At 60.5% G+C, this 115,343-nt stretch carries 87 protein-coding genes and 2 pseudogenes (1 of these 89 only partly in view); 44 read left to right on the top strand and 45 right to left on the bottom strand.

The genetic code is table 11. From position 1 onward, the window contains the following. From C8J24_RS03480 to C8J24_RS17480, 7 genes are all read right to left on the bottom strand, one after another. On the bottom strand, window positions 1-280 hold the 5' end (the start) of the coding sequence (locus C8J24_RS03480; RefSeq protein ID WP_107930331.1) for a fimbria/pilus outer membrane usher protein. 1,682 nt of this gene lie to the left of the window's left edge; only the first 280 of its 1,962 coding nucleotides appear in the window; the start codon lies at window positions 278-280; the stop codon falls past the left edge of the window. A gap of 18 nt (window positions 281-298) precedes the next feature. Then, complete coding sequence (locus C8J24_RS03475; protein ID WP_208620904.1) at window positions 299-1,021, bottom strand: fimbrial biogenesis chaperone; 723 nt, start codon at window positions 1,019-1,021, stop codon at window positions 299-301. Window positions 1,022-1,038: 17 nt separating this feature from the next. Beyond that, entirely contained in the window at window positions 1,039-1,485 is a 447-nt protein-coding gene (locus tag C8J24_RS03470) for a Csu type fimbrial protein (protein WP_051916248.1), read from the bottom strand. 656 nt (window positions 1,486-2,141) lie between these two features. Continuing rightward, window positions 2,142-3,263, bottom strand: coding sequence for a GGDEF domain-containing protein (locus C8J24_RS03465; RefSeq protein WP_146163631.1), 1,122 nt, complete (start codon window positions 3,261-3,263; stop codon window positions 2,142-2,144). Window positions 3,264-3,641: 378 nt separating this feature from the next. Beyond that, on the bottom strand, window positions 3,642-4,031 hold the full coding sequence (locus tag C8J24_RS03460; RefSeq protein WP_208620903.1) for a hypothetical protein: 390 nt from the start codon (window positions 4,029-4,031) through the stop codon (window positions 3,642-3,644). Continuing rightward, entirely contained in the window at window positions 4,028-6,619 is a 2,592-nt protein-coding gene (locus C8J24_RS03455) for an ATP-binding protein (protein WP_167396687.1), read from the bottom strand. The genes C8J24_RS03460 and C8J24_RS03455 overlap by 4 nt, the downstream gene beginning before the upstream one ends. Window positions 6,620-7,363: 744 nt before the next feature. After that, on the bottom strand, window positions 7,364-7,615 hold the full coding sequence (locus C8J24_RS17480) for a hypothetical protein (protein WP_167396686.1): 252 nt from the start codon (window positions 7,613-7,615) through the stop codon (window positions 7,364-7,366). Between the two features lie 65 nt (window positions 7,616-7,680). Here C8J24_RS17480 and C8J24_RS03445 point away from each other — a divergent pair, with 65 nt between their 5' ends. Then, complete coding sequence (locus C8J24_RS03445) at window positions 7,681-9,978, top strand: sensor histidine kinase (protein ID WP_107930319.1); 2,298 nt, start codon at window positions 7,681-7,683, stop codon at window positions 9,976-9,978. Window positions 9,979-10,200: 222 nt separating this feature from the next. Here the strand turns inward: C8J24_RS03445 and C8J24_RS03440 are convergent, their stop codons facing one another. Both C8J24_RS03440 and C8J24_RS03435 read right to left on the bottom strand, forming a co-directional pair. Beyond that, window positions 10,201-10,665 carry a VOC family protein gene (locus tag C8J24_RS03440; protein ID WP_244180390.1) on the bottom strand — a complete coding sequence of 155 codons (465 nt, stop codon included), beginning with the start codon at window positions 10,663-10,665 and terminating at the stop codon, window positions 10,201-10,203. Between the two features lie 292 nt (window positions 10,666-10,957). Continuing rightward, complete coding sequence (locus C8J24_RS03435; protein ID WP_107930314.1) at window positions 10,958-11,626, bottom strand: TetR/AcrR family transcriptional regulator; 669 nt, start codon at window positions 11,624-11,626, stop codon at window positions 10,958-10,960. A gap of 142 nt (window positions 11,627-11,768) precedes the next feature. Between C8J24_RS03435 and C8J24_RS03430 the strand changes: the two genes are divergently transcribed. From C8J24_RS03430 to C8J24_RS03365, 14 genes are all read left to right on the top strand, one after another. After that, window positions 11,769-14,117: a TonB-dependent receptor gene (locus tag C8J24_RS03430; protein ID WP_107930312.1), complete on the top strand. Its 2,349-nt coding sequence runs from the start codon at window positions 11,769-11,771 to the stop codon at window positions 14,115-14,117. Window positions 14,118-14,168: 51 nt separating this feature from the next. Beyond that, entirely contained in the window at window positions 14,169-15,440 is a 1,272-nt protein-coding gene (locus C8J24_RS03425; RefSeq protein ID WP_107930310.1) for a spinster family MFS transporter, read from the top strand. Window positions 15,441-16,117: 677 nt separating this feature from the next. Further along, complete coding sequence (locus tag C8J24_RS03420; RefSeq protein WP_244180389.1) at window positions 16,118-17,416, top strand: putative bifunctional diguanylate cyclase/phosphodiesterase; 1,299 nt, start codon at window positions 16,118-16,120, stop codon at window positions 17,414-17,416. Continuing rightward, entirely contained in the window at window positions 17,413-18,153 is a 741-nt protein-coding gene (locus tag C8J24_RS03415) for a LysM peptidoglycan-binding domain-containing protein (RefSeq protein ID WP_107930306.1), read from the top strand. The genes C8J24_RS03420 and C8J24_RS03415 overlap by 4 nt, the downstream gene beginning before the upstream one ends. Then, window positions 18,153-19,829: a serine/threonine-protein kinase gene (locus C8J24_RS03410; RefSeq protein WP_244180388.1), complete on the top strand. Its 1,677-nt coding sequence runs from the start codon at window positions 18,153-18,155 to the stop codon at window positions 19,827-19,829. Before C8J24_RS03415 ends, C8J24_RS03410 begins: the two co-directional genes overlap by 1 nt. Before the next feature lie 11 nt (window positions 19,830-19,840). Beyond that, window positions 19,841-20,851 (top strand): type VI secretion system-associated FHA domain protein, encoded by a 1,011-nt coding sequence (locus C8J24_RS03405; RefSeq protein WP_107930304.1) that lies wholly within the window; start codon window positions 19,841-19,843, stop codon window positions 20,849-20,851. After that, window positions 20,848-21,600: a PP2C family protein-serine/threonine phosphatase gene (locus C8J24_RS03400; protein WP_107930302.1), complete on the top strand. Its 753-nt coding sequence runs from the start codon at window positions 20,848-20,850 to the stop codon at window positions 21,598-21,600. The genes C8J24_RS03405 and C8J24_RS03400 overlap by 4 nt, the downstream gene beginning before the upstream one ends. 663 nt (window positions 21,601-22,263) lie before the next feature. Continuing rightward, on the top strand, window positions 22,264-23,598 hold the full coding sequence (locus C8J24_RS03395) for a chloride channel protein (RefSeq protein WP_031393631.1): 1,335 nt from the start codon (window positions 22,264-22,266) through the stop codon (window positions 23,596-23,598). A gap of 35 nt (window positions 23,599-23,633) precedes the next feature. Further along, entirely contained in the window at window positions 23,634-25,097 is a 1,464-nt protein-coding gene (locus C8J24_RS03390; RefSeq protein WP_107930300.1) for a DUF389 domain-containing protein, read from the top strand. Between the two features lie 162 nt (window positions 25,098-25,259). After that, complete coding sequence (locus C8J24_RS03385) at window positions 25,260-26,444, top strand: trypsin-like peptidase domain-containing protein (protein WP_107930298.1); 1,185 nt, start codon at window positions 25,260-25,262, stop codon at window positions 26,442-26,444. 66 nt (window positions 26,445-26,510) lie between these two features. Beyond that, window positions 26,511-27,188 carry a winged helix-turn-helix domain-containing protein gene (locus C8J24_RS03380; protein WP_107930296.1) on the top strand — a complete coding sequence of 226 codons (678 nt, stop codon included), beginning with the start codon at window positions 26,511-26,513 and terminating at the stop codon, window positions 27,186-27,188. A gap of 2 nt (window positions 27,189-27,190) precedes the next feature. Continuing rightward, window positions 27,191-28,537, top strand: a complete 1,347-nt coding sequence (locus C8J24_RS03375) for a sensor histidine kinase (protein WP_107930293.1) — start codon at window positions 27,191-27,193, stop codon at window positions 28,535-28,537. 78 nt (window positions 28,538-28,615) lie between these two features. Continuing rightward, window positions 28,616-29,383: a bacteriorhodopsin gene (locus C8J24_RS03370; RefSeq protein ID WP_244180387.1), complete on the top strand. Its 768-nt coding sequence runs from the start codon at window positions 28,616-28,618 to the stop codon at window positions 29,381-29,383. After that, window positions 29,380-30,252: a Brp/Blh family beta-carotene 15,15'-dioxygenase gene (locus tag C8J24_RS03365; RefSeq protein ID WP_107930288.1), complete on the top strand. Its 873-nt coding sequence runs from the start codon at window positions 29,380-29,382 to the stop codon at window positions 30,250-30,252. Before C8J24_RS03370 ends, C8J24_RS03365 begins: the two co-directional genes overlap by 4 nt. A 66-nt stretch (window positions 30,253-30,318) precedes the next feature. On the opposite strand, the gene C8J24_RS03360 is transcribed toward C8J24_RS03365, so the two are convergent. The 3 genes from C8J24_RS03360 to C8J24_RS03350 all read right to left on the bottom strand — a co-directional run bounded on the left by C8J24_RS03360 (window position 30,319) and on the right by C8J24_RS03350 (window position 33,865). Next, complete coding sequence (locus tag C8J24_RS03360; RefSeq protein ID WP_107930286.1) at window positions 30,319-31,563, bottom strand: DUF2254 domain-containing protein; 1,245 nt, start codon at window positions 31,561-31,563, stop codon at window positions 30,319-30,321. Window positions 31,564-31,751: 188 nt separating this feature from the next. Next, a complete protein-coding gene (locus C8J24_RS03355; protein WP_244180386.1) occupies window positions 31,752-32,867 on the bottom strand; it encodes a sialidase family protein in 1,116 nt (371 codons plus the stop codon). Window positions 32,868-33,028: 161 nt separating this feature from the next. Next, window positions 33,029-33,865 (bottom strand): hypothetical protein, encoded by an 837-nt coding sequence (locus tag C8J24_RS03350; RefSeq protein WP_107930282.1) that lies wholly within the window; start codon window positions 33,863-33,865, stop codon window positions 33,029-33,031. 311 nt (window positions 33,866-34,176) lie between these two features. On the opposite strand from C8J24_RS03350, the gene C8J24_RS03345 reads away from it, so the two are divergent. Further along, on the top strand, window positions 34,177-34,848 hold the full coding sequence (locus C8J24_RS03345) for a hypothetical protein (RefSeq protein ID WP_056674245.1): 672 nt from the start codon (window positions 34,177-34,179) through the stop codon (window positions 34,846-34,848). 91 nt (window positions 34,849-34,939) lie between these two features. Here the strand turns inward: C8J24_RS03345 and C8J24_RS03340 are convergent, their stop codons facing one another. The 3 genes from C8J24_RS03340 to katG all read right to left on the bottom strand — a co-directional run bounded on the left by C8J24_RS03340 (window position 34,940) and on the right by katG (window position 38,626). Next, window positions 34,940-35,395, bottom strand: coding sequence for an SRPBCC domain-containing protein (locus C8J24_RS03340; protein ID WP_031393620.1), 456 nt, complete (start codon window positions 35,393-35,395; stop codon window positions 34,940-34,942). Beyond that, window positions 35,392-36,003 carry a TetR/AcrR family transcriptional regulator gene (locus C8J24_RS03335; protein ID WP_107930280.1) on the bottom strand — a complete coding sequence of 204 codons (612 nt, stop codon included), beginning with the start codon at window positions 36,001-36,003 and terminating at the stop codon, window positions 35,392-35,394. The genes C8J24_RS03340 and C8J24_RS03335 overlap by 4 nt, the downstream gene beginning before the upstream one ends. A 436-nt stretch (window positions 36,004-36,439) precedes the next feature. Beyond that, window positions 36,440-38,626, bottom strand: coding sequence for a catalase/peroxidase HPI (gene katG, locus C8J24_RS03330; RefSeq protein WP_244180385.1), 2,187 nt, complete (start codon window positions 38,624-38,626; stop codon window positions 36,440-36,442). A gap of 589 nt (window positions 38,627-39,215) precedes the next feature. Here katG and C8J24_RS03325 point away from each other — a divergent pair. Then, complete coding sequence (locus tag C8J24_RS03325) at window positions 39,216-40,313, top strand: alkaline phosphatase (RefSeq protein ID WP_107930276.1); 1,098 nt, start codon at window positions 39,216-39,218, stop codon at window positions 40,311-40,313. 166 nt (window positions 40,314-40,479) lie between these two features. Here the strand turns inward: C8J24_RS03325 and C8J24_RS03320 are convergent, their stop codons facing one another. Beyond that, window positions 40,480-41,079, bottom strand: coding sequence for an antibiotic biosynthesis monooxygenase (locus tag C8J24_RS03320; RefSeq protein ID WP_146163630.1), 600 nt, complete (start codon window positions 41,077-41,079; stop codon window positions 40,480-40,482). 24 nt (window positions 41,080-41,103) lie between these two features. Next, window positions 41,104-41,361 carry a hypothetical protein gene (locus tag C8J24_RS03315; protein WP_146163629.1) on the bottom strand — a complete coding sequence of 86 codons (258 nt, stop codon included), beginning with the start codon at window positions 41,359-41,361 and terminating at the stop codon, window positions 41,104-41,106. Window positions 41,362-41,571: 210 nt separating this feature from the next. On the opposite strand from C8J24_RS03315, the gene C8J24_RS03310 reads away from it, so the two are divergent. From C8J24_RS03310 to C8J24_RS03295, 4 genes are all read left to right on the top strand, one after another. Next, window positions 41,572-42,402 carry a 23S rRNA (adenine(2030)-N(6))-methyltransferase RlmJ gene (locus tag C8J24_RS03310; protein ID WP_056407331.1) on the top strand — a complete coding sequence of 277 codons (831 nt, stop codon included), beginning with the start codon at window positions 41,572-41,574 and terminating at the stop codon, window positions 42,400-42,402. Window positions 42,403-42,691: 289 nt separating this feature from the next. Continuing rightward, window positions 42,692-43,171 (top strand): metallophosphoesterase family protein, encoded by a 480-nt coding sequence (locus tag C8J24_RS03305; protein ID WP_338110774.1) that lies wholly within the window; start codon window positions 42,692-42,694, stop codon window positions 43,169-43,171. After that, window positions 43,168-43,425: a hypothetical protein gene (locus tag C8J24_RS18010; protein ID WP_338110773.1), complete on the top strand. Its 258-nt coding sequence runs from the start codon at window positions 43,168-43,170 to the stop codon at window positions 43,423-43,425. The genes C8J24_RS03305 and C8J24_RS18010 overlap by 4 nt, the downstream gene beginning before the upstream one ends. A gap of 1,031 nt (window positions 43,426-44,456) precedes the next feature. Continuing rightward, a complete protein-coding gene (locus tag C8J24_RS03295) occupies window positions 44,457-47,066 on the top strand; it encodes an HWE histidine kinase domain-containing protein (RefSeq protein ID WP_107931427.1) in 2,610 nt (869 codons plus the stop codon). A 256-nt stretch (window positions 47,067-47,322) separates the two neighbouring features. On the opposite strand, the gene C8J24_RS03290 is transcribed toward C8J24_RS03295, so the two are convergent. Both C8J24_RS03290 and C8J24_RS03285 read right to left on the bottom strand, forming a co-directional pair. Then, window positions 47,323-48,666 carry an IS1182 family transposase gene (locus tag C8J24_RS03290; RefSeq protein WP_107930187.1) on the bottom strand — a complete coding sequence of 448 codons (1,344 nt, stop codon included), beginning with the start codon at window positions 48,664-48,666 and terminating at the stop codon, window positions 47,323-47,325. A 294-nt stretch (window positions 48,667-48,960) separates the two neighbouring features. After that, window positions 48,961-49,626: a DUF6946 family protein gene (locus tag C8J24_RS03285; RefSeq protein ID WP_146163628.1), complete on the bottom strand. Its 666-nt coding sequence runs from the start codon at window positions 49,624-49,626 to the stop codon at window positions 48,961-48,963. A 535-nt stretch (window positions 49,627-50,161) separates the two neighbouring features. Between C8J24_RS03285 and C8J24_RS03280 the strand changes: the two genes are divergently transcribed. Then, complete coding sequence (locus C8J24_RS03280) at window positions 50,162-51,184, top strand: Abi family protein (protein WP_244180384.1); 1,023 nt, start codon at window positions 50,162-50,164, stop codon at window positions 51,182-51,184. Between the two features lie 580 nt (window positions 51,185-51,764). On the opposite strand, the gene C8J24_RS03270 is transcribed toward C8J24_RS03280, so the two are convergent. The 3 genes from C8J24_RS03270 to C8J24_RS03260 form a co-directional block, all read right to left on the bottom strand. Further along, the gene (locus tag C8J24_RS03270) at window positions 51,765-52,328 is read right to left on the bottom strand and encodes a recombinase family protein (protein ID WP_107930268.1); all 564 of its coding nucleotides are present in this window, start codon (window positions 52,326-52,328) and stop codon (window positions 51,765-51,767) included. A gap of 518 nt (window positions 52,329-52,846) precedes the next feature. Further along, complete coding sequence (locus C8J24_RS03265; RefSeq protein ID WP_107930266.1) at window positions 52,847-53,830, bottom strand: 2OG-Fe(II) oxygenase; 984 nt, start codon at window positions 53,828-53,830, stop codon at window positions 52,847-52,849. A 50-nt stretch (window positions 53,831-53,880) separates the two neighbouring features. Further along, a complete protein-coding gene (locus tag C8J24_RS03260; RefSeq protein WP_107930265.1) occupies window positions 53,881-57,165 on the bottom strand; it encodes a TonB-dependent receptor domain-containing protein in 3,285 nt (1,094 codons plus the stop codon). Window positions 57,166-57,688: 523 nt separating this feature from the next. Here C8J24_RS03260 and C8J24_RS18050 point away from each other — a divergent pair. Together C8J24_RS18050 and C8J24_RS03250 are read left to right on the top strand one after the other, a co-directional pair. Beyond that, window positions 57,689-58,453, top strand: coding sequence for a winged helix-turn-helix domain-containing protein (locus tag C8J24_RS18050; RefSeq protein WP_107930262.1), 765 nt, complete (start codon window positions 57,689-57,691; stop codon window positions 58,451-58,453). A 153-nt stretch (window positions 58,454-58,606) separates the two neighbouring features. Beyond that, on the top strand, window positions 58,607-58,972 hold the full coding sequence (locus C8J24_RS03250) for a LysR substrate-binding domain-containing protein (protein ID WP_107930260.1): 366 nt from the start codon (window positions 58,607-58,609) through the stop codon (window positions 58,970-58,972). 388 nt (window positions 58,973-59,360) lie between these two features. Here the strand turns inward: C8J24_RS03250 and C8J24_RS03245 are convergent, their stop codons facing one another. Continuing rightward, on the bottom strand, window positions 59,361-59,969 hold the full coding sequence (locus C8J24_RS03245) for an OmpA family protein (protein ID WP_107930258.1): 609 nt from the start codon (window positions 59,967-59,969) through the stop codon (window positions 59,361-59,363). Window positions 59,970-60,349: 380 nt separating this feature from the next. Between C8J24_RS03245 and C8J24_RS03240 the strand changes: the two genes are divergently transcribed. The 3 genes from C8J24_RS03240 (at window position 60,350) to C8J24_RS03230 (ending at window position 64,118) form a co-directional block, all read left to right on the top strand. Next, entirely contained in the window at window positions 60,350-61,708 is a 1,359-nt protein-coding gene (locus C8J24_RS03240) for a hypothetical protein (protein WP_146163627.1), read from the top strand. Window positions 61,709-61,925: 217 nt separating this feature from the next. Continuing rightward, complete coding sequence (locus C8J24_RS03235; protein WP_167396684.1) at window positions 61,926-62,645, top strand: trypsin-like serine peptidase; 720 nt, start codon at window positions 61,926-61,928, stop codon at window positions 62,643-62,645. A 240-nt stretch (window positions 62,646-62,885) separates the two neighbouring features. Beyond that, a complete protein-coding gene (locus C8J24_RS03230; protein WP_167396683.1) occupies window positions 62,886-64,118 on the top strand; it encodes an ABC transporter permease in 1,233 nt (410 codons plus the stop codon). Window positions 64,119-64,404: 286 nt separating this feature from the next. Here C8J24_RS03230 and C8J24_RS03225 read toward each other — a convergent pair whose 3' ends face one another. The 3 genes and pseudogenes from C8J24_RS03225 to C8J24_RS03215 all read right to left on the bottom strand — a co-directional run. Next, window positions 64,405-65,301 carry a sensor domain-containing diguanylate cyclase gene (locus tag C8J24_RS03225; protein WP_107930249.1) on the bottom strand — a complete coding sequence of 299 codons (897 nt, stop codon included), beginning with the start codon at window positions 65,299-65,301 and terminating at the stop codon, window positions 64,405-64,407. 696 nt (window positions 65,302-65,997) lie between these two features. After that, the gene (locus C8J24_RS03220; RefSeq protein WP_107930246.1) at window positions 65,998-66,495 is read right to left on the bottom strand and encodes a Ros/MucR family transcriptional regulator; all 498 of its coding nucleotides are present in this window, start codon (window positions 66,493-66,495) and stop codon (window positions 65,998-66,000) included. 390 nt (window positions 66,496-66,885) lie between these two features. Continuing rightward, window positions 66,886-67,121, bottom strand: a pseudogene (locus tag C8J24_RS03215) (integrase core domain-containing protein); the annotation flags it as partial. Window positions 67,122-69,089: 1,968 nt separating this feature from the next. Here C8J24_RS03215 and C8J24_RS03210 point away from each other — a divergent pair. The 3 genes from C8J24_RS03210 to C8J24_RS03205 all read left to right on the top strand — a co-directional run bounded on the left by C8J24_RS03210 (window position 69,090) and on the right by C8J24_RS03205 (window position 73,312). Then, a complete protein-coding gene (locus tag C8J24_RS03210) occupies window positions 69,090-69,821 on the top strand; it encodes a Crp/Fnr family transcriptional regulator (protein ID WP_107930242.1) in 732 nt (243 codons plus the stop codon). A 98-nt stretch (window positions 69,822-69,919) separates the two neighbouring features. Then, complete coding sequence (locus tag C8J24_RS17475; RefSeq protein WP_167396682.1) at window positions 69,920-70,087, top strand: hypothetical protein; 168 nt, start codon at window positions 69,920-69,922, stop codon at window positions 70,085-70,087. Between the two features lie 1,140 nt (window positions 70,088-71,227). Then, window positions 71,228-73,312, top strand: a complete 2,085-nt coding sequence (locus C8J24_RS03205; RefSeq protein ID WP_338110799.1) for a YcaO-like family protein — start codon at window positions 71,228-71,230, stop codon at window positions 73,310-73,312. Here the strand turns inward: C8J24_RS03205 and C8J24_RS03200 are convergent. The 3 genes and pseudogenes from C8J24_RS03200 to C8J24_RS17795 all read right to left on the bottom strand — a co-directional run. Next, a complete protein-coding gene (locus tag C8J24_RS03200; protein ID WP_146163624.1) occupies window positions 73,248-75,254 on the bottom strand; it encodes a BTAD domain-containing putative transcriptional regulator in 2,007 nt (668 codons plus the stop codon). The genes C8J24_RS03205 and C8J24_RS03200 overlap by 65 nt on opposite strands. Before the next feature lie 158 nt (window positions 75,255-75,412). Then, on the bottom strand, window positions 75,413-75,868 hold the full coding sequence (locus C8J24_RS03195; RefSeq protein ID WP_107930235.1) for a hypothetical protein: 456 nt from the start codon (window positions 75,866-75,868) through the stop codon (window positions 75,413-75,415). A 181-nt stretch (window positions 75,869-76,049) separates the two neighbouring features. Next, window positions 76,050-76,422 (bottom strand): annotated as a pseudogene (locus C8J24_RS17795) (IS5/IS1182 family transposase); the annotation flags it as partial. Between the two features lie 3,044 nt (window positions 76,423-79,466). Here C8J24_RS17795 and C8J24_RS17695 point away from each other — a divergent pair. The 3 genes from C8J24_RS17695 to C8J24_RS03175 all read left to right on the top strand — a co-directional run bounded on the left by C8J24_RS17695 (window position 79,467) and on the right by C8J24_RS03175 (window position 82,492). Beyond that, window positions 79,467-79,907, top strand: a complete 441-nt coding sequence (locus C8J24_RS17695; RefSeq protein ID WP_244180382.1) for a L,D-transpeptidase family protein — start codon at window positions 79,467-79,469, stop codon at window positions 79,905-79,907. A gap of 160 nt (window positions 79,908-80,067) precedes the next feature. After that, window positions 80,068-80,592 carry a CAP domain-containing protein gene (locus tag C8J24_RS03180; RefSeq protein WP_107930233.1) on the top strand — a complete coding sequence of 175 codons (525 nt, stop codon included), beginning with the start codon at window positions 80,068-80,070 and terminating at the stop codon, window positions 80,590-80,592. A 1,438-nt stretch (window positions 80,593-82,030) separates the two neighbouring features. Further along, window positions 82,031-82,492 (top strand): VOC family protein, encoded by a 462-nt coding sequence (locus tag C8J24_RS03175; RefSeq protein WP_056476522.1) that lies wholly within the window; start codon window positions 82,031-82,033, stop codon window positions 82,490-82,492. A 751-nt stretch (window positions 82,493-83,243) separates the two neighbouring features. Here C8J24_RS03175 and C8J24_RS03165 read toward each other — a convergent pair. Then, window positions 83,244-84,656 carry a sensor domain-containing diguanylate cyclase gene (locus tag C8J24_RS03165; protein WP_167396681.1) on the bottom strand — a complete coding sequence of 471 codons (1,413 nt, stop codon included), beginning with the start codon at window positions 84,654-84,656 and terminating at the stop codon, window positions 83,244-83,246. A gap of 196 nt (window positions 84,657-84,852) precedes the next feature. On the opposite strand from C8J24_RS03165, the gene C8J24_RS17470 reads away from it, so the two are divergent. After that, window positions 84,853-85,002, top strand: a complete 150-nt coding sequence (locus C8J24_RS17470; RefSeq protein ID WP_167396680.1) for a hypothetical protein — start codon at window positions 84,853-84,855, stop codon at window positions 85,000-85,002. 439 nt (window positions 85,003-85,441) lie between these two features. Here C8J24_RS17470 and C8J24_RS03160 read toward each other — a convergent pair whose 3' ends face one another. The 3 genes from C8J24_RS03160 to C8J24_RS03150 all read right to left on the bottom strand — a co-directional run bounded on the left by C8J24_RS03160 (window position 85,442) and on the right by C8J24_RS03150 (window position 86,873). After that, complete coding sequence (locus C8J24_RS03160) at window positions 85,442-86,191, bottom strand: TorF family putative porin (RefSeq protein WP_107930227.1); 750 nt, start codon at window positions 86,189-86,191, stop codon at window positions 85,442-85,444. Then, complete coding sequence (locus C8J24_RS03155) at window positions 86,188-86,637, bottom strand: hypothetical protein (RefSeq protein WP_107930225.1); 450 nt, start codon at window positions 86,635-86,637, stop codon at window positions 86,188-86,190. The genes C8J24_RS03160 and C8J24_RS03155 overlap by 4 nt, the downstream gene beginning before the upstream one ends. A gap of 92 nt (window positions 86,638-86,729) precedes the next feature. Then, on the bottom strand, window positions 86,730-86,873 hold the full coding sequence (locus C8J24_RS03150) for a DUF465 domain-containing protein (protein ID WP_338110798.1): 144 nt from the start codon (window positions 86,871-86,873) through the stop codon (window positions 86,730-86,732). A 435-nt stretch (window positions 86,874-87,308) separates the two neighbouring features. On the opposite strand from C8J24_RS03150, the gene C8J24_RS17265 reads away from it, so the two are divergent. After that, window positions 87,309-87,593, top strand: a complete 285-nt coding sequence (locus C8J24_RS17265) for a hypothetical protein (RefSeq protein WP_146163622.1) — start codon at window positions 87,309-87,311, stop codon at window positions 87,591-87,593. 82 nt (window positions 87,594-87,675) lie between these two features. Further along, window positions 87,676-88,641 carry a hypothetical protein gene (locus C8J24_RS03145; protein ID WP_208620901.1) on the top strand — a complete coding sequence of 322 codons (966 nt, stop codon included), beginning with the start codon at window positions 87,676-87,678 and terminating at the stop codon, window positions 88,639-88,641. On the opposite strand, the gene C8J24_RS03140 is transcribed toward C8J24_RS03145, so the two are convergent. Together C8J24_RS03140 and C8J24_RS03135 are read right to left on the bottom strand one after the other, a co-directional pair. Further along, the gene (locus C8J24_RS03140) at window positions 88,564-89,223 is read right to left on the bottom strand and encodes a MipA/OmpV family protein (protein ID WP_244180380.1); all 660 of its coding nucleotides are present in this window, start codon (window positions 89,221-89,223) and stop codon (window positions 88,564-88,566) included. The two genes, C8J24_RS03145 and C8J24_RS03140, sit on opposite strands and share 78 nt — an antisense overlap. Before the next feature lie 335 nt (window positions 89,224-89,558). Beyond that, window positions 89,559-90,536, bottom strand: a complete 978-nt coding sequence (locus C8J24_RS03135) for a TerC family protein (RefSeq protein ID WP_107931425.1) — start codon at window positions 90,534-90,536, stop codon at window positions 89,559-89,561. Between the two features lie 638 nt (window positions 90,537-91,174). Here C8J24_RS03135 and C8J24_RS03130 point away from each other — a divergent pair. Further along, the gene (locus C8J24_RS03130) at window positions 91,175-92,719 is read left to right on the top strand and encodes an MFS transporter (protein WP_244180378.1); all 1,545 of its coding nucleotides are present in this window, start codon (window positions 91,175-91,177) and stop codon (window positions 92,717-92,719) included. Between the two features lie 382 nt (window positions 92,720-93,101). After that, complete coding sequence (locus tag C8J24_RS03125) at window positions 93,102-93,455, top strand: response regulator (RefSeq protein WP_107930218.1); 354 nt, start codon at window positions 93,102-93,104, stop codon at window positions 93,453-93,455. 12 nt (window positions 93,456-93,467) lie between these two features. Here the strand turns inward: C8J24_RS03125 and C8J24_RS03120 are convergent, their stop codons facing one another. The 7 genes from C8J24_RS03120 to C8J24_RS17465 form a co-directional block, all read right to left on the bottom strand. Beyond that, window positions 93,468-95,174 carry a PAS domain S-box protein gene (locus C8J24_RS03120; protein WP_107930216.1) on the bottom strand — a complete coding sequence of 569 codons (1,707 nt, stop codon included), beginning with the start codon at window positions 95,172-95,174 and terminating at the stop codon, window positions 93,468-93,470. 303 nt (window positions 95,175-95,477) lie between these two features. Beyond that, window positions 95,478-96,734, bottom strand: coding sequence for a cation:proton antiporter (locus C8J24_RS03115; RefSeq protein ID WP_107930214.1), 1,257 nt, complete (start codon window positions 96,732-96,734; stop codon window positions 95,478-95,480). 6 nt (window positions 96,735-96,740) lie between these two features. Further along, window positions 96,741-97,718, bottom strand: a complete 978-nt coding sequence (locus tag C8J24_RS03110) for a mechanosensitive ion channel family protein (protein ID WP_167396679.1) — start codon at window positions 97,716-97,718, stop codon at window positions 96,741-96,743. Window positions 97,719-97,729: 11 nt separating this feature from the next. After that, window positions 97,730-99,136, bottom strand: a complete 1,407-nt coding sequence (locus C8J24_RS03105) for a DUF2254 domain-containing protein (protein WP_107930210.1) — start codon at window positions 99,134-99,136, stop codon at window positions 97,730-97,732. 51 nt (window positions 99,137-99,187) lie between these two features. Next, entirely contained in the window at window positions 99,188-99,484 is a 297-nt protein-coding gene (locus tag C8J24_RS03100; protein WP_107930208.1) for a hypothetical protein, read from the bottom strand. Window positions 99,485-99,886: 402 nt separating this feature from the next. Further along, the gene (locus C8J24_RS03095; protein WP_107930205.1) at window positions 99,887-100,321 is read right to left on the bottom strand and encodes a pyridoxamine 5'-phosphate oxidase family protein; all 435 of its coding nucleotides are present in this window, start codon (window positions 100,319-100,321) and stop codon (window positions 99,887-99,889) included. A gap of 301 nt (window positions 100,322-100,622) precedes the next feature. Then, window positions 100,623-100,796: a hypothetical protein gene (locus tag C8J24_RS17465; protein WP_167396678.1), complete on the bottom strand. Its 174-nt coding sequence runs from the start codon at window positions 100,794-100,796 to the stop codon at window positions 100,623-100,625. Between the two features lie 215 nt (window positions 100,797-101,011). On the opposite strand from C8J24_RS17465, the gene C8J24_RS03090 reads away from it, so the two are divergent. The 3 genes from C8J24_RS03090 to C8J24_RS03080 all read left to right on the top strand — a co-directional run bounded on the left by C8J24_RS03090 (window position 101,012) and on the right by C8J24_RS03080 (window position 104,614). Continuing rightward, the gene (locus C8J24_RS03090) at window positions 101,012-102,208 is read left to right on the top strand and encodes an AAA family ATPase (RefSeq protein ID WP_107930203.1); all 1,197 of its coding nucleotides are present in this window, start codon (window positions 101,012-101,014) and stop codon (window positions 102,206-102,208) included. Window positions 102,209-102,270: 62 nt separating this feature from the next. Continuing rightward, window positions 102,271-103,311, top strand: a complete 1,041-nt coding sequence (locus C8J24_RS03085; protein WP_107930201.1) for a ParB/RepB/Spo0J family partition protein — start codon at window positions 102,271-102,273, stop codon at window positions 103,309-103,311. A 103-nt stretch (window positions 103,312-103,414) separates the two neighbouring features. Next, window positions 103,415-104,614, top strand: coding sequence for a replication initiator protein A (locus tag C8J24_RS03080; protein ID WP_107930199.1), 1,200 nt, complete (start codon window positions 103,415-103,417; stop codon window positions 104,612-104,614). 645 nt (window positions 104,615-105,259) lie between these two features. Here the strand turns inward: C8J24_RS03080 and C8J24_RS03075 are convergent. Then, on the bottom strand, window positions 105,260-106,342 hold the full coding sequence (locus tag C8J24_RS03075) for an HAD family hydrolase (protein WP_107930197.1): 1,083 nt from the start codon (window positions 106,340-106,342) through the stop codon (window positions 105,260-105,262). A gap of 294 nt (window positions 106,343-106,636) precedes the next feature. Here C8J24_RS03075 and C8J24_RS03070 point away from each other — a divergent pair, with 294 nt between their 5' ends. Then, window positions 106,637-107,032: a hypothetical protein gene (locus tag C8J24_RS03070; RefSeq protein ID WP_107930195.1), complete on the top strand. Its 396-nt coding sequence runs from the start codon at window positions 106,637-106,639 to the stop codon at window positions 107,030-107,032. A gap of 7 nt (window positions 107,033-107,039) precedes the next feature. On the opposite strand, the gene C8J24_RS03065 is transcribed toward C8J24_RS03070, so the two are convergent. Then, complete coding sequence (locus C8J24_RS03065; protein WP_107930193.1) at window positions 107,040-107,510, bottom strand: hypothetical protein; 471 nt, start codon at window positions 107,508-107,510, stop codon at window positions 107,040-107,042. Window positions 107,511-108,173: 663 nt separating this feature from the next. On the opposite strand from C8J24_RS03065, the gene C8J24_RS03060 reads away from it, so the two are divergent. After that, the gene (locus tag C8J24_RS03060) at window positions 108,174-108,395 is read left to right on the top strand and encodes a hypothetical protein (protein WP_107930191.1); all 222 of its coding nucleotides are present in this window, start codon (window positions 108,174-108,176) and stop codon (window positions 108,393-108,395) included. 230 nt (window positions 108,396-108,625) lie between these two features. After that, window positions 108,626-113,788, top strand: coding sequence for an ATP-binding protein (locus C8J24_RS03055; protein WP_107930189.1), 5,163 nt, complete (start codon window positions 108,626-108,628; stop codon window positions 113,786-113,788). A 133-nt stretch (window positions 113,789-113,921) separates the two neighbouring features. Here C8J24_RS03055 and C8J24_RS03050 read toward each other — a convergent pair whose 3' ends face one another. Further along, window positions 113,922-115,265 (bottom strand): IS1182 family transposase, encoded by a 1,344-nt coding sequence (locus C8J24_RS03050; protein ID WP_107930187.1) that lies wholly within the window; start codon window positions 115,263-115,265, stop codon window positions 113,922-113,924. Window positions 115,266-115,343: the final 78 nt, after the last annotated feature.

The following is a 115,343-nucleotide window of genomic DNA, read 5'->3' as shown; positions in this document are numbered from 1 at the left end:
GGCCGGTAGCCTGGTCGACGTGCCAGCGAAAATCACGGTCGGCGACGATGTCCGCAAGTTCATCGCCGGGCGTGGTGCGCGGGGCAAGGCCGAGTTCGCCGAGCTCCTTGGGGGTTGCCGCCAGTCCGTCGCCGCGCAGAACAAACTCGCCGATTTTCCCGGTCGGGCGCCCATTGATCCAGACCTCCAGCAGCGTGGGTGCGGGAGCGGCCCCGGCATGGTCAGCGAGGCAGATCATCAGGAGAAATCGACAGGTCGATCGGAGGGCTTTGGCGCGCATCGCACGGTCCCGTCCCCGCTACCGCGCGAGGGCAACGGTGATGGGGCCCTTTCCGCCGTCCATCGTCAGCCGATAGCGGCCATCCGCGGCGGCTTGGATGGGCATGTCCTGGACCGGAAGTTCCCGCGTCGCGCCAGCCAGCAGATAGGGTGACCCACCGTTCTTGATGACGATCGGCGCGCCTTTCGTGTCGCGCAGCATAACGTTGCGCAGCGTCTCATGGCGCGCTCCCGGATTTTCGAGCACGAGCACCGTGTCACCGTCCCGGCGCGCCAGCCGAAATCGAACGCCGGGGTTCGCCGGAGCGACGGGCTCGACGAAGATCGGCATGGAAATGCGCAGGACCATGCGCACGGCACCGGGTTCGGACGCGCGCGGGATCTGATCGAGGATCAATCGGTACGTCAGTTCCTTGGACGTCGCCTTATGCCGCACGAGGACACGGAAGACCTGGTTCGAACGGGGTGGGATCGTCACGATGCGGGGACTGACGACCACATCGTCGGCCGGTGTGAGGACATCGTCGGGCTGTTGCGTCCAGGCGAAGGGCCGGATCTGGACCACCGTTTCCTCAGCGCCATCGTTGCGAACCGTCAGGCTCGTCGCCTGTTGCGAGGCGGCAAGATTGAACGTGACCGGGCTCACCGACAGGGATTGTGCCTGAAGCGGGGCGACGCACGTTGCCAGGACGATCCCGTATCCGCCCGCCATCGACCAGCGACGAAGCCTGTCGAAGCGCAAAAAACTTCCCCGGGCCATCAGTAGGTGATCGTTGCGGTCAGAGTATCCGAATAGGCTCCGGGAACGGGCAATTGACCCGCTGCAAGGCGCCCATAAACGGTAATGGCCTGAGCGCCCCCGTTGCCGGTGCCCGAGACCGTGTCCGTACCGATCGTCGTGCCCCAGCTATTGGTACGCGCACTGTCGCGATAGACGGCATAGGCGAGCACATCGACGCTGGGGCCGTTCATGTACCGGTTCGTTACGGTCGCCCCCGTGCCCAAGCCTGCGCTGACGCCGATGGTGTAGGCGGTGGTATCCGTGCAGGTCGCGGTGATCGTCGAAGTCGCGTCGGTTTGGGCCCCGGTATAGGTTCCGAACGTCAGTGCGGTCGCCGAAATCTGGCAACTCGACACGACGTTGGCCGTCACATTGAACGTCGTGTTCGCCGTCGATGCGCTTGCCGAGCCATTCGCCACAACCATGCATAGGGGAATGCTCAGAACGCGAGCCTGCGTTCTGAAAAAGGCTGTAGTGGTGTGAAGCGACGGCCGACCTATGCGCAGTAACGCAATATGCCGGGCCAAGTTCTGCGTAATCATAAGACGGCGACCTTTCTCAGGCAATTATAGAATGCCCGCCAAAGGAAGGGCGTCAGCCTCAGGAAAAACGTCACCATTTATATGCGGCGATCCACCACCGGTGGCCCTAACCAACTGCAGATTGTTGCGAATTAGGAAGTACTTCAGAGTCCACATGGACTGAGGAGTCTGGATGGTAATTCTTCACCTTATCGTACTGAAGCGCTTGTCCGCTTAAAAGGAGCGGCTGAGATTTATTGAGAATTTGTCCGAATACGTGCGCGCCGCAATCAACCCGAAAGGCGCCGATTATCATTCTCGCAGCCGTTTGAACCAACGGCTGCCTCCCACCGACTGCCCTAAATCGGACGCGCCACTTTCTTCTCGATCACGGCGTCCATGAGGAAATATCAGCCGCCAAAAGCCGTCAGCGCGAACAGGGAAATGCTTGAAGTCGGGGAGCGCGGAAGGTGGCAGAAATGGCCGGATTTGGGTCGAGTGTGTCAGTGTAGTGCAAGCGATGAATCAGACGCGTACCGTCCGCAGGTCTCAAACTTGACTTACGCGACCTTGCCGAACCCGTCACTGAAGCACCACGTGCCTCGCCCCCTCCGCTTCGCGTCATAAAGCGCAACGTCAGCGGATTTCAGGATTGATTGTATGCTGTCGCCGTCGCCGGGATAAAGCGCGATGCCGATGCTGAAACTTAGGCTCATCTGTCCTCCGTTGAAGTCGACAGCAGGCTGGACGCCATCGACGATGCGACCGCATGCCGCATCGATATCGGCGGTGCTGCCGATGTCGGGTAAGAGTATGGCAAACTCGTCACCGCCGAGCCGCGCGACATGGCTCAACTCGCCGACGGCTGCACGCAGACGCTCTCCTGCCGCGACGAGGAGCGCATCGCCAGCATCGTGGCCAAACGTGTCGTTGACGACCTTGAAATGGTCGAGATCGATCAGGAGCAAGGCAAACCGGGACTTTTGACGATCGGACAGTTCGATGAGATTGCGCATGTGTCGTGTGAACTGTCGACGATTGGCGAGGGAGGTAAGTCCGTCGAAATAGGCCAGATATTCGAGTTCGTCATGAGCTTTGCGTAGCGCCGCATCGCTCCGCCAGTTTGCCCGCACGCTTGCGAAGATATAACTGATGCAAAGACCCGACGCGATTGTCGACGTCAGAGTGGTAAAATAGCTTGCTGGTTCGACCAGCCAAGGCAGCGCGAGCATTGCGCTGGCGGGAACACCAACCTTGAACGCCACGATCGACGGAGCGCGGAAGGCAAAGGCCTGGGCGTGGATCAGCTGCGAAATCAGCATGACGATAACCGCCGAACCTATATCAGGTACCCTGCTCCACCACAGCAAAACCGGCAAGCTCGTCCACGCGATCGTCGTCATGAGTGCGGAGGCAATATAGTTGAGCCGCAGCGGCAGGCGCCCGCCATCCGGTCGCGCCAGCATGATACTGCATTGCCTGCACCACAGTTCTGCAAAGCCGACAAAGCTGATCCAGAGTATCGCAGCGCGAGAGCCCAGATGAGTGAGCAACAGCAAACTCGCCAGAGCGGCGATTACCAATCGCGGCAACAGCGTTTTCAGGCCGTCCAGCGCCGCCCCATCGAGCCGATGGTCTCCCAGCCGTTCCAGCCAACCACGCGATATCAGACCGCGGGGCATGATCACGTGTTCCCTGATGCCAGCACAGCCAGGATTGGGCGAATCCGGTCGCAGGGGCAGTGCGTAGTCCTGTGCCGCCGATCGTGATGGTAGGGAAAAGCGCCGACATGCATGCGTGCATTATAGGACAGCGTGAATCGATCGAGATAAGGACACCGAAAAGTTCAGCGATCGGACCTTGCCATCCAAGCTGCAGAAATCACCGGTTTTTGCATTGATCCAAGAACGGCATGAAACCTAGGGTTCCTCCAATGCAAAAGGCTGGTGCAGCTGTGGCACCCATGCAGTGGCTGGTTTTCCGGGGTGCAGCCCTAAAAGTGGAAAGTTCGCTTCCCTCTCCATTCCCGACACTTACAAAAAATCTGACGCCAAAAGCGGTCAATCGCGGCGCATGAATATCCAATAGCCGCCCGTACTGGCAGACTGGATGCGCACCGTCAGTTCCCGGTCGCGGTCCTCGAAGTCGCCGACGTGGCTGAACTCCAAATCGAGCATGCCCGATACCCGGGCACGCTCGACGCGACCGCGAAAGTCAGGATTGTCCATACAGGGGGCGATCCTGCTGAAGAAGTCCAGGCCGAGGCGGTCGTGATTGCCGGAGCCCGACAGGCGCCGCTCTGCCGCACTATAATATTCGACCTTGCCATCGTCGCCGATCCGGATTGCGCCATAGGGCAAGGCGTCGACCGTTTCGCTTGGTAGCGCCTCTATCGCCATCGCCAGCTGGGGCTCGTTGAAATCGGGTAGCTCACGGGGGTCAACCATCATCGTTCCCCCACCGCTTCACGTTCGATGACAACCGCACCGACGATATGATCGACGACGATCCCGTCCGACGAGAAGGGCAGCAACAGCCGCTCGAATGTTTCCCTATACCCGTCACCAAGGTTGATACGGGCATATTCATGCGATGGCTTGCCGGTCAGCGCGCAGCGGCGATAGGCCGCCTCGCGCGCCGCGAGGCTATCGTTGCCACTGACCGGCATCTCGGTGGCGGCGATGCTGTGCGGTACAGCGTTGCGCAAGGTGTCGCCGACCAGCGTGAAGGTGAAATGGATCGGCACCTTCCCCAAGTCGATCTGCGCAACCACGATCCGGTGCGGCTCGCTGCATGCATTGATCGTGAAGGTCTCGAACAACGGGATGACCGGGCCTGCGCGGACGGCGCGCCAGTGGTCGAGCAATGACCGGGTGCAATCGGACTTCAGGCGCAGCGTCAGCCGATCGAGCCGCTCGGCATCGGACGCACGCTGGTCCCGTGCAATCAGGATGCGGCGCAGCGCATAGTGCAATACGGCGGGATTGAAGGGCTTCTGCACGACCGTCTCACCATCGAGAGCGGCTTCGTTGGCGATCCCCGTCATGAACAGGCAGGGAATGTCCGATCCCGACGCGCGCACCTGCGCGACCAGGTCGTTACCGGTCATATCCGGCATGTGGACGTCGGTTATGAGCGCGTCGATCGCCCGCGTCCGTAACACGAGCAGCGCCGCCTGTGCGTCCGGCGCAACGATCACGTCGAAGCCGTGGTCAGACAATCCTTCGGCGATCATGGCGCACAATTCGGCGTCATCATCGACCAGCAGGACCGTTTCGAAAGCGCGCCCGGTCGCGTTGAAACCGGTCTCGTCGCTGCGGGGTACAGGATCGGAGGCGCCAGGATCAACGGCACGCGGCAGGAAGATCGAGAATGTGGTTCCGTGGCCGGGGCGGCTTTCGATACGCATGGCACCGCCCGATTGCTCCACGAAGCGCTGCACCATCGCGAGGCCCAGCCCGGTCCCCTTGCCGCGCGCCTTGGTCGTGAAGAACGGCTCGGTAATCCGCTGCAAGGTATCGCTGTCCATGCCGGGACCGTCGTCGGCCACGACGATCCTGATCGCGTCCTGGCCGTCCAGTTCCAGCGGAAGATCCGCTGAAGTCCGGGCGCAATTGCTGACGGCGATATGCAGGTGGCCGCCGCCATTCATCGCATCGCTGGCATTGTTGGCAAGGTTAAGCAGCGCCGATTGCAATTGTGTCGGGTCTGCCAGCACAGGCCAGAGATCGTCGTCGCAGTCGATCGCGAGCGCGACGTTGCCGCGCATGCCGTGCCGGACGAGGTCGGAAATCTCGCCAATCGCGCCGGCTAGGTCGACACGCTGCGCAACCACATCCTCCTGGCGCGCAAAGGCGAGCAGTTGTCGTACAAGCGCAGCACCCCGCTCGGCCGCGCGCTGACCCATCGTCGCAATCTGCTCGATGCGGGGGTCGTCATTGCGGTTCTGGATAATTGTGAGCCCGCCGATCACCGCGCCGAGAATGTTATTGAAGTCGTGCGCGATGCCCGACACGAGCTGACCAACCGCTTCGAGCTTTTGGCTTTGCAGTTGCGCAGCCTGTACCGCTTCGCGCCGCTCGATCTCGGCCGTGAGGCGTTCATTGGCGTGGTTCAGTGCCGCAGTGCGAGCACGGACACGACGCTCCAGGTCAATATTCAGGTCCCGCAACTCGGCCTCGCGGCGACCCAAGGCCCGCGTCCCGTACTCCCTGTCGATGAGATCATGGAAATAGCAGACGATGCCGTAGCATTCGTCCGGCAGTGTCACACGCTCGATCCGCCAGCCATATGCCTCGCGTGCCTCGATATCCGCGCGCTGTTCCGGCGTCGTTGCCGCGTCATACGCCATGCCAGTGTCGAGCGTCTGCCGGAAGCGGGCGATCGCTTCGCTGGCAAAGGGCTCGGGCCAGAGAGCGCGAAGAACGTCGGCGAAATCGCGGCCGAGCAGCGGCTGGATATTTTCGAATACCGTCCGGGCGCCGCGGCTGACTACGCGCAGCCTGAAATCCGCATCGACCAGGCAGATTTCGAGAGGGTTGTTCGCGATCAGCGCCTCGAACGTCTCGATCTGGCGGCGAAGCCGGCCTTTCTGGACCTTGTCATGCGTGATGTCGCGCATGACCGATACGAAGCCGGTGATTTCGCCCCGCTCATCGCGCGTCGCGAATGTCGAGCGCTGGACGTCGATGATGTCGTCGGTCTTCAGATTGACGAGCTGCATCTCGCCCTCCCACACGCCGTCCCGCCTCGCCGTCGGCACGACGACCTTGTCGACGAGGTGGCGTTGTTCTGGAACAACGTAATCGGTCAGCCGCATCGGGAAAATGTCGGCCGCCTCGACTCCGATCAGGCGTCGGCCGGCCGGATTGAGATAGGCGAGTCGACCGCCGGCGTCACAAAGGCCGATCAGGTCGCCGGTGTATTCCGCCATCTGGATCAGCGCGGCGCTTCCATGTGGAACCGCCTTGAGAGAGTCGGCGCGGCGCCCCTTGGCGAGAGGCTCTACGCTTTGACCGTCCTCGTTTGCGTCTTCCATAAAGGGCTCCCTGCCAGCGGGATCGATCCGGATGCGAAACATTAACCCTATTTCGCGGACGGCACCATATCGGTTGTGGTTCTTGCTAAAATCCGTTGTATTTCGGGAGTTGCACTCGGCCAGCTAAATCCAGCCTGACGGGCCGCGCGCGTCTCAGCGCACGAAGCTTCGAATCAGATTGCCAGCCTGTCGAAAAGGCATTCGGCGCTATCGCTGCTGTGATAGGGCGCGCCTCGGCTAACACCTTATCTGAATGACCGGCTGAGAATGTCGATCCCGCTCCCAGTTCCAAACGCTCAGCCGCAGTTTCGCGCGCGCCGGTACCGGACATCTGTTTATGTCGGGTTCGTGCCGGCCCCTGAGAGAAGCACGAATCCCGGGTGGCGATCTGAAGTCCAGCAGAAAAACGGCTTTTTGTATTGGTTTAGCTACCGTTTCGTCAGGCCTTCGCACTCGCTGTGGCGGAGAGAGGCCTGCCTCTGTTGACGTAGACCGCGAGAGAGACGCGGCCATTCGTAGTCGGCAGCGCATCTGCTTGCGAGAGAAGTGTTGCGGCAGCGCCGTACGAGCGGGAACGTCGCGATTAAGGCGCAGGCTCATCAACGTCGACGTTTATCCACGTCGCCATTTACACGTTGAAAACTTCGCGTTCTTATCTTGAGCTTGCGTCACCATTGAAAGTACCCAACAATGATCTTGGTCGTCGAGGACGAGACCGACGTCCGGGAGGAGTTGGTTGAAATGTTAGAATTGCGCTCGTTCGCGGTTAGCGGCGCAGCGTGTGTGGCCCTTGCGCTGGAGAGCCTGAAGTAAGGTTCCAGCCACGTAACCCTGTTGACGGACCTCCGCTTGCGAGACGGCAGTGGCCTTGACCTGGTCCGCGCAATCCGAGCCGACCCTGACCTGCGGGCAAAGGTGAACACCATAATCCTGATGACAGGCCACACCGATCTGACCGAACAAATAGAGCATGAAACCAGGAAGAAGGATCTTCATGTCCTTTTCAAGCCAGTCGATTTAGAATTGCTCCTGTCACTGCTTACACAAGACGGGCGGGGTTGATGAATGACATCGTCAACCGCTTACGCCACGGCGGCGAGTTTCAGCTAGCCGCAGAGCCGCTACGGCAAATGACCGTCCAGGGATGGGCTCTGACGATCGTCCTTTTGGCCGTGGCCATCGGCGCGAGTTCCTTCCGCATTATTCTTGCGCCCGGGTTCGAAATGTATCTAGGCCCCCTTTTCTACCTTCTCGCATACAGGTTGGGTGGTCTGCGGCTAGCCATTCCCATGGTGCTGCTAACGATGGCGTCATCCTGGTTCTGGTGGGGCCATATCTTTACCATCGCGCTGGCGCTGGGGCATGTAGTTTTCATCAATTGGACTCGCTTCGCTGGCTCGTCACTTGCCATCGCCACCGCCGTCTTTTTGCTTACCATCGGGACGGCGGCGGGGTTTCTATTCCTGCGCATCAACTACGATGCGTCGCTGACGATTTTCGCGCTGACGATGATCCGCAAGCTTCTCAACGATGTGTTGATGGCAGCGCTGGTCGATCTAGCGCTGTCACTCTTCGTCGTGAACCTTCCAGCCGGTCGGGTCTCGCTGCGCCGCACGATCAGCCTCGCCCAGCTCTTGCCGGCATCCATTACACTCATCGTGCTCGCGTGCGCGCTCGTCATGTTTGTCAGCAGTGTCCGGCGCTTTCCGGAAGAATTTAAATCCTTCATGGCCGAAACCGCGCTTCTGGCTGAGGTGCGGATCGGTCGCGGGCTCGTGACCGGAAATGGGTTCTTGGGCGTGGCAGAAACGCACAATACAGGAAGGCACCCCCAACGACTACTTATCTCGGACGACGAAAGCAGCCTGCGCTCCGCACAAGCGATGCAGCTTTTCGGCTGCACACGGATCGATGATGGACTGCAAGTGACGGGGCCGAACGACCGCAATACGTTCGCCTACTGGGTTACCGCGTGCCAGCTCGGCCGTTACACTCTTCCTGACCGCAAATATTTCTATCTCTACTCAACCCGACCCGCTGCCGAGAGTGCCTATCGCGTGGTGCTTCTAGAGATGCTCGGCCTGGGTGTCATTCTCGTCGTGTCGATCTTGCTGCAGCTGCTCATCACGCGCGCCCTGCGTCGTTCGCTGCAGGCCTGGAAGGAAGTCGCGGAAGGGTTCGGCCAGCCTGGCCTTTCGCTGCCTCAAAAGCTTACATTCAACGAGTTCGACCGCCCGATCGCAGCTATCGTCACCGCGAACAACAGCTTTGCCGAGTTGGTGCAAGAGCGCTTGCGAATTGCCCGGGCATTCATCGAACTCAAAAAGGAAATGGACCTGAGTCTTGCGGCGGATATCCGCTTCGACGCTGCCAAGGGCACCCTCGCTTTTCTGGACATGAACATCGAACGGGTTGCACAGGAGCGGTCCGAAGCAATCCATACCAATGATTGTCTAGCTTTTGCGGACATCTGCGATGATGCCGAGGCGTTTGTCGAGTTTCGGCTTGCAGACCAGGAATCGAGTGATTGGTATCTATTCGTCGGTCGCGACCTCCTGGCTCCCGGCCATTGGCGTTCGGGGTGGTTGGTGCGCCTCCGGCAGTCGAAGCTGGCGCAGAATCGGATGCTTCAGCAGGCGCGTCTCGTCGAGCTCGGGGGCATGGCCTCAGCCCTGAGTCATGAGCTCAAACAACCTCTCTTCACCATCTCGCTTTCTGCCGAGAATGGCCGATTGTTGCTCGATCAGGCGAGTCCCGATGGTGCGGCGCGTGCTCGCGATAAGTTTGATCGGATCAGCGAACAGGTAAACCGCGCACGCGATATCATTGCGCGTATTTCGCGCTACGCTCGGATCGAGAATGACAGCCCCGAACCGCTTGATCTGGGCGACGTCGTCAGCACAACATTGTCCTTCATGCGGCCGTTGCTGATCCAGCACGATGTCGGCGTGAAAATGACGTTGCCAGACGGGCCGCCGGTTCTGCTCCTTGCTCCGCGCGTCGGTCTCGAGCAGGTGCTCGTCAACGCCATTCAGAACGCGGTCGACTCCATCGCAACGCGCCGCGAAGCCGAGGACGCGGCTCTAACCGGTGCCGTCGAACTGGAGGTAACTATCTCAGAGAGCGGCGTTCGCATCAGTATTGTGGACAATGGCGCCGGGCTGTCTTTGAGTCATCCGGACCGGGCATTCGATGCCTTCATGACCACCAAGGAGACGGATCGCGGGACAGGTCTTGGCCTCTATATCTCCCGGCAGATCGTCATGGAAATCGGCGGAAAGATCAGCATCAGATCGCGCGAAGCTCCGGAGCAAGGTGCGATCCTGACCATCGATTTTCCCGATTTCGTGGCTATTTAGCCTATCAGGCTTCGATTGGAGGCGGTGGATCGAACCTGACCGCCGCGCTGCTGACGTTGAGCCTGAACAAATGGCCGTTCTTCTCTCATAGCGTACGTTCCGCGGCTGTTAGTTGCGGTAGAATCGCACGGCAGGACGCGATTTGGCGTTCGCGGAGCCGGGTTACGCGCCACCGCAATTCTCGGCGAGCGTCCGAAACTTCCCATTTCTGGCGAGAAGGGCTTACTTTGATGCAGTCTCGGCCTTCGGCTCCCACAACTCTATCTTGGTCCCGTCCGGATCAACGATCCACGCAAATTTCCCGATTGCGTCGGTGTCATCCCTTTTGAGTATCGCAACGCCCTTTACTTTCAGGCGATCAACGAACGCGTCCAGGTCATCCACCGCGAAATTCAGCATGAACTCGCGCTTTGAGGGTTCCATGTAATTGGATCCCTCCTTAAATACATTCAAAGTGAGTACTGGCGGGTGCTCTGGCGCGTCATAGGGCAGCACGACTCCACCCCACACTTCAACTTTGATGCCAAGAACGTCGCGATACCACGCCATGAGGGCTTTCGGCGCTTTGCTCTTGAAGAAGATGCCACCTATACCGGTAACTCTGCCGATCGGTTCTGCGGAGATAGTCATGGGCGTTAACGCGGCCAAGACGGCAACGACTGATAGTAGCCTGCGGATAGTCGGCACAGCATTAGCTCCCCCCCATCGTTGCTGGCACGATGTTATCGGCGTGCGGATCGCCTGGCAACTTTATTTCCGATCGGCCATTCTCTTTGCAGAAAGCGGCAGTCTCGCAATATCGGTTATTGCCACGGGCCTTCCCGTAAGCGGACGGCCAGCAATCCTTCCCATCATGACGTTCATGGTCGAACACCGGACAACGAAAGCTGTCCGCGCGGAGATGAACGAATGACTGACGTTGGGGAGCGGGGAAGTCCGCGTGAATGGCCGAATTTGGGTCGTGTATCCAATCGGCCCATCAAGTCTTGACCTCGGACATGGCTCGATCATCCGGGCTGCGTAAGATGCCCTCTTTTAGCATTTTCGCGACGACCTTCGCGATCTCATCTGGTGTCTCGTCTTCGCTCCAGACGCCGTAGCGAAGTCCGAGGAATACGTTCATTCCCATGATCGCCCAACCATGGACCTCGCTGACGTCGCCCTTGACCTCGCCGCGGTCTGCGGCCTTTCGCAGGCGACGCGTGATCCGGTCCGCCGTGGTCGCATAATGGAGGCGAAAGCTCTCTGGATCGACGAATTCGGCCTCGTCGATGATCCGGTAGATTTCCTTGTGGTCACGGACGAAGCGGATGAATTCGCGAAGCCCCGCCTGCTCGGCCGCGATCTGATCGGGTGCGGACAGGATCGCCGGGGCGACATGATCGCGAACCTGGTCCGACATGTCGCGGACGAGCGCGCGGAACACCGCGTCCTTTGAGTCGAAATAGGTGTAGAAGCTGCCGAGCGCGACCCCGGCGCGGCGCGTGATGTCGCTGATCGATGCCTGGTGGAACCCGTTGTCGCCGAACTCGATCGCGGCGGCGTCGAGGATCGCGCGCATCGTCCGGCGGCCACGCTCGGTCCGCGGTGCCTTGCTGTCGCCGATGACCGCCGGGTCTGACGGCGTCGTCTCCTGCGCCTTCGCCATTCTGTCTGCCTCGATACACAAGTTGAATACTGGTTCAGGTTTCAGTATAGACTGTAGCCAAGGCGCACAACCCGGATCATACCGGGCGCATCACGCGGGCGCCGCAGGAGGGGATGACACCGTGGCACAGCCGAAATCCGTCATGATCTTGTTGAACGCCGGTGTCGCACTCGGCGCGTTGCTGGCGGGATCCGCGTCCGCGCAGACGCAACCCGTCGCGCCGGCAGCAGACGCGGCTCAGGCCGGGCCCGTCATCGAGGAGGCCGGGATCGACGGCGATATCGTCGTCACCGCACGCCGCCGCGAGGAACGGCTGCTCGACGTGCCGATCGCGATCACCGCGTTCACCGGCGCGCAGCTCGAGGCGTCGGGTGCGCTCGACGTCACCGACCTCGCCGCCGTCACGCCGAACGTCACGCTCGAGACGTCGCGCGGCACCAATTCGACGCTGACCGCCTTCATCCGCGGCGTCGGCCAGCAGGATCCCGTCGCGGGGTTCGAGGCGGGCGTCGGCATCTATCTCGACGACGTCTATCTCAACCGACCACAGGCTGCGGTGCTCGATATCTACGACGTCGAGCGGATCGAGGTGCTGCGCGGGCCGCAGGGCACGCTCTATGGTCGCAACACGATCGGCGGCGCGGTGAAATACGTGACCCGCCGGATCGGCTCGGACCCGACGCTGAGCATCCGCGCAACCTATGGCAGCTATGACCAGGCGGACGGTGTCATCAGCGCGAGCACGCCGATCGGCGATACGGGGTTCAGGATCGGCGGCGCGGTCGCGCGACTGAGCCGGGGCGGGTTCGGCACCAACCTCACCACGGGCCAAGACAATTACAACAAGGATTTCTGGGGTGCGCGCGGCACGCTGCAATATGAGGCGGGCGACAGCGCGTTCTTCCGCCTGTCGGGGGATTACACGAAGGACGACAGCAACCCGCGCGGCGGGCATCGGCTGATCCCGGGGCTGGTGTCGCGCACGCCGGTGCTGTCCGACGTGTTCGACAGCCGCGGCGGGCTGGTCGCACCGAAACAGTCGGTCGAGGCCTATGGCGGGTCGCTCTTCGCTGAACTCAAGCCCGCCGCATATCTGACGCTGCGCAGCATCACCGGCTATCGCAAGGACGACAGCGCAACGCCGATCGATTTCGACGCGCTGCCCGCCGTCGATGTCGACGTCCCCGCCTTCTACAATAACGAGCAGTTCAGCCAGGAGGTGCAGCTGCTGGTCGATGCCGGGCCGTTCAACATGCTGGCGGGGCTCTATTATCTCGATGCCAAGGCGCGCACCGTGTTCGACGTACGGTTGCCGGGGACAGTCACTGCGCTGACCTTCGGGAATGTGCGGACCAATACGGTGGCGGTCTTCGGTGATGCCACGCTCGACGTGACGCCGATGCTCAGCCTTTCGGTCGGCGGACGCTATACCTGGGACGATCGCATGTCGCAGATCCAGCGCAACGTATATCTGGGCGCTTCCCCCTTCTTCGGCGGCACGAGCGCGCCGATCGCGCGACAAACCGACTTCCGCGGGACCGCAAGTTTTGCCAAGTTCACGCCGCGCGCGTCCGTCAGCTTCAAGCCCGATGCCAACAACACGCTGTATGCGAGCTGGTCGAAGGGGTTCAAGGGCGGCGGGTTCGACCCGCGCGGCGTTGGCACCGCGGCGCCCGACCTCAACGGCAACGGCATCACCGGCGCCGGTGGCGACCGGCAGGATATCTACAACTTCCTGTCGTTCGGGCCCGAGAGCGTCGAAAGCTATGAGGCGGGATACAAGGCGTCGCTGTTCGACCGCCGGCTGACGCTCGCGGTGGCGGGGTTCCATTCGAAATATACCGATGTGCAGGTCCCCGGATCGGTCGGGGCCACCGTCGGCGGCATCCAGACCTTCATTGGCATCACGACCAATGCGGGTCGCGCGCGGATCAACGGTATCGAAGGCGAGGCCAATCTGACGGTCGCGGAGGGGATCGCGGGCACCGGCGACCGCGTCAATTTGTCGGGGACGATCGGCTATCTCGATGCCAAATACACGCGCTTCATCGATTCCCGCGGGATCAATGTCGCCGCCAATCGCAAATTCCAGAACACGCCCGACCTGACCGCGAGCGGGACGCTCGCCTATCATGTCCCGGTCGGATCCGCGGGCGCGATCGACGCGAGCACGACGCTGTCGTATCGCAGCGATTCACAGCAGTTCGAACTGCGCACGCCGCTGCTCGACCAGCCCGCCTATGCGCTGCTCGACGCGAACCTCGTCTATACGATCGACGCGCGCTTCTCGATCGGGGTCCACGGCAAGAACCTGACGAACAAGCGCTATGTCGTGTCGGGCTACAACTTCCTGCTGCAGAACCCCGATACCGGCGACTATCTGCGGACGGCGGCGGGCGCGTTGCGGCCATCGCTCGGCAGTGACGGCGTGCTGACGGCCTATTATGGCAACCCGCGTCAGGTCTTCGCGACCCTCACCGCGAAATTCTGATGGAGCGCAGCCGGGGGGCGGGTGATCGCCCCCCGGTTACTGGAGCAATATATGGCGAGTGATATCCCGGCGACCCCGCGCGAGGGCCGCCGCTACCGCGTGACGGCGCTCGTCATGCTGTTGCTGGTCTACACGTTCAACTTCGTCGACCGGCAGATCCTTGGCATCCTCGCGCCGACGATCAAGGCGGACCTGGCATTGACCGACACGCAATTGGGCCTGCTTGGCGGGCTGGCGTTTGCGTTGCTCTATTCGACGCTGGCGATCCCGCTGGCGTGGCTGGCCGATAGAACGAGCCGCACCTGGGTTATCACGCTCTCGCTTGCTGTGTGGAGCGCGTTCACTGCCCTGTGCGGTGTGGCCAGCAATTTTGCGCAGCTCTTCGCGTTCCGGATCGGTGTGGGAGTTGGCGAGGCGGGGGGCGTCGCGCCGTCCTATGCCGTGATCGCAGACACGTTTGCGCCCGACCGCCGTGCGCGCGCGCTGGCGATCTATTCGCTCGGCATCCCGCTCGGGTCGGCGGCCGGCGTGATGCTCGGCGGCTATATCGCGACGTCGATCGACTGGCGGACCGCGTTCATCGTGGTTGGTGTCGCGGGACTGGTGCTCGCGCCGGTGTTTCGGCTGTGCGTGCGCGAGCCGGTTCGTGGGTCCGATGCGTGCGACCGCGAGCCCGTCCGCCGCGTGTTCGGCATTCTCGTGCGCAAGCCGAGCTTCTGGCTGCTCGCGTTCGGCGCCTCGGCGAGTTCGATGCTGGGCTATGGCCTGGCCTTCTGGCTGCCGTCGCTGATGCAGCGGAGCTTCGGGCTCGACCTCATCGAGACCGCGCAATTCTACGGCGGCGTGCTGTTGCTGGGGGGCGTTGCCGGCGTTCTGCTCGGCGGCGTGCTCGGCGATCGGCTGGGGGCGCGCGATCGGCGGATGTACGCGCGCGTCCCCGCGATCGCGTTCGTCATCGCGGTGCCCCTGTTTGCCGCAGGAATCCTGTCGTCCTCGGTGACGGCGGCGTTCGTCTTCTTCCTCGTGCCCCAGGCGCTCGCCTATGTCTGGCTCGCGCCCGTCATCACGGCGATCCAGCATCTGGTACCTGGGCATATGCGCGCCACCGCATCGGCGACGTTCCTGCTGATCAACAACCTCATCGGTCTTGGCGGCGGCAGTTTTGCGCTTGGCGCACTGTCGGACGGTCTCGCCGCGCATTATGGCGACGAAGCGTTGCGCTATGCGATGCTCATGGGGCTCGTCCTGTATCTGGTGGCCGCGTTGCTCATGTGGCTGGCGTCGACACCGCTCCGTCAGGACTGGGTCGATCAATCGACTTAAGACGCCAACACCGACAGCCGGATGGCGCCAGCCGGGACTGTTTGGGCGTGTGCTCGCGGAACGCGGATATCGGATTGTGAAGCTTTGATAGCGTCCAACGTGACCCGGCGCTTGGAGCAGGCACGAGAACGGCGGTACCCCTCGACGCCTGACACTAGTCCGCCGCTTTCACGTCAGATTTATGCTCACGCGGCGCCCCGATGATGTGATCCTCGTAAATCGGCCTTGCCGCATCGCTCAGCGCCGTCCGACGTGCTGATTCACCAATGGCGTGGCGTCCGGGGATCAGGTCTGACGCACAGACGGGGCCATATTAACACATCCGTATGATAATGGCCGCTATTCAGGTCGTTATGGGGTTTTCAACGGCGATTCCGCCTGCGCAGCGTTGGTGCATCGGGCTACTACCAATAGCGGCGGCTATCGTCACGTGGCGGTTCGTCGACCGCAGTGTCGCCGCCATAGCGTCCGTTGCAGTCTGTCTCGTTTTTGCAGCAATGGCGTATTCGATTGCCCAGCACTGCCGGGTATCGCGACTGATCCGGCATTTGCAAATTCTCGCCGGGACGTCTCCGACGGCCTCGCGTGGTGAAAGGCTGGCACGGAGCGTAGCGACCATCGCGGATCGACTGAAGGCTGTCGAGCATCGCACCAGTCATCGCCACGCGATTACCGGCTTGCCGACCCGCGAGCCGTTGATCGAGCGAATGCTGGCGGACGGGCGCGGGGTACTCGGTGTCATTGGATTCATGGACTTCGATCGGCTGTGCGCGTTTGACCCGGCGCTGGGCGAACGCCTGCTGCTGACGATCGTCGACCGGCTGACGCGGATGTTGCCCGAAGAACGACTGATTGCGCATGTCGATCGCGCCAGCGTCGCGATCTGGTTCGGCCCGGATGTCGTCGAGGAAGCCGCGCAGACCGAACTGGATGTGCTGCGATACGCGCTGGGCGACGTGGTGATCGACGGCGACCGGGAAATCCTGCCCGAAATTCGCGTGCGGCAGGCCAGGATGCCGGCCGACGGTGTGAACGCGCAGGCGATGTTGTCCCGCACGTTGGCGTCACTGACGGTACAGCCCGGTGCCGTGGTCGCGGTCGCCAGCCCTGTCCTCGATCTCGCAGCCCTGGCCAGCGAGCGATATGCCCTGGAACAGGACCTTCGCCAGGCGATCGCGCGCGGCGAACTGGAAATGCGATACCAGCCGTTGATCGATGCCGGGGAAGGTCGGGTGTCGGGCGCGGAATCGCTGATCCGCTGGTTTCATCCCACCCTCGGGCAGGTCTCACCGTCGCGGTTCGTGCCGGTGATGGAGGCGATGGGGCTGGCGCATGAAATCGGGATGTGGACCCTCAACGCCGCTGCACGGGAGGCGCGGTCATGGCAGGCACAGGGCCTGGACGCCCTGCGCGTCGCGGTGAACGTGTCGGGGCATCAGCTCGACCGCGACGACATGGCGGCACTGGTCGCACGCACGCTTGCGCGGCATTCGCTGGGGGCGGCTGCGCTGGAGATCGAATTGACCGAGAGTGTCGCGATGAGTGACGGTACGCGCGCCACCCAGCTGTTCGACGCGTTGCGGGCGGCTGGCGTGCGGATCGCGATCGACGATTTCGGCACCGGCTATTCCAGCTTCAGCACGCTGCGCACGCTGGCGTTCGACAAGATCAAGATCGACCGGGAATTCGTGACGAACGTCGATACGCTGCGCGACAGCCAGGCGATCTGCCAGAGCATCGTCGCGCTGGGGCGCGGGCTCGGCATCCGCGTGCTCGCCGAAGGGGTCGAGCGACGCGCAGAATATGAGTGGCTGTTGCGTCACGGCTGCACGCATTTCCAGGGCTATTATTTCTCGCCACCGCTGAAGGGCGCGGAGTTTGTCGCGTTCGCACGCGATTCCGCCGGGCTCGCGAAGTTGCTGGCCATCGACCCGTACGCGATGCGGGACCGGATCACCGAAAGGCTTACCGCATGAGTTTCTCTCCTCGACAGGTCGCGCGGGCCGGCGCGCTGGCGCTCGCGCTTGCGATTACCGCCTGTTCGCATGGGCCCAAGGCGGGACCGCAACTGGCGCCTGCGCCGCAGACGACGCCGGCGAGCGAGATCGACGCAATCCTGCTATTGCTCGATCAGGGCGATAGTGGTGCAGCGAAGAAGCGGATCAACGCCGCGTTGAAGCGCGATCCGATGAATCCTTCGGTCCAGGTGCTGCGCGACTCGATCGACCGCGATCCGAAGGATCTGCTGGGGCCGACGAGTTTCACTTATACCACGCGCGACGGCGACACGATGTCGGGACTGGCGCAGCGGTTCCTGGGCAATCGTTTGAAGGCGTATCAGCTCGCACGCTATAACGACATCGCCAAGCCGGCCGATCTGGTGGCTGGCCGGACGCTCCGTATTCCAGGCGAGCCCCCGCGCATCGAGGCGCCCCGGCGATCCGAGCCGCGACCCGTGCCGGCCGCTCCCACCCGCGTGAAGCCAGCCGCGCCCAGGCCGGCGCCGGTGACGAAGCCGACTGCACCCACGGTCAATCGGGTCGCCGCGCGTCAGGCGCGCGCGACGGGGCTGGCGGCGCTCAATTCGGGGAATGTCGTGCGCGCGGTCGGCCTGTTGCGCCGCGCCGCCGCGCTCGATCCCGGCAACCCGGTCATCGCGCGCGACCTGACGCGTGCCGAGCGCATCGCCGCCACCGTGAAGGCGCGCAAGTGATGGCCGAGATGCTGGGACGCTACCGGATCGACGGTCGGCTGGGCGAGGGCGCGATGGCGGACGTGTTCCGCGCGTTCGATCCGGGAATCGGGCGCACTGTGGCGATCAAGGTGCTAAAGCCGGAATATGGTCGCGACCCCGAACTGGGCGAGCGCTTCCTGCGCGAGGCGCGCGCCGCGGGCGCGCTGAATCATCCCAATATCGCGACCGTCTACGATGTGGGCGAGGCGGACGGTGTCGCCTATATCGCGATGGAGCTGATCGAGGGGCAGCCGCTCGACACGCTGCTGCTGGCGCAAGGCCGGTTGCCGTATGAACGCGTCCTGGCGTTGGGTCAGCAACTCGCCTCGGCGCTCGACTATGCACACAGGGCGGGCGTCGTGCACCGCGATGTGAAGCCATCGAACATCCTGCTGTCGGCGGACGGCCGCACCGCCAAGCTGCTCGATTTCGGCGTCGCGCGGATCGGCGATATCGACGTGTCCGGCACCGAAGGACGCCTTGCGCGCACGCAGGTCGGCCAGATGATCGGAACGCCGCGCTATATGAGCCCGGAACAGGCGCTCGGCATCCCCGTCGACCAGCGGTCGGACCTCTTCTCGCTGGGCGCGGTGCTGTACGAGATGGTGACCGGCAAGGTCGCATTTCCCGGCATGGGGCTGGCGACGCTGGCCATCCAGATCGCGCAGGAGCGTGTCGAGCCGATCGCGCGCTCCGCTGCGGACTGCCCGCCGGGCCTGCGTTTTGTGATCGACAAGCTGCTGGCGAAGAAGCCCGAGCAGCGGTTCGCCGACGGCCATGCGGTGTACGAGGCGCTGACCCGCGAGATCGCGGCGACCGCCGAGGCAGCACCTGGCCGCCGTGGCCTGCCGCTGAAGATCAAGCTCCCGCTGGCGCTCGTCACAGTAACCGCGATCGCGCTGGTCGCGAGCGTCTCGTCGATCCTGGGGCGGCAGCAACGCACGCTCGAGCATATGGCAATCGTGTCGGGTGGCTCGATCGCGGCGTTCGTCACCGGCAACACCGCGGTGCTGGCGGCCGACAATGCGGGCCTCGCGCCCGAGCAGCAGGACTGGACCTCGTTGCAGGCCTTCGTCGCCTCGGCCTCGCGCGATCAGGAGATTCGCGACATGGTGGTCGCCGATACCGGCGGGATCGTCCGCGCGGCAGACGACGCGAAGCTGATCGGCACGCGCTATCGCCGCACCGCTGGCGAAGCGGCGATCGGCAGCAACGCCAGTGTGACCGCGGCACCCGACCGGGGCAAGGGCGCAGGACTGCGGTTCGTCCGGCCGATCCGCTATGCCGGGGCAGAGTTCGGCACGGTCGACCTAGTGCTGCGCCGGACCGCGCTGGACGCCGCGATCGACAATGCGCGGATGCTGCTGACGGTGCTGTCGCTGGTGATCATGGGTGTGGTGCTGGTGATCGGCTATCTGAGCGGCGCCATGGTGGCCCGGCCGCTCGCCCGACTGCGCAAGGCGCTGGACGAGGCGGCGAAGTCCGATTTCGCTCTGCGCATATCGCATCGCCGCCGCGACGAATTCGGCGCCGCGTTCGACGCGTTCAATCGCGCCGCCGCCGCAGTCGAGCCGCATCTGGCGGGGACCGGCGCGCAGGCCGACATCGCGATGCGCGCTACCCGCGTCGTGCCGTCCGCCCGTCTGGCCGCCTGAGGATCCGTTCGATGTACATGCTCCAGCTTTTCGACCGAGACGACATCGTCCAGCCGCTTGATGTGCGGCTGATCCGCGAGGGCCTGCTCCGTATCGGTCGCGATACCGAGGCGGATTGGTCGATCGCCGACCCCGATTGCGCGCTGTCGCGGGCGCATTGTGAATTGCGCGTCGACGGCGATGGGCTGACACTGCGGGCGCTCGGCGCGAATGGCGTATTCGATGCCGATACCGGGCAACGGTTTCCCGATGCGGTCGACGTGGTGCTGCCGGTGCCGAGCGCGCTGAGGCTCGGCCGGTTCAAGATGGTCGCGACGCAGGCCCCGCATGGCGACCTGGAATTCGATGGCGCGCTGACCATGGTGCTGACACCGCCGCTGGGATCGTCGGTGGAGGTGCCGAGCGACTGGGCCGATGCCGGTGAGGCGCGACCGCTGGGCGATGGGTCGTTGCTGGAGGCATTTTGCGAGGGCGCCGGGCTGGACTGTTCGCTGCTCTCCGAAGAGGAGCCGACCGAGATCATGCGGCGGGCGGGTGCGGTGTATCGGCAGATGGTGCTGGGGATCGGCGACCTGATGGCCGAGCGCGACCATGCGCGCGGACGCTATCAATTGACGCGCACGACCATCAGCGGCGCGGATAATAATCCGTTCAAATGGGCACCGACACAGCGGCTGGCGATCGACCTGCTGCTCGCGGGCTCGACCGGGTTCCTGTCGGGCCCGGCGGCGCTGAAGGCGTCGTTTCGCGACGTGAAGCGGCATCTGGTCGCCACGTTCGCAGGCCTGCAGGGGAGCCTGCGCGCGGCGATCGGCACGTTCGAGCCGGCATCTGTCGATGCGGCGATCGCGGACCGCGCGACGCTGCTGAAAAGTCGTGCAAGCCTGCAGATGGCAGAAGTCGCTGACCGTCATGCCGACCTGACACGGCAGATCGTGGCATCCGCACCCGGCTCGCTCGATCGCGCTTTCGCCCTCGCCTATGACGCCGCGGACTCGGCCATGGCGCGCGATCCCGCATGAAGATCGCCAGCCTGTTGCGACGCAAACCCCGAGGCGGTCCGTCGCTCGCTCGGGAAACCGTCTATGTGTCGCAAAACCGATCCCATGTCGGGCGGGTGCGCCGCGTCAACGAGGATCGTTTTCTCGATCGCGCAGACCGTGGGCTCTGGGCGGTCGTGGACGGCATGGGCGGCCATAGCGGCGGGGCCGCCGCCGCTGCGACGGTGGTCGATGTCTTGCAGGCACTGGCGGATGATCCGGCGCCGATCAACGCGGCAGCGGTGCGCGCCGCGGTGTCGCATGCCAATCGCGCGATCTACGATGTGCATGCGACCAGCGGCGCGACGATCGTGATCGCGCTGATCGAGGGCAGTGAGGCGACGATCTTCTGGGCGGGGGACAGTCGGGCCTATCTGATGCGCGGCGGCGGGGCGGAGCAGCTGACCCACGATCACAGCGTCGTGCAGGAGATGATTGACGCGGGTGTCCTGACGGAAGCCGCGGCGGACCGTCATCCGCAAGCCAATGTCGTCACGCGCGCGCTCGGCGTTGCGCCGGCCGTAGCGCTGGATAGCGTCACCACACTCGTCCAGCCGAACGATCGATTTCTGCTGTGCTCGGACGGCGTTTCACGATCGCTTGATCCGCGCGATTTCGCGACGATGCCCGCGGCGATCGGGGACATGGCGGACCGCATTCTCGAAAACGCACTGCAACGTGATGGCAGTGACAATGCAACGCTCGTCGTGATCGCAGGGCTATCGGGGTGAGACCTGTGCGTCCGCTCGTAGCGGAACGCACGACCGCTGCTCTGTTGTTATGCAGCGTCATGCAAAACCGTGTACCATCTGCTAGCCTGGTATAAGAATACTAACGTTCCATAACGCGCTGCCGTCGAACGGCTGGCACACATAGATGTCGGCCGATAACTCAAGCGCTGTCGATGATGGGAATTCAACGTGATGCAAGCCATTTGGTTTTTGCATCGGGAATGACCGGAATGGCGGTTAGCGGGGCCGGCGGCGTTCCGTGCTGGATCATAGCCAAGCGGTGGTGCCATTTAGGGGCATCACGTCCTCGCAAACGGCAGAGATGCCAAATCGCCGCCGCATTGATCCCGGCCGCTGCAAGCGCGACTCTTGGCAGGGTTAGGCCGCGTTCGTGGTCTGAAGGGCAGGCATGCCCCATCTCCGTCAAGTATTCACTTTAAGCGCGTCAGGTTTAGTCATTGCGGCAGGCAGCCAGATCACGACTGTCGGCGTAACGGCCGGTCTTGCGCAGCTTCGTATCTGTGTCATCTCGCTCCTATCGAGAATGTCCGCTTGAGGGAGGAGGCACCGGATAAGACCGCTATCGGGCGACTGTGGAAGGGCCGCATCGTGACGTCCGGTGTCAGGGGTGGTCTAACTGGCGCCGCGACCTAAAAGAGCCCGATGGCTGGCCTGTTCAATCGTCTCTTACCGTCCAAACGCTGGACGCCGTCGCGGTATCGGGCGTTGCTGCGCGCGCGCGGGCCGCGATCGACACAGTTCCGGACGCGGGGTGCGATCCTTGCGGGGGCGATCCTGATCGGGATCGTCGCGACGCTGTTTGCCGAGGCGGCCGATTGGGCGGGCGAGGTTTTCAGCAACTTTGCAAAGACATGGCATTGGTTGCCGCTGGTCACGACGCCGCTGACGTTCATGGGGCTGGTCTGGCTGACCCGTCGCTATGCGCCGTTCGCGCGGGGCTCCGGGATTCCCCAAGTCATCGCGGCGCAGGCCAATCCGAATGATGCGACCGGCACGTTGATCTCGATCCGGACGGTGGCAGCCAAGGCGGTGCTGACGATCGGCGCGGTACTGGGTGGCGCATCGGTCGGCCGCGAAGGCCCGACCGTCCAGCTGGCGGCAGCCGTCATGGGATTTACGCATCGTCTCGTCCGCGTGCCGTTGCGGGGCGGAGTCCTCATCGCCGGTGGTGCCGCAGGCGTTGCGGCGGCGTTCAACACGCCGCTCGCCGGGCTGCTGTTCGCGATCGAGGAACTCGCGTCCGCCTATGAGCAGAGGGTGACGCTGCTCGTCCTTGCCGCGATCGTGATCGCCGGGATGGTCGCGCAGTCGGTGCAGGGCGACTATATCTATTTCGGCGCGATCGGTGCGCATATGCCGCTGCTGTCCGCGCTGATCGTCGCGCCGGTCGCAGGGATCGCGGGTGGCATGACCGGCGGGCTGTTCTCGCGCATTCTCCTGGCGATGGCGGTCAGCCGCAACCGCGTGACGGGATGGACGCGCGCGCATCCCGTCGCGTTCGCCGGTGTCTGCGGGGGCGTCGTTGCGGTACTTGGCGTCGTGACCGGGCTGACATGGGGAACCGGCTATGCCCCGGCGCGCGCGATGATCGTCGGCGTGGATGCGCCGCTCTGGTTCGGGCCGGCCAAGCTGGTCGCCACCGCCGCGACGGCGATCGCGGGCCTGCCGGGCGGGATCTTTGCGCCGTCGCTCGCCGTCGGCGCTGGCGTCGGCAATCTGCTGCGCGAGATCTTCCCCGGCGAGCCCGCCAGCGCGATCGTGATCCTCGGCATGGTCGCCTATTTCGCGGGCGTCGTCCGCGCGCCGCTCACCGCGGTCATCATCCTGTCGGAGACGACCGCGAGCCGCGGCCTGATGCTGCCGATGTTCGCGACCGCGTTCATCGCCGATGCGGCCAGCCAGTGGGTATGCCGCGAGAAGCTGTACCATGGTCTATCGAAGACCTTCGCCATGACGGAGACGACCCGATCCACCTGAACCCTGCAAAATTCGCAACGCTCCCCCGGGCGTGGATGGCCAAGGCCACCGAAAGCGTCGACCATGACGGCATCCTGCGACAGATTGCCGAGGAAGCGGGGTGGTCGGGACGCTACGCCTTCCTGATCGTCATTTCGGCCGCGATCTCGTTGCTCGGGCTGCTGATGCCCTCGGTCGCGGTGCTGATCGGCGCCATGCTGCTGTCGCCGCTGATGATGCCGATCATCGGGCTGGGCTTCGGCATCGCGACGCTCGACTTCCACGAGATACGCCGCGCGGCGACCGCGTTGATGCTGGGGGCGGCCATCGCGGTGGCGCTGTCGGTCGTGCTGATCCTGCTCTCCCCCGTCCAGACGATCACGAGCGAGATCGCCGGGCGGACGCAGCCGACGCTGTTCGACCTGCTCGTCGCCCTGCTGTCGGCCATCGCAGGCGGCTATGCGCTGATCCGGGGGCGCGGGGGTACGGTCGTCGGCGTGGCGATCGCCATCGCCCTGATGCCGCCGCTGGTCGTGGTCGGGTTCGGCATCGCGACGTGGAACTGGGTGGTGTTCTCGGGCGCGCTGTTGCTGTTCCTCACCAATGCCATCACCATCGCGCTGACCGCCGCACTCGTCGCGCGCTGTTACGGGTTCGGCAGCCACCTGTCGCCGCACCACACCGGTTGGCAGCTCGTGCTGTTCGCGGTTGCGATCGGGGTGCTGTCGATCCCTCTCGGCGCGGGGCTGCGCCGGATCGCGTTCGAGGCGGTCGCCCAGCGGCAGGTACGCGATGCACTGGGCGAGGATTTCCCCCCGGGCGCGCGGCTGAGCCAGGTCGAGATCGACCATGGCGCGAACCCGGTCCGCGTTCGCGCGGTCATGCTGACGCCGCGGATCGAACCGGGGGCGGATCGCAAGCTCGCTGCGGACCTTCGCCAACGATTGTCGCGGCCGGTCGATGTCCATGTCGACCAGGTCCGCATCTCGCCCGAGACCGGCGCGGTCGAGGCGGCGCAGATCGCGCGGGCGGGCAATGGCGATGCGCTGCGCGTCGCACGCGAGCGCGATCGGGCGATCGCGGACGTTGCGCTGATCGCGGGCATTCCCGTTTCATCGGTGCAGCTGGATTCGGCGGCGCGAACGATCCGCGCGACGGCGGCGCCCCTGACGGGGCTTGGCATTGCGGGTTATCGTGATCTGGAACGTCGTGCGGACGCGGTGGTCGCCGATTGGCATGTCAGTCTCAATCCCCCGAACGACGTGGCCTTGCCGGACGTCGGTATCAAATCCGGCGTCATCGACGATCGGGCGCTCGGCGACGCAGCCTGGGTATCCGCCCGGTTCGCGCGGGCGGTCGACGTGCTGGGCGGGACCCTGCGTCAGCGCACAGCGATAGCACAGGGTATCGTCGCGCGAGGGGGCAGGGCAGCCCCCGGGCGTGCGGGCGGTCGCCTGCGCCTGATATGGTCGGTCGACACGGACTCATCTCCGGCTGAAACAGGCGAGCGCGGCGCATAGCCGCTGCGGCTGCCATATCGCGCATGGCATCCTGACAAGATTGCACGGATGTAATGTTCGAAACAGGCTGCGCCCATCATCCGGGTCCAGAAAGGAGCATCTGCTTCTAACTGAACAAGGACATGGATCGTGGTATTCAAGCGTCGCCTGACTGTACGTCCAATGATCGCCGCCGTCGCGCTTGGCACAACCGCACTCGCCGGCGTCGCGGGTGGCGCGATCGCTGCGGACGACGGTCGCGTGAATATCGCCGACCGGTTCATTGCATCCGGTCCTGCTGCCGTCGCGTCGACCGGTGTGCACGCCTCTTTGTCGGATATGGTCGAGGCCGTAGGACCGAGCGTCGTTCAGATCCAGGTCAAGCCCGCAGCTCTTCAGGCGTTGCAATTCGAACCGACACAGTTCCGCTCAGACGATAGCGAACTGGCGGATCGTCTGGGGCAGCTGTTCGGCTTTGGCATGCAGGATCGTCACGGGCAATTCGAAGCGCCGCAGCAGCGGCAAGGCCCGCAGCGCGGATCGCTCGGCTCGGGGTTCATCGTCGATGCCTCCGGGATCGTCATCACGAACAACCATGTCGTCAACGGCGCCGACCGCGTCACCGTCCAGATGTCGGACGGACGGGAGTTTTCCGGTCGCGTTCTGGGCCGCGATCCCAAGATCGATGTCGCCGTGGTGAAGATTGACGGGAAGGGTAGATTCACCCCGGTCAAATGGGGTGACAGCGATCATATCCGGGTAGGCGATAGCGTGTTTGCGGTCGGCAGCCCGTTCGGCCTCGGCAATACCGTGACGTCCGGCATCGTGTCTGCCCGCGGCCGTGAGATCGGGGCCGGGCCGTATGACGATTTCCTCCAGGTCGACGCTGCGATCAACAGCGGCAACTCGGGCGGGCCCTTGTTCGATGGTGCAGGCCGGGTGGTCGGTGTGAACACTGCGATCTTCTCGCCGACGGGCGGTAACGTGGGCATCGGCTTTGCGATACCCGCCGCAATGGCGCGCAAGGTCGCGCTTCAGATTGCGCAAAACGGCCACGTGTCGCGGGGGCGGATCGGTGTTTCCTTGCAGGACATGTCACCGGACATTGCGCGTGCGATGGGCTCGGACGTCACCAAGGGCGCGCTTATCGCCGAAGTCGAAGATGGCGGGGCCGCTGCCCGATCCGGCCTGCAGCGCGGCGACGTCGTTCGACGCTTCGGATCCAGGCCGGTAGATAACGGGCGCGACCTTGCCCGAGCCGTAGCAGAGGCTCGGATTGGTTCGATCGTCCCGACGCAGGTGGTGCGTAACGGCCGTCAGGTATCCCTGAACCTGCGCATCGCCAGCGAAACGTCGGGCCAGTCCTGAGCGTGTGGAACCGGGGGGCGGTACACGCGTCCGCTCCCTGAACACCTGAAAAGGATTATCGCGCGCTTGAAGCTGCTCCTGATCGAAGACGATGCACAAACCGCTGAGTATGTCCGCCGCGGGCTGGTGGAACTCGGACACGCGTCGGATCATGCCGCCACCGGTATCGACGGTCTCACCGCCGCTATCGTCGGCAAATACGATGCGATCATTCTGGACCGGAACCTGCCGGGGCTCGACGGACTTTCGGTGCTGAAGTCGCTGCGCGCAAAGGGCGACCAGACGCCGGTGCTGCTTCTGTCCGCGCTGGGGCAGGTGGACGACAGGATCGCAGGGCTTAAGGCCGGCAGCGACGATTACCTCGCCAAGCCTTTTTCGTTCGGCGAACTCGTTGCCCGTCTGGAGGCGATCGTGCGGCGGCGCAGCGATACGCACGCCACGCAAGGTACCCGGCAGACGGGCTCGTTGACGCTCGACCTGCTCGGCCGCACGGCCATGCGCAACGGCAGACGTATCGAACTGCTCAACAAGGAGTATCAGCTGCTCGACTATCTGACCCGCCATGCCGGGCAGGTGGTGACGCGTACGATGCTGATCGAGGCGATCTGGGATTATAACTTCGATCCGGGGACGAATGTCGTCGATGTCCATGTCAGTCGTCTGCGTGCCAAGATCGACGGTCCGGAGGATGTCCCGATGATCAGAACGGTGCGCGGCTCCGGCTATCGACTGGATGCTGTCTGACGATGCGCTTGCCCTCGACGGCCGCATTGCGCGGCGCGCTCTGGATCACGCTGATCGCACTCATCGCAACGGGGATCGCCCTGAGCGTTCAATATGTCCAGACGATACGCCTGCTCGACGCGCGTGCCCAGGCGGCAGTCGACGACGAGACGGCAGGCCTTATCGAGCGCTATCAGAGTGAGGGGCCATTTGCCGTCGCGCAGTCGGTGTCGCGTGCGGTCGGGCGCCCGCGCGTCACCGACTTCATCTATCTGATGACGGACGCTTCGGGACAGCCGGTTGCGGGCAATCTCGCCAAATGGCCTGACGAGATCGACCGCACGGGGTATCGCACCTTCGAGACCCAGGTCGCGACGACACGCGGCAGGGTGTTCGAACGACAGGTCGCCGCGCGCACGGTGCTTCTCGGCAACGACTATCGACTACTGGTCGGCAGCCTCTCGGACGATCGCCGCCTGCTGCATGACCGCTATGTATCGGCACTGGCCTGGTCACTGACCGCCACCGGAGTGATCGGCCTGCTTTTCGGCTTCTGGTACAGCCGGCGCGGGCTTGCCTTTCTCGATGCCGCCAGCACGGCCGGCGATCGTTTCCGGGCGGGACATCTTGACGAGCGCTTGCCCGTGACGGGGCGCGGCGACGAATATGACCGGCTTGCAGCGACGCTGAACCATGGCTTTGCGGAGATCGAACGCCTGGTGGATTCGCTGCGAACCGCGACGGATGCGCTTGCTCATGACCTGAAGACGCCGCTGACGCGGATCCGGTCTCGGCTCGAGCTTGCAGCACTGGGCGGGGGGCATGGTGACGCGACATCGGATATGCGCAGCGATCTCGACGCCCTGCTTCGCACGATCGACGATACGCTAAGACTGGCCCGTGCCGAGACGACGATGGCCAGCGAGTTCGGTCCTGTCGATCTGGCCGCAATCGTCATCGAGGCCGTGGAGCTTTTCGAGCCCGTGGCGGACGATCGTGGACTGGATCTGACAATCGAAACGAGGCCGGTGACCATAAGGGGCGTTCGTTCGCTGTTGGGGCAGATCGTCGCCAATCTGCTCGACAATGCGATCAACTATACGCCGCCCGGCGGGTCGATCCGCGTGACGCTTGGGCATGATATCGATGGGTTCACGCTCGTCGTGGCAGATACGGGACCGGGTATACCGGCTGACCAGTGCGAGCATGTCGTGACGCGCTTCGTTCGGCTCGACACGAGCCGGCATTCCGAAGGTTCTGGCCTTGGTCTCAGCATCGCACAGGTCGCGGCCCGCGTTCATGGCGCATCGCTGACATTAACCGACAACGCGCCGGGTCTTCGTGCGACCGTACACTTCCCGAGGACATAGGAAATCTTCAGTTGAGACGCTGCCAAACATGACAGCTTCATGAACTTATCGCGAGCCAGGACCCAAAACATCTGAGTGATGTTGGTGGCTCAAGGTCGGCGCCGGGTCGTCCTCATGATAGGGGGCTCCCTGGTGGATCAAACCGCTTTCCTGATCGGCTTCAGCGTGATGTCGGTCGCGTCGCTGGCCATATATGCGACGGGTAAGAAGACGCAGCCGTCGGGCCATCATACGCTCCTGCACGCCAGCGTGCCGTTCATCGCGGCGACCGCGTATCTTGCAATGGCCTTTGGCATCGGCACGCTTATCAACAGCGACGGTTCGCTAACATATCTGGCACGCTACGTGGATTGGTCGGTGACGACGCCGATCCTGTTGTCGGGTCTCGTGCTGCTGGCTTTTCACGAGCATGGAAAGACGGGTGAGGTTGGTGGGTATCTGACCTCGGTCATCGTGCTCGATGTCCTGATGATCGTCACGGGGCTGATATCGTCGCTTGCCGCACCATCGATGGCGAAATGGATCTGGTACGGATGGTCTTGCGTCGCGTTTCTGGGCGTCCTGTATCTTCTATGGGGTCCATTGCGATCACTGGCACTCAGCCGTGGTGCTGCCTTGGGAATGGCCTATGGCAAGAACCTCACCTTCCTGACCGTCATCTGGTTCCTCTATCCGATCGTCTTCCTGATCGGACCGGAAGGCCTCAAACTGATCACCGATCCTGCGTCGGTCTGGGCTTTCCTGGTAATGGATGTGATCGCCAAGGTCGTCTACGCATTCTACGCGGCAGCCACCCTCGACAAGGCGTTGGAGCACGATCACGGCGAACGCGGCCACCGGGCATGACACGGCGCGCCCCGGCCCTTGGCTGGGGCTTGCTGCTGGCGGGGGCTTTGGTCGCCTCGTTTTGCGTGCTCACCGTACAGCTCGCGTTCGCAGCCCTTGCTGTCGGGGTCGTCGGCATGGCGCACGGTGCCAGTGATCTCGCTATCGTCGAGCATCGGCGGCGCCCGGCATTCCTGATGCTGTACGTATCTGCACTGTTTGTCTGTCTTATGTGGTGGATCGTCGATCCTGCTATCGCACTCCCTGCATTCCTGCTGGCGTCGGCAGTCCATTTTGGTCTTGAGGATGCCCCCGCGAGCAGGCCGTTCGAAAGGATTGCCCGCGGCATAAGCCTGGTCGCCACGCCTGCGACGCTGCACGCGGCAAGCCTCGCCCGCATTCTCGATCTTGCTGGAGTTCGAGAGTCTGGTGCGCCGGCCATGGTCAGCATTTTGGCAGTTGCGGGTGGCGTAGCAGCCGCCTGCCTGGTGATCATCGGCGCGGCGCGCCATGATCGACGTCTTCTGGCCGGAACGACCGCGCTTCTCATTCTGCCCCCGCTCGTCGGGTTCTCGGTCGGGTTCCTGGTGCTGCACGCCGTGCCGCAGACGAAAGAGCGTCGAGATCGGTTGCGGTGCGTGACGACCATTATGTATCTCCGCGCCACGGGCCCGATCCTCGTCCTGGCTGTGCTGCTGGTCGGAATTGTAGGCGGAGTGCTGCTGCGATGGGACCCCTCGGGCGTGCGGTCACTCTTTGCCGGCGTCGCGGCACTGGCGATGCCGCATCTGCTGGTGACGCCGTATTTCGACAGGGTTGTGGGGCGACCCGGGTCGATGGGGCTGCCTCGTGCCCACAGGGACGTGGTGCGTGCTCATGTCCTTGAATGACGTCAGGCTGTCGGCAGAGGCCGCGATGTCGTCGAACCAGATGGCAGCATGCCGCCTGATCGTGCCTCAAGCGGGCCAGTGCCTGCGATAGGCGTCGTTGAATGCCGTCAGGTCGTCGGGATCTTCCATGGTCGTCGCCACCCGCTTCGCGTGGCGGTTGGCCCAGTGCTCGATCTCCCGACGCGCAGCCGGCAGGCTTGCGTGCATCGCCGCAAGCGTAGCCGTCAGGCGCAACGACACCTCGACCTCTGCAATCCCTTCGCGCAGGATCGGGCCGAAGGCATCACCGAGCATATCCCCCATGGTCGGCTGGCCGATGTGAACCCGTGGGGAGTCCGGCTCCTTATCGACACGCGCCGCGCCGGGGCTCAGCGTCAGGAACACGCGAAGCAGGGCATTGAGAACCTCGATCCCCGTGCCTGGATCATTGGTCGCCGGTGCGAGGGCCCGGCTGGCAATTTCGGACAGCGCGATCAGCCCCAGTCGAGGATCCTGGTCGAACGAGCGATGCCGTTCGATGGTGAACGTCTTGACCAGTTCGCTCCGGATGCCGTCGTCGATCTTTCCCGAGACCTGCAGAAGCGTACGAGCGGGATGCATCATCACGCCAGGCAGGGCATCGACATACACCGTCAGGTCATTGCGGTCTGCGATCGTGCCAAGTGCGGTGATGTCGATATGCGTGACATATCCGGTCTGCACCGCGGTGACTGTGACGGCATCGGCAGGGATGGCGACAGCCGCACGGCCGCCAAGATGAGGGTGCGCAGCAAAATCCTGCATTGCCTGGGTCGCGGCCTCTTCTACGCGGTCGATCACATCGGCCATCCGTCCAAAGGCCGTGATATGCCCGATCCAGCGCAGCAGCGTGCCGACCACCAGCAGGATGATCAGCACGGTCGCTGCGAACAGGATGATCCGGCCGTCATGGCCATAGGCGCTGGTGTTCAGGCCAACGATCCCGACCATCGAGAAGACGAAGGCGCCGAGGAAGGTCGACAACGCGTTCTGCGATGTCGGATCGCTGACCATCAGCTGGGTCGCACGCGGCGTCGCCAGCTGGGTCGCGGAGGAATAGGCACTGACCATTGCGGTCAACGAAAAGGTCGTGACCGCCAGCATGCTCGAGGCCATGATCTGAAGGATCGTGCCGACAGATTGCTGCCCGATATCGGCATCGAACGTGTACGGCAGATACGGCGTGACAAAAGCGGCGAGGATCGCCAGCGCGACGCTCAGCAGGCTGATGATCGCTGCCCGGAACCAGACCTGCCGGACGATCCGGCTCAAAATCCATGTCCATTGCGTCATTTAGCGCTCCTTGCGCTGGCTGGTAGCCGAATAGTCGCAACGACAACAGCGCGGTGATCCGGCGGCTCCGCTCGAACTGTCCGCAGATCATCTGTGCGAAGCCGAACAAGCCTCGCGTCGATCACATTCAGCGGCTGGCGCCGGGACGATCTTACCTTGTGACGGGGCGCTGGAGCGGGACCTCCTACTCAGCGCAGCTGTGTCGGATCGATCACGACGTGACGGATTTTGGTACGGTTATGCGTGTAGGTGATGTGGACCAGCCCATCGCGCGTCTGGATTACCGCTGGATAGGCATAGCCGTCGGGTCGCGGCTTGCTCTCGAGTGTCAGAGCGTTGCGCCACCGCACGCCGTCGTCGGACAAACCGATGTTGAGCGGCCAGCGTGCGCCATCGCCCGGCCGCTCGGGTAGATGCGCGCTGTGATTGTAGACGATCAACTGGCGCCCATCGCGCAGTGTCACCGCATCGGTACCCGCATTGGGATTGGGCAGGTCGATCGCCGCGATTGGCGACCAGTGGCGCCCGGCGTCGCGTGACCAGCTCATCGCAAGCGCACCCTGCCGCGTCCGCGCCACCAGCTCCAGTCGACCATCGCGGTGAAACAGGATGCTCGGCTGGATCGCCTCGATGTGCATCGGTGAGGCCACCGCGTCGCCGACCTGCCAGCTTCTCCCGCGATCGGTGCTCCGCTCGATCCGGATCGACCAGATATTGGCCTCTGCGCTGCCTTCCTCGCGGCTCGACGGCGACACCCAGCTGCCGTCGGGCGCAATGACGGGCTTGTTCTTGATCGGTCCCAACACGCCATCCGGCAGGCGCTGCGGCCGACTCCAATGTCGTCCGCCATCAGTCGAGCGGATGACCATGCCCCACCACGCCCGTGGATTCGGCCCGACTTTGTAGAAGAGATGCAGGGCACCGTTCGCAGGCTGAAACAGCACCGGGTTCCAGGTCGGAAATCGCTGACCGTCCGCCGACACACCATCAGCGACTGCAACCGGGGTCTCCCATCGCGTCGCGCCGCGTCGTGCGAACCAGATACGGACGTCAGGCTGGCTTTCGCCGGAACCGCCGAACCAGGCTGCGGCCAGCGTCCGGTCAGGCAGCTCGACGATCGTCGAGGCATGCGCCTGCGGGTAGGGCGCATCGGCATATATGAATTCCGACGATATGATCGGCGACCGAAGCGGGGCCGCAGCAGCCGACGGGGCATGGCCGATCCGGGCTTGCGCCGTGGCGCTGACCGCAAGTGCGATTGCCGCGACCTTCACCATGTGCGCCGGAAATGCCCTGAATTTCATCGCTGTACCCCAACAACGTTGCGGGTACGCGTAGACCCGTATTGCGCGAGCCGGATAGCATGGGGTTTCCAACCGAGCCAATGGCGGCTGATGTGCGCGCTAGTTCGTATTCGTGGTCTGCCTGACCGTTCGATTCGGGAGCGCAGCGCCCGCGGCACGGTCTAGAAGCGGCGTGGTTCGTGTCCGATCAGGTCGCACGTGCCCCGAAAGCCATAATCACTCATGCCCGTGACCGTGATGCGGCCGCTGCGCCGATCGATCACGAGCCGTGGCTTGTTCAAGCCGTTCAGGCGGTAACTCGCGCGGACCGTATCTGGGCTGACAGTCACGTCGTACAAATCCCACCATCCCTGATTGCCACGGGAATTGATCGGCGGGATCAGCGACTTAGGTAGCCGGATACGTCCACCACCTGCCCAGGTCTGTACCATGAGCGATGCATCGAAGACCTCCTTCCTGGTTTCGGTATACGTGCCGGACTCGTAGCGGTCACGATCACGGTTCCACTTCCAGGTCGTCCCGTTCGCAAAGCCCGTTTTCGATCCGTCCCCAAAACACACGAGCCCGAGTTCCACGTTTCTGCCGTCAACAACAGGTCCTCCCGAAGGATAGCGATCCTGACCGCCGCCGGGGCCCGCTGGCGCGCGTCCATAGGCCAGATCGGGGTCGTATTCGGGACGCGGTCGTGGCGCAGCCTGACCACCATGGCCGGGGTTGGGGCGGAGGTTCGCGGGCTTCCTGCAATCGGGGGAGGTGGTCGGCTGGATGGAATTGTAGCGGCCTTCCATCGTCGCAATGCTCACGCACTGGCGGCGATCGGCGTTCCACCAATAGGTATAGACGCGATCGTCGCCTTGCTCGCCCCGGATGTTGACGTAGCCGCGTCGTTGCAACTCCATCTCGGCCTGACCTGCACGGGCGCCTACCATGTCCTCGAGACCCGTGGATTGCGCGTGGGCAATTGTGGGAAATGCCGAGCCCATGACAAGGGCGGTCATGATCGTGGACAGGCCAGACGGACAACGCATCGCGATTCTCCCGTTCGTTCGAAGTCACCTCATCATCAGTTGAACGATTGTATAAAAAGGGAGCGACGGCGTCCATCGCTGTCAACGGCGTTCGGTCCCCAACTGCCTATGCGAATTGGAGGGCGAGAATGCTCGCTTAAGCCGAAGAGCCGCTTGGTCGGTGCTGGACTTCATTACATACGGCAGGACCCGCGACATTGCGTCTTCGGCAAGCACTAGGGGGCGGAGTCTAGCACAGGGCAGGCCGTTGCGATCGACGCCCGGATCGAACATGATGCAGCATGGACTTCATGAAGTGGCTCAATTCGCTCGACGAACTTCTGTACGAAGTGATGAGCTGGGTGGTCTTCTTCCCCCTTACGCTTTGGCAGGCGCTCTTTCGGCCAATCCGTACGATGGAGGAGATCGAGCGCGAAGCCGCGCTGCCCGACGATGAACGCTACGCGTCGATACTTAGTCCGCCCCTTTTTCTGGCTCTCACGCTGTTGCTGGGGCACAGCGTCGCTACGGCGTTAGGCCAGACAGACGAAATCATTGCCAATCATCATGGTCTGGCCGATCTGGTCAACGACAATGCCAGCGCCCTGGTCCTCCGCGTCGTCGTTTTCGCGGGTTTCCCACTCTTCCTGGCAGCCCGCATGGTGCGCCAACGCAGGATCAAGCTCGATCGCAATTCCCTGCAGCAGCCATTTTACGCGCAATGTTATCCGGCGGCCGTCTTTGCGCTGGGTCTGAGCGTCGGCAGCAGTTTCGGGATGGACCATCATCAAGCGACGCGCATGATTGGACATTGGCTCGTCGGATCGAGCATCCTGAACTTCTGGATCGTCGAAACGCGCTGGTTCGCGCAGGTGTTGGGGATCAGCCTGGTGCGCGCGACCTGGAACGTCCTTGTCGGGCTGCTGGAAGGCGCGACATTTCTCATCGCGGTGGGCTTTTTGTTCACCCGCTAGCGCGGACTTTGCGATCAAGGGAGAACTGCCCGCCCCACCCTTGCCAGGCGGTTCTCTAAGACCTGCGAAAGCATGATCACAGCAATGGCGATTACAGCGCGCCTCCCTCGGCCAGCGTCTGGAGCTGATCGGCCATCGCGCCCCAGCCGGCTTCGAAGCCCATCGACCGGTGGCGCTCCCACGCTTCATCGGTCCAATGGCGTGCCGCGGCGGTAAAACGGGTGCCATCCCCGTCTTGCGCGATCTCGAACAGGCCGACCATGAACGGCCCACTGGGCTGCCAACCCGCTGTAAAAGCATCGGTGAATACGAAGCGGCGGTTTGGCTCATAGTCGAGGACGACGCCCTCATTAAGGATCTCCTCACCGTCGGGGCCATGCATGACCACCAGGCTACGGCCTCCGGGGCGCCATTCGATCTCGCGTGCTTCGGCGCGCCACGGTCGCGGACAGAACCACTCCTCGAAGCGATCAACCATCGTCCGCCAGACATCCTCCACGGGAGCAGCGATGCGGCGCTCGACGCTGAGTTCACGAATATTGCTCATCGTTTCTCTCCTCGGCACAATAGGGTTACGTAGCGCTTCAGGTGCCGCACGCTCTCGCGCGCCGCTTGCGGATCACCAGTTGCCTTGGCGACGACGAAACCGCCCTGGAGCACCACTTGAAAGTGGAGCGCGAGGCTCGCTGCATCGACGTCGGCAACGCCATGATCAGCCAGCGCTTCGGCAACGTCGCCTTCGAGCGTGCGCGCATGGCCGACGATTGCCGCCTCAGCAGCGCGCGCAATCGCGGGGTGTGATTGATGCACCTCCTGCGCGAGCGTGCCAGCCAGACAGGTGAAGGCGTCAGTGCCGCCGTCGATCAGCGCCTCGCGCAGGTCAAGATAGCCCAACACGCGCGCCAGTGCCGCGGGTGCGCGATGATAGTCCGCATCGGCGAATAGCGGCGTGGTGATCGCCAGCCAGTGGCCGGCGGCGGCCACCCCCAGCGCTTCCTTGGATACGAAATGGTGGAAGAAGGCGCCCTTGGTGACCCCGGCAGCCGCACAAAGCTGGTCGACGCTGGTGGCCGCAAAGCCGTTGCGGCGGATGAGCATCACGGCTGCGTCCAGCAGCTTGTCGCGACCGCTATTGGAAGATCCTCGACTCGTCATAATGCAAACATACCAACCGGTCGGTATGCCGGCAAGAATCATTAAGACGGTGTTCGGAAGCGATAGTTGCAAAGGTCGGGATTGAAAGTCGGTGGCCCTATCGAATGGTAGGAGCTGAAGGGGGCGAACGCGTCGCGAATGTCCGGGCCCGGGTCCATGCACCCAGCCGTCGGGACCAGTAGACAGCTCGTACGATTCCGACCGGGATTGCCCGAAACGCTAATCAGCGCAGGTCGCTCTGCCGTTGGGGCCAAGGGCACAAGCAGCCACCCTTATAAGTGCGATAATGGCGGCTGCAGTGGGACCTGGAAGCCCATGGCTAAAGGGCACGGAAAGATCAGAATCGATATCTTATAACTCAGGCCAGTGGCGGATAAGCCGTGTACGTTCGGAAACTTCCCCCGATCGACACGGCCTATCCACCCACCGACGTAACTTACGTCGCCTGGTTCGACGATACCGGCTTGGCGGTGACGTCAAAGCGGTCGGCGTTCATGACCTTGACCCAAGCACGGATGAAGTCGCGCACGAACTTTTCCTCGTGACCGTTCTCGGCATAGACCTCGGCCGTCGCGCGCAACTGCGAGTTCGAGCCGAAGACCAGGTCGGTGCGGGTCGCCTGCCACTTCTTTTCACGACCGCCGCGATCATAGCCGATGAACTTCTCGTCGCTCGACGTGTCGACCAGATCCCAGAACGTGTCATTGTCGAGCAGGTTGACGAAGAAGTCGTTCGTCAGCTGCCCCGGACGCTTGGTCAACACGCCGTCGGGCGCATCGCCGAAGTTCGCGCCGAGCACGCGCAGGCCACCGACCAAGACGGTCATTTCCGGCGCGGACAGGCCGAGCAGCGAAGCCTTGTCGAGCAACAGCTCCTCGGTCTTCACCGGGTGACGCGTCTTCAGGTAGTTGCGGAACCCGTCGGCCTGCGGCTCCATCCAGACGAAGCTTTCGACATCCGTCCACTCCTGCGTCGCATCGCCACGGCCGCCAAGGAACGGTACCGCCACGTCGTGCCCGGCGTCGCGTGCCGCTTTCTCGACCGCTGCCGAGCCCGCCAGCACGATCGCGTCGGCCAGCGACATGCTGCCCCGCAAGTCGTTCAGCTTTGCCAGAACCTGGCTGAGCTGCTCGGGCTCGTTGACCGGCCAGTCCTTCTGCGGCGCGAGCGCGATGCGCGCACCGTTCGCCCCACCGCGGTGGTCCGACCGGCGATAGCTCGACGCCGACGCCCAGGCGGTCTTGACCAGCTGGCCGATTGTCAGGCCGCTCGACAGCACGGCGTCCTTGAATGCCGCGACGTCAGCGTCCGACGGTACGGTGCCTTCGGGGACCGGATCCTGCCAGATCAGCGTCTCTTCAGGAACCTCGGGCCCAAGGTACCGGACCCGTGGCCCCATGTCGCGGTGCGTCAGCTTGAACCACGCGCGTGCGAACGCGTCGTCGAGCGCCGACTGATCGTCACGGAAACGCAGTGCGATCTCGCGGAACTCGGGGTCCACCTTCAACGCCATGTCCGCGGTGGTCATCATCGTCGGCACACGCTTGCTGGGGTCGCGCGCGTCGGGGGCCATGTCCTCCGGTTCCGGGTTGACCGGCTGCCACTGCTTTGCGCCAGCGGGGCTTTCGGTCAGCTCATACTCGTATTTGAACAGCAGACGCAGATAATCACCGGTCCACTTGGTCGGGTTGTTCGACCACGCGCCCTCGATGCCCGAGGTCGTGATATGGCCCTGGCCGATCTCCTCGCTGTCGGTCAGCCAGCCGAGGCCCTGCATGTGGACCGATTCCGAAGACGGAGCCTTGAAATGCGGTGCGGCCTTGGCGCCATGCGCCTTGCCGAAGGCATGGCCGCCGGCGGTCAGCGCCACGGTTTCCTCGGAGTTCATCGCCATCCGCTGGAACGTCGCCTTCATGTCGCGTGCGGACATGAGCGCGTCAGGCTCACCGCCCGGGCCCTCGGGGTTGACGTAGATCAGCCCCATCTGGATCGCGGCGAGAGGCCCTTCGAGCTCGGGCATGTCCTCGCTGATGCGCGTCTGCGCACCCTCGTTGACCCAGATCTCCTCGGCGCCCCAGAAGGTGTCGCCCTCGGAGGCGAAGACGTCCTTGCGGCCGCCGGCGAAACCGAACACCGGTCCGCCCATGCTCTCGATCGCGACGTTGCCGGCGAGGATGAACAGGTCGGCCCAGCTGATGTTCTTGCCGTATTTCTGCTTGAGCGGCCACAGCAGGCGACGTGCCTTGTCGAGGTTGCCGTTGTCCGGCCAGGAGTTCAGCGGTTCGAAGCGCTGCTGACCCGACGACGATCCGCCGCGGCCGTCCGTTACCCGGTAGGTGCCGGCGGCATGCCATGCCATGCGGATCATGAACGGGCCGTAATGACCATAGTCGGCAGGCCACCAGGCCTTGCTGTCGGTCATCAGCGCCGTCAGGTCCGCCTTGAGTGCTGCATAGTCTAGCTGTTTGAACGACTCGGCATAGTCGAACTCTTCGCCCATCGGGTCGGGAGAGACGCCGTGCTGATGCAGCATGTCGATCGGCAGCGCGTCGGGCCACCAGTCCTTGTTCGTGCGACCGAGGAGCGAGCGGGCCTTAACCTCGCCGCCACCCTGGGGGCCCATTGGGCAACCGCTTGCCTTAGGCTGTTCGTAATCGGCCATCTTGGCGTCCTCTCCTAATGAGTTTTACCACCGTGATGGTAAAATGCCGGATCTCGGGTACATTTGTCCAATCGATTATACGGGCGACAGCTATCATCGTACTCGATCACAGAGGGCTGTGAGCGTGTCGTCTGACGGCGCGTACATTCGCGATGATCCGGGTCATCATCATCGTCAGGCCGACAGACGTCGCGGCAACTGATATGATCAAGGTGTCGCCAAACTTACATTTACTGCGGTTAGAGGATGGGCGTCTTTAGTCTGGTTCAGAGTTTTTCGTCGTGACCGCGTCCCAAGTCCGCCCGATAGATCGTTGGTTCGTCGGCCTCGAAAAGCGCGGCGTGTTCGCAGACCCGGCCAGCCGTGAGGGACGGGACTTCGTGTATCGCCGCAGCGCGGCGGGTGCATCGCAGCAACGTGACCTGCTCGTTCCGGCGTGGACCGAGAGCGCAAGACCGGGCGCTGGCGATCCCCGTCCGCACGACCCGATCAATCCGCAATACGACCCGGCAACGCCCTCGGCACCGGCCCCGATGCAAGGACCTCTGCAATGAAAACCGCGATCTACAAATTCCTGGGCGGCACGGCGTTTGCTGGCACGATGCTCGCGGTGTGCAGCACGCCCGCTGCAGCGCAGGAGGCGCGCAACGTCATCCTCTTCCTCGGCGACGCGGGTGGCCTATCCACGCTCAGCGCCGCTGGGATCCTGGCGAACGACCGGCCGCAATCGCTGTTCATCCAGTCGATGCCCAACGTCGCGCTGTCCGATACGTCCGCGCTCGATCGATGGGTGACCGATTCCGCGGCCGGGATGACCGCGATCATGACGGGTCACAAGACGAACAACGCGATGGTGTCGACGACGCCTTCTGGACCGGGCGGCCGCGCGATGCCGGTCAAGACCCTTCTCGAATATGCCGAGCAGCGCGGGCTGTCGACGGGTGTCGTCACCAACATGAACATCTGGGACGCGACCCCGGCCGCGACCTTTGCGCATGTCGCCGCGCGCGCGGACAAGGGCGAGATATTCCGCCAGATGCTCAAGCCCCGCTTCGGCGACGGCGTCGATATCCTGATCGGCAAGGGCCGTGCCGACGCCGTCGCGACATTCGCCGGCCCGGGGACGAGCGCCGAACAGGCGTTCAGGACCGCCGGCTACCGCTTCGGGGAGGATACCGCGCTGGTCGGCCAGGCACCCCGGACCGCGGTGCTGCGCGATGCCGACTTCGCGCCGCTTCCCGCCGTGGAGGCGACCGTCGCGCAGCTCGCCCGCAACCCGAAGGGCTATTTCCTGATGGTCGAATGGGACATGCACACCGACGATCCCAAGGCAGGCCTGCGGCATGTCGTCGAGATGGACGACATGATCCGCCGGATCAGCGCGGTTGCCGGCAAGGACACGCTGATCCTGTTCACCGCGGACCACAGCTTCGGCCTGCGGATGACCGGCGGCAAGCGCACGACGCCGCTCGCGACGCAATATGATCCCGATGCGAAGTCGGTGATCAGCGTCGAACCCGGCCATACCGGCGAAGAGGTCGTCGTCGCGGCGAGCGGCCCCGGTGCGGACAAGGTCCGGGGTTTCATGCCCAACACGCGGCTCTTCGACATCATGCTGTCGGCATTCGGCTGGAAGAAGGACAAATGATCCGCTCTCAGCCTGCGTAACGGCTTTTTTCGTTCCCGGATCGCGACGCGTATGACGAGGGACTAGCGGCCGGAAGCAGTCAGCCCAACGATGAATGAATGGACGAAGCTGGAGCGTGGGGTGAGGGCGCGCGTGATGTCCGGCAATGCGTCGTCATGCCTTATCCTCACCGCTGCAGCCGGCCCGAGCTGTCCTGCAACAGCCAGAAGCGGGTATAGCGTTGCAGGCGCGGGAGAATGATCCACTGCAGGGTCGCGGTGAGCAGCAGGGACGAGGGCAGGAGTTGCAGCGGCAGTGGTGCGTCCTTCAACACCGTGCGAACCATCATGCTGATGAGGAGGAGGACCGGGAACACCGTCAGCCATGTCGTCACGAACCGCTTCCACTTGCTGGCACTCGCATCGCTCGGCAGCTCGAAGGTGACGCCGTCGCCAGTTTCGAGCTGGCGGAGCGCGGTGGAGAAGCGGTCCGCGACGGCGACATGCGCGCGCATCTTGGGGTCGTCATGCCATGTATCGGCTGCGGCGCGATCGTCGAAGCGGAAGAGCAGGTGCTGAAAGCCGGCGGTTTGACCGAGCCGGATCGCAGCCCGATACCCCGGCGCCGCACGGGCGTGCCGGTTCAGTTCCTCCACCCAGCGTTCGAAATCCTGCTCGTGGCCGGCACGGATGGCCCGACTGGTGATGATCGTGGCGGTCTGGTCAGGATCGATTGGCATAACGGCGAGAACAGACGAGGCCGCCGGTACGTTGCGCGGCCGCTTCATGCATTTCGCTCGTGTCGACCCGCATCAGGACAGGCCTGTCAGCTTCAGCGCCTGACAGATCGTATAGCGCGTCACCGGACCGCCACGGGCCGCCGTGAGACCAGAAGCACTGCACGCGGCGATCAGCGCGCCAATCGTCGGGCGACCGTCACGATCGCCGCCGTCGCGGCGATAGGCGGTGATCGCATCCTGGATGCACCGGATCACCGGTTCATTCCGTTCATAAGCCCGGGCGCGGCGATCGCCATGCCGGAGCGCCATATCTGCGATGCCATCCATCATCGTCGACGGTCGATAACCGATTATCGCGACGGGATCATCATCGTCCGACACACAGGGCCAGGGCGTGCAGCCCGTGCCATGATCAGAACGGCGTTGAAGGTTTCCGCGCGACTTTATAATGGCACCGGACCGGTTACTTCGGTCACCTCGCGCCCGGCAATTGTGCCCGGCAGCCCGCATGCAGGCAGAGCGTCAGGGTCTTACGTCACAATGAATTATCGCCATTCCTTCCATGCGGGCAACAGTGCCGATGTCGTCAAGCACAGCCTGCTGATCGCGCTCGTGCGGGCCTTGCAGCAGAAACCGGGCGCGCTGACGCTGATCGACACGCATGCCGGCTGCGGGCTGTACGACCTTGACGGCGAGGACGCGCAACGCACCGGCGAGTCCCTACAGGGCGTGCTGCGGGCCTTTGCCGAGCCGAACCCGTTGCTGGACGACTACCGCGCCGCCGTGCAGGCGGTGAATTCCGGGACCGAGCCGCAATTCTACCCCGGCTCGCCGCGGATCCTCGCGCAGCTTCTGCGCCCGCAGGATTTGCTGATCCTGAACGAGAAGCACCCCGAGGACGCCTATACCCTGCGCGGGGTGATGCGCGGCACGCCCGCCGCGGTGCACGAGCGCGACGCCTATGAGCTTTGGCTCGCGATGCTGCCGCCCCGCACCGCGCGCGGCGTGGTGGTGGTCGACCCGCCGTACGAACAGCCCGATGACCGCGACCGTATCACCGCGACCCTCGCCGCCGCGCACCGCAAATGGGCGCATGGCGTGACGGTGATCTGGTACCCGCTGAAGGACCGCGCCACGCATACGCGGTGGACGGGGCAGTTGCGCAGGCTCGGTATCCCCAAAGTGCTGGGGGTGGAGCATTGGCTGTACGATGCCGATCAGTCCGGCATCTACAACGGCGCGGGCCTGTATATCGTCAACCCGCCCTACGCCTTCACGCAGGCGCTGCCGCCTATGCTCGAAGCGCTGCGCGCGGTGCTGGCGCCGGAGGGGCATAGCGGCGAGATCACCGCCGCGTGGCTGGGCGATTAGCGTAAACCCGCATCGCCCCGCTCTGCCCGGCCGCAAATGGCCGGGCTGCCAACGTCAAAAGACCGGACGTTCTGGCAGGCAATTCGCATCGTCGAGAGCGGCCGTCCGTTGAGTACGATCATTCCCGATTCTCCAGCTCCGGTCGGCGATTTCGGGAAGATCTATTGGGACCAGTAATCCGTGCCGCCGGGGGGCGCCAAGCTGCTGACGGTTCCGAAGCCGGCCTCAGGTTTGTCGTTGCCGAAGCGCGGGGGTTACGATCGCACGGCGAGATCGTTATAGGTCCGTAATGAAGATCGCTGCAATTTCCGACATTCACGGGAATGTCGCTGCCCTCGACGCAGTTCTCGGCGACATCGCCACCCGGCACGTGGACCAGATCGTGAACCTCGGGGACATCTGCTCAGGGGCCCTGTTCCCGCGGGAAACAGCCGATCGACTGATGCCTCTGGGATTGCCGACTATACGCGGCAATCACGAACGTCAGATATCGGAGCAGCCTCGCGAGCGCATGGGATTGTCCGATCGCCACGCCTTCGACCAGCTGAGCGCTGAACAGCGTGCGTGGCTGACGGCATTGCCCACGACCATGCGCCTGTCCAAAGATGTGCTGCTTGTTCATGGCACGCCGGACAGCGACCTGACCTATTTTCTAGAGACGGTGACGGAGGCGGGGCTTCGTCAGGCCACTCGCGAGGAAGTTCGACACCGTGCGGGAACTGTCGATGCGGCCGTGATCCTCTGCGGCCATACGCATCCCAGCGCGTGATGACGCTCGACGACGGGCGCATGATCATGAATCCGGGAAGCGTTGGTCTTCCGGCCTATGACGATGACCGACCCCATGCTCACCTAGTGGAAAGTGGATCGCCGCATTCGCGCTATGCCGTCTTGTCCAACGAAGGTGATGGCTGGGCGGTAGAGTTTCTGTCCGTCGATTATGATTGGGAACAAGCGGTCCGTGATGCCGAGGCTAATGCCCGTACCGACTGGTCCAGACCTTTGCGAACCGGTCGGGTCTAGCACGAGGGTATCGTATTTCTCGATGCGAAGTGCGTTTCGGGAAGCCGTGTCGCTTCTCGAAATCCGGTCCTTCAGGGAACGGCATCAGCGCCGAGCCTCCCCAAAGCCAATTTTCTGCAGTCGCCGACCAAGCGTCACGTGTGAGCTCGACGCCATCAACATCACCGGCATCATCGTCAGGCAGCGTATGCGCCGCCGGGTTATCGGTCGCGTCCTGAAGCCTGGCACCGAAGACATATCGCAGGGTCGGGTTCGTTGCCGGGAATGCGTGTTGGGTACATAGTTTTTCCCTTTGCTGCCTTGTGGGAACTTAATAGCATTCATTTACGCCATCGACGTATCTGGTCGTCAATGCCTTGACTTGGCTGAGAATTTTGTACGTAAACATGTCAAAAATCATGACATATTCGTTCGACGGCATGAGCACGGCGCTACGGGAATAATTGCGATGATGGTTGCGGCGGCAAACCGATAAGCAACATTCGCTAGGCAAGATTTCGAAAATATGGTGTGGATACGGCAACGTCGAGGAATGCCACGGCAATCATCGACCGTAAGTCTTGATCGAGGAATCCAATGCGCGCGTCAGTGTTACAGGCGTCCGCTGCGGTCGGAACCGCCCGGCGCGGGAAGCATCCGAACGCCCCGATGCGTGCTCGCCAAAGCAGCGCGCCGGCACCGAGGGGCCGCTCCGCGTTGCGAACCGCCACGTGCGACATTCGCGAACGCCGGCATCGTCATCCCGTGCTTTCGCGTCGGGCGGCAAGCACGGCCGACCGGGACGAATATCGTCTGCTTCTCAGCCACACATACGGTTTCCATACCGTCGTCGACCCCATGCTCGGTGTCGGCGGTGGACTGACCGGCTGCCTTGTCGGGGACATGCCCGAACCAGGACTGAGTGCCGGTGACTGGAGCCGGTGTGCCGTCGGGCTGGACACCAACCTACCCGACGCTGCCGTGCAGGACCCACCTGCGGCAACGGCAGCGGCGGTGTCGATGTTTGCGGCGTATGAGAAATGGATGTCGGCATGACGAAGCAAATGGACGGTGCCGTCGATCTGACCAACTGCGATCGCGAGCCGATCCATATTCCCGGCTCGATCCTCCCCCATGGTGCGATGCTCGTGGTCGATCCTGCAACGATGCTGGTCGAGCAGGTCGCAGGCGACACCCTCGGCCTGTTCGGCAAGGATGCGGCGTCGCTGACCGGGCAGGACCTTGCGGACATGTTGAATGCCGAGCAGCTTCAGCGGCTTCGCGAGTTGCTGCAAAGCTCCAGCCTCGCGCGCCCGCGTCACCTGCTGGATCCGTTGCTGCGGGTCGTCCCCGACCGCGCGATCGATGCCAGCGTCCATCTGAGCGATGGCGCGCTGGTGATCGAGGTCGAGGATGCCGACCTGAGCGACCGTCATGCCGTCGATCCGCTCGCCTGTGTCCAGGAAATGTTCGACGGACTTGGCGACGCTCCCGATCTCCAAGCCTATTGCCAACTGGCTGCCGAGCGGGTGCGGGCGGTCGCGGGCTACGACCGGGTGATGGTCTATCGCTTCATGCCCGACGATTCAGGCTGGGTATTCGCCGAAGCCCGGCACGACGACATCACGCCATTCCTCGATCTGCACTACCCAGCGTCGGATATCCCGAAACAGGCCCGTACGCTGTATCTGACCAGCTGGCTGCGTCTGATCACCGAAGTCGATTACACGCCCGCGCCGCTGCTGCCGTCGATCAATCCGCGCAGCGGCCTGCCGCTCGACATGAGCCACGCGACCCTGCGTGACGTGTCCCCGATCCACCGGGAATATCTGCGCAACATGGGCGTCGACGCCTCGATGTCGATCTCGATCATCTTCGAAGGCAGGCTTTGGGGGCTGATCGCCTGTCACCATCATACGCCGCGCCGCCTGCCGCGTCATCTCCGGGGCGTCTGCGAGCTGTTCGGATCGATGTTCTCGCTGCAACTCGAAGTGCGGCTGCGCGCCGAGCAGCTCGAGGCCCGGTTGCTGTCCCGCAAGGCGCTGTCCGGGATCATGCACGCGCTGGCGAGCGAGGACGATTACGGTGCCGGGCTGGTCGCGCAGCAGCAGCAGCTGCTCGATTACATATCCGCGGGAGGACTCGCGCTGCGGGTGGGGCAGACCCGTGGCGGTGTCGCCATCCGGGTCAACAGCGGCATCACCGCGCTGGGCAACACGCCCGATGACGACCAGATTGGCGCCCTGACAGACTGGCTGACCCAGCGCATGGGCACGTTCGAAGGGGTGTATGCCACGGATCGGCTGGGCGAAGACTATCCGCCGGCCAAGGCCTATGCGGAGATCGCCTCCGGGCTGCTTGCCGTGTCCGTCTCGCGCGAACCGCGCGACTTCGTGCTGTGGTTCAGGCCCGAGGTCGTCGAGACCGTGCAATGGGGCGGCGATCCGAACAAGCCCATGGAGGTCGGTCCGAACGGCATCCGGCTGACGCCGCGCAAATCCTTCGAGGCGTGGACCGAAACCGTGCGCGGCCGGTCGACCCCCTGGTCGCCGTCCGACAACGATGCCGCGTTCGACCTGCGGGTCTCGCTGCTGGAGGTCGTCCTGCGGCGGATCGATGCTGCCGCACGCGAACGGCTTCGCGCCTGGCAGCAGGAACAATTGCTGATGGCCGAACTCGACCACCGGGTGAAGAACACCTTGGCCAGTATTCAGGCGATGGTGGCGCAGACGAGCCGGAGTGCGTCCTCGCTTGCTGCTTTCACCCACGGGCTCGACCGGCGGATCCGGTCAATGTCGCGCGCGCACAGCCTGCTCACGCAAAGTCGATGGGAAGGCGTGTCGCTCATCGTGCTGATCCAACAGGAGCTAGATGCGTATCGGGCGGAGCATGCGAACGTCACGATCACCGGTCCGGATGTCATGCTTCTCCCCAAAGCGGCACTGGCGCTGTCGTTGGCGATCCACGAGCTTGCCACCAACGCCGGCAAATACGGGGCCTTGTCGGCCGCCGGCGGTCATGTCGACATTCGTTGGCAGTTTGACCCGCAGGCCGGACTGGAGCTGCGATGGCAGGAAAGCGGCGGTCCTCCGGTCAGCAAGCCCACACGGCGCGGTTTCGGATCGACCTTGATCGAGCGGGCCTTGGCGCTGGAAACGGGCGGATCTTCGACTCTAACGTTCGACCCGGGCGGGGTGGCGTGCGCGATCGTCATGCCCGCGTCGGTGGCGCAGTCTGGCGGCACCGCCTCCCACGCCTCTATCGCCCATGATGCCCCTGCGAAGGTCACAGACATTCCTACCGACAATCCGCCGCGGATCCTGATCGTTGAAGATTCAGCCATGGTGCTGATGCTCATCGAGGATGTGGTCATCGATTTGGGCTGGGACATTGTCGGTCCCGCGATGCGGCTGCCGGAAGCCTTAAAGCTTGCTTGCGAGGCGGCGATCGATGCCGCGCTCGTCGACGTCAATCTCGATGGCGAAATGTCGTGGGACGCTGCTGCCATCTTGCAAGATCGCAAGATCCCGTTCGTCTTCACCACCGGCTACGACAGCGCCACCGTCCTGCCGGAGCGGTTCGCCGGCCATCCCGTCCTCAACAAGCCGTTCTCGGCCGAAGACGTTGGACGCACGTTGCAAACCTTGTTGAGTCGGCACTGAGCGTGCCGCAGGTGCATGCCGGGTAGCGTATACTGATCGTCCATACCTGGCCGCGACCAATTGCGGACGCTCGTTCATGCTTGGCGACGCCGTTGAAAATTGGCGAGCATCCAACGATGATCGACTGCGGTTCCTGCGATTGCTCTCTTTGCAGCAAGCGCAATGTCACAACCGTCCGAGACTGTTGAAAAACGGCTGCTTATGAGCCGCGAGGTAGATGGCTGGTGACGTGGCAATCGGGAAGATAGGCTGCGTATCATGCTGGCGCGGCCGTCCGGGCCAGCAACTGGAGATTGTAGGCTGCGGCGGCCATGGTGAACTCTTCTGCGGCTCCGGCCAGACCTCGCAGCTTGAGCGTTCGTAGACCGAGGTTTCGTTTCAGGTGGCCGAACACGCGCTCGATCCGCCGTCTTCGACGCCGCGCCTGCACGTAGGCGTCGGTGCCGGCGAGGGCGCGGACGGTATCTCGAGCATCCTCGCTCACGAGGCGGGTGACACCGCGCTTCTTTCCGATGGTGCATTGGGGTTTCAGTTCGCAGGCGGTGCAATCGGTGAGACGGCTTCGGTAGACGCGGACCTGGCTGGCGCGGTTAGTGCCGCAATAGCCAAGCAGCTTGTCTGCCGGGCAGCGATAGGCGTCGGCCTCGCGGTCGTAGCGAAAGGCATCACGGGTGAAGAAGGCATCGCGCTGGCGACCGCGGTCGATGACCGGAATGTACGGCGTGATGTTTCGATCGACCAGCCAGCCGAGCAGCGGGCCGCTCCCATACGCCTTGTCGGCCGAGAGGCTCACAAGCGTAATGCCCAGCTTGGTCTCGATGCGTGACACCAGCGTCCGGGTCGCCGCCACTTCAGCTGCGAAGCGCGCAGGCGTTGCCTCAACGTCGAGGATACAGTCAGTGTCGAGGTCAAGCAGCGGGTTGATGGCGTAGGCGTACCGTGCCGGCCCGTGCTTGCAGGTGAGCGCCGCCTGCGGGTCCGTCGGCGAGATGCTTGCCGGCTCGACGGCGGCCGGCTCGTCCGGACCTGGCGGCAACGCGGCATCGAGCGCCGCGAGATACTCGGCGACGGGCCGCGAGACGCTCTCCCGAGCACGCAGTTCGTCAACTGCGGCGGTACCCTTCAGCTTCTTCTCCCGGCTGGCATCGGCCATGATCGTGCTGCCATCCACCGCCACGTCGCGCCCCGCCACCAGCCCGGCCGCGGCGCACTTGGCGACCACCTGCTCGAACAGCAGACGATGCAGGTCGCAGGCGCGGAAGCGACCGTGCCGGTTCTTTGAGAAAGTCGAATGATCAGGCACCCGATCGGCCAGATCGAGACGACAGAACCAGCGGTAGGCGAGGTTGAGGTGCACCTCTTCGCACAAGCGCCGTTCCGAGCGGATGCCGGACAGGTAGCCGACCAGCAGCATCCGTAGCATCAGTTCCGGATCGATTGAGGGTCGCCCGGTCGTGCTGTAGCTCGCCGCCAGTGCGTCGCGCACGAAGCCGAAATCAAAGAGGGCGTCGATACGTCGGAGCAGGTGGTCAGCGGGCACATGATCGTCGAGCCGGAACCCGTAAAACAGCGCGCCCTGCGCTACCTGCCGCCCCATCATGTCCCTACTCCTCGCCGCGTTGCAGGAGTGAATCACGGCGCCCGGGCGGTAGCAAGCACGCGTTTTTCAACAGTCACGGACGGTTTTGCGTCGCGGGCGGATGCCACATAGCGCACCTAGCGACACTGCCGCCGACAAGACGACCTTCCCGTCCATCGCTGTCGTATGCCGCAGCCTTGGGCGATTTCGACGGATTTTGCTCGAACGTTACGCCCTGCTCACCATCCGGCGAGCATTATATCGGGCACCTCCGACGCCAAGCGCGGATATTCCGTGAACCGATAGTGCGATCCGTCAGGTTCCCGAGGCCCAGCCTATCCGAAGGCTGATGCCGGATGTCGTACGGGCGGGGCTCAGCGTACCACGATGGAGGTCTGGCCAGCCCATGGCTAAGGCCAGCCGCTGGAAGGCCGCGAGATGCTTGTGGAATGCCGCGAAGCTGTGCACGACGAAGCATGCCTGCTCGGCCCCGTACTCCTGCGCGATGCTGATTGCATTCGATGCACGGCATAGGAGCTGGATTGGAATGGCGGGTCCGCGGTACCCTGCGAGGCCCAGCTGCTCGATCAGCAGCGCATCCGAAGCGCCCCCGTCCGAGACAACGCTTCCGTCGAACGGTACCGATCGGTCGCCGAACCCATCCTGCTTCTTGGCTTCTGAGACGACGATCCCGAGGCCGCATCCAAGGCGGCAGATCGCGACAGCATCGGGGATCGAGCGACTGCCGTCGACGAGCAGGCATTGCCGCTCGAGGATCACGTCCAGGAGCCGGACGCCGGCCCATTCCGGAGCTTGCTCGACGAGTTTCAGGACCGTTGCCGGCATACCATTGGCGTTCTCCCATGCAGCCAGCGACAGGCGTGAGGAGCCTTCCGGGCAATCTCGGTCGCTCGGCGATAGCAGTAGATGCGTCGCGTCGTTGATGCGCGGCATGATCGAAACTTGGCGGATCATGGTCATTCTGCGTGCTCTCCTCATGTGTACTTGATACACGGGGTTAACAATCCTTCGTACGTCTTCGCTTCCGCCAGCCGATCTTGCTGCGATCGGCGTGTGTGCGGCGGGTTGCAAAGCAGGCTTTGCAGGACCTCGACATAGCTACCCTATGACGTGCGTCGCGTGCGAGGACGAAAACTAGCGCGATCCGCCGGCCACCGAAGTTCAGTGTTCGAACTCTATTAAATCGTGCGGTCCCCGATCCCCCCAGCATCTAGGACGTGCCCGCTCCTGGCAAGCGCGTCGCAGCCGGGAAGGTGCGGATCTCCGAGGGCGTTTTCTGCGGCAAGCTCGCCGGCCGCCAGCCGTGGTATCCTACTCAGTAGCACAACGGACGATTTTGTTACGTTCTGGCACCCTACAGCCCATCCTGGCCACAGTCCTTGAGTGCCATCAATCTGCTGGTACGGATAGCGAACGGACGGATGTAAGGCCGCGGTTGACCAGCGTTCAACTTTCAATTGAATCCTCATGCGCTCACGCATATATCGGTCGCAACATGGCCGTCCCCTCTGTTGCCGCTGGCATCAAGGGACGGCCTTCTTCATATCTAGGCCGGATGCTTCCGCCTTATACCAAGCCCCACCTCAGTTTCACCGACCAGCTCGCCCTTCTGATAGCGCGCGGCCTAGTGGTGACAGATCAGGCCAAGGCGGTCCTCCATCTGGAGCGCATCGGCTATGGGCGCCTTACCCCCTATTGGCAGCCATTCCAGCAGCTCGTCCCTGATCCCAATGACGCGACGCGGACCATCCGCACCGAGCAGTTTCAGACCGGCGCCGAGTTCCGTCACTCCGTCGATCTCTACCTGTTCGACAAGCAGCTTCGTCTCCTTTTCCTTGATGCTGTCGAGAGGGTCGAAGTCGCGCTGCGCGTGGATCTCGCGCATGCGCTCGGTAAGCGTGACCCCTTTGCGCATCGTTCGCCCGCGTTCCTCGACGCTCACCGCGCGAACCAGGTGCAGCGGGGTGGCGGCACCCGTCACGCCGATTGGCTCACCAACGCCGATCGTGCGCTCGCCCGGTCCAAGGAGGATTGGGTCAAGGAGTTTCACGCCACCTACAGCCCGCCCGTGCCGATCTGGATGGCGGTCGAGGCATGGGATTTTGGCACATTGTCCTGGCTGCTCGAGATCGCGCATCCCAACGACCGTGCTGCCATCGCGAAGCGCTACAGCCTTCTCCCCAACACGCTGGTGAGTTGGATCAAGACACTGGCGTTCGTGCGCAACACCAGTGCCCACCATTCCCGTCTCTGGAACGCGGGCATCGTCAACCAGCCCCTCGTGCCTAAGCCTTTCGAGGCCCCTAGCCTCGTTCATATCGGGAGCGACCTAGAGCGCCGGACGCGTGTCTATGGCGCTGCGGCCGTGGCAAGCTATTTTGTCCGTCGGATCAATCCCGGCTCATCCTGGCCCGCGCGCATGAAGGCGCATTGGCACGCCTTTCCGGGGATGCCGTTCGCCGGTCCCGTTCAAGGGGGATTTCTACCTGGGTGGGAGGCCGAAGCCATCTGGAACTGATCTGAAGAAAAGCTGACGTGCCTCTGGAACCGCTCTTCACCGAAGAGAAGCAGAGAACGCTGAGCCGCCATCGAGCATGCTGAGCGGGGTGGGCGTGATCCATTCAGCTCCCAGCAGAGGATATGGACCGTAGAACAGGTCACCAAGGGCGCGTCGGTAGTGCGCGTTCCTCCAGCGCCGGCGACGATGCTCCGGGCCGTCATGGAGCATGTGGCAGCGCTGGCACAGAGCCGCCAGCAGGTGGAGCGCGCTGTCGCTGGGATCATGGTTGAGGTGCGCACAGGCCAGTACCACCGGGGTCCAGGCGCCTTGCAACAGGATGTTCTCTGTCGGCCGTCGCACGCGTCGACCTTGGCCGTTGCGCCAGCACTGCCGCTTGCGGTCCCACCATCTCCCGTCCCGGAGATGGAATACTCTCTGCCCATGAGGCCGCCCGCAATGCTCGCAAGCGCCCCCTGCCCGCACGAAGCGCACATGGTGCGAGAGCTGCGGCCAGTCGATCGGGTATAGGAACACATGCTCGGGGCGGATCGGCATCAGGCCTTCCCCTTCGGCGCGTTGGGCTGCGGAGTGGCCGGCATCACGGGGTCAATGCCGCGGCGGTCAGCGCCCGGTAGAGCGTGGCATGGTGGCACTTGAGCAGCTTGGCGGCTTCGCGCACCGAAGTGCCTTCGCTCACCAACCGCTCGCCTAGCGCGATCTGATCGGGGGTAAGCTTGGCTGGGCGGCCGAAGCGGACCCCCCTCGCCTTCGCCGCTACCCGACCGCTGCTGGTGCGCTGGTGGATCAGCTCGCGCTCAAACTCGGCGATGCCGGCGAATACCGTCAGCACCATGCGACCAGCTGGTGAGGTCGTGTCCGCCCAGGGCTCGGCTAGGGAGCGAAGGCCGGCACCGGCCTCCTTCAGCTTCTCGGCGATGTCGAGCAGATCGCGGGTGGAGCGCGCCAGCCGGTCGAGCCGCGTCACCACCACCGTGTCATCGTCGCGGAGCTGCTCGATCATCTTGGCCAGCTCGGGTCGGTCACGCTTCGCACCCGAGGCCTTCTCCTCGAACGTCCGCTTGCATCCGGCCTCCTTCAACGCGGCGCGTTGCAGCCGGAGATCCTGGTCATCGGTGGACACACGGGCATAGCCAATCAGCATGTCGCAAAACTGTATCAGAACGACAGTATTGTGCAACCGACTTTTGCGACATGAGAGTACGAGAGAACACGAGCGCCATAGGCGCTGTCGCGAAACTTAGCACTTCTGCGACAGCGGCTTGGCACGGCGCAGAGCGAATGCAACATTCATTACGATAGGAGAATGAATGTGGCGTTGAACTGGGTAAAAGCGCGTCGAGCTCCCTCCCGCTCGTGGTGTGTTAATCCGAAATCTATTAGCTTGATCGCCTCTGCGTTAACGGCGTCTCAGATTGGAGAAAGCGATTCCGCATCGGTCCAGTACAATCCTCAGTAGGAGCGTCGAGTAATTAACCAGCGGATATCTCCTACTGGCCCCTACCGTAGTACCTGCCCGACTTTCATCCGTGGTGAACGGGTCACTGATAGAGAAATGGAAAGCTGACGCGGCAATCCAGGCCGCGCAGACCAATTGCGCGAGTACGACAATAAACACCGTAAGCCGGTTAAAGAAGATTGCTAAACAATATTCTTTATTATTTATTGATTTATACTAGATATCCAGGCATTAAACTCAGCTTGACGGATCCAACGTGTTGCTATCCACTTAATACCGCCAGTAACCGGCAAACCAGCATGACGCGATAACGGATCCAGAGCGCCGTCTACCCCAGTGCTTGTGAATGCGATGATGTCCCCGGCACGGGGAATTATTCGGAGGTTGGCCAAAGGAAAGTCTGTCTCACCTCCGCCGAACCCGTCGTTCAAGTACGCGATCGCCGTTACGGTCCTCTGGTTAGTTGCACCTGGCAGGGCGTCGGAATGCAATTTGTACTCCTGGCCAGTTGCATACTTCAATATCTGCAAAGGCTCACCATTCTGTAACGGTGTCTGGGTCAGTGCAGCAAAACGGCGGTTCAACGCGGCTACTGGCAACGTCTCCTGGGCCGGACCAATAGTCGCGCTGAAAGATGTCCGGATAGGATGCGCGATTGGGCGATGTGTCACGGGATCCACGACGACGCAGGGTTCTAAAAGAGGATGTCCTACACCTGCGATGTGGAGGCATTCGGCCGGGGTCACGGCACCGCGGAAACGGACTACATATGGAGATTGAGAAAGCACCTCGGCCGGAGGCAGTCGCCGCGGATAGCCGTCGGAACCCAGATTCATCGCATGGATGATCTCGATGTGTTGCCTTGCTACCGGATCCGTCTTCGCCGCGGTCTCCAATAGACCGAGTGCGCTATGCCAGTTGCAGGGACCGCCTGTGCCATTGGCAGTCAACGCTACTTCCAGAAGAGCCGCATCAACATGCCCGATCTCCACCGCCCGGCGCAACGCAATGCGCGCACGCGATAGATCACGCGGTATCAGGTCGCCACGTAGAAGCCATGTGGCCAGCTCAGCCATAGCAGAAGCATCGCCGAGATGCCCGGCCTTCTCAAACGCCGCGATCGCCGGCTCAGGCTGACCGTTCTTAGCAAAGCGAAGAGCCGACGCGAATGTATCGGCATGCATCATGTCGTCACCAGTCAGTGAGGGGCGGGAAGAATCCCGCCCCTCTTCAGTTATCAGAATGTTGCCCGGACGCCGGTGAAGAAGCTCCGCCCAATGACTTCGTAGATGGCGCTATCAGCCCCAGTTGCAGTCGAACCCAGCGGTGGCTTTCGGTTACCGAGATTGTCGATACCGACGAACCACTCCATCCCCTTACGATTTGCCGTATCCGAGCCGAGTTGCACCGAAGCGCGCACATTGTGGTACACTACGTCTGGATAGCGTCGGATATCATTTGCATCGACGTTTTGCGCGGGGTTGCCATTGATTGGGTATAGGTTGGCATAGGCAGTCGTAAGCATCGGTCCAATATAATGTGCGCCATACCCTACGGTGAACTGACCAACGGTTAAATCGGCGTTGAACGTGAACTCATCTTTGGGAGTGCCCAGCTGACCAAGAATACGCGTCTCAAAGCTAGGACGCGTCGGGTCGGTAAAATTGCTGTTTCGAAGCTGGTGGGTGTAGTAACCTCGAACGTTAAGGCGAGCAGCTTCGCCAATTGAATGATTATAGTTCGCCTGTACGTCAATACCGCGGCGCTTAAGCGACGCGAAATTAAGACTTGCCTGGGTCAGTGATCCTTGAAGAATTTGCCCAGGTACCTCACCGTTTGGACCAGCTCCGCTCCCAGTGTAGCGCTGGAAGAGATTGCAGAACTGACTGTTGTCATAGCATAGATCAACAATCTGCTGCGCAGTCGCCGCTGTAATGACGTTTTTAACGTCGATGTCAAAATAGTCGATCGTCAAATCGAAGCCTGGCAGGAACCGGGGGGTAAGCACTGCACCCACCGTCAGCGACTTTGACGTTTCCTGCTCGAGCAATGGATTGCTGCCACTCAGGATCTCAAGCGAGTAGCCGAGATTGGTTAAGCCCTGGAATTCCGCGTTGTTTATCAAACCGCCGAGGGCAGCCTGGCAATTAGTGTTGCGCTGCGGAGTACCCGACCCAATACGACCTGCGTTGCATGGATCCAAGAAGCCAGGTGCAAAGTCCTGATTCGTTGGCGAAGCAGTGTCGGTATAATTGGGCGCACGAACCGCTTTGCCGTAGTTGGCACGGAAACGGATATCGCGGACCGGCGACCACTCACCGCCAAAGTTCCAAGCCCAAACGCTGCCAGTGGAGCCATATGCTTTGTTGTAGTGCGAATACCGTGCGGCACCACTCAGGCTGAGGCTATTGAAGAAGGGCATGTCCTTCAAGATGGGCACGTTCAACTCGCCGAAGCCTTCAGCGACTTCTAGCGTCGGTGGATCAAACGTCTGAAGCGCGTTTAGGAAGGTCAGCCCGTCTTGGACGTCCGGGTCCGCAACGAAGTTTGCATCCTCCCGGCGGTACTCGCCGCCGAGGACTACTGCGATAGCGCCGCCCGGAAGATTGAAGAAACCACCGCTGTCGACGTTCACAAAGCCAGTAGCGTCATACTGTGAAAGACGACCGCGGCTTCCTGAGTTGCTGACGATGTAATTGCGCGCGGCGGTGTTATCCAAGCCGCCGAACGCATTGTAAGGTACGCAAGCGGCGATGTCGCTAGCCAAGCGTGCAGCAGCAACGGCATTGCCGTCCAAGTCTGCAACCCCCCCTCGGGCCGCAGGGTCAAATTTGGAGCGACATTGAATGCCGGCGCCGGGGTTGTTCGGATCTATGCCAGCATCCTGCGCCAGCAGCAGCCGCTGCTGATTGACGTTACCAAGAATCGTGATCTTCTGATTTGCACGGCCGTAGTTGCCGGAAATCTCATAGTTCACATGCGGCGTTAGGTCCCCACGCACACCTGCAACGATGCGGTAAACCTCACGTACCGTGTCCTCGTCACGAATACCCAGGTCAGAGAAGTTTCGAGCGTTGGTAAAGCGATAGCTTCCGTCGGCAATCGCAGCGCGGTCTGCAGCTGAGAGCGCACCGGCACCGCCCGTCAAACTGGTATTACTTCCCGATGCGAGAATAGCGTTCGTGAGCGTCGTACGCGCCGCGCTGTTTAGGAACGGATTATCAAGGCGATAATTAGCTCGATAGTCGCTGAAGGTCTGGTTAAATCCCTGATTGAACGCCGGCCCCGAATTCGAGCCGACTGTATGCGCCCGAGCGTACTTAGCTTCAACGAAGAAATCAGCCGCATCGCTTACCTTAAAGTGTCCTAGCAAGTTTGCGCTGAAGCGTTCGTTCTTCGGCAAAACCGAAAGCAGACGATCCTCACGGTTGTTGTCGCCATTACCGCCAAGGAATGTACCGGTAGGCCCGGTGCTGATCCGGTTGCCGGTTTGCGGCACCAAATTACCGGCTGAATCAAAAAGATAATTACAGTTGTAGTTAGTACGGGCTCCCGTGCCGCCAGGGATACCCGCGCCGCAGGGCGCTGCGGTGTTGCGGGTCTGTACGACTGGTACCAAGCCGAACCGAGCAATCGTTGAGGACCGTATGTTACGCCCAAAGACGACGTCCGGAATTCCGTCGCTGCCATTCGTCAGTCCGGCACCATCGACGTCGTTGGTCACAAAGCCGTTAGATTGACGGAAATACGGGATCTGCGAACCGAATAAACGATCCTGCTTCGAGTACTCCAATGCCGCCGTGAGATTGCCTCGGTCATCGGCAAAGTTCTTACCTGCAATACCGGATATGTAACGGTTGCCGCCCGACCCAAACTGAGGAATGCTGTTGCCCGCGCGTAATTGCAGACCGTCAAAATTGTTCTTTAGAACGAAGTTGACAACGCCAGCGATAGCGTCGGAGCCATAGACGGCCGAATTGCCGCCGGTCACGATGTCGATACGTTCGATTAGGTCGGTTGGGATGGTGTTAGTATCCACCGCCGCTGCCGTATTCTGGATATCCGACGGCACGTGCCGGCGACCATTAACCAGCACCAACGTGCGTTGCACCCCAAGCCCACGAAGATCGAGAAGGTTGAGGCCTGCAACGCCAATTCCCGAGCCAGGATTCTGCTGCGAGAATGTGCTGCGGAGCTGCGGAAGATCGTTTAACGCTTCACCGACGTTTGGATCGGCCCTGCTGTAGATATCTTGAGAACGGATAGAGGCAATTGGAACAGTTGATTCCAGGTTCGGTCGCCGGATGCGCGATCCCGTCACGACGATCTCTTTGCTTCCCCCGCCAGGAGGAGTTTCGTCTACGACTGTAGGATCGCTACCAACTGCCGTGCTGACTTGAGTATCAGTAGCGCTCGCATCTGCAGCGCCGGCCGCGGGAGAGCCCGCGTTCTGCGCCTGCACATATGCTGGAAACAGGCTTAACGAGCTTACCAACGCCGTCGCTGTCAAAAACCGGATCATCACTACATCCCTGTAACGTACGACACCTTATGGTGCTCAGCCGCTAAGCTCGCCTAACCGCACGGGTTTATAAAGCTCGGAAAGTGCTGTCGGTAATTTATTCCGGCCGGTGTCATCTAAATGACACATGTTGACCAAACTCGGCAACATCTCTTAATATCGTGACAATGTTGAGACACTTAGTGATGTTATGTAAGGAAAATCTGGTATTTTGTGTTAATTCGCTCAGACCCTGCCCACCTGCTCATAGCGAGCGTCAGAACGCTATACCAGAATGGCGATCATCCCGCCCCTTTCTAGGCCACTTTGAATGGATCAGGCCTGTTGAAGACGCATTGTGTTCATGTTGGACCATTAGAAGTACGCGACCCCTGATCGTAACCCAGGCTTGGCCAGGCATGGTTCTCACTTGTGTATCTTATGATAGTGTCGGGACGATTGGCCGAGCGTGGCGCCGTATTGATCGTTTTTGCGCGTGGGCTGCTCATTCTATCGCGCTGCAACGCCTCTCTGAATTAGAGAAATGTTCATGGAAAATCCGCGACTCGATGTTAAGTCAGTAGATGTTAATTTGCGAGACTCGTGTTCTAACCACGTCAAAACTGTGTTGATATGCAGTAAATTGGACGATTGCGAGCTGCTTAAAAGCACATTAGACCGATATGGTTTTATTGTTGAACATACCACGGACATATCATATGTTGTAAGCGTCGCTTACTCGTTAACAGTTGATATTATGATCGTCGACGGCCCGTCTCTATATTCAGATACGGCGTCGGTGATTGGGCGCCTGTTATTAGTCAACGATCGGCCCGGTATAATTGTGCGATCGAGTTCAAACGATGACGTAGATCGGATAGTTGCGCTCGATATGGGAGCGGACGATTGTGTCGATGTATCGTGCAGCGCTCGTGAGATCAGTGCGCGAGCAGCCGCCATTACTCGCCGGACCTCAGTAAGACCCGAGGTAAAGCGTAAATTGGGAAGCCTTGAGTTCGCTGGCTGGGAGCTTCAGGCGGACAGGCGACAGCTGCTTACGCCTACTAAGAACATAATACACTTAACAAGTGCCGAATACTCAATTCTAAGGTGCCTTTTAAGCAATCCTGGGTTCGTTCGAAGCCGGTCAGACTTACGTTATTTTCCTAATAAGAGTAATGATGATGACGGTCGTCCGCGAATGATGGACGTATTGGTAAGTCGTCTTCGTAAAAAGATGATGAGTTATGGTGATGAAAACGTCATTGAGACTGTTCGGGGACTTGGATACAGGTTGATTACGCGATAGCGGCGCATCGCTTCATTTATATAGGCGGTGCTGGAAGAGGGGGTAAGCAAACTGCTTCGCTATTGATCATCTCCAAAATTCACCACGCAACCGGCGAAGCATTGCCAGGCGTCAGTATTGACTCCGGTTGAGTGGGAAATAATATCTTAGACTCTGGGGCCGCCAGCCGATCCGGTCGAACTCGCGAGACATGCCTGCATCATCCAGCACGGCCTGTCTGGTTGCGAGAGCTGGCGCTTCACGCACGGTCAGACTGGTGCTGCCGTTGCCGTTTCCGCAAAGCTCTCGATCAACTCAGCGCCAGGCGTGCTGGCAGCGGCAGTTGCGGGCATGGGTATCGCGCTCGCGACTCACATCATGGCCGGCGAGCAACTGGGAACCGGGCAGCTCCCCCAGTTGCTCGAAGCCTGGCAGCTCGCGCTAGCCGAGGTCCATGCCATCTTTCCGGCTGGTCCACAGCTTTTAGCAAAGGTCATGGCGATCGTAGATCACCTCGGCGAGGCACTAAGCAAACCATAGCGTCTTGGCGAGGTGCCGCCTGAGAAAGGAGCGTACCACATTTCTGGCAGATGCTGCCTTTCTCGAAATAGCATCCTTTATGGCAACGCCGGCCGCGCTCGGCTACGTCAGCTATCCGCCTCCGCTTGCCCGAAAGCGGACGGACGGCTCACCACCAAGATGCGACATTCCGCTGTCGCAAAAGCGGCGACATTCGCAACGTCAGAAACTTAGCACATTTGCAACGCGACCGTTTCGTTACCACTTCCCGATTCTCCGTCTCCACCGCCCATTTTGGGCAAGTAAATTCGGGAACTGGTTTCGCAAAGCGACTTTGGAGCCATTGGAATAGATAATCGCCGCCTCGTCGTTCTGGCTCGGATTTCGTTTTACACCGGACCGCCGTTTCTCACTCGATCGGTTTGAATTCGATCTCAACACGCCGCGCTGCGGGTGATGCAATAATTTCTGGAACAGCAGTTGTAACGGGTGGTCGATCGGAGCCTACCTCCATGGTGAGGATACGATTTTCTGGAATGCCTCGCTCGACTAATGCCGCTTTCACAGACTTGTTGCGGCTCTCACCGGAGATGATCTTGGGGGTCAGCTCGTCGTGATAGCCGCGGCCTTGAAGATAGAGATCGTAGCCTTTTCGGCTGTGATATGCTTTCGCAACTAGGTTCAATACCGAGGCTGACTCCGGTGTGATTGATGCCTTGTCCCAATCAAAGAACACGATGAACTTACCGGGCGCGGGTTGCTCAGCCGGCCTGATAGGTGGCGGTGGCTTCGGCTCCTCACTCCCCGCCACAATCTGAACAATAAAAGGTACGGTGCCTAGGGCAGCGAGCACGACAAGGAACACGATCAACCGGATTGAGACGTGATCCTTACCGAACCACCGAGCGGCGAGATACGCTACAATGATCGCCGCGAGAGCCATGAACGCGAGGGGGCCCGCGCCAGCTTTCTCTATGATCCCAGCCAACGCATTCAGGATGTCAGCCAAATATTTCATGTGACGATCCGCCCATGCAACGCCAACGACTTTAGAGCAGATCGCTTTTAAGGGCGCAAATAGCGATGTTGCGGAGATATCGATGCGGATCCGTGTTTTCGAAGCGCCAAAGGGGGATATATGCCTGCCTTCCTCGATTGGGCTGTCGTAATACCCTTCCGACGTTAGGACCGTCCGCGTCCACTGTCCGTTCGATTCTAGCGTACGTAAACTTCACTTTCGTGCAGTGACCCCTTCATACAAAAAGAGGCTCTGCCGTTAGACCTTGCATTCAAATGTCGGCCGTGGGACGATCTTATCGTCCCCGGTCGTGCCTTGTCATTGCGCGGCGAGTCGGAGCCATAGCGTACTAATCGCAAAGGAACCGGAGGGGCGCCGCCATGCGCAACGTCGCACGGAAGTTTGAAATAGCTGCTTGTTTTGTGTTGAGTGCATGCGGTCCCGCATTGTCGAGCACACAGATAAAGACGTCGTCAGATACCAACATTCTAAGCAAGCGAGACGACGGTGAGGTGTATTATCTGCCAAGGGCAGTCTTAGTCGCTCGGTTGATTGCCAGCCCAGCACGCGGGCTGCGTGTTGTGATTGACCAGCCAGAGATCGTGGCTGACACACAGAAGGTTCTAGTAACTCCTTTGCCAGCTGCACCCGGCTGCGCGGCTGCCTCAAATATAGCTGTATCAGGGCCATTCATGCTCAGTCACCGCATTAGCGGCTTTCATAAAGACACGATTACCATTGAAACTGAGCGGTCACTGCTCAAGTCTATTGGGGCTGATACCGAAGAGCAGACTACGGAGGCGTTGGCCAACCTCGCTAAATCAGTAGCCGCGTTCACTGCGGAGTCGGCGATGGATCCTGAGGAAGAGGAGCTGATAGCGGTCAGATTCGATCCCGCGGATTGTGGCGAAGTTGCTGCGGTGCAGATGGCAATACGCGACGGAATTGACCGGCTTGGTGTACCTCGCCTCCGCATGATGGCCGCTGCTGGTGGTGCAGGCTCGGCCCTAGCCAAACTGTCGCTCACGGCACCGCAGCCCTCCGACTTTACGCTGTCGTTGTCGGGATTCTCTCCATTCCGGCGCAATGGATTGGCGAAGTGTGAAGTGGGCGTTTGCGTGCCAGTGCAGGTCCCGGCATCTCTGGTAGTGAGCATGGCAGGCCGACGCCGCGAAAGCCCGATCCTACATCTACCTAACAAATCTGATCCGGTTGCGATTCCTGTTTCCCGCTCAGGATTTGCCGACGTGAAAACGACCCTGACCATTGATCGCGGTATTCTGACGAAGAGGGAGGTGGTGCGTACATCCGAGGCGGCGGCCATACTCCTCCTGCCCGCGACCTTAGTTAGCGCCTACCTTGATGAGCTTTCCTCGGTCTTCAAAAAGCGGAAGATTGCTGTCGACGACGAAATCGCTTTAAAAAAAGCTCAGGAGGACGCGAAGGAAAAAGCCGAGGCGGCTGAGCTCTTGCCGGAAACTGCTCTCCTTGAGGTTCCGGTTCCGGAGTTGTCGGTGGGAGGGGCTACCAAGCCGATCGTGACACAGGCCGCGCTCCCGCAGGGTCAGGCGCAATCCGAAAAGATTTTGGGACAGCCCGCGCGAGAAACATCTCAGGGTGACGGCCAAGCTGTTCCGAAGGTCAATCCTCCAGGAACGCCGAAGAAGCAGGACCTAGGCAAGGCAGGTATCGGAACCAATGACGCCGTGAGGAAGACGGAGGGGGCCGATGGACACTAAAGCTAGGAAGAATCGCCGCGCGGCTGGGGTGGGCATCGAGAGCGGGTTCACGGCGCTCAGGCGACCTACGGTTCACGCTCAGGAACCGATCGAGGACGATGTTGGAGGTCTTCCTGCCTCGGAAAGGCTGCGGCTCGGTCGCATGGTAGAGACGAATGGGGCGAGTTCCCTCGAGCGAGTGGAGGGCTTCGACGCATATGTCGCTAGGAACCGCGGCTTGTTTCCGGAGTCACCATTGCCACCAACGCCGATCGTTGCGCAGAGCGGATTTGCTTTGGAGAATGTGATTGGGCGCGACGAGCGCGTTTCTGTCGGCGACACAACCCGATTGCCTTGGCGGGCGATTGCCATGCTGACGATTACCTACGAGAACGGACAGCGTGCGCTTGGCACGGCTTGGTTTCTAGGACCCAGCGCACTTGGGACGGCGGGTCACAACGTGCGGCACCCACAAAAGGGTAAGGCGACAGAGATACTTGTATCCCCCGGCTACGACGGGGTGACGGCACCGTTCGGCACGTTCGCCGTAACCCGGACATATTGCGATCCCGCTTGGCTTGCGGGTTCGGACGATGCAGCGCTCGACTTTGGTGTCCTGCTAATGGACGACGCGACAATTGGTGCGCGGCTAGGGTGGTTCGGCCTGGCGAGCTACACCGACGCACAGCTCGTCCCGCTGCTTGTCAACGTGAGCGGTTATCCGATCGACCGATCCCCTCGGACCCAGTACTTCAACGGTGGGAGGGTCGAGCAGGTCAACCCGCAGTTCCTTCTCTACGAGTTCGACACAGAAGGGGGCATGAGTGGATCGCCGATCTTCGCGCTGTTTGGTGACAAGCGCGTAGCCGTAGGCATTCACACTTATGGGAGTGACCGAGTGAATCGAGCTCGACGCATTGATGACGGCTTATTCGATACTCTTATCCGCTTCATTTGACCGACCGGCTTATTCCCTAATTCAATCACAATATGAGAGTCTGCTGTCGCAAAAGGCGAGACATACGAGACGCTCTAAAATCAGCAAATTCGCGACACTGGGCGGTGGTGGCCCTACTTGGACGAAGAGTGCCGCTTTTAGCACGCACTGGTGGTCGTTCATTTTGGCGCCTACCAACAGGATCGTACCATAAGGTCGCGCTCCTGTTTTTAGGATGCAGGCATTGCTGGAAGGATGTCCTTGCTCACGACTTTCGAGAAGCTTCTCGCCTCGCGCTTCCTGGTCCCTGGCGCAGGTGGGCGCTTAGCACTGCTAATTGCGGCGATCGGGTGCGCCGGCATCATGATCGGCGTCGCGTCGTTGGTTTTAGTCGTGAGCTTCATGAATGGCGCCGAGGTCCGACTTGCAGGGCAGATCGCGTCGGCGGACGGCCACCTGTTCGTCAGTGGTCCGAGGCTTCGAATTGCTCGCCCGGGCGAGGTGCAACGGACGCTTGAATCCATTCGCGGGGTGCAGACGGCAACCGCATCGCTAGACGCTTCCGGTCTGATTACCGCTGGCGGAAGGTCGTTTGCGGCTAACCTGCAAGGTGTGCAGCCGTCGCAGATAAGCGTCAGCCCCCTGTTTAACGGCTCAGCACACAGCATTGCAGGCGCTGCTCCCACGAGCTCAGGAACCATGGCCTTGGGGAGCGATCTCGCGGACAGGCTTGGGATTGCTCCTGGCGATCACGCAGCGATAACAATGGTCCGCTTCGATCGTGATGGACTTGCTGTCGACAATCACGATCTCGCCATCTCCGGCGTCGTAAGCACGCAGGTACAGTCGTTCGACAGTCGCCGCGTCATAATGCCGATCGCCGACCTTCGAGCGATCCTGAGAAAGGACGGTGTCGCCAGCAAAATCAATGTACGACTCAGTGATCCTGAAGACCAAAATGCGGTCGTAGCGGCCATCAAGGAACGACTGGGGCCGGGCTATACGGTTGCTACCTGGCAGAGCATGAACGCAACTCTGTTCACGGCGCTGGCGCAGGAACGGCTGGCCATGACGTTGATCATATCGTTGGTAACGCTCATCGCCTTGTCGAACGTGCTGTCATCGATGGTGATGCTGGTTCGCTATAAAGTGCGCGAAATTGCTATTCTTCGGACGATGGGCATGTCGCGATACTCCACGGCGAAGGTGTTCATTGTCGTTGGCGTGACAATCGGCCTCGTCGGCGAGCTGGCTGGTTTGGCACTCGGGTTCGGTCTGAAAGCCGCCAAAGATCCGATCACCGCCGGAATTAGTGCGATGATGGATCACCCGCCTATTGAGCTCAACGTCCTGCTTTCCCTTCCCTTGGTAATCTCTCCCACCGAGATCGCCTGGATCGTAGCGCTGGTTGCGGTCGGCGTTGTGACCAGCACAATTTACCCAGCTCTACGGGCAGCTGCTGTTGATCCAGCTTCTGTCCTCAGACACACCTAGTTCCGTCGCAAAAGGCGGGACATACGAGACATCCGAAACTCAGGAGATGCGCGACGTCCTTGCCGGACGCCCATTTAGAAATTGGGCAGGGTTCCGCATCGCCAAAATCGGTCAGCTAAGGATTCCCGATTTCCCGTGTCATTTACGCCATTTCAGGACAATCGATTTAGGAACATATTTCGAGAAAACGGCCTCCGATATCGGTGGTTTTCTAAGCATTGGGCTGGGGCTTCTCGCTCCACGTTCCTCGCGAGAGCGCGGCGTGATGCGCCAGCTTCACAACTCACTACGCCAATTCGATAATGTTTCGTCCCGCGTGCTTGGCACGATAGAGGGCGGCGTCAACACGGTCAAAAATCGCCAACGACTGTTTAGGCCCACGGAAGATCGAAAGGCCTATGGATGTCGTTACCATGTTGTGCGGTGGATTGCCGGTATGGGGCAGTTGCATGTTAAGAATGCCTATTCGCAAGGCTTCAAAGAACGCAAGGGCGTCGCTCGCGCCTTGTGTCTTGCAAACGAGAAGAAATTCTTCACCACCGATCCGATAAGCCCGTCCATCCTGCGCTAAGGCACAATGGCGAAGCAATGCTCCAATTTGGCGTAAAACCATATCACCTGCCGCATGCCCGTATTGGTCGTTATATGCTTTGAAATTGTCGATATCCAGAATACCTACGGAGCGCATGAGGCCGTCGTCGGCGCCCTCTACAAATTGAGGGTACTCACTGGCATAAGCTCGACGATTTGAAATACCGCATAAAGCGTCTGTTCGGGCATATTCGGTTTCTGTAACGTCGGTGAATATCCACAATCTTGCGGCAAATGCACTTGGATCTTTCAAAGGCACACTGCGGCGTAACAACAGACGTCCGTCCTTTAATGAAATCTCATCCTGAGATGTTTCCGATGTCAGGTTGATCCGTTCTACCTCATGGACGAACGCCGCCGGGTTCAATAGCTGATCTTTAACGTAGCGCAGCAGCAACGTATCGTCCGCGACTTCCAATAAATTGGTCGGAATGCTCCAGTGCCTGGCAAATGCGGGGTTGCAGTAAACGACCTGTCGTTCGGTGTTTGTTAGCAGAACGCCATCAGGAAGCGCGTCCAAGACGCATTTGAACGTTGAGCGGTAGCTCGCCACCGGGCTACTTGGGGGGCTGCGATGCTGATCATCCGCCAAGGAATTTAAGTCCTATCCAACGCAAATAATGAGTATTATTGCATAAATTGCTTAACTTGTGTCGAAGAAACGACGGATACCTGATCCAGCAATCCAGCAATCCAGCAATCCAGCAATCCAGCAATCCAGCAACCGCATCGATTCCGTGAATGTGGATGCCTTCTCGACCGCCAATATTATCGGGAAAGACGACCCATCACACGGCAGGTAAAACTATCGGTTGATGAGCTTCTCGCGGCGATAGAAATAGCGATAGCGATAGCGATAGCGATAGCGATAGCGATAGCGATAGCGATAGCGATCAGCCAAACGGCTAGCGTTGTCCAAGGGCGATAGCCGTTCGCGTCGAGCAGAACGTCTGAAACCGACCCCGTCCATCCAGCGAGGAAAATGACCGGCAACCAAGCGATTACGGTCCAAGCTGCTACTACTGCGCAGTCAAGAACTGGCTCGAGCTCCTTCTATCTTTACCCATAACGTCAGCTTCCCAGCTTAGTTTTTCGTAACCGGCCGGTCCGGTTTCCACCACATTTCAGTCATTCCGCTGCCGCAAAATCGGTGACATGCGCGACGTCGGAAACTCATCCCTATTGCAACGCTACACAAGCCATCATCGGTCTCGAATGTGTAAACGATCTGTCGCGAAACTTAGCGAAGCCAGAAGGGATACGGGGAGGGCTAACCTCCCCGCCTTGCTTATGCTTCCTCGGTGACCTTGGTTACACGAGGTTTGCGAGGAGCCTTGGGGGAATCATCAGTAGGCCTTTTAATCGTCTGACCAGTCCTATTGCGCCCCAGGCCGATCGATTTTGCCATGGTCCGACGCGCTTCTGAATACGTTGGTGCGACCATGGGATAGTCAGCCTTCAGATTATAGCGCGCTCGGTATTCCTCGGCCGTAAGGCCATGGCCCGACAGATGGCGGCGTAACGTCTTGTATGGCTTGCCGTCGATCATCGAAATGATGTGATCGGGCGACGCCAGTGACTTACGCACCGTGACAGCAGGCTCATAAGATTGAGCAGCTTCTTCCGGGGCTGCTGAAGTAGCTGTGCCTGACAGTTGAGCGACAGCGGCATGCATTGACCGCAAAAATGCGGGCACATCCTCCGCATTCGTGCGGGTGTTAGGATTGGCCAACCACGCAGCGGTCAGTTCAGCGGCCAACTCGACCGCGTTGATATCATCGTTCATTATAATCTCTGTATCTTTAGGGGAGCATGCAACTAGGTTCAATCGCTCCGATGTTCAAGATAAACGGATATTTAACGAGGAAGCGATCCGTTTGCTAAAAGCTTACAAAATTGCCGTTTAGTGATCCATCTTGGGACGCACTGCACATAATGGGGCACGAGCTGCCCGGCGTTTGGTGCCGTGATTACAGCATATCACTCAGGGTGAGCGACCCTGCAGAGCCTATTCGCGATAGCGTTGTGTTGTGCCGACAGACAGATGCCTTGCTGGCCCCACCATCAAGCGCGGCTGTAATCCGTTTGAGGATTTCGGTATTGATCATCGGCGGGCAGCCACCTTGGCGTCCGCGACGCTTTGCCGCAGCAAGCCCAGCGATTACGCGCTCGCGCGTCAGCGCGCGCGGTGCGGATGCACCTCGTTATAATGGGCGAACCAGCCAGGAGTTGGTTGATGACACTCTGCGCATTCGGCCCGGGGTTCCCACGGACATAATCGCGCTTGAGGGTGCGAACGAACGCCTCAGCCATGCCATTCCATTGTGGACTACTGACTGGGGTCGTGCGCGGGATTAGGCCAATGCGCCGGGCGAACTCACGTGTGTTGCGAGCGATGTAGCAGCTGCCATGGCGACGGGCTTACGCAGGTAGCAAATTACCGGTGCTTCAATCGATAGTACTGATAGCGATCCGGAAAACTCGTGGATTCCCGAAGGGCGACCGCTGCCGCGTCTTCTTCGTCTGGTCGAGTAGGGCCAACAGTTCAGCGCTAATGCCGTTTTGGAAAAAATCGGCGGGATCAATCTCTATCTTTGGAAGGTTTGTCGCGTCAGTATTGAAACCGAGGCGGGACGCTGAGACAGATTATGCCAAACAGGGAAACAGAAGATCAGCATGCTCGTGTTGCCCGCGAGTTAGGCATTGATCCAAAGGCGATGCGAAATCATCCCTACGACCTTGAACTGAGAAAAAATGGTTCTTTATTGGTTCGCTGGCACGACCAAGCACCCGACGGAGTCATTCGAGAAGGCAAGCTGGGCTCATACACGACACCCATTCGGCCTGCGAATGACTCTTCACCTCAAAAGTTTGTAGAGGAAATTGTTAGACATTCTCAATCAGGTTAGAGAATGCAGAACGGTAACGACCCTCTGACCGCACCATATCTCGACATCGTTCTTTCGAGCGTAGGTCTTTCCGTCCAAAACGGCCTTTGCATCATTTGGGCACTCCAGATCGATACGCTCGACGATTTTACCATCATTACCGATAACATACACGCGATATTCAAGCATCACTGTTTTTCCGAGCCCTTTCTGGGGAGCCAACCTGAAAGATGGTCAAGTTCGCGTAAAGCGATATCGCAACCGCTACGGTTTAAAGAAATGCTCAATTGTTCAGATGTTAGCGGATGTTGCCGTCCAGTCGATTTATCCAAAGAGGTGCGTTAGCATGGTACCATGACGATAATAAGTCATTGGGGACTGCTGGTGGCAGAATTAGGAAGAAACGCGAAGTATGAACATTGATATGAGTAAGCCTGGGTAAGTATGATGAATGTGTTACATTCACTTTTAATATAACGCAATATACTCTATCGAACAATGGAACGAAATAGTCTGCTGTCAGCCACTGCGTTCTTGACAGGCATGTCTTACGTGATGCTCTCTTACGGCCTATAAACTGTATCTAGGCTCTATAGCCAGCTAGACGTATGTTCGCGTTATTGCATCCGGCCGTTGTTAATTGGGCCTATCGCATAGGCAACATGCGCTCAATCAAGTAGATCAGCCTCGTCGCTTACGATTTCCATTAACGTATTGACCATAGACGCGGTCGCAACGGTTCCACGCGCCTCGACGATCGTCATTGCCTTTAACCAGACTTGGCGGGCGGTCATCATATCTTGAGGTTACGACGGGCGAGTTCAGCCAGCAACGCTTCCGCGATCGCCGTCGGAACAGGGCATCGCCGCAAAGGCGACCCGCGGCACTTTTTCGAAGCTTCAGGCTTGGTTCTCATTCGACGTCACGAGCGCTCCCGCAAAGCCCGCTCGCGAGGGAAAGATGCAGAGCGATCCGGCGCAGGCTCAATTCGCAGAGCCCTGAATGAAGACGAAGCGGCGGGCCCAAGGGCAGGCGAGAGTCCGAAGCCGCTTATGTCGCGGTATGTTCGGCCAACTACGACTTCGCACCATTCAGGAACAGCCAGCGGACGTCAGGAAGCGGTCCTCCTCCCGCAATCACCCAAAACGAGATATTCAGGGCGTAATGCTTGCCGTGGGAAAACGGCCACTTGTTTATCATGGCCCGCCGCTTGCCGGCTTAGTCTGCGCGTCGATGATGACGGCGTAGATCTTGGCCGTAAAGCCGCCTTGGCTGCGACCAAGACTGGCAGTTAGGGCGTACCAGCTTTGTTCGACCGCCTTGCGGCTATGACGATGCTTATAAAGACTAAGTGCCATGAAGCCAGCGCAGCTAGGCTACAAACTACCTGTGCGTGTCTTTCCTATGTTAGGTTAATAACGCTATAGCGGACTTGCGATCCCCATCCATATCCGCCGAAAGGTGAGTTCGTTCGGTAAACAGGACAAAGTAGATGCCTCGGCCTGACGAAAATCCACTTGCCCGGATGGTCGAGAAGCTAGGTGAACGCGCTCGCATCCCGGACAAGGCAATTGAAGCAATTCTGCAGATGCCTTATGTGGAAAAACAGTTGCATCCAGGAAGCTTTCTCGTTCGGGAAGGTGCTTTTGCCGACAAGTGCGGCGTACTGGTGTCGGGCTTGATTGTTTACCAGAAAACAAACCGCGATGGCGATCGCCAGATTCTTTCGATTAAGATGCCCGGGGATATGTTAGGGCTGCAAAGCCTTTACCTGGATATGCCAGACTACGATATTCAAGCACTTACCCGATGCAAAACGGTCATCGTACCAAGCGATCTGTTAAAGGCTATCTCAGAGGAGTTTGTGGTTGTGCGTCATGCCATAAGCAATATCATGTTGACCGAAGCCTCCATCCTTCGCGAATTGATATTGAACATAGGCCGACGAGACGCCCGCGCCCGGCTCGCGCATTTCCTCTGCGAGTTTGCCGTTAGAATTGGCGGCACAGATAAGATCAACAATCGATCTTTTGAACTTCCTCTGACACAGGAGCAACTTGGTGATGCTCTTGGGCTTACCGCTGTTCACATAAACAGAACGCTTCAGCTCCTGACCCGAGATAGTTTGATAGCACGAGATGGAAAAAACATTCGTTTCATCGATTGGGATCGTCTACAAGATATAGCTGACTTTAGTACTCGGTACCTGCATTTTGCTAAGTAACGCTAGATGCTTCATCGGCCAGTCAATCGCTTTGGCAAGGCCTCATCAATATCGACAGTTTCCAGTACCTTGCCGTCGGGATCAGTGATTACGAAGCGATGCGCTTCAATGTCTTGCCCTGCCAGGATTGCTGCGGCCCACAGCTGCCGCGCGGCGCCGCGGGCTTATTCTCGGGCAGCGGCCAGATCAAGAAGTTCACTTCCCTCCTCATCTTCGATCCGTTGGGTCGCATCATCGAGGGCGCGCCAACCTCCCTGCCGCCGTGACCTGCATCTACGACCACCACGACGTCAGAGGAACTTTGCGGAGTTGCGCACTGTTCAACAGATATTACTAAGGCAGCTAGGGCAAGCATACCGCACTAAATACCGATCGGTGATATCTGTGGCTAGATAATACGGTGTTAAAATGAAACTTTTATAACTTGCCAGAAAAACCTGACGACCCAATTTGCAAATGATAAGTAAGAATCGCTGCCAGAAAAATTTGGGCCTATAATTTACTAAAAAATGGTACGGCGGTACACACAGTGGTAGTATGGTGGGCATGTAGAACACCCTAGAAATCACACAAGAGTCGGTTTTGCACCGCTTATATGACTTAAATTGACGATTTCCATATATCATCATTCCTTTTGAAATTTGCTAAAAATGGTTTATTGAAAACATCCGAGACGTATTGTGCGAGTCGAACGAAATATCTCTCGGGGGATATTTGCGGTGGAAAGACATCCGGCTTAGCCGAAGGCTGGCGCATCCATAGTAAGAAGTAATGCCTAAACAGTCTGTTCGCGAGGATAGATAAGTATGAGGACAGTGCTTTAGCACCCTTAATCATATCTGATCATATATAGACTTGTAATACGAAAATTGGGTATATGCCGTAAGCGACTATTTAAAAAAGATCCGTAGGATATGGGAATTCGTGTCATGGTTATACAAACGTCATTGATAAAATCCGAAGCCGACAACCTTTCTAGTGAAGCGTGTGCAATATTGATGTCAGCTCAGTTTGATGGTGATAGGTGGATCAGTTGTTCCGGTACTGCCGACGTGGTTCAAGAGCTTGTAGTCGCGAAAGCCGCTGTAAAGTATAGAGCCGGTCTTAGTATAACCGGGCGCGGGATCGTATTTCGGTATCATCTGGCGAAGGGAAATTACATGAAAGTCGCTAATTTATTGTAGTCGCCTCATGTAAAAAAAGGAGGTCAGCATGGAAGAAGAAGCGATTAGATCCGGTAATGATCGATCATCCTACTTTATTGTTGAGCTAGAAAAGCCAGGGTCTGGCCGTTTTGTGTTGTGCGAACGTGTTCAGACGTCTGATGACCCAGACTCAATCGGGGGCTTGCCACGCGAGGCAGTGTCGGATCTCTTCAAGCACGAACCGCTTCGCGCAGTGGCGCTATCAAATTCATCCAATGTACCGCGGTCCCATTTGAGCAGAGCGGTTGGACCACAGCTCTTTACGGTCAATATAAACATCAACGGATCGCTTGGCGACGGTCGGGAATAAGCAACATCCGCGCGTTCAGGCCTTGGCTGGGCGTTGAAGGTCAGCACCGATCACGACCGCTGTCATCCACGCTTGCTGCTGCGCGGGAAGCCGGCATCAGGGCTGGAGTAACGAGGCTCGCCGATGTCACCGGCTTGGGAGGACTTGGTGTACCGACGTTCCAGGCCGTTCGCCCGTGGTCGCGTTCGCTTTCTGTTAGCCAAGGCAAAGGGCTAACCGTCATGGCTGCTGCCGTTTCTGCACTTCTTGAAGCGGTCGAGCTCGACTCTGCGGAGCGCCTTTTTCCTCCGTCAGGCTCGATGATACCGTTGCGAACATTGGGTAGTGATGCACTTACAATGTGGTCGTCGGGTATCCGCAAACCCGGAGCTATAGCTCTCGACCCGGAGCAACCGAGATTATGGGTAGACGGCTATAACTTGGCTAACGGCCGCAATGCGCCGATCCCGTTCGATTTGGTTTGTTTGGATGCGACCAAACAGCCTCTGCCCGACGTTCGCCCCATGTCCGTTGGTTTGGCAACCGGGAACACGATAGAAGAGGCTTTGACTGGCGCCGTTGCGGAGGTCGTCGAGCACGATCTGGTTGCAATGTTCGATGCGCTTCTTCCGGCTCAGCGCCGCGAGATGCAGCTCGACACAGCGAGCGTAATCGATCCTTTAATCCAGACGTTGCTGTCTCGATTTGCCTCGAAAGGTTTTGCCGTACGGGTTTGGAGCATTGGACAAGGGTCAAGCGTCGCGGCGTTTCGCTGTACACTCTGGCGCGAACGCGGTCGCAGCTCCGACATGGCCCCAGTTGCGGGCTCGGGTTGTCATTCCGATCGTCGCGTGGCGCTACTGCGCGCGTTGCTCGAGGCTGCCCAGGCGCAGGCGACTTTGGTTGCGGGCGCTCGCGACGATCTTGTGCAAAGCGATTATCTAGGCGGGGCGGGTCGCCAGATGGCGCTTGTCTTGGACACGCTCTCTTTCGGACCCGGCCAACTCGCATGGGCCGATGTACGCGATCATCCACTGGGGCGTTCACACTTGGATGCACTGCTTGAATACGCCAGCCATTGTTCGGCCTTGCCAGTCATAGCGGCCAGTCACCCCCAACCGCACTCGGCACTCCACATAGTTCACGCTTTCGCCCCGGGTCTCCGTCAGGTCCAACGGCTGGTGATGAACGGCGCTGCCGAGCCGGCTGTCCGCCCCCTCCCTCAACCCGCCGTAAGGCGACGTCGGGCCGCGCTGCTCCCTGTTGTCTTCGCAGGACCTAGTCTTCCGCCTGGTTTCACCGCCCCGGGCATCGACCTACGATCGCCCGCTGTGTGTGGCGACTTGGCAATGCTTCTTGCCGACCTGCCCCCAGCGGTTGGACTGATCGATGGCTGCTTTGAGGTTGCTCCGACTGTTTGGCACAAGGAGATCCTTAACCTACTTGCGCGGGGCGTACCGGTGCTGGGTGGCGCAAGCCTTGGAGCAATCCGCGCGGCAGAGCTTGCAGCCGCAGGAATGCGAGGGATCGGTGCGATATTTGTCGGTTATGCGTCAGGCTCAATCCGCCGAGACGATGCGGTGATGATAGATCATGCGCCTGTCGAATTGGGCTATCACTCCCTCACTGTCGCGCTCGTCGACGCCGAAGCCGCGCTTTGGCAGGTTGCTATGCCCCCTTTGGAACGACGCGCGCTCCAGCGCATCGTCCGCACCGCTTCATATCACGAACGCACCTGGCACCTTTGTCTGCGCCGCCTTGCAGAACAGACAGGTCGATCGCCGACCGTGAGCGCCGCTACCTTTGGCATGGTGCCCTCGCTCAAGCGAAAGGATGCGCTTGGGCTAATCGCAGCAGTTTCAAAGGCAGCTGGCACGGGAAATTTCACGCTGCCACGGCCACCGCTCACCGCCGACTATCTTCGGATGCTTACTACGCTTCCACAAGAGCCGCCGCTAGTCCGCCGTACAAACGCTGTCGGTGTGTCGCGAGCCTGACCGGGACTGTGTCGGCAAACCATTGAAGAATGTCGTTTGTTGTTGGCGTGCGCGCAGGTTGCCACGCTGCTTGGAAGCCGTGCAGGAAAGCTGGACGAACGGCTACTGCAACACGCGCGCCCGCTTTGCCTAGCCGGCTGAGATTTGCGAGCCTTGCAGCCAAATACAGGATGCCCACCTCGCCCGACACGTCGAAATGCTCTTCGGCTTCGACAGCGTGGCCGCCGAGCGAGAGCACGACGGCGTAATCTGCGTGATAATCGGGGGGTGGAAATGGATTTAAGCGGAAAACGCGCTGCATCAACGTCTCGGCCTGCGCGAGTTCACCAAGATAACATAGTCCTGCTGCGCACGGGTTGATCGTGTCCGCGTCATGCGGCAGCGTTGAGACTGCCCGCTCGAAACCCTCCTGCGCTAAACGCCACTCGCCCTCGCGCAACCGGCACCAAGCGCGTCGCACCTGCACCTCGACGTTGTTCGGGTCGATCCTCGCAGCCTCGCCGCTATGCTCGTTGGCGCGTGCGCGAAAAGCAGCGACATCGTGCCCTGCCATCATCTGCCAAAAGTCGGTATGGTACATCCGCGCAAGCAACAGGTGCGCACCGAGATGACGAGGATCGATTTCCACCACCCGATCAAGCAGCACGCATCCGCTCCGCGCGGCCTCGAGCGTCCGCGCACTTTTTACCTTAAGCCGTGCCTCTGTGTAAAGTAGAGCCGCGTCCCGATCATTGCTCGCGCGCTGTGCCATCCGTGACGGTAGATCGCGATTGATTGAGGGCAGCACGGCGCCCACCGCACGTTCGACTACATGGTCAACGGTTGCAGCAGGGTCCGCGTTTTCAAGCCGGAGCTGCTCAGACCAGATAACAACATTCGACTGAAGGTTGCTGAGCTGCAGATTGACACGCAGACTGCTTCCCAACCGGCGAAGCCGCCCTGAAAGCATATAAACGCCAACTGCGCCGGCGCACATTATCTCCACCTGTTCGGCATTGGCGGCATTTAGCGTCACCACGCGCAGGTCGGGCAGATGGATCAATGCGACCCGGATGTCTTCTTCACAGATCACCGCCAGGTCGGCGTCTGGGCCGTCCGGATCGACCAACACTCGAGAGACAATTATGGTTAGTGGCGCAATCTGACTGCTGGGTAACTTTTCGGGTGTCAGCCACGTGACCGCGCCATCCTTGGTCGGTTCCTCGCTCCCCAGTTTGGTTAGGGCTGTAAACACTGCGCGCGTCTCGGACGATGGAACTGCTCCGAACTCGCGTCCAAGTCCTTCTTCCAGTCGTTTAAACCGGCGATGCAGGGAGGCCCGGTCATCAACAAGTCGATCTATTCGCATGCCTAGTCGCGCAATTTCTTCGTTCCACGGGTCAATCTGATCGAGGCCGCGCAGGATCATTTTGAGATCGCCGGGATCGGCACGTTCCAGCGTCTCAGTCGCTGCTTTTAGAACGATCGCTGTGATTGCTTCGTGCAGATGCGTCCGTTCGATAGAAAGCCACTCATCGTACCCAGCAGCAAGATCGTTCAAATCATCGCCGAAACCGCCGCTAACTTGGGCCATCAGGCGCGCTAATTCAGGCATGTTACGGGCCGTGGCTGCGCTCTCGATCTCGTAGAGATCAGTCGTAATCCGAAAAAGATTTATCGTAACACGATCACGATCAACGAAAAGCATCGGGCTACCTGATGCGCACCGGCGAACTTCAGCTATCGCTTGGCGCAAGCTGCCTCGAGCCTGTTCATCCGCGCGGTCGCTCCACAAAAGGTCGGCAAGCCGGTAGCGCGCTGCACTTTGTGATGGCATTACCGACAGATAGGCAAGCAGCGCGCGCGTTTTGCGGCTCCTGGGTGATATGTCCTTTCCAGCTTCGCACAAGCGAACTTCGCCGAATAGTCGGAGCAGCAACGTGGGTGTTCCGGCATCGATCACACCTTGCCTCCAAGTAGGCGGGTACGCGGCCGATCTTCTGGTCAATAGTTCAATTAGACCATCGTGCCCATATTATCATGCCTTACGCACTAACGAGCGACAAGGCGGGAATGGCATTGCCGCTCCCGCCTTATCGCTCAGACTGTATGTTGATAGGCTCAGTGAGGCCCAAGCAGCGCGACCTGGACCGGCGACAGCCGCTTCGCCGGCTGTGTGTTGCTGCTCGACGCTTGCGTTCGTAATACCTGTAGCTGACGCACATAGCCTCCATAATCTGACATATTACCGATCAGCAGATTTACACGGATGCGTTTACCCTCAAAACCCGCGGGCAGTGGAGGTAAATCGCGCAGGCGCCGCATCGTAACTAGTGCAGCGCGCTTTAGTTCGGAGTTTCGACCGTCAATTATCACGTCGGTGGCTTGACCGGTCTCGCTTCTCTTAAATGTGGCGGTGATGAGCCCATCGGTAGAGCCGGCTGGCATTTCGATGTTCGCATCCAGCTTCATACTTACCTGCTTCACCCAGTCGTCGATGGGGGTCTGTGAGACGGCAGGTGCGACTGGAAAAAGTACCGCAACGGCGGCAGCAAGCTTACCAAAAATGGACTTCATTTCCCTGATCCTCAGCTTTTCTCCTGACGTCGATCGTCCGGGTGAAGCGCTTGTGCATTCGCACGCGTGAGCCGAGGCGAGGCTTGCTCGTAAAAAAATCGTGAATAATTCGTGAAACTCAATTTCTGTATCCTAGCCCTGGAAATCGTCGTGTGTGATAGACTCGGGTGTGCGCGGCGCTTCAGGTGGGTGCCATATGCGTCGGCATCGGGATCAACTTGGCCATCTTGCGGGGGTTCTGGGTGTGGCGGCTAGGAAGAGCTCGTCTCTGGTGCCGCTGGGATCTCGCAGCGCAATCGATCCAGTTTCAGGATGCGCTTGAGATACACAAACAGCATCTCCACCTTCTTTCGCTGGCGACGGGAGGCTGCGGGCCAGGTCACCCGCGCCCTCGTGGATGGAGCCAGCGACCTTCCGGGCCGGCATGTTGGCCGTGCCGCGTTGCCCCAGGTTGCAGCTGGTGCAGTCCTGCTGGCGGACGCGATAAAGGATGAAGCCATACTGACCGACATCGCCGCGGGCATGCATAAAATGCGGTTGCGGGGACGCAGGCGGTTGAGCGACGATCTTGTTGATGGCGAGTTCACCTTCGCCTAATCAGCCTACACACGCGAGTTCGGTGAGAATTCACCCTGCCTTTACCAAAGAAGGCTTTGAGAGATTCGAAGCATCATCAACAGGGTAGAATACTGAAAGCCAAACCTCGCGATTAACACGCTTTAAACCCTATCAAGTCGTAGTTTATAAAAGGATTTACTGCATAAGTGTCCATGTCGAAAGACAGACGCTTTCTTAACTAGGGAGGTTCACATGCGCTACTGGCCTATCGGTAAGCCCGTCCGGGGTTGATATATTTAACGATATGGTGTACTATCATTCTTCTCGATAACGTGTTTTGCAGGGCATCATGCAATGCGTTAATGGAGGAATGGTAAGCCTCATAAAAGCTGAACTTAAAAATACCCGGCTTTCTAAGCCGGGTATTTTTTCGCGCTTAAGACCTTGTCGTATTGTTCACAGTCGTCAGAACGGGTTGTCGCCTCGAAGATGATCGGCGACACCCTTTCGAAGCCCAACACTTGCTTCTCCTTTGACGTCACGAGCGCTCCTGCAAAGCCGGCTCGCAAGGGCAGGAGGCAGAGCGGTCCGACGCAGGCTCAATCCGCAGAGTCCCTAAAACGATGAAGCGGCAGGCGCAGAGGTAGGCGAGAGCCTGAGACCGCTAATGCCGCGGTATGTTCAGCCAACTACGATGCCGCACCATTCAGGAGTGGCGAGCGGGCGTCAGGAAGCGGCACTTCCGCAGTCGCCCAATTGCGGCCATTCCGCTTACGCCAAAACACAGAAGTGCAGTCGGCAGTAGTGATGGTAGCTCAAATAACTATAGGTAAGAAAAACCGACCGATGCTGATCAAAGGCGGACTCACTCACATCTGCAGCAGATTATGACGGTTCTCATCTATCGATCCTGAATAGAAGGTCGACGGCAGGGCTGAAGCAGTGCAGCACGGTAAGAACCACCACGCACGCCATAAAAGAGTTAGTAGTAAATGTTCCAGCCGAGGGGTAGACCAGCCTCCTCAAGATCCCGCAGACCAGCCATATTGGTGCGGCGAATGATGAATCGATTAATAGCGCCCACCCTAGACTGGCCAGAATATGCGTTTCAGCACAACCGATTGAGGAATCGCACGTACTCAACAGGTTCCCCATCAGTACAATACTGCCAATGCCAGACGCAAGAAGCCCGACCGTAAGACAGCCAAACGGCCAAGCTTTTAGTAGGTGGGGAAAAAGCGGCTCTTCGCTCATGCTGCAACCTTAGGTGTAGCGGCTTGCAATGATGATCGCCCGGAACTCAGGTATATGGTCCGGACACGAAAAACTGCGCACTGTCGATGTCCATTGGGCCAAAATCTCTCCCAGCACTCGAGCGGATGGGCAACGACCAAGCCGTTAGCATTTCAGGTATTGCACCAATCCCACTGCCTCAAAAAGCGTTCGATTCATCGCGCTGAAGTCAAAGCCTGACTGTCCGTTCATGTTAATGAAATATTAAAATTACAACACTGGCGGCGCCGAAGGGCGGCATTTTAACCAGCAAACAAGGGGACCGAAAATGCGTTATTGGATCTTCGACAAGCCAAACAAGTAATTGGCTCGCCCGGCTTGCAAAAGCCGGGCGTTTTATATGTTAAACCGCAGCAGGTGTGAATACGTTACTGATGCGAATTTGCGTGGCTGGCAGTACCTCCGTCTTCAGGCATCGTAGCCCTTCCTGGTCAGGTCGGGCGGTTTGATTATTAAGTCTCCTGCTACAGTTGTTGCCTGCGCGTAGGTTTTGGAAGCCCCGCACTGGCCCTCCAGACGCTTTAACGTCGTAAGCAATGGTCAGCATCGAGACACTTCCGCCCTACAAATCAACTAGTGCCCTTTACGAGAGGTGAGGCGCCCGTGCTCGCCGCGACAGGCGCTGTAAAATCGAACGCTGCACTGAAAGTTGATTGGGGTCTGTGGTTAAGCTGATCCCGATGCCGACGCAGATGGCACCCGCCTGAGGCGTCACGCGCGCCCGGCTGTTTTAAAACACGGGCTTGCCCGCTGCCGACCCTGCCTTTTTAACAGAATCGGGCGGGCGTAGCCCAAGCGGAACAGACCCTCAAAATGCTTTGACTTCACCTGCAGGTCAGCTCGCAAAGGGCTGACCGCCGGCCAATCTGCCCCGGTTACCTTGATGCCCTTCTAACGTCGTTGTTTTTTCACGCGAAAAGCTTAACGTTATTATTAACGTATATATCAACCGGGGGGGGGATATGAAAAAGTTTCGTAAGAAGCAGCTGCATGCAAAACAGAGACCGTGGCGCGCATGGTGCGCCTTCCTATTAGCGTCTTTAGCTGCCGCGGCTGGATTTTTCGCCATGACCCCCGGTCCTACGAGGGAAGCGATCGCGGCCGTCCTCGCGGACCCCTTGGAGTTGCTTGCGCTACGCTCTCCTGGCCAAAGAAGCTCCAGCACTTTAGTCCAAACGAAGGCCGCGAGGGGCGTTCCTCGCATCCCGGCTAATCGGATACCGACAGAACGTGTGCTTTCCAACGTCCGGTGGAGACCATTTATCGATTTGCCAACTAACTTTCCAAGCCTCGACGTGACTGTAACGTTACCGACTGAGTCTTTCTTCAACCCGTCGGTGCCAGCAAACGGGTTAAACTTCGGCCCGCCGTTATTGATCACGCCTATATTCGGCCCGTTCCTTGGCGGCGGAAGCGGTGGTTCCGGTGTTGTACCCGTATCCAGCGTGCCAGAGCCGTCGGAATGGCTCATGATGCTGGTTGGTTTTTTTAGTATCGGTTCAGCTTTACGTGCTGCACGGCGCAAAGGGCGACCGGAAGCTCAAGTTCGGTGACGGTGGTGGCAATTTCCAAGTTCACACTTTTGTCGAGGCCCACGCCATTGAGTCGCCTCGCTCTGTGCTTCACTTACATATTGCCGATTGTTGGGGGGTGCTCCGAGCCTAAGGTCCAAGAACCCATTCGGTCGTTTGACGCCGTAACGGAACCGAGTTCGCGTATACGTTACCCTCCAACGGGCTACCCCGAGTTGTTGTTACCGAATGGCGAGAAGCGCGTCGTCCGCAGCGTGCTAAATATCAAAAAGCCGATGATGTTCGGTGACTATGTTTGGGACGAAGTTGGAACTCCAGCCGGATTGACTTGGGTGCGCATCGACCTCGGGCATCAGACTCTATCCGTATTTAGAGCCGGTCATGAGATCGGTACGACGGTCATCCTTTATGGGACTGACGGCAAGCCAACACCAACCGGCATCTTCCCGGTCCTCTTCAAGGCACGAACTCACCGGTCGACGCTTTATGACGCTCAAATGCCCTTTATGTTGCGGCTCACCGAAGATGGCGTCGCCATCCATGCCAGCAACGTCCGCGAAGGCTCTGCGACACACGGTTGCATCGGCGTTCCGCTCGCTTTCGCCAAACTTCTCTACGGGCAAATGCGCCGAGGGGATCAGGTGGTAATCGTTTAACTTGACCTCAAGACAGCTGTTATAGGCTAAAACCCCAAGTCCCCGCAGCCGAAGTGAAGCTCGAGAAGCGATCTTACTTAACGCATTGCTAACCGAACATAGCAACCCTCCCGATAGAATGCCGTGCCAACGTCCGTTACTTAACGGAGCATTCGACATTATGCCGGGCAAAGTGTTACTATCAAAGAAAGCGGTTGCTGTACTATTTCTATCCTCGCCGTTTCTGATCGGCGCAACCAGCTTGGCTTCGATCTTCGACGTCCGTATTCTTACGGTGCACAATCGGGAGAGAGCGGCGCTGGGCATCGCGCCTTTGCGCTGGAATGCCGGGTTGGCGCAGTCGGCGCAGCGTTGGGCCGATCATCTCGCCGCAACGGGAGCATTCGAGCACGCGCCGGAATTGCCGTCCGATCCACAGGGAGAAAACCTCTGGGCGGGAACGAAAGGTTATTATCCTCTCGAGGCTCGTGTAGAGGCTTGGGTGAGAGAAAAGCGGCATTATAAGCCTGGGTTGTTTCCTGATAATAGCGTCACCGGCAGGATCGGGGACGTAGGCCACTACACACAGTTGATGTGGCGTGACACGCACGAGGTCGGATGCGCCGAGGCTACCGGAGTGCGCGAAGACGTTCTCGTCTGTCGATACAACAGCGCTGGAAACTACTTTGGCGAGAAGCCGTTCTGAGGGCAAGCATAGAGGCGTCTCGGTTCATTTGAGCAGCGGAGCGAGAATATTAATTGAAGCGGCCTGAACTACCTTTGGCGCGTCACCTCTTTACAGATCGTACGCGTGAACTGTTTTCGGCAAAAGGTCTATTATTTGCAACAGCAGAACGCTTACTTGCAGTCATTCGAGGCTTATATATGAAGAGCAAATGCGACGTCGCCTCCTAAACCTCATCGTCATGATCGGCATGCGATACAGCGACATTGCTCGATGGTATGGCCATGCTGCCTTGACCCGAACTTGCGCCGAGCGAAAAGGGCGACAACACCGATTGAGGTCATCGGGATGGTAAAATGACGACGGCACCTTTGAAATCGAACTCGTCACGGACGGTGTTCCGGGCGTAGTTTTGCCAGACGCCCGAATGATCAAAGGGCGATTGTCACCCGCCGCGCTGAAGTGCTTTCGAACGTTGGAACAAAACTCTTCGCCGGTTGGCGCCATAATGCGCTTTAAGCAGGCGGTAAGTCGTCGCTCTCAGAAGGTAGGCAGAACACCCGGCGACTTATTTGTAACAACTTGCGACTTTCAAGCCCGTAGGTCTAGATAAAACACTCTCCTGTACCTCGTAGTCATATAGCTCAACGTTTGCCGTTTGCCGTTTGCCGTTTGCCGTTTGCTATTTTTCATTTGTCACGTGCCCGTCTACGCCTCCCCCACGTCGACCACGACGATTATTGCGCCCTCTGTCCGTCGCGTGTTTACCAATCATAGCGGTCCAGCGGGCAGATGTGTCGAAGCCTCACTTCAATCACGGGGGTTCGACAAACAGGGGTTTTCGACACATATCATTCCGACAGCCGGCAGCAATTCGCGTGTCGCAAAAATCAGCACTTCCGCGACAAGGCTATGTCCGCTTTCGCTCAACTCCCGTCTGAAAGCTGCCTGTCCGTTCCCCACCAATTATTGCCGTTCAGCGGTCAGATGTGTGGAAAACCCGGTCGTAAATACGACTGTCCGAAAAAGGGTGATTTCGGACGGCAGCCGCTCGATCGTCGGAAAATACCGTCGCCAGCGCCGATTGGCGACTATCGTGTGTTTTGCGACGGGGTGTGGCGGGCAGTCGGCGCCCAGTAGCAGCTTGGTTGTTGCCGCCCATTAGCGGACGTTGGGGATGGCGATCCGGGCTCCCGAAACCGGCACGATCTTTCCCGTTTCTACGTCTCCAACAGGCCATTTCGGGAAAGAGCAATCGGGAACGGATTTTGGGAAACGGAGTGCCTTGGACGGCTTTCGCCGTGATCGCCCCGGCGACTGTCCCGCTATGAGTTCCTTTTTGGGAAGAAGCTCAAGCGTTAAAGCGTCACCATTAAGATCATGTCCGCCATGCTGTTGGTGTCGGTTGAAGCCGGCGCAGGTCCTGACATCGCAAGCACGGCCAAGTAAGAGTGAAGTAATGACAGACGCCGTAAACGTTATTGCCGTGGACCATACAGGCTTCGCCGTATCGTCTTTAGACGAAGCCGTTCGCTTCTGGACGGAAGCGCTCGGTTTCACACTTGAGCGGCAATCGGAAATGGGGGGCGATTTCCTGCATCAGGTGACCGGTGTCGATAATCCTAATGTCAAAACGGCGATCGTCAGGGCACCGGACGGCTATGTCGTCGAACTGTTGCAATATTCAAAAGGGCGCCAGAACGGTGCGGTGCCCAACAGCGCGGGGGCGATCGGTGCGGCCCACCTGGCTCTGGCCGTAAACGATATCCATGTCGCTATTGCCCGCGTCGAGGCAGCAGGATGGAAGGCGAAGGGTAGTCCGTTGCCGATCGCGGGTGGGCCAAGGAAGGGAACGTTGGTTGCCTACGTTTCAGGCCCCGATCATATCACGATAGAGCTTATGCAGCCGCCAGCCCGTTAATGGGCCGGCGGACGTTTTCCCGCTTCACCCTCCTTTTCGGGAAAGGCTGCAGCTGCCCAATGTCGGCTATCGCCCCCCGCCTTCCCGAAAGCGGACGGGTCGGTTTCCTTCCGAACCCGGACATTCCTAATTACTGCGCGTCGAGACACGGACGACAACGAGCGCGTCAGAACACCGACAGAAAGCGTGAGCGTTTACACATCGGTCGGGGCGGGCGGCCTTCTCATTCAACGGTTCGTTTGTGGGAAGGCGGGTAAGGGCACCGTCCAGCCCGGGCGAACGGGTCCTACCATGATCTTTACTGATGCACAGGCGGATCCATTCGCGACTTGTCACAACGGTCGTGAGCGAGCGGCAAACCAGCCGGTAAAAGCTGAGATTGCGACAGCCGGCACAGCGAGGACGCAGGAAATTGCCAGGCCGATTACCCAGAGCGAGATAGTCCCGGCGGTGAGCCATATCACAGGAAGCTGGGCAAACGTCAGGATGAATCCTGCCATCCACCCCCTCGTCTTGAACGCTGCCCCTGTTAGCGCAGCTAGGCCCAACGAGGCGGGGTACCAGAGACGCCAGTAGGCGTCGGCATCCCAGGGTTCCGCCGCGCCTGTCACCCAGCAGACGAAAAGCCAGTACAGGACACCGGATACCAGCAAGACGGGGATCTTCATCAGTCCGGTGCTTATCGGCCTATTGTCACATGCAAAATCCCTGAATCCTATTCTCGCCAACCAGGTGCCGGGGTCAAAGCAGATTAACGCGGCTCACCAACCAAACTTTGGATATGGGCGCTGTTGCCTGCAATAGCGCCCGTGCCTCGCTGCATCCGCTTCGCACGGTACAGAGCCTCGTCTGCCTCTTTGAGCAACGAAGCCCGATCGACATAGCTGGCACCATAGGCACAGGCTCCGATCGTCGCGGACACCATTATAACGTTACGGTCGTCAGGTACGTCGTAGCGTAAATCCGCCAGCAATCGCGCGATGTCTTGGACGAGCTCTTCCTGCGTACGCCGTCCGCGCAGGATCAGCACGAACTCGTCCCCGCCAAGTCGGGCGATGAAGTGATCGCCCAGATACTGTACTGCTTGCAGCTTGGCGGCCATCACCTGCAAAACCTTGTCCCCGGTCGCATGGCCAAGCCGGTCGTTGACCTCCTTGAACCGATCCAGATCGATGATTGCGATAGCAAGCGGTGCACCTTCCCGGGCGCGATCGAGCGCAACTTCCAATTCTTCGTTAAAGGCGCGTCGGCTTGGTATGCCGGTCAGTTCGTCGGTTCGAGCTACCGCAACCAGGCGGCGCTCGAATTGGTACCGATCCGTGATGTCCTGGATCACTCCCATGACGGCGACACGCTTACCGGCGCGCTCATCGATCTCACCCAATGTGCGCACGCGACGGGGCCGCCCCTGAGCATCGGTGAAGTTCAGCTCCAGATCCCATGCAGTCCCTTGCCGCACACAGCGGTCTAGCGCTGCTTCCAGCTTGGCACGGTCGTCATCAGGGTAGAACTGCATTGCTAGGGCAAGCTGCGCTTGCGAGCCCGGTTCCAAGCCGTGGATCGCGTAAGTCTGATCCGACCAGTGTACTCGTTCGCCGTCAAGCTCGAGGCGCCACGACCCGATCCTTGCCATACGTTCGGCGTGCTGGAGCAGTCTGTGCGTGCGAGCCATGTCACCGAGGACCTCCTGGCGATCAAGCGCTAGCTGTAGGTTCTCTTTGCTGGTCCGGCGCGCCTCAAGCAGCGCTTCGACGACTCGCGCCATACCGGCGAGTATCTCCAGCTTTTCGCGGGTCGGATCCTGCGGTTTGTCGTCAGCCACGCACAAGGTACCGATCGGAAGCGCGGCACCTCCTCCTGGTGGTGTCACTCGCAACGGCACGCCTGCATAGAAACGCACAAAGGGTGTTACCACCACCATAGGATTGGTTGCAAAGCGCGGGTCTTCGCGCGTGTCCGCGATGACGAGCAGATCGTCGGCTGCGATAGTATGGGTGCAAAAAGACACATCTCGTGGTGTCTCGCTAGCCTCAAGGCCGCACGCTGCCTTGAACCACTGCCGGTCCGCGTCAACTAACGAAACGAATGCGAACTTGCAGCCAAAGAGATGCCGCGCCCCTGCAGCGATGGCATCGAACTCGGCTTCAGGGGGAGTGTCGAGCATATCGAGAGCACGAAGCGCGTCCAGCCGCGCTACCTCGTCGACTATGCCGGTTATGTTTACCATGGGGGACGGTAGCATAAGTGAGGTTGGCATCGGGTTAACGGCATGTGCAAAGTCGGTACATCGCCGCGACTCGCTAATGGCATGGCGGCGACTGAGAGACGCTGGAGCGCTCCCGCTTGATAGGAGCATAAACGTGTCCAACGCGAGCGATCTTAGCACTCTTGTTCGTAACGAAGCGCGCGCGCGAGAACAGGCCGAAGCCAGTAGCGACGTTTCAGCTCGCATCGCTCATTTGGAACGTGCTGCCGGGTACGCCAAAATGATCAAGGCTTTGAAGCAATGATGGATGGCGAAACAACCGCTCAGCACCTCGAGCGTCTAATAACGATTATCTGTGAAGCTTTGGCGGTCGCGGATGCTGGTGATCAACCGTTGGTAGGCGCGCATCTTCATAGCTGCCTTCGAACGGCAATCGCGTTGCGTGCTATTCCCGATAGTTTGTCACGGCCCTTTAATAGCAATGAGCCCTATATCTTGAAGGCAGCAGCAAACAAGATCGCTTACCAGCAAAACTTAATATCCACGACTTCTAATCCCGCAACCGAACGATGATCGAGACGGATAGGGCGTTCTCGGAATCAATCCCGGTCGAGACGATCAGGAGCGCGACGTCAGAATATTTTCAACAGCCCCGGCCGTTTGTCAAACATATACAGACGGTGCTGTTGAGGCAGTTCGTGTACACATCAGCGTTAATTGGCACTCGCTGACCGCGGTAATCGTCAGAACGAAACCTGGACGCGCCCTATGATTCTGTCGCCGGCGTTGCGCCGATCGGCAAACCTGTCTGCGGTGGCGTTAGCGGTTCGGGAAATGTCGGTTCCGACATAATCGACGCCGATCGTCAGGCGGTCGCGGCGGTGTTCTAGGCCGAGCCGCCAGTTGGTGTAACTGCCGCCTGGACGAAGACGCTCCGCCCTTACGGGGTCGCTGACGCTGCCGGACGAATGGCCCAGTTCGGTGAGTATTGTGAACGGCGTACCAGGAATACCGGCATTGGCGTTCGCATAGACATGCACGTTGCTGCCGCCGATCGCGCGCTGCGAAGGCGCGCCGATCACGCCGACCGTGGCGTAGAGCGGACCATAGGCATAGCTTGCCGAGACGCCGGCCTCGACATAGTCCATGCGCCCTCGCGCGCCCACGAATGCGTGGCCCGTGGCGTCGGTGCGGATACGCACCGCACCCAGATCCCAGCCGGTTCCCACTGATAGGTCGACGACCGCATCGGCACCGCCGTGTCGCACGCTGTTCCGAAGCGTCACCGCGCGCGCCGATGCATCTAGCCGGCCGCGCGAGCCGCGAATATCGCCTGCCAGCGCGGCACGTCCCTCACTCCAACTCAGCCCGCGCCGTTCCTCTTCGCTCATCACCTCCAAGGTTACCGACCCGGCATCTTGTGCAAACGCGGGCGTGATCAGGCCGCAACTTGCGGCACCGAGCAGGCCCGCCAATCGAACGCGCCGGATCATCCTGCGCGCTGCGGACCGTGGATTTGGTCGAGCTCGACGCGCAGCATCTGCTCGTCTTCCTGCGCCAGCTTTACCAGATGCTGCTGCATGTCCGCTGACTTCGTCGCGACCTCCTTCTTGATCGCGCCATGGCTCGTAACGCACCAGCCGGGCCGGGTGCCCGAAATCACCGGTTCGCTGTCGATGCTGCGCACCAGCCTGGTACCCGATGCCGCGACCGCGTGTCGCGCCACCGACATGCTCGCCGCCCAGTCGCAGCGTAGCGACGACGGTCTTCCGCCAGGTGCAACCGCGCCCACCTGCTTATGGGTGATGACCACGTCGCCGCGATATTTGACGGCGACCGGACCGCTGCGGTGATCCACCTGGTTCTGATGATCGACAGTCAGGCCGAGGGCCGCACCGGTAGCAGCAAGCACCAAGCTGGCGGTTAGAAAATAGGCCATTTTCGCTCTCCTTTTGCCATCCCGATCTATTCTGATCGGTGAAGCCAATCCTTACGGACGATGATCCTACAACGATGGTTCAGCGTGTCGGTTCAGCTGAATCGCGGCTGCAAGGCGCGTGCGTGCAGGCGGTCCTTTACGTCGAGACGCAACCGCTTCAGCCGAAATAGCCGCAAGGTATCGGGCATGCGTCGCTTCATCTCGACGCGGATCTGCTCATCCAGCCGGGCATGCAACTGGGTCAACTTGTGAGAAAATATAGGCAAAGCCGCTCTCCAACCAACGATTGAACGATCGGATCAGTCGCGATGAAAGCAGGCAAACAGGCCAGGCCTAGACATCGAGATAACCCGATGCGGTCCGACATCACGTTCGTCTTGAGACGACCGCCAGAGGGGCCCGGCCCGCTCCCTCAAGCTAGGGTTTAGCCGGTCAAGGTCAATAGGAGAGCGAATGGATTTGCACGAGTTGACATTAGGACACGGGTCCCCGATGTTACTGACATGTACGCTCCTGCGACACATAAGCGTTTCCGCGACCACGCCGGCCAACTCGCCGCACGCGCTTAGCCCGAGCTCGCGGCCACTGCCGTTCGAGTTCGGGCTTTATTCGATCTGACCTTTGGGATGCGTTCTGCGCGCCCATGATCTCGAATAAGTGGAAACCGTGTAGTGGAAAACCAAGTCTCGAAATCCGATGATTTGTGTCAGGATGACCGTCAGCATCAAGCTGCCAATCCAGCACCTCAGCCTTTCTTGCGGATGCGACCACAAAGCTTTTTCTCGAACAAATTCGATCTGGAAATCGTAGAAGGCTATTCTAAGGCCGATGCCGAAGCCCGGCAGAATGAAGGTAAGGACTGGCTGAGCCGACTTATGGAGCTCAACCTGTTACTTTTGATCGTTTTGGTTGGCGTACCGGTCCTGGTATATTGCGTCTTATCCTCCGCACTTTAGGACAGGACAAGATGCCGCTTTTGCGTCGCAACCGAGATTGTGGGTAAAGGCCTCTGGATCGTCCCACTGAAGCCTCGGGTAAATGACAATATGTCAGGCGCCCGAGGACCGTTTAGATACGATAGCGCTGAATGCAACCGAGTTCCTTTGTGACATTGCAACGCGTAAGCCGATCGGCCGTTGTGGAAAAATGGCAACGAATACCTTATCCCAACGGACCGCGTTAAATCTGCCGCATCTCGCGGTGCTGCTGACAGCAGCGCTTCAAATTCTGACGCCTCTTTTACCGCAGATTGGGATCGGTGAGCCTATCGGATCCCGGTCTCTGGCGGTCCGAACCTTGATAACCCCAGCAGGCTGGGCATTCTCGATCTGGGGCGCGCTCTACCTCGGAGCCACGGTGTTTGCCGTTTTTCAGGCCCTGCCGGCACAGCGCCAAGATGCGTTGCTTCATCACCTGCGCTGGCCGGCAGCTGGCGCATTTTTGGGAAATGCACTCTGGGCTGCTTACACGCAGTTTTACGGGTTAAGCTTCGTATCGGTTCTGATCATTACCTTCACGCTGACGTGCCTGATCGTTGCCTATCATGCCCTGTCGAATGCGACGGTGTCGAGAAGTGCGTGGTGGTGTGCGTACCTTCCGTTGAGCGCGCTCGCCGCATGGTTGACCGTCGCTACCACCGTCAACATCGCGGCTAGCCTGAGGTATCACGGCGTGGAGGGGGGGGCAGCCGCTCCGGGGATCGGTGCAGCGGTGATCGTGATTGCTGGACTCATCGCGGCCATCGTGCTGGTCCGAGGACGTGGCAATCTACCGTACGCAGCTGTTTTCCTTTGGGCGCTTGCTGCTATCTTCGCGGCGGGTGGTCAGGCTTCCGGACCTATTGCGGTAGCGACCAGCGCTGCCGCGATCCTCATTATTTCAGGCTTGATCGCTGGATATCGACGGCGGGGTATGCGCCTGGTTCAATTACAGGTTGAACCTGAATCCGTAGCCGACACCCAGGGTGAATTGGGTCCGCCGTCCCCGTTCGCGGATGAGAGGTGAATCGCCTGCGTTCTGACCTAGTCGATCCAGACCAGTAAAAAGCGTGACGGCGCTTCGCCGGTTCAGGGGACGAATTACGGTACCGCCTACACCGTAGGACAATAGTCCGCCTGACGCAGAATACGGTCTGAGCCCGGACCGTTGCGACTGGAGCGCATCTATGCCGAAATACGTCTCGATATACTCGCGGCTTGCCAGCGTTGCGCGAGGCCCGACGTTGACGATAGTCCGTCCTCGGCGCCCTTGGTAAGCAACTGATCCGTCGGCGACAACGCCGTCATGCCCGCCGAAGCCGCGACGAATTTCGATCCGTCCACGCCATGGCCCAGCCCGTTTCTCGACGAAGCCTCCCACCTCAACAGCTGCGTCTACGTTGCCGAGGCCGCGTAGCGCGTCACTCCCGCCTGCAATGAGGAACGGCGATCCCCCGCGCTCCTCATCCCGCCCAAAGCGGAGCTTGGCGAGCGGTCCTGCCTTCCACCCGTCGTGGTTCACCACGTTCCAGCCCAAACCGTCAGGAATTGAGGCAAAGATCACGTCCTTGTAGTTGATCCGCAAGTCGGGGAAAATCGCCAAGGCCATGTCTCGCGAGCCTTGCCATGCAGGACTGAGGACTGGCGCGACGCCAACGGTAATGCTCCATCCGGCAGTGCCTGCCTCCAAAGGCCGACCTGCAGGCGGGCCTGGCCTCGGGTCAGTTTGCGCGAAGCAGGGTTGAGCAGAGACTAGCGCGATGATGGCTAAAGCGGCGCGCATCTTGATCCCTTTTTTTGACGATGTTGGTAGACGGCCGGACGGTCATAATCAGCAGCCACCTTATCCCTGTGCGTCTTAAACGCCAGTTCCAGTAAGCGGAGTACGGCTATAACCACAGCGTGTGACCGGTCCGCTCCCAATGCCGGCGGACGCGTTCAAACTCATGCCGAGACAGCCGCTCGCGTTTTCCACAAGGACCAACCGACGCCGCAACCTAGGATCGCAAAGGTGACCGCCAACGACGCTGCGGGCGGAAATTTGGCGAGCCCGAAGATGTCGGCAACGAAGATTTTCGAGCCGATAAATACCAGCAACGCGGCCAAGGCGTATTTAAGGTAATGGAACCGGTCGACCATCGCGGCGAGCGCAAAATAGAGCGCGCGTAACCCAAGAATAGCAAATATGTTCGACGTGTAGACGATGAATGGATCCGTTGTGATCGCGAAGATGGCCGGCACGGAATCGACCGCAAAGATGACGTCAGCGCATTCGATCATGACCAGAGCCAGTAGTAACGGCGTAGCGATCCGGCGCATGCGCCCAGTTGCCGGGTCCTGCTCTTTCCCCCAGAAACGTTCGCCGTGAAGTTGGTCGGTAACCGGCATGCGCTGGCGAACCCAACGTAAAACGGGCGAACTGGCTACGTTATATTCCGTGTCGGCAGTCAGCCACATCTTGATACCGGTGAAAACCAAGAAGGCAGCAAAGACGTACAATACCCATTCGAACCGATCGACCAATGCCGCGCCAAAACCGATCATCACTGCACGCAGGACAATGACACCCAGGATGCCCCAGAACAGTACGCGGTGCTGGTGGATGCGGGGAATGGCGAAGTAGCCGAAGATCATGGCGATGATGAACACGTTGTCCATCGCGAGACTCTTCTCGATGACGAAGCCCGTCACGTAGTTGAGGCCGGCAGTAGGCCCGATATACCACCAAATCCATCCGCCGAACGCCAGTCCCAGCGTGATGTAAGCTGCTGACAACGCAAGGCTCTCGCGTACCCCGATTTCCCGCTGTCCGCGGTGCAAAACACCCAGATCGAGGATCAGCAACGTTGCGACGATGCCGAGAAAGGCCAGCCACATCCAGACAGGCGTACCAAGGAATAATAAGGAGAGCAGCTCAGGCATGAGGACCTCTAACAAACGTGACGACGTGGGGCGGAGTCAGTGATCAGGAGGATAGGTATCTCGCGAGTGGCGCGCGCAAGCGACCTTCCAGGTGCAACTCAAAGCGCTTCAATTGCAGCAGAATTGGAGAAATTGGAGTTCGGCGCGCTATCGCGATACGCACGCGCTCGTCCAACTGCTGATGCAGCTCGGCGAGTCTGCTGATTTTCATGCTCAGAGCCTCTTTTCAATCGGTGATCGAAAGCTCGGATCATCAACGACGACAGGAGGCAAAGCGGCCAGGCCTATATCGAGATAACCCGATGCGGTCCGACATCACAATCACCCGAGGGAAATTGTCAGAGGGGCCCGGCCCGCGCTTTCTAGATAGGACACGGTTCGCGGTGATCAAGCGGTTTCACTATTTGATAACGACCGTAGTCTGCGCTAAATCTGCCGCACTTTTCTTTCAAAAACATAACGCCGATCGGAAAAAGGGATCGGTCGAAAACGCCCACTTATGGACGCTCAGCTTGGTGAGCCGCAGGCTTGAAAGCCATTCGGCAACCATAAGCCGCAACATGCCCCGCCGGCAGGTGCTCTGCTTGCGGCTGGCAAGCCGTGCGGCGTATGTCGCAACTGCTGGTGGGGGAAAATGAATGGCGAATGGCAGTAGCAGCCGCGGAAACTCGGTTGTCGGCGAGCGCTGGCCGCTCTTCTGGGCAGGCTGTGCGGCGATCAGCGTTGGGGTTGCACTTCACCTACCGATGCTCGCGATGGCCCATACGATGGGCAATCACCTGTCGGGTATGCCGATGGACGGATGGATGTACCTGGGCATGGCGCTGATCGGCGTCGGCGTGCCGGCAGCTATCTTTGGCGCTTTACCCAAGAAACGGCCTGATCACAGTGCAGGCGTTGGCGTCGCATATGAAGCGCCCGATGATACCCCTCTGACGCGCTCGCATGCTGCCGTTCTGCTGGTGCTTACCCTCGGGCTCATCATCGACACTATGAAGCCAGCAACGCTCGGCTTCGTGCTCCCCGGCATGCGTGGCGAGTATGGGCTCGCCAAATCGACCGTTGCCCTGCTTCCGTTCGTTGCCCTTACGGGGACCACAGTTGGCTCGTTTCTGTGGGGGTGGCTTGCGGACATCTATGGTCGGCGTGTGTCGATCCTGTTGTCGACGATCCTGTTCGTTTCGACATCCATCTGCGGAGCTATGCCTTCCTACAGCTGGAACCTGGTCATGTGTTTTCTGATGGGGTGCTCGGCTGGCGGAATGCTGCCCGTTGTCTACACGCTGTTGGCGGAGATCATGCCTCCACGGCACAGAAGCTGGGTTCTTGTGCTGGTTGGTGGCACGGGACTGGTCGGTGGCTACCTCGCAGCGAGCGGTGCCGCGCATCTGTTCGAGCCCCTGTTCGGCTGGCGTAGCTTGTGGCTGCAGGGCTTTCCCACCGGTTTGCTGCTGCTTGCGATGGCAAGGTGGATTCCTGAGTCCCCGCGCTTTCTGTTGGAACGGGGTATGGACGCCGAGCTAGCTGACATGGCTCGAAAGTTTGGCATCGTCAGGCGTGCGCCACAAGCAGCCCCAGCGGACGCTGGCAGCGCAGCGGCTCACCACCGCGAATTGACCATCGCCCTGGTGATCACGGCCCTGTCCTGGAGCTTCGTCAACTTCGGCTTGTTGCTATGGCTGCCTTCGGATCTTCAAGATCGAGGCTTCAGTGCCGAAATTGCAAGCGGCATTATCGCCAGCTCAGCACTTGTTGCCCTGCCCACGATCATGATCGCGGCCTTCCTTTACAGCCGTTGGAGCAGCAAGCGCACTGTGCTTCTCACACTCGCCGGGCTTGCCGGAGCCCTACTGCCGGCGCCTACCCTGGCTTGGCCACCACTGCTCATCGCAGTGATCGCGTTACTGGTGGTTGGCACAAACGGATTAATCGCCGTGCTACTTCCCTATGCAGCCGAAAACTACGCGTTACGCGTCCGTGGACGCGCTACCGGGCTTATCGCGGGTAGTAGCAAATTTGGTGGCGTTGCTGTCCAACTGGGGGCCTTCGCTGGATTGATCCCGACGATGGGGGGCGCGGCGATCGCGTTGATCATACCAATGACGCTGTCAGCGGTACTGATCGGACGCTCAGGAAGAGAGACGCGGGGCCGCAGCTTACGTGAGCTGGAAGCAACGGCTTAGCTGTCGGCTTCATATCGACCTGCGCGGAGTGTCTCCATCAGCGGTCAAATGTGTGAAAAACCCAGTCGTAATCACGACTGCACGACAAACAGGTGTTTCCAGACGGCAGCCGCTGATCGCCGCAAACCGCCGTTTCTAATCCTGATTGGCAAATATTGTGTGGCGTTTTACAGCGCTCGGCGGGCAGTAGGCCCTGAAAAATGGCCGGGCCGTTCCCGTTCACCCAGCGCTTAACAGGCGATACTCAAGGATGAATCTAGTAAGTTCCGCAAAATGCGAACTTAGCATTCTCTTGCCAGCCGTCGCAGCGTCGCTGAGAATGCAGAAATGACGGGTCTTATCGCTTCCCCCAGGCATTGGTGCCTCTGGAAGGTAAGCGTTGATGTTTCATGTGCTGGTAATCGAGGACGAGCCGTTGATTGCGGACTATGTGGCAGCTCTGGCCGAGATGGCCGGCGCGACCTCGTCCACCATTGTCGATACGATCAAAGGTGCTCTTGACGCGGCACGGAGCCACGCCCCTGACATGATCCTGTCTGACGTCAACCTCATGCACGGCGAGCGCGGACCTGACGCTGTCGCCGCCATTCGCTCAACCATGGGTGAGATCCCGGTGATTTTCATCACTGCCACAGCGGACGATTGCGTAGACTGTGACTATGCGTCCGCGATCTTTGAAAAACCGGTTCAGCCCGAGCGTGTGGTTGCAGCAATCATCGCAGCCGAGCGCTGTTAAGGCTTACAGGCGTCAGTCCTGTTCCAGAGAGATGCGGGGGCAGTGGAAGACTGCCGTAAGTCCCTCGTTGGTGTAGTCCAGCTTGGCTTGCCGAGCACCTGCGATACCCATAGCTATCAACCGTGATCCGAAACCCGTTGCGGTAGAGGCACGCGCGGGTGGCCCGCCCTCCTCTTTCCATCTCAGGCAGAACGTCTCTTCTTCGACCCACCATTCGATCCGGACAAGGCCGTCTGGTACCGACAGCGATCCATACTTTACCGCGTTCGTCGCCAGCTCGTGCAGCAGCAACGATAGCGAAAGCGCTGCCCGCGATCCGACGATCAAGTCAGGGCCAATAAGCAGAAAGCGGCCCCCTTCCGCCTCAAGCCTCAGCACACGCTCCATAAGCTCGCTGAGCGATGTCGAGGACCAGCTGGTCTGGATCAGTACCTCATGCGCACGGCTCAGTGCTGCCAGCCTGTTTTGCAGGGCCGTCGAAACTTTTTGGTCGGTTCCACGCAACGTCTGGAAAGCGACGGATTGCACCATCGCAAAGGTGTTCTTCACTCGGTGCGACAGTTCATGCATCAGCAGCTGACGCTGTTCATCGTGATCCTTACGATCGGTGACGTCGACCGATGTGCCAGAAAAGCGAACCGGTTGACCCTGCTGATTGTAGATCATGCGGCCTTTGCACTCGACCCAGCGTAACCGCTCGCCGGGAATGGCAAGCCGGTACTCGACCAGGAAGTCGGCGCCAGTATCGAACACCTGTCGTATCCTGGCGCGCAGAGGCGCTACATCCTCCTCGACTACATAGGTCTGATATTCCTCCATGGTCAGACCAGCTTTGGTCTGCGCTTTTTCCAGGCCATACAGGCGCGCGAAGTGGGCGTCGCCGTGTAGCAGGTCCGTATCGACGACCCAGTCCCACAGGCCGACAACACCGGAGGCGGCAAGCGCCATTTCCAGTCGCTCATCAGCGAGCCTTACTTCCGTGCGATCGCGTAGCATCTTCACATAACCCTGCAGTTCGCCGTCCGGCCCTCGCAGCGGCATCATCTCGCCACTGGCCCAGAAGCGCTCACCGTTCTTGCGAAGGTGCCAACGCTCGTCGATCCCGCGGCCAACGGTTCTGGCTCCTTCCATCTCCTTGTCAGAGATGCCTGCCGCCCGGTCTTCTGGCGTGAAGAAGGCGTCGAGGTCTCGGCCGCAAATCTCCTCGGGCGTCCAGCCAAGGATTTGATGTGCCCCCTCGTTCCAATCAGTGATCCTGCCATCCCGATCCATGACAATGACTGCGTAATCGACCGCGCTGTTGAACACGGCTTCGAACCGCGAACGCTCACGCTGCAGGTTGAGCAGTGTGACAACCTGGCGACCCAGCGCTGCCAGCGCTCCTGCTTGATTGTCCGTGAGTCCGCTTGGGCGTGGCTCACGGTCCATGATGCACAACGTGCCCAACGGCTTATCATCGGTACCGGCCAGAAACACGCCGGCATAGAAGCGCAGCGCAGGATCAGCGGTGACTAGAGGATGAGTCGCCGTGCGGAGGTCAGCGCTGAGATCAGGAATGACGAGGAGATCACGCTCGTTGATCGTGTGTTGGCAGATCACTTCGCTCAGCGGTGCGGTGCTGGCAGTGATGCCGATGCTCGCTTTCGGAAGCTGCTGACCCGCCTCGATGACACTTACCAACGCGACGGGCGCGCCACAAATTTGCGCCGCAAGTCGCACTACATCGTCGAATTGCCCACCCTCTAAATTGAGACCGCTCCAGGACACAGCATCCGTGGGTTTTGTCTGGCTGGCAGATTGAGGCACGGAGGCAATTATCCTAGCGGAAGAGATAGATAGCCCTGCGATAACATGATCCTGAGGATTAGCTCTAGCTCCTGTTCGGCGATCGTCGTTGGCTGGCGCCTCGAGGTTAAACTGAGCGGAGTTCAGGATCGGGGGATGCGCGACGCTGCGATGCTACCGTAGCGGCTGTCTCCACTGCTTTGGGAGAGGGTAATCTCCCTGGGCGCAACTCCAGCATCAGCTATTTGGGACGCGGGCTTTGGCGTGATCGAGAACGCGCTCAACCGTGCCGCCTTGCACGATCACCGAGAACAGCACGACTATGTATGTGGCAGCCAGCGCAATCGATCTTGCCGGGCCGTCTGGCAAGCCAAGGGCCAAAGCAACTGAGATTCCCCCACGTAGGCCACCCCAGATCAGCGTCAACGGCGCGAGCCGTCCGAGCGACAGGATCGGTCGCAGGACCGCCAGCGGAGCGACGACCGCTATTCCGCGGGCTAGCAGTACGAGCGGCACAGCCGCGACACCGAGCGCGATCAGTCGCGGATCCCATGCAATGGTCACGACCTCAAGCCCAATCAGCAGGAATAGGACCGCGTTGAGGATGTCGTCGATCAACGCCCAGAACTTAAGCAGGTAATCGCGCGTGATGTCGCTCATCGCATCGGCAACGCCCTTGTTGCCGATCAGGAGCCCGGCGACGGCCATGGCGACTGGACCGCTGATGTGGAGCTGCGCGGCAAGCGCATAGCCCCCCATGACCACCGCCAGCGATATCATGACCTCGACATTATATTCGTCGATCGACCGCATCGCCCGGTAGCCGATCCAGCCTGCCGCCAATCCCAGAAGCACGCCTCCGCCTGCCTCCTGAAGGAACAGCGCCGCACCATGGCCAACCGAAAGCGGCTCGGTGCCCAGCGCCGCCTCAAGAAGGATGGCAAAGACAACGACGCCGACACCATCGTTGAATAGGCTCTCGCCAGCCACCGTCGCCTTCAGCGTGGGCGACACCTCCGCACGACCTAGAATGCCCATGACGGCGACAGGATCAGTCGGGCTGATGAGAGCCCCGAAGACGAAACACCAGATTAGCGGCACGGCAAGGCCGAGCCAACCAGCGATCAGGTGAAAGCCACCGCCGATGATGAGGGTAGAGAGCAACACGCCAACGGTGCTGAGCACAACGATAGGCCAGCGCCCGCGGCGCATATCGTCCCACTTCACATGCAGCGCGCCCGCGAACAGCAGGAACGACAGCATGCCGTCCATCAGTGTCGTGTGGAAATCGATGCCGGCGATGAAGCCGACGACCTGCTCGCCGACCTGACTGCCGGGCAGCAACTGGTCAATACCGACGACAAGCAAGGAAGCGACCGCCCCCATGATCGTCAAGCCGATCGACGAGGGCAGTTTCAGGACACGGTGATTGAAGTAGCCCAGCACCGCGGCGAGTACGATGAGGATCGCCGCAGCGTCGAATGGGGTCAGCACGGCCGGTTAGTCCTTCGGGTCGCTACGGACGATGGTCAGCGCGTTGATGTGGCGCGGCTCGGGAACGGTGTCACCCGCCGGCCAGCCCTCGCGCTGGCGTCGACGATCGCCGTCGCTCGCCTCGGTCTGGTCGTGGAACAGCACCTGGGTGGTAGGGAACGGCAGATCGATCCCGGCGCCGACCAGCGCCTCAGACACCGCCTGCAGAACCCGGTCACGAACCTGAACAACGCCCGACCGCTTGGGCTTAGTCCACCAGCGCACCCTTAGGTTCTTGGACGATCCGGCCAGATCCCAGAGCAGCACATCGGGGGCAGGCTCGGCGAGCACGCCGTCGACGCCCTTAACCGCTTCCAGGGCAATCCGTCGTGCGGTGGTGACGTCGTCGCCGTAGCCGATGCCAACGTCATACTCGCTGCGCAGCAAGTCGTAGGCGGTGATGACGGTTACCGTTTCGGTATAGATGACGCTGTTGGGCACGATCACCCGCTGGCCGTCATAGGTGCGGATGTAAGTGGCGCGCGTCTCGATTGACTCCACCGTTCCAGTGAAGCCGCCCCCGGTGGTGATCTCGTCTCCAGCGCGGAACGGGTGACGAATGAGAAGCAGGATACCGGCGAGCAGGTTCTGGAAGATGTCCTTGAACGCAAAGCCGATCGCGACACCACCGATCCCGAGCGCCGAGAACAGCTTCGCCGGCGTGACGGACGGAAACGCAACGGTCGCCGCGATCAACGCGCCGAGCAGCATCAGAGCTATATAGGCAAGCCGACGAAACGCCATGCCGGCGCTGGGAAACTCGGAACGCTTGGCTGCGAACGCCTCGACGCCGCGGCGAACACCCGATGCAAGGCCCCAGAATATTAGGAAGACGATCAGCCCCGCCAGAAGCAAAGGCAGCATGGCAAGGAAGCCGTTGACCATGCCGTTGACGGTCGTCCAAATCTCGGACGGATGGATGGCCTTTGCCGAAGGAGTATTCATCATGCTATTCCTTAGGCCGTGCCGGCAAGCCAGGCGGTGCCGTCGCGCAGACGACGCTTGTAGTCGGGTTGGTCGAGCGCGGTCCGCAACTCAGTTGCGCGGGTCCGGACTCGGGTCAGGTTGAAGCCCTTCAGTGCCTCACTCGCGAGTTCCTCCAACCTGTTGGTGTAAAGGCGGATCGTCGTCAGCCGATCGGGCTCGTCACAGTAGAGTGATACCTCGCCTAGCGCGTTGAGATAGCGCAGGCTCGCTACCATGTCGGCCGCGCAATACTGCGCCAGTGCGCCAAACGACCGGTCCATCAACGAGGCAAAGGTGGTGGGATGGGCGATGACGCGAAGGGAGCCTTCGTCGTCGACGCGAAGGTGTGACGGCAGCGATCGGCCGGCCAGATCGGACATCGCAGCGCTCAGCCAGTCAAGGCAGGTGACCGCTGTGAAGGGATCGTTGACGCCAGGCGATAGTGCCCGTGCCGCGATCTCGACCAGTTCATCGACAAGGAAGCGCAGGTCCTGCAACGCCGAGCGTCGCGAGCCTACAGCGAATGCATCGCGTAAGTCATCTGCACAGGCGTCGTTGCAACGCTCAGGCGGCCAGACTTCGACCAGAGCGCGGCCCACATGGACGAAGTCACCGGGCTGGTACTGAAGGCGCAGAACGAGATCGTGTTTGGATGCCAGACGCAGGACTGCCTCGTCGTCGAGGAACTGGATGTAGCCGGTATCCTTCGCTGCAACGATGCGACGCTGCTTGCCATCTCTCTCGCTGGCATCGTCAAGAAAAGTGTCGGGGACGTTGGTAGCGGTCTTGGCATGATCGTCGGGCGAACTGCCGACGAAGCGGGGGAAGCGATCGTCAATGCCGCGCAGCAAGCGGTCGCCGACGTCCTCAATCACGCTGTTGATGTGAATTTTGCTAGGTACGTGGTGGATGAAATAGATCAGCACCGCGATCGAGCAGAGCGCCAGCAGCACGCCGACCAGCAGCGCCAGATTTGGTACAAAGCCGTAGCCACCTGACTCGTCAGCCGAGTGGATCGTGCGTAGTACCAACAGGCAGTACAGGAATGTCGCGATGAAGGTGCCAAGCGTCACCTGATTGCCGCGGTCGCGCATGAAGTTGGTAAGCAGGCGCGGGCCATATTGGCCAGATGCATACACTACCGCGGCGATCGTCACGGAGAAGACAGTACCGGCCACGGTGATCATCGACCCGCCGACCGACGACAACACCTGCCGCGCACCATCCGGTCGCGAGGCATATAGCCAGACATAGCCGTCCATCCAGGACGAGCCGACCTTCGAGTCCAACGCGACCATACCACCTGCCAGCAGTACTGCGGCGATGGCCATGACGGTGGGGACGAACCAATAGCTGGAACCGAGGTAATCGGTCAGACGGCGAAAGCCGGCGTTCATGAGGCAAGGCTTTCGACAGATGCCCGGCCGACTAGTGGCCGGGCAGAAAAATCAACGGACAGCTGCGGCCTGATTGGCAACGATGGCATCGCGCTGTTCCTGGCTCATGCCGGCAACGTTCATATCGGCTGCTTCAATGGCGTCGGAGCGGGAGTCGCCGGTCTTGCGTGCCTTGTCGGCACGATTATCCAGCTGCGCTGCCTGATTACGCAGATCTTGGGCATTCGCTTCCATGGCTTCAGCACGGGTATCTGCCGCATTCTCGACGCGATCGGCGAGCTTGTCCGACGGACTTTTATTGCAAGCCGCGAGGGGGAGGACGGCGGCAAGTGCCGCCAGGGTGATCATTGATTTCAAGGCATCTCTCCTGACAAAGCGCCAGGGTGTGTCCCGGGCGCGCCGAGCTCACTGTCCGGTTTATATCAACTGCGAAACGACCAAGGGGTTCCAGACACAGGTTAAGTGCAAGCGGCTCAAAGGATTACCGATTTTCGGTTAGTTGATCTCGGTGCTCGTATGTGGCTGGCAAAGATGGTCCGGTTTTGCCGGATTTTCGCCTGTCGACCGGATACGAGCCTTGAGGATGCCCGGGATGCCGCCTGCCCATTCTTATCGCGACCTATCCCCAGTTATGGTCACGTACGAGCGATAATGTCTAAAAGAAAAAGACATTTGATACGCCCAAAATACAGAACTCCCGCGAAGCACCCGCGCGAAAGTTCTGTATTTGACAAGCTTTTGGCGGCTTGCTCAGATAGCGATCTCGCCCTCGTCACTACCGTCCCAGTAACGAATTGCCTTTGCGTCGACATGGATCATAACAACGCCGGGTGTGTCGATGCCCTGAGGAAAATACCGATCGAGATCCTTGGTCCAGTGATCGGCGAACGCGGCTTTGTCCTCGATTATCGCCGCGGCGCCTTCGACAGCTACAAACAGTGGGGGACCACCGAGCATACCGACGGCGCCGGTATAGCTAAGCGTGACGTGAGGATCGGCGCGCAGGTCAGCAATCTTCCGTGAGTTATTGTAGGCAAAAAAGTAACTGTCACCTTGATATTCGACATCGCCATTGTTGCTCATCGGGCGGGCCGTCATCGTTCCATTGGATGAGCGAGTGGCCATCATTGTGAAGTCCAACTTTGCCATCTTTTTTGACAGTTCGGCTAGGCTGAGGACCGACATGGTATTGCTCCTTCAAAGTGGGGCCATGACATTTGCCCCAGCGGTTAGAACGAACGTAGTGACGTGTGGGCTGCGTCAGATGACGTGCGTATCCTATTCATGCTGAGACGCTTTCCGAAAACGCGGCGCTGGCTCGAACTCAAGTCTTCCGCCCTTCAGACTGCCTGAACGATGACCCACGCCCATGGTCACCTATATGAGAAACCCAGTCGCAATCACGATTGTGCGACAAACAGGTGTTTTCCGACACTTGGGTGCATGGCATGTAGCGCTGGCAAGCCACATCGGTCAGCATCGACGGTCACAAAGCAATATGCCGTCTTGCTGTTGCGAAAATTAGTATCTTAGCCACCTCAAACGTCAGCAGCACCAAGCCTCCGGCAAGACGCCATTGTTCCAATTGGATCAGCACATCGCTGGCAATCTGATCAGCAGAGAAGCCAGTCAGATCGCAAAACTTGGTCTCACTGTTCACCTGTGCTGTCAGCGCTGGCGGCTCAACCAGCGTAAAAACCTGCCCGCCTTATCGAACGGACACCTGACGAACCCTGTTGCAACCCATTACCCGTTTGTCTGCGGCAAGCCGACTATCGGTTCGGCTCAAACCTTTTTGTGCTCCACTCTTTCGTTTTGAACGACACGCGCCTACAAACTCAGTCAAAAGGTTCAAATGGCCGATCGGACTGGTTCATGAATGCCATTGTCAATCACATCGGTGAGCTTGCGGAAGCGGGCGAACGGATGATCGAGCGTTTACGGCGGAAAGCCTTTTTGCCCGAGAGCCGCAAAGGTCTCAACGTCCGGTTCGGGATCGCCGAAGCGGCGCAATTACTTGGCTGCTCGACCAACCGCATACGGATGGCCGAGGACGACGGTCGCCTCCCCCCTGCCCCTGCTGGTGAAAACGGGCGCAGGCTTGGCTATTCGGTCGAGGAACTGCTGCAGATGCGCGACGTGCTTGGGGCCTCTCCTGCCCGCGGGCCGCTTGATATTCCTGCAATCATCGCAGTGCAGAATTTCAAGGGCGGGGTCGGCAAGTCGACCGTAACCTGCCACCTCGCACATTATTTTGCGGTGCAGGGCTATCGTGTGCTGGTAGTCGATTGCGACAGCCAAGCGACGACGACGACGCTGTTCGGGTTCAATCCCCACTTCAATATTACACGAGAAGAGACGCTATACCCGTATCTGTCGATCGATCCGACCCAGGCCGATCTGCTTTATGCAGTCAAATCGACGCCGTGGCCCAACGTCGACCTGATCCCGTCGAACCTCGAGTTATTCGACGTCGAATATGAGCTCGCCGCGGCGGGATCGGATGGGCAGTCGGTACTCGCCGCACGCTTCCGCAAACTTAAGCAGGGGCTGGCCGACCTCGCGCGCAATTATGATGTGGTACTGCTCGATCCTCCCCCCGCGCTCGGGACGATCAGCCTTGCGGTGATGCAGGCGGCGAATGCGCTGCTCGTCCCGCTGGCCGCAACAACGCCGGATTTCTGTTCGACAGTGCAGTTCCTGTCGATGATGGACCAAGTGCTGCAGCAGCTCGCGCATGCCGGTATTGAGGTGGAATACGGCTTCCTACGGTTGATATGTTCAAAGTTCGACTCCAACGACCCGAGCCACGCAATGGTCCGCACGATCATGGAACAGAGCTTCGGCCCTGCCCTGCTTCCGGTACCCATCCTAGAATCCGCCGAGATCAGCCACGCAGCAATGCGTATGATGACGATCTATGAACTCGAACGCCCGATCGGCACGCCCAAGACGCACAAGCGTTGCCGCGCCAATCTCGATGAGGCGATGGGACAGATTGAGCAGCTCGTCCGCCAAGGCTGGGGCCGAGTGGAACCCGCCCGTGAGGAAGATCTACTCCATGTCGCGTGAACCAGAATTGTTGCTGTCCGAGACATCAGCGTTCCAAATATGTCTAATGCGGGAGGTGCCGCATGGCGCGTAAGCAATCCGATTATCTCGCGGCCTTGCTAGCGGATGAGCCAGCCGAAACCGACGCGGGCGCTCCCCCTGCCCCGCCCGTCCTCGAACGGTCGCGCGGCACCACGCTGCTCAACCGAGAGACCGCGCTCGCACGCGTGACGAGCGGCGAAGTGCGGCAAGTGACGCAGCTGCTGCTCGATCCCACGCGCGTGCGGATCTGGCCCGGCAATGCACGCAGCTACAAGCATTTGACCGAAGATGGCTGCCGCGAACTAATCGATTCCATCATCGCCGAAGGCGGACAGAAAGTCCCAGCGGTGGTACGCCGTGTTGACGGCGATCCGGCTCATGACTTCGAAGTGATCGCGGGCACGCGACGCCACTGGTCGATCAGCTGGCTGCGTGCGCATTCCTATCCCGAAATGCAGTTTGTGGCGCAAGTTGCCAGCCTCGACGACGAAGCCGCGTTCCGGCTCGCGGACCTCGAGAACCGGGCGCGCAAGGACGTGTCCGATCTCGAGCGCGCGCGCAATTATGCCGACGCGCTCAAGACGCATTACGGCAACCATCTGACGCGGATGGCGGAACGGCTCAAGGTGTCGAAGGGCTGGCTGTCCAAGATGGTCAAGGTTGCACAGATACCCGATGCGGTTATCGCCGCCTTCGCTTCCCCGGCCGATGTCCAGCTCAAGCCCGCTTATGCCCTGGCGCAGGCGCTCGACGACAAGGCTGCAACCAAGGCGATCCAGGGCGCGGCGCGCGAGCTCGCGCACGAACAGACCGCGCGGCGCGATCGGGGTGCGGACCCCTACCCTGCTGCGGACGTATTCCGGCGGTTGCTCGACGCGCCGAACGATCCCGCCGACAGCGCTCCCCCGTTTACCTGGACCACGCCGCACGGCCGCCCCGGGCTCAGCGTCCAGTCGAGCAACCGCCAAGGCGTCACGATCCGGCTCCACGCCGGGTCGGGTGCGGAGACCGACGAGCTGGTCGACGCGCTGCGCCAAGCGCTCGCGCATCTGGAGGCCGAAGGCCGCGGGCTGAAACGGTGAATGTGTTTCCCCGGGGAAACAGGCCGCGCCGCACCCCGGTGCCGACGGTTGCCCGCATCGGCCCGACGGTGTTTCCCCGGGGAAACACCCGGAGTCTGATCGCATGACCCGTGCCGATCGCCAGAACGTGTCCGAGCAGTTCGACCTGTTCCTCCCCTATCTCGCCGACATGCCGCTGCGCGACCAGCGCGAGATGATGGAACGCCCGTTCTTCAGCCTTGCCAAGTCGAAGCGCGTCAAGCCAATCGATTACAAGAGCCCCGACGGCAAGCTGTGGGTGCATGTCTCGGGCAACCCCGATTACGGCATGGCGACGATCTGGGATGCTGATATCCTGATCTATTGCGCGAGCGTGCTCGCCGACATGGCCCGGCGCGGCGTCAACGACGTGCCACGCAAGCTCCATCTGATGCCCTACGACCTGCTCCGCGCGATCGGGCGACCGACGACGGGGCGCGCCTATGAGCTACTCGGGCAGGCGCTCGACCGGTTGGTGTCGACCACGATCAAGACAAACATTCGCGCCGAGAACCGCCGCGAGGCGACCTTCAGCTGGCTCGACGGCTGGACCCAGCTGGTCGACGAAAAGACCGAGCGATCACGCGGCATGACGATCGAGTTATCGAACTGGTTCTGGGAAGGCGTGATGATGCAGGGCGGGGTGCTGTCGATCGACCGCGCCTATTTCGATCTGACCGGCGGGCGTGAGCGCTGGCTGTACCGCGTAGCGCGCAAGCACGCTGGCGGGGCAGGGGAGGTCGGCTTCGCGATCGCCATGCCGACACTGTTCGAGAAATCGGGCGCAGAAGGGCAGTATCGTCGTTTCAAATTTGAGATCGCAAAGATCGTCGAGCGCAACGAGCTTCCTGGCTATGCGCTCGCCTTGGAGACGCCGGCTGGCAAGCGCGAGCCATCGCTGCGGATGCAACGTCGCAGTGATGCCGAGCGCCCGGTGAAAACCGTGGCGGCGCACAAGGTGCGCGGCGCTAAGCCTGCACCAAGGCCAGCGTCAACCAATCCCGCTGCCACGGCTGACGATGCGACTGAAACGATTGACGTGACAGCGTTGCTGCGACGGTCGCGCACCAGTCTGGCGACACGCGCGACCGCCGGCGAAATCACAGATGCGACGATGGCAACGTTGCGCGCAGAGTGCCCAGGCTGGGATTATCAGACGTTGCACGATGAGTTTCGCACGTGGGTTGAGGCGGACAACGCTCGCACGCCGGTGAGTTATCAGGCAGCGTTCATCGGCTTTGTCCGCCGCTATCATGAAAAGCACCGCCACGAACTTGGGCGCTAGGAACTTTTTCGTCTTACGAACGGCCTTTGCCTTAGGAGGGTAGGGGACCACACTTACGTCGAAACCGCTTAAACTGGCGCAACCGTTCCCGAAGTGTCGTGTTCACAAATGTCTTTCCCGCTCAACACTCAGCGATCTATCTCAATTGAACGTCCCTTCAAACAAACCCCGGCGAACTGATTCAATTGCGCTTGGAAAATTATTCAATCGATGGGGGCTTCGACACTCCAGGAACAGCGTTCGACTTTTCAGGAACGCAAAGTCGATCCTTCGGGAACACAGTCGTCGACACTCCAGGAACGGATCGACGACACATCCGGAACAGAAGTGCCGGCCTAAGCTACGGAAAATAGTGAGTTTTATGTTCAGCAAAAGCGCCCCTAACTCATTAACATCAGGTATAAACCCTCTAAACCCGTGAGTTTTATATCTTTGAGAAATAGATTAAGTAGTTGTTGTGTACGAGCAGGCGCCACGTGACGTAGGTGAAGCGCAAACCTGCTTGTAAATCGATAGCTGATGGGATGACCCGCCGTCGAAAGCGGGAATTATCTGATCGCCTACGCCATTGGTTGCGGTTGAGAACCTACCCGGAAGATACCTAACCGGCGATGAAATACCCACCTTGTAAGTCTTCCATGAACGTCACGCATGCTTTCGTCCGACGATAGTCGCGATCGCATTCTGCATGAGGGCAGCACGGCTGATCTCGGGCTGATCACGAGTATCATAGTGATCGTACAGCGCCTGTTTAGCCGCTACCTTTTCGAGTTCCGGTGCAGTCGTGACAATCTTTCGCAATCGTTCTCCCTCAAGCGCCCACCGCTGGGCATGAAGGTGGTCAAGGTTCGCATCAATGCCCCTGCGGACAAGTTCCAGCTCCGTCATTTGCGCGGCTCTTTGGCAAACGGGATAGGCATCCCCCAGCTCGCGAACGGCGATAAACCGGCGGGCATGGGACGCATTACCCTCGCGATCGACCCACCGGGCACGCGATCCAGTCTCAACGGCACCGACGATATCGTCGCGCCAGGTGTCGCCCACCATCAGCAGTTCAGTGGCTTCACATTTCAGGCGTGCCGTCAGGCTGGCGTAGAACGCCCTCTCAGGCTTTATCGCGCCTGCATCAAAGGAGAAGTGCCAGATATCCACTAGATCGCCTAGCAGGGCCTTCAGCGGGGCGGCGTAGGGCAGGGCAAGGTTGGAAGCGACGGCAATCTTCACACCCTGCTCGCGAACCTGCCGTAACGCATACAGCGTGTCTGGGTAGAGCGCGATCATTGCCAGTTCCTCATCAAGCATCGCTAGTTCGGCGCCCGGGTGCGGTAACCCCAGTGCAGCGGCATAGTCCGCGAGGCCGATTGGCTGGACCATCGGCGAGGGCAGGGCCTCCGCCCGGTCACGGGCTTGCCGGATTAGCCGCTCGAACGGATGCCGCTTGCGACCGATATGGACTAGCGTACCGAACGCATCAAATGCGACTGCACGGGTGACCGGCGGTGGAGCATAAAAACGATCGGCAGCGGCGAGGAGGCGGGCGTACAGCGCGTCGCTGACACTACCGGCGCGGGTCATAGCATCGGCGACCACCGCCGCGTCCGGATCGGTTGGTTCGCGGAAGATCATGGCCGCCTCGTCTCCTCTATCGCGGCCGGCGAGGTCAGCCAGGACGGCAGCGTAGGCGGCTTGCTCGGCCAGTGTGTGGAAACTCGGAAGGGCATCGTTCATGGCAGGATCGTCCTGACTCGATGGGGGTGATGATCGTCGAAACGCCCGTCTCTGTCACGCCAGCTTGTCCAAAGCGCTTCCTTCTGCGACCATAGACCCGCGGTTCGGTCAATCCCGGCCGTGGGGCGTCGTAACCCCGATGATCACAAGTCCGGTCGAGAGCTTCTCGGCCGGGTGGCTGTCACGCATGTCCAAGGCTTGCCCAAAGGTGGCAGCGCCTTGTGCTTGTGCAGGGTTACGAACGCCCGGCTTTTCAGCCGGGTCGTGCCTCCAATATCGTTATGGAGGCAAGCTATGGCTCAAACGCCCGACGACACGGCCAAAGTCCGCAAACCTCGGATGAGTGCTGCCGAGAAGCTTGAAGCCGTGGGGCGGATGATTCGTGAGAATCCTATTCGGGCGCAGATCGTCTTTTCCAAAGCTGGTCCCATGGGCACATTGACGCCGCAGGATGACGGCACCTGGACAGGGTGTAGATATGGCCCCGGCTACCCTAACAACACGATCCGGACCTCTATCGAGGACGAGGCAATTGATTATGTCCTCAACGGTGAGGAATTAACGGACGGACCCAATATCCATCCTGCGATGGAGCAGGCGTGGAAGGAGCAGGAAGAGGAGTCAGAGCGCTACACGGCCGAGTTAGCTGCCCGCGCCGCCAAGCGAAAATCCGCCAAGCGCAAGCCGTAACCTAGCGTCACGGCTGGCCGCGGTTGCGACCCAACAAACGAGGCCGGCGGTTCATGTACTGATCGATATAGGCGTCACTTTTTTTCGCGTCGAGAAGGTCAGTGAGCGACAGGCTATCAACCGCAACGGTATTAGGTTCCGTCTCTGGTAAGTCCGATGGGGGATTATCGTCCGCCATTGGCTTGGGATCAGTAACGATATTGCGATCCGTATTTGGTTCAGGTTCGGAGCGCACGATTTCAACCAGCGGTTCAATCTTAGAAGCGCGAGCTTTTAACCTGTAGCGATACAGATAAACCCGAAACGTGTTGAGGCTGATTGGGAGGCCAGCTTTGGTAAGCCCTTCCACGATCGTCTCATGGTCCACTCCTTCACGAACCCGGCTGTCGATGTCTGGCATAAGGACGCGGAGTTGTGATGCCAGGGTTTTGCCCGTGAAGCTGGCGATCTGATCCTTGAGGGCTGGCAGGTCTGTCATCCTGTTTTGGTCCCTTCCTTGGCGATTGATGACTCTTGTGAGGGCATATCAAACCCGTCAACGTTTTTGTACCATCGCCGTACCATCGTTGTACGATTAAAGTATCATGATCGTATCATGCCAAATATCAGCATATTTTACGTACTAAATTTGTACCACAACCGTACCACCAGAGTACTAAATCGGTACCATCGGTACCGTTTTGTATCTATTGTCAGCGTAGAGCCTGCTGAGCTGCGCTCATCAGGGTAATTTGGACCCCCTTAAGCTCGGCCAGCCCGTTTCTGATCTGTCAGAGCTTCAATTCCGGCCCTTAAATTCGTGATTTCGGGTCGTACACCATACGCACCTTTCGGTGCCGGTAAGCTGTTGAATTAAAGCGCTTATTTACAGATGTCGGCAGGCATGCTGGACCCTAAGTGGACCCTAGCTACGCACAAGCCATTAGAAACGTTGACATAAAATGGGCTATATAGGGTCCTTTTTGTAGTAGGAGGCGTTGTGAAGCTGTCAGATTCCATCAAAGTCCGATTACGGGAGTGACAGGCGCTCGTTTACGCCGCCGAGGCCGAAAGTCGGGGCATTGGCCTCGCAGCTTTCATTCGGGACAAGCTCGACCAGAGTGACCGGGTTGAGGGAGAGCTAGCAAGCATCCGCGCGGCCATGATCGACATGGGCGAGACGCCGGACGAGCTGCGCGATCAGCTCGCTGATAGCGGGAATAGCGCGACCGACCAAGTACAGCCGGAGCCGGCAATACCGAACGCCGCTCAGATCGAAACGCTGATGCTGTTGCGGGAAATGGCATCGACTGCGGAAATACGAGCGGTCCATGGTGAACTCGACCGCCAGAAAATAGAATTGTGGCGCGGAAAAATGCGATAAGAACGGCGATTAGCTGACAGGCCAAAGCATATAAGCCGGGCACGATAATGCGGAATGCAGACTGAAAAGGAGCGGTCAAATGCACCTCGATCGGAAGTGGCATATCTCGCCGGGCCGGCTAATAGGAATGGGTATCGGGGCCGCCACAGGGCCCGCGTCGGTAACAATCGAGAGCCTCGCTATTGCCCGTTTCGCTTGAATGAACGGCTGATTTTTCGCACATCGGGGGGATGGCAGAGGAGGGGACCAGTTCCGATACCGAGCACGGCTCGAGCCCGGCATCACGCGGCGCAGCTGGCGCCTATATCGAAGGCGAGCTTGGGGCGCTCTATCTTCTGGCGCTGCTGACCGGAAACCGTGCGCCGGGGCTACCCGACGTGCGCGTGACGAGCGTGCGCTTCCAGGGCGTCGAGCAGGGGTTCAAGCTCGACGACCTCATCATCAAGGGCGTCGGCGCCAGCGGCAATGCGCTGCTCGAAATCCAGTCTAAGCGCGACATTCAATTCTCGCCGAGGGACGCGGTCTACAAGGATGTTGCGCATCAGATTGCCAACAGCACGATTGGAGATGTGCCGGCGGAGCGCCATTTGTTCGGAATCGCCACGCAGCGGACCAGTCGCAAGATCTCGGGCGCCTATCAGGACGTGCTAGGCTGGGCGCGCAGCACGGAAACAGCCGGCGAGTTCTTCAAACGGCTCGCGGCCAAGGGGGTGGCGAACGACGATATGCGCGCGTTCGTTACGACGACGCGCGCGCATCTTGTCGCGGGCGGCGTCGCCGATGACGATGAGGCGATCTGGCGGCTGCTGCGCCGGATGCTGATCCTAGAATTCGATTTCGAGGCAAGCGCGCCGATCGCACGGACGTATGGGTTGGCGCTCGCGCGCATGGCGCTGGCCGACGAACAGGTCGCGCGCGCCGAGGCGTTGTGGAGCCGGCTCGTTGACCTCTCAATCCAGACGGGCACGCGTGGTGGCGAAGTCGATGCAGCCGCGCTTAAGGTCAATCTCGCTGAGGCCGATTTTAAGCTTGCCGGCGCGCGCGAGTACGGCCCGGCTCGCACGCGGCTTGCCGAACTTGCGCAGAACACGCTCGCGCATATCGGGACGAGCGTCGCAGGCGTGACGCTGCCACGATTGGCGGCGATCGCAGCACTTGACGATGCGGTCGAAACGCAGCGCTTTATCGTTGTCCACGGCGATACCGGTGTCGGCAAATCATGGGTGCTGCGCCACTATGCCGATCGTATCGCGGCGCACGCTCCGATCATGGCCCTAGACCGGGAAGCGACGCCGGCGGGTGGTTGGCTGCCGCTGGCGAACGCGCTCGGCATTCCGGGATCGGCGGATGCGTTCTTGACCGATCTGGCCGCGAGCGGCGGAGCCTTTCTCTTCATTGACGGCATCGACATGGTCGATGATGCTGGGCGCCAGCGCACGATCAGCGAGCTGCTGCGGGCAGCCGCCGCCATCCCCGGGTTTACGGTGATCGCGACAGCGCGCCGGGCTGGCACGAGCGACGCCATCGCCTGGATCGACAACCGGATTGCGGCTGCGCTGGGCGGGCTGCAGGCGCTCGAGGTCGGGCCGTTATCGGACGAGGAAGTCGCGATCCTGATCGACCAAGCGCCCGAACTGCGCATGCTGCTCGATGCCAGTCATCCCGCGGCCCAGCTCGCGCGCAACCTTTACCGCCTGTCGCGACTACTTCGCGAGCCGAGCGCCGCGTCGGTCCGGACCGAGGCCGAGCTCACACAACTTTGGTGGACCAGTGCCGATGGCGCGCCCGCTATCGAAGTGCGGGCCGCCCAACGGATCCTCGAGGCGCTCGCGACGGCCGCGCTCAAAAGTGGCGCCGGGATCGATCTTGCCGAGGACTCGCTGGCCCGCGACCATCTGCTTGGCGTCCAGTCGCTCCGCGAGGTCCGGCGCGACCGACTCGATTTCTACCATGACGTGCTGCGCGATTGGGCGATCGGCGCTTACCTCGCCGAAGACCCATCCCGGTTGGCGGGGTTTGATCTGACCAGTCCCGTGTCGCCGCGCGTCGCCCGCGGCGTCGAGATCGCTGCGCGGCTGGTGCTCGAGACGGGGAAGGATGGAAGCGCTTGGCTCGACCTGCTGACGCATCTCTCGCCGCCAAGCGCGCACGGATCGTGGCGCCGCCAAGCGATCCTCGCGCTGGTCAGATCCGAAGTCGCGATCGATCTGCTCGACAAAGCGAGCACGTCGCTCCTCGCCCAGAGCGGCGGGCTCCTAACTGAGTTGTCCACGACGATCATTGCGGTCGAGACGCTTGCGGCGGCCGACATCATCACCTTGCCTGACGGATCAAAGATCAATCTGCCGCGCTCGTACCGGACCGACGTGACGGGATCGTCGGTCCTGGTCCTCCGCTGGGTACTGGCCCATGCGGCCGAAATCCCGATGCCGGCGATTGGCGCGGTGGTCGAGCTGGTTGAGATCCAGACTTTCTTCCTCAAGATGCTTCCCTCGCTCGCCGAGCGCACCGCCCGGTTGCTGTTCGACTGGCTGTACCAGCTCGATGTCTGTGACACGCCGGTCACGATCCCGGGGGCGGAAGGTCGAGCGCGCTGGGCGAACGATGCGCGGCGGCAGACGATCAACAAGCTCCGGCTGATGACGATGCTGCTCGGGTCATTCGCGCCGGATGCGCTTAAGGCCTATCTCACCGCGATCACGCGCGACGGCGACCATTATAAGATGAAAGACCTGCGCCAACTATCTGGCGTGATCGCCCCAGTCGCGCCAGCCGAGCTCGCGGCTATGGTCCAGGCGAGCCTGATCGAGAAAAGGGTCGATGGCCGCCGGCGGGACCGCGCGATTGAGCGCGCCTTCAGTTTCGCCGACAGCGATTATCTGCCGCCGTCGCCCGCGCACCCGCCGTTTTTGGACCTGCTGAACGCCGCTCCAGCCGAAGGACTGGCGTTGATCCGGGCGTTGGTCGAGGAGGCGATCGTGTTTCGCACCGACGGGTGTGAGCCCGGCGAGGACGGCGTCATGGTCGACTTTGGCAAGGGGCCGCGCTTCTTCCCTTGGGTCTGGACCTATGGTTGGTCGCGAGGCCGCGGCAATGAATATGCGGCAGCCTCCGGGCTTCTGGCGCTGGAGGCGTGGAGCCAGAAGCGGGTCGATGACGGCGATCCGGTGGAGGCGGTGCTGGTCGACATTCTCGGACCCGAGGGCAGCGCCTCTGCATATCTTCTCGTCGCGATCGATGTGCTCCTGTCGCACGGCACGGTCGCGCGCGTGTCGCTCGCGCCGTTCCTTGCGAGCCCGCAGCTGCTCGCCGCCGATCGCACCCGGCAGATTCATGACCAGATAGGGTCGGGGCTCGACAGGCTGGGGTTGAAGGAGGAGCCGGAGGGGCCGGTGCGCTTGGCCGATCTGAGAGCACGCCCGTCCCGCAGCTATTCGCTGATCGACACCTTGCAGAATTTCTTGGCTGACGAGCCGGTCGGCAATGGGTTGCGGACGGCGCTCGCGGACGCGGTTGAGAAGCTTGAGCCTTATTCTGTGCACGCGACGTTGAGCGACCCGGAGTTGGCTGGCCGCAACGCGCTTAACGTCCTCACCTTGGCGAACTGGTTCGAGCGGGAGGATGGCAATTTCGAATATCGGTCGCCGCCGGACGAGGCCGCGCATTTCGCGGCGCTCGAAGCCAAGCGCGACGTGTCGGTTCAGGCCAGTGGGATGGAAGCGCGCATTTCGATGGCGGCCGAAGGCGGTGAGTATGCGACGCCCGATACCGCGCGTGATGCCATCGCCTATGCCGAGGGCGGCGTGCCCGATGGCAGCGATACTGACGCGCTCCAGTCGCGCTCGACGCGGCTCATCACGACGGCGCTCCTGGTCGCGCGCGACGGCGACGACGTGCTTCTCGCCGCGCACGAGGCCTGGGTGCGACGCGTGATCGAGATTACGCTCGACGAGCAGTCCGATCGCGGCGGCGGCTCACACGATACGCTGCGCTACAACCGGCCGGCGATCGCGATCCTGACACTGATCCACCTCTGGGCGCGGCAGGGCCAGACCGCCGATCGCGATGCGCTGCTCCGGCTCGTGACACGCCAGGACCGGGCAGCAGCCCCGGCGGTGGGGGCGGCGGTCCCATGTATCTTCGAGATCGACCCGCGTCTCTTCAAGGCGGCGACGCGGGCAGCCTTTGCCAGCATGACTTGGCGCTGGAAGAGCTACGATTCGAAAGACGAGGCGATCCAGGCGGCGTTCGAAGCGGAACGTACGGTCCGGATCGCCGCGGCGGTGGCGGCCGAGGTGGCTTGGCTCAACGGCGGTGCCGAGCCGGACTGGCCGGCTTGGCCTGACGAGCGCCCGAATTTGCGGCGGGCTAGCCGGATCCGGGTGCCTGGACCTGTCATGCCCGAAGACTTCGACGCGGACGACGCGCTCGATACGGCGATCGATTCCTCGTCGGCAACCCTTCATGTCGATCATCAGGCGGCAGCCCAATGGCTGGCGATGATCCAGTCGGCACCGGTCGGCACGATCGGCTGGCGACAGGAGGTCGTCTCGGCCTATGCCGACTGGACCGGGCGAATGAACGGACTGGGCTATGGGGCAGATGCCGAGATTAGCCGCGAGCCGAACGACTGGAATATGCAGTATTACGCGTTCTACGCTGAGCGGCTGCTCGATGGCGACGATGCGACGTTCGTGGCCGATCTGCCGTTCGTAACCGACCTGCCGGACGCGCCGTTTGGCGAGGTCGCGCAAACGGTGCAGCATGCCGCCGACGCGCTCTATTTCAACGACACCGGCCGCGCGGCGGCACGACCGGTAGCTCTTCGCAAGAAGCTGGTTGCGCGCGTGATGGCGCTAAACCGATGGCAGCATGCCCGCGACCCGGCAGAAGCGCGGGTCGACCTGGAGAGCGGCGGGATCATCGCGAAGATGTTGTTCAACACCTACGGGATGATCAACGGGACGCAGAGCTATTTGCCGCCGGCCCTGTTCGACCGGGTCGATCCGTTCCTGCCGGTGCTACGCCCGATGTTGCCCGGGGGGCAGATGGTGTTCGTGGCGCGCTGCACGATGAATCTATTGCTGGTCGCGCCGCGCGCCCGTCATCTCGACTTTCTGCTCGACGCGGTCGGGGTTTGGTTCGGCCGCACTACATCACCGGGCTTCTGGATCGCGGCAGGCGTCGGCCGCCAAGTCGCGCAATGGTTTGGAGCGGTGTTGGTTGAGGCCCCGGGGTTGCTCGCACCCACGCATCTGGAGCGCGCGCGGATCGATCGGGCGCTCGGGCAACTGGTCGCGGTCGGTATCGCCGAGGCGCATGATCTAGAGCGCCGTGTCACGGCAGCTGCCAAAGCCGCCAGCGCCGTACTTGTTCGTCGCACGCAGGATTGAAGCTCTATTGGGACTTGAGCGACTGGGTATGGGGCGCGGGTGTTACAATCGGACGAGACTGTTGAAAAACGGCTGCTTATGAGCCGCGAGGTAGATGGCTGGTGACGTGGCAATCGGGAAGATAGGCTGCGTATCATGCTGGCGCGGCCGTCCGGGCCAGCAACTGGAGATTGTAGGCTGCGGCGGCCATGGTGAACTCTTCTGCGGCTCCGGCCAGACCTCGCAGCTTGAGCGTTCGTAGACCGAGGTTTCGTTTCAGGTGGCCGAACACGCGCTCGATCCGCCGTCTTCGACGCCGCGCCTGCACGTAGGCGTCGGTGCCGGCGAGGGCGCGGACGGTATCTCGAGCATCCTCGCTCACGAGGCGGGTGACACCGCGCTTCTTTCCGATGGTGCATTGGGGTTTCAGTTCGCAGGCGGTGCAATCGGTGAGACGGCTTCGGTAGACGCGGACCTGGCTGGCGCGGTTAGTGCCGCAATAGCCAAGCAGCTTGTCTGCCGGGCAGCGATAGGCGTCGGCCTCGCGGTCGTAGCGAAAGGCATCACGGGTGAAGAAGGCATCGCGCTGGCGACCGCGGTCGATGACCGGAATGTACGGCGTGATGTTTCGATCGACCAGCCAGCCGAGCAGCGGGCCGCTCCCATACGCCTTGTCGGCCGAGAGGCTCACAAGCGTAATGCCCAGCTTGGTCTCGATGCGTGACACCAGCGTCCGGGTCGCCGCCACTTCAGCTGCGAAGCGCGCAGGCGTTGCCTCAACGTCGAGGATACAGTCAGTGTCGAGGTCAAGCAGCGGGTTGATGGCGTAGGCGTACCGTGCCGGCCCGTGCTTGCAGGTGAGCGCCGCCTGCGGGTCCGTCGGCGAGATGCTTGCCGGCTCGACGGCGGCCGGCTCGTCCGGACCTGGCGGCAACGCGGCATCGAGCGCCGCGAGATACTCGGCGACGGGCCGCGAGACGCTCTCCCGAGCACGCAGTTCGTCAACTGCGGCGGTACCCTTCAGCTTCTTCTCCCGGCTGGCATCGGCCATGATCGTGCTGCCATCCACCGCCACGTCGCGCCCCGCCACCAGCCCGGCCGCGGCGCACTTGGCGACCACCTGCTCGAACAGCAGACGATGCAGGTCGCAGGCGCGGAAGCGACCGTGCCGGTTCTTTGAGAAAGTCGAATGATCAGGCACCCGATCGGCCAGATCGAGACGACAGAACCAGCGGTAGGCGAGGTTGAGGTGCACCTCTTCGCACAAGCGCCGTTCCGAGCGGATGCCGGACAGGTAGCCGACCAGCAGCATCCGTAGCATCAGTTCCGGATCGATTGAGGGTCGCCCGGTCGTGCTGTAGCTCGCCGCCAGTGCGTCGCGCACGAAGCCGAAATCAAAGAGGGCGTCGATACGTCGGAGCAGGTGGTCAGCGGGCACATGATCGTCGAGCCGGAACCCGTAAAACAGCGCGCCCTGCGCTACCTGCCGCCCCATCATGTCCCTACTCCTCGCCGCGTTGCAGGAGTGAATCACGGCGCCCGGGCGGTAGCAAGCACGCGTTTTTCAACAGTCACG

The sequence above is a fragment of the Sphingomonas aerolata genome, assembly GCF_003046295.1.
GTDB classification, from domain to species: domain Bacteria; phylum Pseudomonadota; class Alphaproteobacteria; order Sphingomonadales; family Sphingomonadaceae; genus Sphingomonas; species Sphingomonas aerolata.
This window is presented reverse-complemented; position numbering and strand designations above follow the sequence as displayed.

Excerpts from the sequence above, each read along its gene's own strand:
- C8J24_RS03095 (WP_107930205.1), bottom strand. The coding sequence starts at position 100,321 with ATGTCGGTCCTCAGCCTAGCCGAACTGTCAAAAAAGATGGCAAAGTTG.
- C8J24_RS03360 (WP_107930286.1), bottom strand. The coding sequence starts at position 31,563 with ATGACGCAATGGACATGGATTTTGAGCCGGATCGTCCGGCAGGTCTGG.
- C8J24_RS03100 (WP_107930208.1), bottom strand. The coding sequence starts at position 99,484 with ATGATCACCCTGGCGGCACTTGCCGCCGTCCTCCCCCTCGCGGCTTGC.
- C8J24_RS03315 (WP_146163629.1), bottom strand. The coding sequence starts at position 41,361 with ATGATGGATGGCATCGCAGATATGGCGCTCCGGCATGGCGATCGCCGC.
- C8J24_RS03345 (WP_056674245.1), top strand. The coding sequence starts at position 34,177 with ATGGACTTCATGAAGTGGCTCAATTCGCTCGACGAACTTCTGTACGAA.
- C8J24_RS03425 (WP_107930310.1), top strand. The coding sequence starts at position 14,169 with ATGGCGAGTGATATCCCGGCGACCCCGCGCGAGGGCCGCCGCTACCGC.
- C8J24_RS03445 (WP_107930319.1), top strand. The coding sequence starts at position 7,681 with ATGAATGACATCGTCAACCGCTTACGCCACGGCGGCGAGTTTCAGCTA.
- C8J24_RS03145 (WP_208620901.1), top strand. The coding sequence starts at position 87,676 with ATGACAATATGTCAGGCGCCCGAGGACCGTTTAGATACGATAGCGCTG.
- C8J24_RS03335 (WP_107930280.1), bottom strand. The coding sequence starts at position 36,003 with ATGACGAGTCGAGGATCTTCCAATAGCGGTCGCGACAAGCTGCTGGAC.
- C8J24_RS03175 (WP_056476522.1), top strand. The coding sequence starts at position 82,031 with ATGACAGACGCCGTAAACGTTATTGCCGTGGACCATACAGGCTTCGCC.
- C8J24_RS03165 (WP_167396681.1), bottom strand. The coding sequence starts at position 84,656 with ATGCTCGACACTCCCCCTGAAGCCGAGTTCGATGCCATCGCTGCAGGG.
- C8J24_RS03110 (WP_167396679.1), bottom strand. The coding sequence starts at position 97,718 with ATGAATACTCCTTCGGCAAAGGCCATCCATCCGTCCGAGATTTGGACG.
- C8J24_RS03290 (WP_107930187.1), bottom strand. The coding sequence starts at position 48,666 with ATGATGGGGCGGCAGGTAGCGCAGGGCGCGCTGTTTTACGGGTTCCGG.
- C8J24_RS03470 (WP_051916248.1), bottom strand. The coding sequence starts at position 1,485 with ATGGTTGTGGCGAATGGCTCGGCAAGCGCATCGACGGCGAACACGACG.
- C8J24_RS03400 (WP_107930302.1), top strand. The coding sequence starts at position 20,848 with ATGAAGATCGCCAGCCTGTTGCGACGCAAACCCCGAGGCGGTCCGTCG.
- C8J24_RS03415 (WP_107930306.1), top strand. The coding sequence starts at position 17,413 with ATGAGTTTCTCTCCTCGACAGGTCGCGCGGGCCGGCGCGCTGGCGCTC.
- C8J24_RS03385 (WP_107930298.1), top strand. The coding sequence starts at position 25,260 with ATGATCGCCGCCGTCGCGCTTGGCACAACCGCACTCGCCGGCGTCGCG.
- C8J24_RS03135 (WP_107931425.1), bottom strand. The coding sequence starts at position 90,536 with ATGCCTGAGCTGCTCTCCTTATTATTCCTTGGTACGCCTGTCTGGATG.
- C8J24_RS03320 (WP_146163630.1), bottom strand. The coding sequence starts at position 41,079 with ATGAAGCGGCCGCGCAACGTACCGGCGGCCTCGTCTGTTCTCGCCGTT.
- C8J24_RS03410 (WP_244180388.1), top strand. The coding sequence starts at position 18,153 with ATGGCCGAGATGCTGGGACGCTACCGGATCGACGGTCGGCTGGGCGAG.
- C8J24_RS03430 (WP_107930312.1), top strand. The coding sequence starts at position 11,769 with ATGATCTTGTTGAACGCCGGTGTCGCACTCGGCGCGTTGCTGGCGGGA.
- C8J24_RS03195 (WP_107930235.1), bottom strand. The coding sequence starts at position 75,868 with ATGAAGTCCATTTTTGGTAAGCTTGCTGCCGCCGTTGCGGTACTTTTT.
- C8J24_RS03210 (WP_107930242.1), top strand. The coding sequence starts at position 69,090 with ATGCCTCGGCCTGACGAAAATCCACTTGCCCGGATGGTCGAGAAGCTA.
- C8J24_RS03075 (WP_107930197.1), bottom strand. The coding sequence starts at position 106,342 with ATGAACGATGCCCTTCCGAGTTTCCACACACTGGCCGAGCAAGCCGCC.
- C8J24_RS03405 (WP_107930304.1), top strand. The coding sequence starts at position 19,841 with ATGTACATGCTCCAGCTTTTCGACCGAGACGACATCGTCCAGCCGCTT.
- C8J24_RS03350 (WP_107930282.1), bottom strand. The coding sequence starts at position 33,865 with ATGACCGCCCTTGTCATGGGCTCGGCATTTCCCACAATTGCCCACGCG.
- C8J24_RS03065 (WP_107930193.1), bottom strand. The coding sequence starts at position 107,510 with ATGACAGACCTGCCAGCCCTCAAGGATCAGATCGCCAGCTTCACGGGC.
- C8J24_RS03160 (WP_107930227.1), bottom strand. The coding sequence starts at position 86,191 with ATGATCCGGCGCGTTCGATTGGCGGGCCTGCTCGGTGCCGCAAGTTGC.
- C8J24_RS03280 (WP_244180384.1), top strand. The coding sequence starts at position 50,162 with ATGGCCGTCCCCTCTGTTGCCGCTGGCATCAAGGGACGGCCTTCTTCA.
- C8J24_RS03140 (WP_244180380.1), bottom strand. The coding sequence starts at position 89,223 with ATGGCCTTGGCGATTTTCCCCGACTTGCGGATCAACTACAAGGACGTG.
- C8J24_RS03130 (WP_244180378.1), top strand. The coding sequence starts at position 91,175 with ATGGCGAATGGCAGTAGCAGCCGCGGAAACTCGGTTGTCGGCGAGCGC.
- C8J24_RS03455 (WP_167396687.1), bottom strand. The coding sequence starts at position 6,619 with ATGGAAGACGCAAACGAGGACGGTCAAAGCGTAGAGCCTCTCGCCAAG.
- C8J24_RS03295 (WP_107931427.1), top strand. The coding sequence starts at position 44,457 with ATGACGAAGCAAATGGACGGTGCCGTCGATCTGACCAACTGCGATCGC.
- C8J24_RS17475 (WP_167396682.1), top strand. The coding sequence starts at position 69,920 with ATGCGCTTCAATGTCTTGCCCTGCCAGGATTGCTGCGGCCCACAGCTG.
- C8J24_RS03370 (WP_244180387.1), top strand. The coding sequence starts at position 28,616 with ATGTTGGTGGCTCAAGGTCGGCGCCGGGTCGTCCTCATGATAGGGGGC.
- C8J24_RS03285 (WP_146163628.1), bottom strand. The coding sequence starts at position 49,626 with ATGACCATGATCCGCCAAGTTTCGATCATGCCGCGCATCAACGACGCG.
- C8J24_RS03125 (WP_107930218.1), top strand. The coding sequence starts at position 93,102 with ATGTTTCATGTGCTGGTAATCGAGGACGAGCCGTTGATTGCGGACTAT.
- C8J24_RS03325 (WP_107930276.1), top strand. The coding sequence starts at position 39,216 with ATGAAAACCGCGATCTACAAATTCCTGGGCGGCACGGCGTTTGCTGGC.
- C8J24_RS03245 (WP_107930258.1), bottom strand. The coding sequence starts at position 59,969 with ATGAAATATTTGGCTGACATCCTGAATGCGTTGGCTGGGATCATAGAG.
- C8J24_RS03240 (WP_146163627.1), top strand. The coding sequence starts at position 60,350 with ATGCGCAACGTCGCACGGAAGTTTGAAATAGCTGCTTGTTTTGTGTTG.
- C8J24_RS03460 (WP_208620903.1), bottom strand. The coding sequence starts at position 4,031 with ATGATGGTTGACCCCCGTGAGCTACCCGATTTCAACGAGCCCCAGCTG.
- C8J24_RS03305 (WP_338110774.1), top strand. The coding sequence starts at position 42,692 with ATGAAGATCGCTGCAATTTCCGACATTCACGGGAATGTCGCTGCCCTC.
- C8J24_RS03180 (WP_107930233.1), top strand. The coding sequence starts at position 80,068 with ATGCCGGGCAAAGTGTTACTATCAAAGAAAGCGGTTGCTGTACTATTT.
- C8J24_RS03390 (WP_107930300.1), top strand. The coding sequence starts at position 23,634 with ATGGCCAAGGCCACCGAAAGCGTCGACCATGACGGCATCCTGCGACAG.
- C8J24_RS03155 (WP_107930225.1), bottom strand. The coding sequence starts at position 86,637 with ATGGCCTATTTTCTAACCGCCAGCTTGGTGCTTGCTGCTACCGGTGCG.
- C8J24_RS03395 (WP_031393631.1), top strand. The coding sequence starts at position 22,264 with ATGGCTGGCCTGTTCAATCGTCTCTTACCGTCCAAACGCTGGACGCCG.
- C8J24_RS03375 (WP_107930293.1), top strand. The coding sequence starts at position 27,191 with ATGCGCTTGCCCTCGACGGCCGCATTGCGCGGCGCGCTCTGGATCACG.
- C8J24_RS17480 (WP_167396686.1), bottom strand. The coding sequence starts at position 7,615 with ATGAAGATCCTTCTTCCTGGTTTCATGCTCTATTTGTTCGGTCAGATC.
- C8J24_RS03270 (WP_107930268.1), bottom strand. The coding sequence starts at position 52,328 with ATGCTGATTGGCTATGCCCGTGTGTCCACCGATGACCAGGATCTCCGG.
- C8J24_RS03070 (WP_107930195.1), top strand. The coding sequence starts at position 106,637 with ATGGCTCAAACGCCCGACGACACGGCCAAAGTCCGCAAACCTCGGATG.
- C8J24_RS03105 (WP_107930210.1), bottom strand. The coding sequence starts at position 99,136 with ATGAACGCCGGCTTTCGCCGTCTGACCGATTACCTCGGTTCCAGCTAT.
- C8J24_RS03355 (WP_244180386.1), bottom strand. The coding sequence starts at position 32,867 with ATGAAATTCAGGGCATTTCCGGCGCACATGGTGAAGGTCGCGGCAATC.
- katG (WP_244180385.1), bottom strand. The coding sequence starts at position 38,626 with ATGGGCCCCCAGGGTGGCGGCGAGGTTAAGGCCCGCTCGCTCCTCGGT.
- C8J24_RS03050 (WP_107930187.1), bottom strand. The coding sequence starts at position 115,265 with ATGATGGGGCGGCAGGTAGCGCAGGGCGCGCTGTTTTACGGGTTCCGG.
- C8J24_RS03435 (WP_107930314.1), bottom strand. The coding sequence starts at position 11,626 with ATGGCGAAGGCGCAGGAGACGACGCCGTCAGACCCGGCGGTCATCGGC.
- C8J24_RS03265 (WP_107930266.1), bottom strand. The coding sequence starts at position 53,830 with ATGATGCATGCCGATACATTCGCGTCGGCTCTTCGCTTTGCTAAGAAC.
- C8J24_RS03465 (WP_146163631.1), bottom strand. The coding sequence starts at position 3,263 with ATGCCCCGCGGTCTGATATCGCGTGGTTGGCTGGAACGGCTGGGAGAC.
- C8J24_RS03220 (WP_107930246.1), bottom strand. The coding sequence starts at position 66,495 with ATGAACGATGATATCAACGCGGTCGAGTTGGCCGCTGAACTGACCGCT.
- C8J24_RS18050 (WP_107930262.1), top strand. The coding sequence starts at position 57,689 with ATGTTCATGGAAAATCCGCGACTCGATGTTAAGTCAGTAGATGTTAAT.
- C8J24_RS03090 (WP_107930203.1), top strand. The coding sequence starts at position 101,012 with ATGAATGCCATTGTCAATCACATCGGTGAGCTTGCGGAAGCGGGCGAA.
- C8J24_RS03080 (WP_107930199.1), top strand. The coding sequence starts at position 103,415 with ATGACCCGTGCCGATCGCCAGAACGTGTCCGAGCAGTTCGACCTGTTC.
- C8J24_RS03060 (WP_107930191.1), top strand. The coding sequence starts at position 108,174 with ATGATCGACATGGGCGAGACGCCGGACGAGCTGCGCGATCAGCTCGCT.
- C8J24_RS03365 (WP_107930288.1), top strand. The coding sequence starts at position 29,380 with ATGACACGGCGCGCCCCGGCCCTTGGCTGGGGCTTGCTGCTGGCGGGG.
- C8J24_RS03085 (WP_107930201.1), top strand. The coding sequence starts at position 102,271 with ATGGCGCGTAAGCAATCCGATTATCTCGCGGCCTTGCTAGCGGATGAG.
- C8J24_RS03310 (WP_056407331.1), top strand. The coding sequence starts at position 41,572 with ATGAATTATCGCCATTCCTTCCATGCGGGCAACAGTGCCGATGTCGTC.
- C8J24_RS03340 (WP_031393620.1), bottom strand. The coding sequence starts at position 35,395 with ATGAGCAATATTCGTGAACTCAGCGTCGAGCGCCGCATCGCTGCTCCC.
- C8J24_RS03055 (WP_107930189.1), top strand. The coding sequence starts at position 108,626 with ATGGCAGAGGAGGGGACCAGTTCCGATACCGAGCACGGCTCGAGCCCG.
- C8J24_RS03260 (WP_107930265.1), bottom strand. The coding sequence starts at position 57,165 with ATGATCCGGTTTTTGACAGCGACGGCGTTGGTAAGCTCGTTAAGCCTG.